The following is a 113,002-nucleotide window of genomic DNA, read 5'->3' on the forward strand; positions in this document are numbered from 1 at the left end:
CAAAGGCCACCGGGTACTCCCCTCCGCGAATGTCCCCCGCCTTCGGCTCCTCCTTTATTTCGCTGCGGGGAGCACCCGGCGCCCTGTGCACACCGAGCGCTGCGGTTGTTCCGCTCGATCAACGACTGCTCTTCGCAACGCTCCCGCTGGCGGGGTGCCTTGCGCAGCGAAATAAAGGAGGAGGCCGCAGGCCGGGGGACATTCGCGGAGAAAGGTACCCCGTCGGCGGGAGCGCGCCCTGAACGATCAACGCAAGACAAGCAGAAGCCTTTCATCTCAGCTCATGACGTTACCGCCATCGACATTCAAGGTCTGCGCCGTGATGTAGCGCGCCTCGTCGCTGGCTAGAAACACCGCAGCACCCGCAACGTCCGCCGGCACGCCCATGCGGCCGAGCGGCACCTCCAGGCCCACACGGCGCTTCTTCTCGCCGGGGGGCAGCCCTTCGGCCTTGGCGAACAGGCTGTCGACATGGTCCCACATCGGCGTATCGACCACACCCGGTGCAATGCCGTTGACGCGAATACCGTGTGGCGCCATGGCCAGTGCGGCGCTCTGGGTGTAGCTGATGACCGCGGCCTTGGTGGCGCAGTAGTGCGACACCAGCGCCTCGCCGCGCCGCCCGGCCTGCGAGGCCATGTTGATGACCGAGGCGCCCTGCGTGCCGGCCTCGACCATGTGGCGCAGCACGGCCTGCATTACGAAGAACATGCCCTTCACGTTGACGGCAAAGAGCCTGTCGAACGAAGCCTCGTCGCTGTCGAGCAGCGGCGCAAGATCGAACACCGCGGCATTGTTGAACAGTGTGTGGATGGGGCCGAAGGCGACCTTCGCCTCGGCCAGCATGTGCGCGATGGCCTGCGTGTCGGTCACGTCGGCCGCGATGTAGGCGAGCTTGTCGGGATGTTGCTGCTGCAGCGCCCGCACCGCCTCGGGTGCCGCCACCGCGCGGTCGACCACGCTGCACCGCGCGCCCTCGGCAATGCAGGCCTCGGCCACGGCCAGACCGATGCCGCCACCGGCGCCGGTCAGCAGCACGTGGCGGTTCTTCAGACGTTCGCTCATATCGTTGCTCCTGGATTCACAAAATTCTTTACGCGCTCGCTCGCACTGCGCACGGCGTCGATGAGCCGCGCATCGCCCGCGATGAAGCCCCATAGTCCGACGTCCGAACACAGCGCGAGCACCGGATCGGCGGCGTCGCAAATCGCGTGTGCCACGGCCTCGTCCATGCCCTGGTCCTGGTAGGCATAGGGCAATGCCCCGCGATGCCAGAGTTGCAGGAAGGCAAGGAACAGCGCGGGCAACATCGCGACGCTGTCGATCGACTGCCCCGCGGCGAGCCGCTCGCGCACCGTGGGCGCGATGAAGCCCGGGATCTTCGAGAAACCATCGGCCGCCACGCGCTGGTTGGTGTCGCGGATCGCGGGGTTGCCGAAACGGTCGAGCACCACGTCGCGGTAGGCCGCAAGGTCGATCGGGCTTGGGCTGAGGCACGGGATCACGTCGTCGGTCACATAGTCGTGGGCCATCTTTCGGATCGCCGCGTGGTGCGTGCCCTCGTGGATGAAGTCCAACCCGATCAGCGTGCCGGCCCAGGCGATGCAGCTGTGCGTGGCATTGAGGATGCGGATCTTGGCTTCTTCATAGGGCTGCACCGATGCGACCAGCTCCACGCCCACGCGGCCCCAGTCCGGACGGCCGGCGGCAAAGTTGTCTTCGATCACCCATTGGATGAAGCTCTCGCCCGTGATGGCGGCCGCATCGTCGCGCCCGGTGGCAGCCTTCACGCGCGCGCGCAATTCGGGCGGCGGGCGCGGCGTGATGCGGTCGACCATCGCGTTGGGGCAGGCGGTATTCGCTTGCACCCATGCGAGCAGGTCGGCATCGCCGGCGCGCTCGATGAACTCGAGCAAGCCGGCACGAAAACGGTCGCCGTTGTGGCGCAGGTTGTCGCAGTTGAGGAGCGTCACGGCGCAGGCTTGCTCGGCTTTGCGCGCGCGCAGGATCGCGCAGACGGCACCGTAGATGGTCACGCCCTCGCCAGCCGCTTCGCCGCGGCGCGCGCGCTCGATGTCGGCCGCAAGGTCGCCGAACGACAGATCCAGCTTGCCCTTGGTGTCGAGGTAGTAGCCCGCCTCGGTCACGGTAAAGGACACGATGCGCGTGGATGGCGCCGCGCCGCGCGCGATCACCGCGGCTAGCGAGCGCTCCCACGGCAGCACTTCGCGAATGGCTTCGATCTGCTCATAGCGGTACTCGCCTGCGGGCGACACGGTTTCGAGCGTGTAGCGGCCGCCCTGCGCCTGCAGGGCTGCAACCACGTCGGCCATATCGGGCCGAATGTTGGCGCCCGAGAGCGACCAGCGGGTGTCGCCCGCATCGATCAGCCGCTGAAGGTAGACGGCTTGGTGGGCCCGGTGGAACGAGCCGAGTCCAAGGTGTAGCACCGTGAACTCGGAAGGAGATGGCGGAGTCGGCCCATCAACGGGCGCTGCTGCAAGGGTCACGGGAAATGTCCGTAAGAAAAAGAAGAATCAAGCCGAGACCGCGCGGCCTTCGCGGTTGAACAGATGCAGCACCGACGGATCGAGTTCGACCGCCACGTCGTCGCCCGCATTGAGCGGCGTGCGCTCGTTCTGGCGCGCGATCAGTGGCACGCCGCCCACGTCGACATGAATCAGCGTGTCGGCGCCCAGCGCCTCGATCAGCTCGACCCGCCCCGGCACGCCCGCAGCGGCGGCCTGCTTCGGATGCACGCGCAGGCCTTCGGGCCGCACACCCAGGAAACCGTCGTTCGGCAGGCGCCCGCCAGTGGCAGCGGAAAAACTCGGGATCGCGCTCGCCGCCACCATGTTCATCGACGGCATGCCGATGAACTGCGCGACGAACTGGTTGGCAGGCCGGTCATAGAGTTCGAGCGGCGTGCCGACCTGTTCGATGAGACCGTCTCTGAGCACCACCACGCGGTCAGCCAGCGTCATGGCCTCAACCTGGTCGTGCGTCACGTAGATGGTGGTGGCGCCGAGCGACCGATGCAGCTTGTGGATCTCGACGCGCGTGTTGCCGCGCAGCGCCGCGTCCAGGTTGGACAGCGGTTCATCGAACAGGAACACTTTAGGCGCGCGCACGATGGCGCGGCCGATGGCCACGCGCTGGCGCTGTCCGCCCGACAGGTCCTTGGGCGTGCGGTCAAGGTACTGCGTGAGATTGAGCGTCTTTGCCGCGTACTCGACCTTGGTCTTGATCTCGCTCTTCGAAACGCCCGCAAGCTTGAGTGCGAACGACATGTTGTCGTACACGCTCATGTGCGGATAGAGCGCATAGCTCTGGAACACCATGGCCAGGTCGCGCTTGCCCGAAGGCGCCCAGGTGATGTCCTTGCCATCGAGCAGCAGGTTGCCGCTGGTGATCGGCTCGAGCCCCGCAATAAGGCGCAGCAGCGTCGACTTGCCGCAGCCCGAAGGCCCGACGAAGACGATGAACTCGCCCTTCTGTATTTCGAGGTCGACGCCCTTGATGATGTTGACTTCGCCGAAGCTCTTCTTGATGTCTTTGAGTTGCAGGTAGGCCATGAGGTGTCTCCCTTTCTTTACTTGACGGCGCCGAAGGTCAAGCCCTGGACGAGCTGCTTCTGGCTGAACCAGCCGAACACCACGATGGGCGCGATGGCCATCAGCGAGGCGGCCGACAGCTTGGCCCAGAACAGGCCTTCGGGGCTGGAGTACGAGGCGATGAGCGTGGCCAGCGTGCCGGCCTTGGCCGAGCTGAGGTTGAGCGCCCAGAAGGCCTCGTTCCAGCTCAGCACCAGGCATAGCAGGCCAGTCGATGCGAGGCCGCCGATCGACAGCGGCAGCACCACATGGCGGAACTCGGTCCACAGGCTCGCGCCGTCCATGCGCGCGGCTTCGAGGATTTCGTTCGGAATGTCCTTGTAGGCGCTGTAGAGCATCCACACCATGATCGGCAGGTTCGACAGCGTGAATACAACCGTGAGCGCGGTGAGCGAATCCAGAAGGCCCGCCGTCTGGGCGAGCACGTAGATCGGCACCAGCGCGCCGACGGCCGGCATCATCTTGGTGGAGAGCATCCACATCAGGATGTCGCGTGTCTTGCTGGTGCGAAAGAAGGCCATCGAATAGGCGGCGGGCGCTGCGATCAACAGGCCGATGACGGTCGAGCCCAGGCTGGTGATGAGCGAATTGCGCGCATACAGCAGGTAGTCGCTTCGGCGCTGCACTTCGCTGAAGTTGTCGAGAGTGGGTTGAAAGATGAAGAGAGGCGGCACGTGGATGGCCTGCAGCTCGGTCTTGAAGGCCGTGAGAAACAGCCAGCCGAGCGGAAAGAACAGCAGCAGCGCTGCGGCCCACGCGCCCACGGTGCGCAGCAGTTGCGGAAGAAAATTGCTGGGTTGCATGGTCGTTAATCCAGGTTCTTGCCGATGATGCGGATCAGGAACACGGCCACGATGTTGGCCAGCACCACCGCGAACAGCGCACCGGCCGAAGCCACGCCCACGTCGAAATTCATCAGCGACTGCTTGAAGATCAGGTAGGTCATGTTGGTGCTCTCGTTGCCCGGGCCGCCATTGGTGGTGATGGCGATCTCGGCGAACACGCTGAGCAGAAAGATCATCTCGATCATGATCACCACCGCCATCGGCCGGCCGAGGTGCGGAATGGTCAGGTAGAAGAAGCGCTGGAACGCGCTCGCGCCGTCCATGCGCGCGGCTTCCATCTGCTCGCGGTCGAGCGACTGCAGCGAAGTGATGAAGATCAGGCACGCAAACGGCAGCCACTGCCAGGCCACCATGACGATCACCGAGAACAGCGGCACGTCGGTCAGCCAGTCGACAGGCTGCGCGCCGAAGAAGCGCCACACGTCGGCCAGGATGCCGTAGATGGGGTTCATCATCATGTGCTTCCACAGCAGTGCGTTGACCGCGGGCATGACGAAGAACGGCGAGATGAGCAGCACCCGCACGATACCGCGGCCTGGAAAGGGTTCGTTCACCAAGAGGGCGAGCAGCACGCCGAACACCACTGTGATGACGATCACGCTGCCGATCAGCATCAGCGTGTTCCAGGTCGCGGGCCAGAAGTCCGGATCGGTGACGAAGTAATGAAAGTTCTCGATGCCCGCGAACGTGCGCTCGCCGGGCTGCATGAGGTTGTAGTTCACGAACGAGAAGTACAACGTCATCACGAGCGGCACGATCATCCACATCAGGAGCGTGAGCACGGCGGGCGCCATCAGGGCCCGGGGCAGGAGTCGGTTCATGAGGAAATTCCTTCTCGTTGTCTCTGGCTCCTTCCCCCTCTGGGGGAAGGCGGGGATGGGGGCTCCCTAAATCGACCAGCGGCCGCGATTGACGCGCCGCTTGCCCCCACCCCGACCCTCCCCCGGGAGGGGAGGGAGAAAGCTCGGCTACTTGTAGTACCCAGCCTTCTTCATCTCACGCTCGGCCGCCGTCTGCGAGGTCTTCAGCGCCTGGTCGACCGTGACCTTGCCCGACAGCGCCGCGCTCATCTGCTGCCCCACCGCCACGCCGATGGCCTGGAACTCGGGAATGGCCGCGTACTGCACGCCCACGTACGGCGACTTGGGCAGCGTGCTGTCGCTGAGGTTGGCAGTGTCGATGGCCTTCTTCTCGGCCGCGGCGAACTTGGCGAGCTTCTGGAACTCGGGGTTCGCGTAGGTCGATTTGCGCGTACCGGTGGGCACCGTGGCCCAGCCGTGCTCCTTGGCGACCAGGTTGACGTACTCCTTGGAGGTTGCCCACTTCACGAAGGTCTGCGCGGCCGCGCCCTTGGTCGAGCTGGCGGGAATGGCGAGGTTCCAGGTCCACAGCCAGTTGGCGCCCTTGGGCGTCACAGCCACGGGAGCCTGGGCAAAAGCAACCTTATCGGCCACCTTTGACTGCTTCGGGTCGCTGATGAACGAGGCGGCGATGGTGGCGTCCACCCACATGCCGCACTTGCCCTCGTTGAAGAGCGCAAGGTTCTCGTTGAAGCTGTTGGCCGAGGCACCGGGCGGGCCATAGGACTTCATCAGGTCGACGTAGAAATTGATCGCGTCCTTCCACGGCTTGGTGTCGATCTGCGGCTTCCACTGCATATCGAACCACTGGCCGCCGTTGGTGTTGACCAGCGTGGTCAAGAACGCCATGTTGTCGCCCCAGCCCGGCTTGCCGCGCAGGCACATGCCGTACACCCCCGCCTTCGGGTCGTGGATCTTGCCGGCCAGCTCTTTCACCTGCGCCCAGGTGGGCTGCTCGGGCATCTGGAAGCCGACCTTGTCGGCCAGGTCCTTGCGGTACATGAGCATCGAGCTCTCGCCGTAGAACGGCGCGGCGTAGAGCTTGCCTTCGTACGACAGGCCGGCGCGGATGGCGGGCAGCAGGTCGTCGGCGTCGTAGGCGGCGTCGGTGGCAATGGGCTGGAGCCAGCCCTTCTTGGACCAGATGGGCGCCTCGTACAGGCCGATGGTCATCACGTCGAACTGGCCGCCCTTGGTGGCGATGTCGGTCGTCACGCGCTGGCGCAGCGTGCCTTCTTCCAGCGTGACCCACTTGAGCTTGATGTCGGGATTGGCTTTCTCGAAGAAGGGGGTGAGCTTCTGCATCTCGATCATGTGGCCGTTGTTCACGGTCGCAATCACGAGTTCGGTGGCGGCCTGGGACAGGAGCCCCGTGCCGGCGAGTGCGAGGACGAGGCCCGCTTTCAGAAAACGCTTCATGTTGTCTCCTAGAGGTGAGCGACGCCCTGTGCCGGGTCGCCGTGGCCTGGATTCTGGAGAAACGCCCTTGCGGCTTTGGTACTGCGTCAGGCCACAGTGGTACTTTGATGCACCAATTAGCTAGGATATTCCCTAGTCGACGCAATACAGCATGGAAGTGGCCATGCAAAAGGGCCGCTTGCGCGGCCCTTGGATGATTGTTCTCTGGCGCAGCAGGCGCCCGGGCATCAGGTGGCAGGCACCCCGTGCGGGTTGCTCTCCGGTTGCGAGGGCTGCACGTAGAAATAGATTAAAACCAGGTTGACGAGCGGAATGATCATCAGCAGCTGGAGCCAGCCACTCTTGCCAATGTCGTGCAGGCGGCGCGCGCCCACGGCCAGCGCGGGCACCAGGAAGCCCAGTGCCGCAATGACGTACACGTACTGGTGGATCAGGCTCGCCACGATGAGAACGATGAGCTCGGCCAGCACGAACCACCAGTACTCCGAACGCGACGCACGCCCATTGAAATCGGCGTATTTGCTGAAACAGGTCTTGACCGCTGTTTGAAAGTCCATTGATCGACTCCTCATGATTGTTCCCAGGGAAACTTCCCCGGGCTGATCATATCGGCGGGTCTTTCAACTGCAAATTCGGCCATTGGTTCTCAAACCAATGGCCTAGTGCCTCGCCTTCCAGCGAATCAGGCTCGGGTACCGAGCCGTTTCAAGAGGCCCGCCGTCGACGCGTCGAGCCCCGTGATGTCGCCGGTCGCCAGGCGCGGCTCGATGTCCTTCGCGAGCACCTTGCCCAGCTCCACGCCCCACTGGTCGAAGCTGTTGATGCCCCACAACGCGCCGCTGGTGAACACGCGGTGCTCATACAGCGCGAGAAAGGCTCCGAGCGATTCGGGCGTGAGCTTCTCAAAAACGAAGAAGCTGCTCGGCCGATTGCCCGGAAAGTTCTTGTGGCCGCCGGCATCGAGCTTGCCGACCATCAGCGCCTGCGCCTGCGCGAGCGCATTGGCCAGCAGCTTGGGGTGGTGGCCGTCGAGGTCGTGTGCCGCATCGCGCACCGCCACGAATTCGAGCGGAATCACATCCGTCCCCTGGTGCAGCATCTGGAAATAGGCGTGCTGGCCGTTGGTGCCGGGCTCGCCCCAGAGCACGGGCGATGTGCCCAGGCCTGCGGGCAGAGGTGCACCGCTCGCGTCGACTTGCTTGCCGTTGCTTTCCATCTCGAGCTGCTGCAGATAGGCCGGCAAGCGCTTCAAGGCGCTGTGATAGGGCGCGATGCTGCGGCTGGTGAAGCCGTGGAAATTGCGGTACCAGACGTCGAGCAGCCCAAGCCGCACCGGCAGGTTCTGCGCCAGCGGCGCGGTGCGGAAGTGCTCGTCCATGGCGTGCGCGCCCGCCAGCAAGCGGCGGAAACCATCTGCGCCGACGGCAAGCGCAATCGGCAGGCCGATGGCCGACCAGAGCGAATAGCGTCCGCCCACCCAGTCCCAGAAGCCGAAAGTGGTGTCGATGCCGAATTGCTTTGCGGCCTCGACATTGGTGGTGAGCGCTGCGAAGTGGCCGGCAATGTCGGTGCCGCCCGACTGCTCGTACCAGCGCCGGGCTGAGAGCGCGTTGGTCATCGTCTCGGCCGTGGTGAAGGTCTTGGACGCGATCAGGAACAGCGTGTGCTCGGGAGCCAGGTCCCGCAGCACGCCGGCCAGTTCATGGCCATCGACGTTCGAGACGAAGTGAAAGCGCTTGCCCGGTGCCGCGAACTCGGCCAGCGCGAGCACCGCCATCTGCGGCCCGAGGTCGGAACCGCCAATGCCGATGTTGACCACGTCGGTGATCGTGTGATCGCCGCGCACCTTCTCGGCATAGGCCAGCATTGCGTCGAGCGTGGCGTGCACTTCGCACAGTTCGGCGGCCGTGTTGCCCACGGAAGCACCAGCCGGCGCGCGCAGCAGCGTGTGCAGCACGGCGCGGTCTTCTGTATTGTTGATGTGCGCGCCGGCAAACATGGCGTCGCGGTGCGCCTCCAGGCCGCACTCGCTCGCCAGCGTGAGCAGCAGCTCTTCGGTGCGCGCATCGATCAGGTTCTTCGACAGGTCGGCAAACACATGCGGCGCCTCCTGGCTGAAGCGCTCGAAACGCCCCGCATCGTCCACGAAGGCGTGGCGCACGTCGAACTGGCGGCCCGCGGTATCGAAGTGACTCTGCAGCTGCGCCCAGGCGGGCGCGCGGTCGCAGCGAAGGTTCATGGCCATGTTTACTTGCCGCTTTCCTGCATGAGTTTTTCGAGCTTCACGGCGTCGGCCGCAAAGGCGCGGATGCCTTCGGCCAGCTTCTCGGTGGCCATGGCGTCTTCATTGAGCGCAAAGCGGAAGCCCGCCTCGTCGTAGCTCAGCTTCTCCATGGTGGCGGTTGCGGCGGCTTTCTTCGCGTCGAGCGCGTGCTCGAGCGGCGCATCGTTCGCGGCCAGTTCGGCCAGGAGCTCGGGGCTGATGGTCAGCAGATCGCAGCCGGCCAGGGCCTGGATCTGCCCCACATTGCGGAAGCTCGCGCCCATTACCTCGGTCTTGATGCCGTGCTGCTTGTAGTAATTGAAGATTTCACGCACCGACTTGACGCCCGGATCGTTCACGCCCGCGCTGGCGGCCTCATCCCACTTGGCGCCGGCCGACTTCTTGTACCAGTCGTAGATGCGGCCGACGAAGGGCGAAATGAGCTGCACACCGGCCTCGGCACAAGCCACCGCCTGCGCGAACGAGAACAGCAGCGTGAGGTTGGTGCGGATGCCCTTCTGCTCGAGCGCACGCGCCGCCTGGATGCCTTCCCAGGTCGAGGCCACCTTGATCAGCAGGCGCTTCTGGGTGTCGATGCCTTCTGCCTTGTAGAGCGCCACGATGCGCTCGCCGCGCGCAATGGTGGCGGCGGTGTCGAACGAGAGGCGGGCGTCGACTTCGGTCGACACGCGGCCCGGAATGATCGAGAGAATCTCTGCGCCAAAGCGCACCAGCAGCCGGTCGATGACTTCGTCCAGCGGCTTGCCCGCATGCTTCTTGACGGCTTCGTCGAGCAGCGGCCGGTATTCGGGCTTCTGCACTGCCTTCAGGATGAGCGACGGATTGGTGGTCGCGTCCTGTGGCTTGGAAATGGCGAGTTGCTTGAAGTCACCGGTGTCGGCGACCACGGTGGTCCATTGGCGGAGAGCATCGAGTTGATTCATGTCGAAGATTATCCTGTGCGGGTGATGACAAGTTCTGCACGCTGTTGCGCTGGGGCCGATGTTTTCATGCGCACCGTAGCACGGGTTTTCGCCTCCACTGCGTCGGCCTGTAAGCGGCAGGGGCGTACGCGGCCCCGCCGCCCTACAAGTGCTGTGGTCCGCCGCTGACGGCAGCATTGCCGCTGGCGGGCTAGCCTGCGGCTTCCCGCCTTGATGCTTTCGACCACAGGAGTGCCCTTCCATGCCTTGCCGACGTCGCACCGCAGCGCCCGCCGCTGCAGCAAACCGCGCGCCTTTCGACGACCGCCGCACCAGCGCCGCCATCGGCACACTGGCCACTGCCTTCGTCGTGGGCGGCGTGGCAACCTGGATCGCCCTGGGCGCGGGGCGCACCGCACGTGCGCAGCTCGCTGGCCCCGCCGACGGCGCGCCGCTGATGCGCGCGCCGCTGCAGGTGGTGGCTCCGGTCGACATCCAGCGCTATGCCGGCACCTGGCACGAGCAGGCCCGCTTGCCGAACCGCTTCCAGAAGCAGTGCGACGGCCCAGTCACCGCCGAGTACCTCCCCCAGCCCGACGGCACGGTGCAGGTGCGCAATCGCTGCGTACGGCCGGATGGCAATTTCGACGAGGCCGTGGGCACGGCCCGCGTGGTGCCGGTCGCGGGCCAGCCCGGCGCGGGCCGGCTCGAAGTGCGCTTTGCGCCGTCATGGCTTAGCTGGCTGCCGATGGTATGGGGCGACTACTGGATCCTGAAACTCGACCGCGACTACCAGGTGGCGCTGGTCGGCACGCCAGACCGTGAATATCTATGGGTTCTTTCGCGCGCGCCGCGCCTGGAAGACGACGCATTGCAGGCCGAATTGGACTACGCCGCCAGCCTCGGGTTCGACACGTCCAAAGTGGTGCTCACCGGCCGATAGACGAAGCAGCCGGCAGGTATCGCGCCAGCTGCGCCGCCAGTGCGGCGGGGTGAGTGCAATGGATGGCATGCCAGCCGAAGGCGCGCGCCGCCTCCACGTTGGCCGCCGAATCGTCGATGAACACCGTTTGCTGCGGATCGAGCGAATGGCGCACCGCCAGCAGTTCATAGATTTCGCGATTCGGCTTGATGAACTTCACGTCACCCGAGAAGACACCGCCATCGAAACGCCGCAGGAAGCCGAGCCGGCGCTCGAGGGCGCGTGCATACGGCGAAGGCATGTTCGAGAGGTAATAAAGGCGCAGCGCGTCGCCGGCGTCGCGGCGCGCGAAAAGGCTTTCAAGCAAGTCGACAGTGACGGGAATCGGCTCCAGGCGCTCGCCCAGGTTGCCAAGCATGTCGTCGAGCCGCGCGGCCGGAAGCGAGAGCCGCTGGGCCATGCGCGCAATCGCATCTTCGAGCGAGCGCGTGCCGCAGTCGAAGCACATCCAGTCGTCATGGTGAAAAAGCGCCCGGCCCAGTGCCGCGGCGGCAAACTCAGTGGGGGCGTGCTCGGGAAGATGGGCCTGCACCAGCCGCGTGGGCTCCCATGCCAGCAGCACGGCGCCAAGATCGAAAACCACGTTCATGGCGCCATTGTTTCATGTGCCGGGCACCACGCTGACGCCGTGCGCCGCCAGCGACAGCGTGGCCTGCGCGCCCGCGGCCAGGGGGCGCGACAGATCGGCCGACACCACGAAGACCGGACCGAGCGGCGTGTCGAAGCCGTATTCATAAAAGCTGCCGAGGTAGGCGGCCTTGCGAAGCGTGGCGGGCAGCCCCTCGCCGGCGTCGGCAGCACCGATCTCCCAGGCCTCGGGCCGCACCGCCACCTTCACCGTACCAGGCGCCACGGCATGGCGCGGCTGCAGCCGCAGCGGGCCGAGCACCACGCTGCCGTCGGCCTGCGCCACGGCGGGGAACACCATCGCCTCCCCCATGAAGCCGGCGACGAATTCGCTCTCAGGCCGGCCGTAGAGCTGCTCGGGCGTGCCGCGCTGGGCGATCACGCCGTGGTCCATGACGATGATCTGGTCGCTCACGGCCAGGGCCTCGCTCTGGTCGTGTGTGACGTAGGCCACCGTGAGTTTCAGCCGCTGCTGCAGCGCGCGGATTTCCTCGCGCATTTCGCGCCGCAGGCGGGCGTCGAGGTTCGAGAGCGGCTCGTCGAACAGCAGCACCGCGGGCTCCAGCACCAATGCGCGCGCCAGGGCCACACGCTGCTGCTGGCCACCCGAAAGTTCGCTGGGCAGTCGCTCGTCGAAGCCGACCAGTCCCACACCCCTGAGCGCTTCGCGTGCGCGGACCGTCGCATCGTCCTTCTTCACGCCGCTCATGCGCAGGCCGTAGCCCACGTTTTCGATCACGTTCATGTGCGGGAACAATGCGTAGCTCTGAAACATCATGCTCACGTTGCGCTCGGCCGGTCCCAGCGTGGTGACGTCGCGTCCGCCCATGAGGATCGAGCCGGAGGTCGGCGATTCGAGCCCCGCGATCATGCGCAGCGTGGTCGTCTTGCCGCAGCCTGAAGGCCCGAGGATGGTGGTGAGCGTGCCCACCGGCACCTCGAAGCTGATGCCCTTGACCGCCAGCGGTCCGTTCTTGTCGGTGCCATAGCGCTTGGTGACGTTGCGGAATTCGATGCCGTTGCTCATGTGTTCTTTTCCCGATCAATGCACCACGGGCGCGGCCACCATCGGCACGCCCGCCTTGCGCCGCCCCAGCTTGCGCTCCCCGACCACCCACTGCACCAGCGCAATTGCCACCGACATCAGGATCATGAGCACCGTGCAGTAGGCGAGCGCAATGCCGTAGTCGCCGTTGCCGACGCGACCGATGATGTAGGTGGTGGCCAGTTCGTTCTCGGCCGTAACCAGGAAGATCACCGCGCTCACCGTTGTCATCGCGCGCACGAAGCTGTAGACCAACGCGGCCACCAGCGCGGGCTTCAGGAGCGGCAGCACCACCTTGAAGAGGGTCTGCGACGTGGAGGCCCGCAGCATCAGAGAGGCTTCGTCGAGCGACCGGTCGAGCTGCTTGAAAGCCGCCGTGCCAGCGCGCACGCCCACCGGCAGATTCCGAAACATGAAGCACAGCACGATGATGAGCCCAGTGCCCGTGAGCTCGAACGGCGGCACGTTGAAAGCCAGGATATAGCTCACGCCGAGCACCGTGCCTGGAATGGCAAAGGCCAGCAGCGCGCCGAACTCGAACACGCCCTGCCCCTTGAACTCGTTGCGCGCCAGCAGCCACGCAATGAGCAGCCCGAGCGCCGCGGTGATCGGCGCCGAGATGCCTGCGAGCTTGAGCGTGGTAATCAGCGAGTTCCACGCCGTACCGGCCCAGACCAGGCCGAACTGCCCCCACTCGAGCGAAAAGGCATTCTTGAAGTGGTTGAGCGTGAAGCTGTAGTCGCGGCCCCAGGTCTGCACGAAGCCACCCGCAAAGGCGAACAGGTAGACCACGGCGGTGAACGCGATCCACGGCAATGCGATGCACTGGATGGTGCGGCGCACGCCGTCAGGCAGGGCCATTGCAATGCCTGCATCGCCCTTGCCGCTCACGGTGGTGTAGTTCTGCTTGCCGAGCACGCCGCGCTGCAGCGCGAAAACGCCGAGCGCGAAGATCGTCAGCACCCACGCCAGCGAGGCCGCGCGGCCCTGGTCGTATTGCGCGCCGACAATGGCAAAGAAGATGTCGGTCGACAGCACCGAGAACTGGCCGCCCACCACCACCGGGTTGCCGAAGTCCGCAATGCTCTCGATGAAACCCACCAGAAAGGCATTGGCCAGCCCCGGCTTCAGGAGCGGCAGCGTGATGGTGAAGAAGGTGCGGCGGCGGTCGGCGCGCAGCATCTGCGCGGCCTCTTCGAGGCTTGGCGCAATGCCCTGCACCACGCCGCGCATGATCATGAAGGCAATGGGCGTGAAGGCGAAGAGCTGTGCCACCAGCACGCCCGACATGCCGTAGAACCAGCGCGTCGGCTCGATGCCGAACACGTTCTCGAGCAGCTGGTTGACGATGCCCGCACGGCCGAACAGCAGGATGAGGCCCAGGCCCACCACGAAGGGCGGCGTGATGATCGGCAGCAGCGCCAGCACCCGCAGCGCGCCCTGCCCGCGCTTGCTGCCGCGCTCGGCCATCAGCGCCATCAGCGTGCCTAAAAAGGTTGTGCCGGCAGCCGTGAGCAAAGCCAGCACCAGCGTGTTCCAGGCGACGCCGCAGCGCACTCCGCCCGCTATGCAGCCCAGTCCCCAGATGCGTTCGGTGAACACGCGTGCGATGAACGCGGTGATCGACCATTGCCCGTCTTCATTGAAGAACGCACCCGCAAGCGCCTTGCTCACCGGGTACGCGATGAACAGCGCCATCAGCACGCCGCAACCGATGACCGCCGCGGCCACGAACAGGTCGCCCTTGAACAACCCCAGCCGCGCAATGCCGAAGGCCGCCAGCAGCGTGAGCGCAGTGAGCGCCATGAAGCCGCCCGCGCCGATGCCGAACTGGTTGATGGCCAGTTCACCGAACTGCGCATTGAGCGCCGCGAAGCTCCAGCCGCGTGCGCCAATCACAAAGCCCGTAATGGCAAGACCGATGGCGCCTATGGCGCCGCCCGCCAGCAGCCAGCGCCCCTGCGCCCGGCCTGCGGGCAGCGAAGCGCCGACGGCGCACATCACCAGACCCGCAAGGCCGATGAAGAGCCAGCTGCGTCCTTGCGTGGCCGCCTGCATCAGGCCGTTGGCGCCTTCGGCTTGGCCGAAGACCTGCGGAATGGCCTCGTACCAGGTCGAATCCTGGATCGCATACCAGGGCAGCACGAAGTAGGCGGCAAAGCCCAGAGCCACCCAGGCCCAGATCCAGCGCTGCGACCGCCGGGCCGAGGCCACGGCGGCCGGATTGACCGGCACGGCGCCGGCGACGACGGTGCCCACTTAGCGCGGCAGCGAGTTGACGTCTTTTTCCCAGCGCGCGATCAGGCGCCGACGCTCGGCGCTGGCGCCGTACTTGGCGTAGTCGTAATTGATGAACTTGATCTTCTTGAAGTCCGGAATACGCGGGTCGAGCTTGGCTGTGGTGTTGCTCGGCAGCTGGAACTGCTTGTTGGCGGCGCCGAGCTCCTGCGCACTGGGCGTCAATGCCCATTCGTAGAACTTCTTTGCGGCCTCGAGGTTGCGGGCGCCCTTGATGATGCTCATGGAGCCGATCTCCGCGCCGGTGCCATCGCTGGGCGTGATGGTCTCGACCGGGAAACCCTGCATCTTCTCGCCCGGGCCGTCATGCACGAAGCTGATCGACACCGCCGTTTCGCCGCGCGCCACCGCCTTGATAGGGCCGGTGCCGGAGCGCGTGTACTGCCCCACGTTCTTGTGCAGCGCCTTCAGGTAGTCGAAGGCCTTGTCCTCGCCCATGAGCTGCACCAGCGTGGCGATCATGGTGTAGGCAGTGCCGCTCGACGCGGGGTTGGCCACCTGGATATCGCCCTTGTATTCGGGTTTGAGCAGGTCGGCCCAGGTCTTGGGCACGGGCAGCTTCTTCTTGGCGAGCAGTTCGGGGTTGTAGCCGAAGCCCAGCGGGCCCGAATAGATGCCCACCGTCTTGTACCCTGACTGCTTGGCCTGCTGCTGGGCCCACGGGTGAAGCTGGGCCAGCGTGGGCGACTTGTATTCGAGCGTGAGGCCCTGTTCCGCCGCCTGCAGGTGCGGATCGCCGGTGCCGCCGAACCAGACGTCGGTCTTGGGGTTGTCCTTCTCGGCGATGAGTTGGGCCAGCGCCTCGCCCGAGCCCTTGAGCGACATGTTGATGCGGGTGCCGGTGGTGCGCGCATACACGGTGGCAATCACGTTGCACCATTCGGCCTGGACCGAGCAGATGACGTTGACCGTGCCCTGGGCCGATGCGGCGGCCGACAAACCCAACAAGGCCGCTGCAGTAAATAGCTTCTTCATGTGAAAACCTCGCCTCGAAAACAAAAATAGGCCTTTCGGCCGGGGTGGAGCGTAGCTTTCGTACAGGTTTCATGAATCGGTACAAGTACCATTCGGTTGAAACAAGCCCACTCGGCACCAAGACAAAAGGAAATTCGACACATGAGCTTCGATCTCGTTCTGTTCGGCGGTACTGGCGATCTTGCATGGCGCAAGCTGATGCCGGCGCTGTTCCAGGCCTTCAGGCACGGCAGCCTGCCGAAAGACGGACGCATCGTCGGCGTGGCGCGGGACGACCTCTCGGACGATCAATACCGCGAACTGATCCAGTCGCGATTCAATGCGGTCGAAGGCGCCAAGCGCCCTTCGGCCGAAGAGTTCGAGAAGTTCGCCTCGCTGCTGCACTACCTGCGCATGGACTTGTCCAAGCCGGCCGACTACGCCCGCCTTGCCGATCTGCTGAAGCAGCGCAACGCCGACACGGTGGTGATGTACGTGGCCACGGCGCCGGCGCTCTTCACCCAGGTGGTCGAGCAGGTTGCCGCGGCGGGCCTGAACGGGCCGGCGACCCGGATCGTGCTCGAGAAACCCCTGGGCCATGACCTGGCGTCCAACCGCGCGATCAACGCCGCGGTGTGCAAGGTGTTCGAGGAGAAGCAGGTCTTCCGCATCGACCACTACCTGGGCAAGCCATCGGTGCAGAACCTGTTTGCGATGCGTTTCGGCAATGCGCTGTTCGAGCCGATCTGGCGCCGCGAGCACATCGCCAACATCCAGATCACCATTGCGGAAGACCTGGGCGTGGAGAAGCGAGGCGCCTTCTACGACCAGACCGGCGCGCTGCGCGACATGGTGCAGAACCATGCGCTGCAGCTGGTCTGCGCCATCGGCATGGAGCCGCCGATCAACTCGCATGCCGATGCCATCCGTGATGAGAAGCTCAAGGTGCTGCGCGCGCTCAAGCCCTGGACCTCCGAAACGCTCGGGCTGCATGCGATTCGCGGCCAGTACACGGCGGGCACCGCCTACGGCGAGCGCGTGCCGGGCTACAGGGACGAACCCGGCGTCGATCCCGAGAGCCGCACCGAAACCTTCGTGGCGCTGCGCACCGAAATTGCCAACTGGCGCTGGGCCGGCGTGCCGCTCTACATCCGCACCGGCAAGCGGCTGGCGTCGCGCGATGCGCGCATCGAGGTCAACTTCAGGCCCACGCCGCACGCGATCTATCGCGCGCCTTCAGGGGCAGTCAACAAGCTGGTGATCAACCTCCAGCCGAAGGACGGTCTGGAGCTTCACATGCTCGCGCAGGCGCAGGACAACCGCCAGCGCAACGGCCACAGTGCCGCGCAGCTCGCGCCGGTGCAGCTCGACCTGGACTTCGACAAGCGCTTTGGCGCCGAGCGCGTGGGCGCGTACGAACGGCTGCTGCTCGACGTGATCGATGGCCGATTGAACCTGTTCGTGCGCAGCGACGAGCAGGAAGAGGCTTGGCGCTGGGTCGAGCCGCTGATCGACAGCTGGGCGTCGGACGGCGGACCGCGCCCGTATGCGGCGGGCACCTGGGGCCCCAGCGCATCGAGCGCGATGATTGCGCGCGACGGCTTCTCGTGGGGCGAGGAGCAGTAGCGCGTCAGCCGAACTGCAGGCAGCGCATGCTCAGCGTGCCTGATTGGAACCCTTCATAGATCGTCTTCGCGCGCTCGCTCGACCCCGCGGCCCCTAGGGCGTAGAGAAACGGAAAGTAGTGGTCGGGCATCGCGACCGCGGTCGCGGCGCCCTCGAGCTTTTCGTAGGTGACCAGCGCTCGGTCGTCCCGGCCCGCCAACGCCGTCTTCACCGCATCGTCGAACGATTGCGCCCACGGCCGGCTGGCCGTGAGCCCATCGGGCGTGCCGCGGTCGGTGGCGCGCAGGTTGTGCACCACATTGCCACTCCCCATCACGAGCACGCCCTTGTCGCGCAGCGCCGCAAGGTCGCGGCCCACAGCGTAGTGAAAAGCCGCCGGCTTGTCGTAGTCGATGCTGAGCTGGAATACGGGGATGTCGGCCTTCGGGTAGAGGTGCTTGAGCACGGTCCAGGTTCCGTGATCCAGGCCCCACTGTTCCGTGCCGATCACCGAGGTCTGCCGCACCGCGCCCAAGGCTTCGCGCGCCAGTGCTGGATGGCCTGGCGCCGGATACTCGACGTCGAAAAGCGCCTGCGGAAAGCCACCGAAATCGTGGATCGTCTTCGGCCGCTCCTGCATTCCGACGCCGGTGGCGCCGCGGCTCAGCCAGTGGGCTGAAACGCTCAGGATGGCCGAGGGCTTCGGAAGCTCCCGGCCCCAGGTGGACAGCCGGCGCGTGAAAGCGTTGTCGGCCAGCGCGTTCATGGGCGAGCCGTGGCCGATGAAGATGACCGGCATCCGCTGCGAAGGCGCGCCCCCGGCGGCGTGCGACAACGAACTGAGGGAAGCCAGCGACCCGGTCGCTCCGAGTGCGGAGCTCATGAGAAAGCCGCGGCGGCCGAGCTTTGCCTGCATCGCTTGGCGAATGCCTTCGCTGGAGTTCTTCTTCATTGTCATGGCGGCACTCTGCATCGGCCTCCCCCGCACGTCAGTGCGTTTGCGCACACCTTCGGCTAGATGCGATCTTCTTCCACCGCATGGCAGGCCACCTGCACGCCCTTGATGCTCAACAGCTGCGGCCGCTCGGCCGAGCAGCGTGCATTCGCATGCGGACAGCGCGGATGGAACGCGCAACCCGTGGGCGGATTCAGCGGGTTCGGCACTTCGCCCTGCACCGGCGTGCGCGAGCGGCCGGTGTGCTTCATCTGAGGAATGGCGTCCAGCAGCATGCGCGTGTACGGATGCTGCGGCTTGGCAAAGAGCTTCTGCTTGTCGGCCACTTCGACCAGCCGGCCCAGGTACATCACGCCGACCTGATCAGCCACGTGCCGCACGACCGCGAGGTTGTGCGAGATGAAGAGATAGGTCAGGCCCCGCTGGCGCTGCAGGTCCTTCATGATGTTGAGGACCTGCGCCTGCACGCTCACGTCGAGCGCGGAGGTGGGCTCGTCGCAAACCAGGAACTCGGGCTCCGTGGCAAGCGCGCGCGCAATCGAGATGCGCTGGCGCTGGCCGCCCGAGAACTGGTGCGGGTACTTGCTCATGTCCAGCGGCGAGAGGCCGACTGACTTGAGCAGCTCGCCCACGCGCTCGCGCAGCTCGGCCTTGCCGCTGAGGATGCCGTGCTCGCGCAGCGGCTCGCCGATGATGTCCTCGACGATCCAGCGCGGGTTGAGGCTCGCGTAAGGATCCTGGAAGATCATCTGGATGCGGCGGCGCAGCTTGCGGCCTTCGGCGGTTTTGAACGCGGCATGCGCGTCTTGCCCGTCGAACTGCAGTCCGCCGCGTGTCGGCGCATACAGGCCGACCAAGAGGCGCGCCACCGTGCTCTTGCCGCAGCCCGACTCGCCCACCAGCGCCAGCGTCTTGCCGCGCTCGATGGAAAAGCTCACGCCATCCACGGCATGCAGCAGCACACGCGGCTTGCGTTCAAGCACGCGGTTGAGCCACGGCGGCGAGACGTCGAAGGTGCGGGCCAGGTCGTGGGCGACCACGAGCGGCTCGCTGCCTGCAGGTTTGCGAGGTTCGATCACAGCGCTCATCGGGTCACCTCGGCAAGCGGTGCAGCCGCATCGGGTGTGGCGCGTTCGCCGGCAAGTTGTGCATCGTGATGCCGGGCCGCGAGCTCGGACTGGCCGCGGTGCGGATCGGCAGCATCGTGCAGCCAGCAAGCGGCGCGCGTGGCGCCCGCGTGCATCAACTCGGGACGCTCCGTCAGGCAGCGCGCAAAGGTGCGCGGACAGCGCGGGTTGTACGCGCAGCCCTTCGGAATGGCGTTGAGCCGCGGCATCGCACCGTCGATCTGATTCAGCCGTTCGCGGTCGCTGGTCATGTCGGGAATCGACGCCATCAGGCCGGAGGTGTAGGGATGCGCCGGCTGATGGATCACTTCGTGCACGGGCCCGATCTCGGCGATGCGGCCCGCGTACATGACGGCCACGCGGTCGCAGGTCTCGGCGATCACGCCCATGTCGTGCGTGATGAGCATCACGGCCGCGCCGCGCTCCTTGCAGATGCGCTTGAGCAGCTGAATGATTTGCGCCTGGATCGACACGTCGAGTGCGGTGGTCGGCTCGTCGGCCACGATGAGCTTGGGCTCGGCCGCCAGCGCCAGTGCAATCACCACCCGCTGGCGCATGCCGCCCGAAAACTGGTGCGGAAAATGGTCGATGCGCTGCTCGGCGGCGGGAATGCCGGTGTCCTGCAGCAGGCCGATGGCGCGGCGCCGCGCCTCGGCCTCGGTCACCGGCAGATGAGCGCGGATGGTTTCCACCAGCTGCCGGCCGACTGTGTAGAGCGGATTCAGCGAGGTCAGCGGGTCCTGAAAAATCGCGCCGATCTTGCGGCCACGAATCGGTCGCATCGCATCGAAACCGAGGTTGTCGATGCGATGGCCTTCGAGCAAGATTTCTCCGCTGGCCACGCGGCCCGGCGGCTCGAGCAAGCCGATGATGGCCGCGCCGGTGAGCGACTTGCCCGCGCCCGACTCGCCGACCACACCCAAAATTTCGCCGGGTGCGATGTCGAAGGAAATTCCGTCGAGCGCGCGCAGCGTGCCGCGGCGGTGCGGAAACTCGACGACGAGATTTTTGACCTGGAGCAGCGTCATGGGTGGCGTTGTCCTTTTTGTTTCAGCGCAGACGCGGGTTCAGCGCATCGCGCAGCCAGTCGCCGAGCAGGTTCACGCTGAGCGCAATCAGCACCAGCATCAGGCCCGGAAACACGGTGATCCACCATTCGCCCGAGAACAGATATTGGTTGCCGATGCTGATCAGCGTACCCAGCGATGGCGATGTCGGCGGCACGCCAACGCCGAGGAACGACAAGGTCGCCTCGGTGATGATGGCCGTGGCCACCTGGATGGTGGCGAGCACCATCACCGGCCCCATCACGTTGGGCAGCACGTGGCGCAGCATGATGCGCAGCGGCGCCACGCCGGTCACGCGGGCGGCCTGCACGTATTCCTTGTTGCGCTCCACCAGCGTGGAGCCGCGCACGGTGCGCGCGTACTGCACCCAGCCGGTCAGCGAGATGGAGATGATGAGCACGCCGAAGGCCAACGACTCGTGCGCATTGGGAAACAGCGCGCGGCCGACACCGGCAATCAGCAGCGCCACCAGGATGGGCGGAAACGACAGCATCACGTCGCACAGGCGCATGAGGAACGAGTCGAGCCAGCCGCCGAGAAAACCGGCGAGCAGGCCGAGCACCACGCCGACCGTGATCGACAGCATCACCGACACGATGCCGACGATCAGCGAGATGCGCGCGCCGTAGATCACGGCCGAGAGAATGTCCCGACCCTGGTCGTCGGTGCCGAGCAGGTATTTGGAGGAGCCTTCGGCGCTCCATGCGGGTGGCAGGCGCGCGTCGCCCAGTTCGAGCGTTGCAAGGTCGAACGGATTGTGCGGCGAGACCCACCCCGCAAAGACCGCGCAGAACAGGCAGGCCAGCGCGATGAGCGCCGCCACCATCGCCACGGGCGAGGTGCGAAAGCTGTAGCCGACGTCGCTGTCGAGCCAACGGGCGAGTGTTTTTTTCATCGTGAGGAAAAAGGATGGGCCCGCAAGAAGCGGGCCCATGGTCTGGCCGCTCACCGAGCGGCCGGCAGGATCACGGCTTGATGCTCATCCATTTGAATGGCATGTAGTTGTCGGCCATTTGCGTCAGCGCCACCTTCTTGCTCACGCCCCAGGCGAGGGTCTGCTGGTGCAGCGGCAAGTGGCCGATGTCGGCGGTGTGCAGGTCGAAGGCCTCCTTGAGCATCGCGTCGCGCTTGGGCTTGTCGGTCTCCGACTGGATCTTCTTGGTGAGCTCATCGACCTTGGGATTGCAGTAGGCGCCCAGGTTGAACTGGCCGGCGCCGGTCTTGTCGTCGGGGCAGGCCATCAGCGCGGTGAGAGCGTTGTGCGAGTCATAGGTGGTGGGCGTCCAGCCCAGCATGTAGAAGCTGGTGTCGCGGCGCAGCACCTTCGGAAAGTAGGTGCCCTTGGTCTCGGCAGCGAGGTTGATCTTGACGCCGATCTTCGCGAGATTGGAGGCCACGCTCTGGCAGATCTGGCCGTCGTTCACGTAGCGGTCATTCGGACAGTTCATCGTCACTTCGAAACCGTTCGGATAGCCGGCTTCGGTCAGCAGTTTCTTGGCGGCCTCGACGTCGTAGGGCAGGCGCTTGTCCTGGGCTTCGTTCCAGCCGTTGATGCCGGGGCCGACCATCAGCGCGGTGGGGCGCGAGGCCCCGCGCATCACGGTACGCTGGATGCCGGCGATGTCGATGGCCTGATAGAAGGCTTGGCGTACGCGCTTGTCCTTGAACGGGTTCTTGCCCTTGACGCTGGAGTACAGCAGCTCGTCGCGCTTCTGGTCCATGCCCAGGAAGATGGTGCGCAGCTCGGGGCCGGAGATGACGCGTGCCGTCGGGCTGGCGTTGACGCGCGCGATGTCCTGCACGGGCACCGGCTCCATGACGTCGACCTCGCCCGAGATCAGCGCCGCGACGCGAGTGGCCGGGTTGGCGATCGGCGTGAAGATGATCTCCTGCGCGTTGCCTTCGATCTTGCCCCAGTAGGTCGGGTTGCGCGTGAAGACGGTGCGCACGTTCGGCTGGCGCTCCCGTACGCGGAACGGGCCCGTGCCGTTGGCCTTGAACGAGGCGGTGTTCTCGATGCCCTTGCGGCGGTCGACCGGCGTGACGGCCTTGTTCTCTTCGCACCACTTCTTGCTCATGATCATGAGCTGGGTGATGACGTCGGGAAGAATCGGGAACGGGCCCTTGGTCTCGATTTCGATGGCGTGCGAATCGACCTTGCGCACTTCCTTGATGTCGGTGGTGTTGGACTTCATGTCCGAGCCGTCGCCCGAGGCGCGAGCGAAGCTGAAGAGCACGTCGTCGGCCGTGAAAGGCGTGCCGTCGTGAAACTGGACGTTCTTGCGCAGTTCGAAGCGCCACACGGTGGGCGAGGTCTGCTTCCAGCTGGTGGCCAGCAGGGGCGCAACGCTCAGATCCTTGTTGCGGCCGACCAGCGTTTCATAGACGTTGGCGGTGGTGCTGAGCTGCAGCGACTCATTGAGCGAATGCGGGTCGAGCGACAGCGCATCGCCCTGGTTCGCGATGCGGATGGTCTGCGCATTGGCCAGCAGGCTGGTGGCACCCAGCAGGCACAAAACTGCGACCGCGGCCGCCTTCTTCTTCTGGAAACTCATTGGGAACACTCCTCGGGTTGGAATCGAAACTACATCAAGGCGCCGCGGTAGCGGCGTCTTTCCTTGGCTGCTCGCTGCGGGTAGCAGCCAGCGGCATGCCCTGCTCGATCAAGCCCGCATGCAATGCGGCGCCAAGCGGCAGGATCTCGTCATTGAAGTCGTAGCGGCTGTTGTGCAGGAAGGCGCCGTTCCTCGCGTCCTGGCCGATGCGCAGGTAGGCGCCGGCCTTCTTCTGCAGCATGAATGAAAAATCTTCGGCGCCCATGCTGGGCTCCATGCTGCGATCGACGTTGGAGGCACCAACCAGCGACTCGGCCACGTCGGCCGCGAACATCGCCTCCGGCGCGGTGTTGATGGTGGCCGGATAGATGCGCTCGTACTTGATGCTGGCGGTGGCGCCAAAGCCTGCGGCAATCGCGGTGCAGAGCTCTGACAAGCGCTGCTCGACCTGGGCCTGCACGCGCGCGCTGAAGGTGCGCACGGTACCAACGAGCGTGGCCTCGCCCGGAATGACGCTCATCGCACCGAGGTCGCCGGCCTGCACCGCGCAGATGCTGACGACCGCAGCGTCGATGGGACGCACGCTGCGCGAGACGATGGTTTGCGCGGCCGTGATGATGTGCGCTGCCACCACCACGGGGTCGATGGTCTGGTAGGCATGGGCGCCATGGCCACCCTTGCCCTTGATCTCGATGGTGACCCGATCGGCCGCGGCCATCATGGCGCCGCGGTTGATGCCCACGGTGCCGGCCGGCATGCCGGGCCAGTTGTGCATGGCATAGACCGACTGCACCGGAAAGCGGTCGAAAAGGCCATCTTCGATCATCACGCGTGCGCCGGCAAAACCTTCTTCGCCGGGCTGGAAGATCAGCACCGCGGTGCCGTCGAAGCTGCGCGTTTCGGCGAGGTAGCGGGCGGCACCGACCAGCATGGCGGTGTGCCCGTCGTGTCCACAGCCGTGCATCAGGCCGTCGTTCGCGGAGCGCCAGCCGAAGTCGTTGTCTTCGCGCATCGGCAGCGCGTCCATGTCAGCGCGCAGGCCGATCATCCGGCCGCTGGCCGTCGACTTGCCGCGGATGACGCCCACCACGCCGGTCTTGCCGATACCGTCGTGGATCTCGTCGACGCCGCAGGCACGCAGCGCCTCGCGCACGCGGCCGGCCGTGTAGATCTCTTCGAATCCGAGCTCTGGGTGGGCGTGCAGGTCGCGGCGAAACGCCGTGATCTCCGGGTAGAAGTTCGCGATGTGCGCGAATGCCCGTCCGGAGGCTTGCAGCCGGGGGGCTGCTGTGGCAACCGTCATCTCAATGTCCTCCCGCCTTGCCGACGCGCAGCCGCGGATCGACCACGAAATAAAGCAAGTCGACCACCAGATTGATCACCACGAAGATCAAGGCGATGAGGCACAGGTAGGCCGCCATCACCGGAACGTCGGCAAAGGTCACGGCCTGGATGAACAGCAGTCCCATGCCCGGCCACTGGAATACCGACTCGGTGATGATGGCAAAGGCAATGAGGCCGCCGAGCTGCAGGCCGGTGATGGTCATCACAGGCACCATCGTGTTCTTGAGCGCGTGGCCGAAGTGAATGGCGCGGTTCGTGAGACCGCGGGCGCGTGCAAACTTGATGTAGTCGGTGCGCAAGACCTCGAGCATCTCGGCCCGCACCAGACGCATGATCAAGGTCAGCTGAAAGATCGCGAGCGTCACGGCCGGCAGGATGATGTGATGCCACCCGTCGGCCCGGAAAAGACCGCTGCTCCACCAGCCGAACTGCACGGTTTCTCCTCTGCCGAAACTCGGGAACCAGCCCAGCAGCACGGCAAAGACGAGGATCAGCAGGATGCCGATCAAGAAGGTGGGAAGCGACACGCCAAGCAGCGACACGGTCATGAACACCTGGCTCAGGAAAGTGCCGCGGCGCAGTGCCGTGTAGACGCCCATCGGAATGCCGATGAACAGCGCCAGTACGGCGGCGACGAGCGCCAGTTCGAGCGTGGCCGGAAAGCGCTCGCCAATGAGGCGCGAGACTTTCGCGCCCTGGCGCAAGCTCAGGCCGAACTCGCCTTGCGCTGCGTTGACGAGAAAGTGCCAGAACTGCACGAAGAAGGGCTGGTCGAGCCCCAATGCGGCGCGTAGCTCGCGAATCTGCTCGGGCTTGGCATCCTGGCCGAGCAGAAAGACGACAGGATCGCCTACATATTGAAAGAGAAGAAAGGCGATGAACGCGACCGCGATCATGACGATCACGGCTTGGATCAAGCGGCGCAAGACAAATGCAATCATTCAACAAACAGAGTGAATCGGCATGCTAGCAGTGCAAGGTGCGTGCCCGCACGGGGGTTCCCCGGGGGTGCACGTCGATGGTGCGCATTGCCTGGGTCCGATGCACCATCGCAGCCCCAAATAAAAAAGCCACTCGACTTTCGTCGAGTGGCTTTTTAGTCTTTCGATTCAAAGCTGGCTTAAGCCAGCCTCAAATTAGAAAGCGTGACGGATACCGAAGTCGTAGCCGGTCGAGTTCTTCGGGGTGAAGACGCTGTTGGCAATGAACGAAGGGCCGCCAACGGTGTAGGCTGCGCCGTTCTTGTTGCTCACGCGAGCGATCGTTGCGTACAGAGCCGTGCGCTTCGACAGGTTGTGCACGTAGCCCAGAGCCAGCTTGCTAGCCTTCGGGTCGGCAACTGCGGGTGCGAACAGCACTTCAGGAGCGTTGAAGTCGGTCTTGACACGCGAGTACGAAGCGCGGATCAGGCCAGCACCGACGGGCACGGTCACGCCCAGGAGGTAGCCGGTCAGGTCGACGTCAGCACGGCCGCCGAGGAACGGCTCGACTTCGTAGTCAACCTTGTTCTTGGCGCGCGACACTTCACCGAAGAGCTTCACGGGACCGAAGTCATACGAAGCGCCGAGGTTCAGCGTGTTGACCTTGGTGGTGGTGCCGACGTAGTACTGGTCGCCGATCGTGCTGCTGCCGTAGGAGACTGCAACGTCCAGAGGACCGTTTGCGTAGCCGAAGCGGCCACCAACGTAACGGCCAGCGCGCGAGGTGTTCGCGGTGACAGGCGTAGCGGTGCCCGGATCGTACTTGGTCTTCTCGCTGAAGGCGTACTGGAGTTGGCCGTAGAAACCACCCAGGTTCGGCGGCAGGAAGTAGCCGATGCTGTTGCTGGAGCGCACGTAGTTGCTGTTGGCAACGTTGGTGAACGGAGCGGTCGAAGCAGCCGGGGTCAGGAAGTTGCCGAAGGCGGTGTTAGCCGTCGAAACCAGGTTGGTACCCACGCCGTTGGTGCCGAACGGATCGAACACGGTGTCGTTCCAGAAGGTCGGGGTGTAGTCACGGCCGAGGCGGACTTCACCGAAACCACCCGACAGGCTCACGGTCGAACGACGAGCGAACGTCGCGATACCTTGCTGGCCGTCGTCGTTGGAGATCGGGGCTTCGAGCCAGAAGCTGGCAGCCAGGCCGCCGCCGAGGTCTTCCGTACCACGGAAGCCGATACGGCTGGAGTTGTAGCCCGAGTTCGCCAGTTCACGACGGCTCGTCTTGACGCTGCCTTGGTTCACGTAGAACGGGTTGTAGACGGGCACGCCGAAAGCGTTGTACGTCACACCGTTGTTCAGGTCACGCGAAGTGTTCGAGTAGCCGCTGATCGACGCGTCGACCACACCGAAAAGCGTGACGGACGACTGAGCCGAGGCAACACCGGCAACAGCCAGGGCAGCCAGAGCAACTAGAGATTTTTTCATTGCAAGTTTCTCCAAGGTTAAACATAGGGCTCCGGTGCGAAGGGCTCACTGTGACTGGCACTTAGTGCTCCCACCGGACCCCGGGCCAACCTCCTTTTGGGAAGTTGATGCTATTGCACCAGAGCCGCTGCGGCAGGGCAAAACAAATCGCCCGAAATGTCGGGTGGCCCGTGCGTTTCGTTGCAGTCCTGCAACAAAGGACTTGGGCACCTTCGCAAATCACCATGTGAAATGAAGCAAGTGCTTGGCTTGGTCTTTTCACCATGCGTTCAAATAGAGGCATGACTTCTTCGCTCGATCCCGTCTTGACCGCGGCGGATGCGGCTTTGCGTACCCTTTTTGCCAGACCACATGCCACGCGGGCCATGCCCGTCCCGCTTCAAGCGCCTGGTGAAATGACGGACTCGGAACGGCGCGAGGCCGGCGCACTGATGCGGGTGAACCATGTAGGCGAGGTCTGCGCCCAGGCGCTTTACACCGCGCAGGCGGCGGTAGCGCGCGACCCCATTCTCCGGAACCGCCTGCTGGAAGCCTCACATGAGGAAACGGATCACTTGGCCTGGACGCGCCAGCGGCTGGACGATCTCGGCGCCCGTCCCTCGGTTTTGAACCCGCTTTGGTATGCGGGCGCCTTCGGGCTAGGGCTGGTGGCCGGGCGCTTGGGAGATCCGCTCAGCCTGGGCTTCGTCGCGGAAACCGAGCGCCAAGTGGAAGCCCACCTGGACAGCCATTTAGGCCGGCTGCCATCTGCCGACAGCGCCTCAAGGGCGGTGGTCGAACAGATGAAACTCGATGAAGCACGGCATGCCGCGCAGGCTATCGACGCCGGTGCTGCGGAATTGCCGGCGCCCGCAAAGGCCCTGATGCGGTTCGCCTCCCGCGTGATGACCACGCTCGCGCACCGGATCTGACGCCTTCGGGGGTTCAGGTTTCGATCAGGTCGAAGCTGGTGGTGATCTCTGCCGTCTTCGCCAGCATGATGCTGGCCGAGCAATAGGTTTCATGGCTCAGGGCGACGGCACGCTCGACGGCTGCCGCCGGAATGCCCTTGCCCGCCACGGTGAAGTGCATGTGGATCTTGGTGAAGACCTTGGGATCTTTCTCTGCGCGCTCACTGGTCAGCTTGACGCTGCAGCGCTCTACACGGTGCCGGCCGCGCTTCAATATCAGCACCACGTCGTAGGCCGTACAGCCGCCGGTTCCGGCGAGCACGGTTTCCATGGGACGGGCAGCCAGGTTCTGGCCGCCGTTTTCGGGCTTTGCGGCGTCCGGCGCGCCATCCATGGTCAAGACATGGCCGCTGCCGGTTTCGGCCACGAAACCCATGGCCGAACGGGTGCCGGTGTCCCCTGTCCAAGTTACTGTGCATTCCATCTTCGTCAGTCCAAAGGAGTGTTCAGCAAAAAAAGTCGCTGAAATCAACATGTGTGTGGGAAAAGCGTCACTTGCTTGTTGCAACGCAACAAACAGTCGATATACTTTATTTCATCGCGCACGAACATGTGCGCACCGGTTGTCTCCTCCACCCTTCCAATTGGTGGATTTAGCCCCGAGCTGCAAAGCTCGGGGCTTTTTTCTTGCCGGAACCGCCAATCGTCAAGGCCGAAACCCACTCTAGTTCTTATGGCGGAAGGGCAGTTGCTCTGGCTGCCCTGGCTGTTGCCGGTGTTGCCTCGGCTCAGTCGTCCGTCACGCTTTTCGGTGTGGTCGACGCGTCGATCAGCCATTATTCGGCCACGTCGCGTGACCTGTACAACGGCGTGTCGTACAACGCTTTCGGTTTTCCCGTCTACAACCCGCTCTACGTCAACAAGGGCAGCGTCAAGACCAGCAAAACCGTTTTGGCGAATTCGGGCTACAACTCCAGCCGCCTGGGCTTCCGCGGCACCGAAGATCTCGGCGGCGGCCTGGCAGCCAGCTTCTGGCTCGAAGCGCCGATCACCAATGACGACGGCGCCACCGGCGTTTCGACCTTCGCTCGCCGTTCGACCGTGAGCCTGTCGGGTGGATTCGGTGAAGTCCGCCTTGGCCGCGATTACACCCCCAGCTTCTGGAACGATACCGTGTTCGATCCGTTCGGCACCAATGGCGTTGGCACCAACCTGATCTCCACAGCCAATGGCTTCAACCCCACGGGCGGCGCGGGCGGTTTCGGTGGCAACCTCAACTCCACGCGCTCCAGCAACTCGATTGGCTACTTCCTCCCGCCGAACCTCGGTGGCTTCTATGGCCAACTGATGTACGCGTTCCACGAGAAGACCAAGTACGATCCGGGCCTCGCTACGCCTAACGTCGCGAGCAACTCGCGTGCCGGTCGCTATGTCGGTGGCCGCTTCGGCTACGCCAACGGCCCGCTTGACCTTGCACTGGCCTATGGTCGAAGCACTGTCGCGGACGACTTCTACGCTGGCACGACTGGCAACGTCAACACGCTGAACTTTGGCGTTTCCTATGACTTCGGTCCCGTCAAACTCTTCAGCGAACTGTCGCAGGCCAAGCTGAAGACCGAAGTCGACGGCAACTTTGTGGTTCAACCGGCTTCCGTGCCATCCACCAAGCTCAACGGGTGGCTGCTGGGCGTGACGGTGCCCGTGGGTGCCGGCTTGATCCGCGCTTCCTACTCGGCCGTGAAGTACAAGACGGGCAACACCACCAACGACCTGTTCTTCAACGACCAGAACAACAACCCGAAGGCCAACAAGCTGGCTCTCGGCTACGTTCACAACCTGTCGAAGCGCACGGCTCTGTACGCAACGATCGCTCGCGTGAGCAACAAGAACGGTGCAGCGCTGTCCGTGGCCAATCAACCGTTCGCCAACAACGCCGCGAACGTCTTCACCCCGAAGACCTCAAGTGGCTACGACTTCGGCATTCGCCACGCCTTCTGATCGATCACGGGTCTGATCCGATGCTGGCTCCAGCCAGTTCGAGTCGATTCAGTGTCAAGCCGCCCAGCGCAAGCCGGGCGGCTTTTTGGCTTTGCTCAAGTTGCACGGCCACGCCTGCTTTGCAGCAGGCCCACATTCATTTCCCCGTTCAGAACCGACGCATAGAAGCGCTCGACCATGTTCACGCTCGTGCGCGCATTGCGCGCCAAAGTCAGCATGTCGATGCCCTGGCCGTACAACAGCCGCAACGTGATTGCGGTGTGGCGCAGGCAATAGAGCGTTCGCGATTGACCGAGCGGACCTTTCTCCAGTGCGGTGACTTCGAGCGCCCAATGGAAAAGAAAATTGAGCACTGCCAGCGCGTGCTCACGGTTCTTCAACTGCGGCATGAAGATGTAGTCTTCCGCGCCGCCAGAGCCTTGCTCGCGCCGACGGTCGAGCAAGCATTCATAGACCCGCACGGCAGGCCGCAAGCTCACGATGGGCTGGCTGTGCCGCTTGGTCTCGGGCAAATTCATTCGCAGATAGACGTGCTTGCCGCGCACGATTTCTATGTGCTTGTGCTTCATGAGCTTGATATCGCTCGGACGAACAAAGGTGTTGACCATCCAGCGGATCAGCCAAGGCAGTTCCTCGGGCATGACGAGCAGCTCGCGCGCAATCCAGAAGCGCTCGCCGGTTGTCAGCTGGTCGAGCACCGGGTGCGACTGTCCGCGCAATCTGCGTGCAGCTGCCACAACGGCACGGTACTCCGCAACGCTGAAGCTGCCGCGCGGCTGGCTGCGCACTTTGACCTTCGGAAATGCCGGCGCATTACGAAGCACACCGATGTTCACGCCATGCGTCACCACCTTTCGCAGCAATACGAGGTATTGCGCGATCGTCGTACTGGTGAAGCCCTGCTCCCCAAGATGGTCGATCAGGCGTTGCGCATCGGCGGTGGCAAACGCCTGTGCTTGAACGGCACCCAGCAACGGAATGACATGGGCCCGCAACCTGTTGCCCATCACTTGCCAGGTGGGTCGTCCAATTTCGCCGCGATGTACGCGCGCCGCTTCTGCCTGCATCAGTCCTTTGGAAAGGTCGCTGACAGAAACGGATAACAAATCTTGCTCATTTGTTAACTGACTGGCGGACGGATGGATCGCGGGATAGGTGCGCTCAAAAAAACCGGAATCGTTCGCCGCTGGGGCTCTCAGGATGAGGTTTATGACATTTGTGTCCATGTCATGACCCGTATGCAATCCCGATGCCTCTTATCATCGTCATTTATCAATTGAAACTCCCCTTGGAAAAAACCGTGCGCGACGTCCCTGTTCCGGCACTATCGCCCGCCGACTATCTCAGAAAAATTTTGAACGCCCGCGTTTACGACGTGGCGGTCGAATCGGCGCTGGAGAAAGCCAACGCGCTCAGCGAGAGGCTCGGCAGCACCGTGCTGCTCAAGCGCGAAGACCAGCAACCGGTGTTCAGCTTCAAGCTTCGAGGGGCTTACAACAAGATGGCGCACCTCACGCCCGAGCAGCTCGCAAGTGGGGTCATCTGTGCATCGGCCGGCAATCACGCACAAGGCGTGGCGCTGGGCGCACGCAAGCTTGGTACGCGCGCGGTGGTGGTCATGCCGGTGACCACACCCCGTCTCAAGATCGACGCGGTGCGCGGATTCGGCGGTGAGGTGGTGCTGCATGGCGACAGCTACTCAGATGCCTACTTGCACGCGCTCGAACTGCAGGCCCAGCAAGGCCTGACGTTCGTGCATCCGTTTGACGATCCCGACGTGATCGCGGGCCAGGGCACCATTGCCATGGAGATCCTGCGCCAGCACCAGGGCCCACTCGACGCGGTCTTCGTTGCCATCGGCGGCGGCGGGCTCATCTCGGGCGTGGCCAACTACATCAAGGCGGTGCGACCGGAGATCAAGGTGATCGGCGTGCAGATGAACGACTCCGACGCAATGATGCAATCGGTGGCCGCGCGCCAGCGCGTGAGCCTCCCCGACGTCGGCCTGTTTTCAGATGGCACGGCGGTCAAGCTCGTCGGCGAAGAGACCTTCCGCATTGCCAGCAACCTCGTCGACGAATACATCGCGGTCGATACCGATGCGGTTTGCGCGGCCATCAAGGACGTCTTCGTCGACACGCGAAGCATCGTCGAGCCGGCCGGCGCGCTTGCCGTGGCCGCCATCAAGCAATATGTAGCGGGGCATGGCCGCCAGGGCGAAACCTATGCAGCCATCCTGTGCGGCGCCAACATGAACTTCGATCGGCTGCGCTTCGTGGCCGAGCGTGCAGAGGTGGGTGAGGAGCGCGAGGCGCTTTTCGCGGTGACCATCCCCGAAGAGCGCGGCAGCTTCAGGCGCTTTTGCGAACTGATCGGCGAGATGCCGGCCACCGAGTCGAAGGAAACCGGCTCCGTCGGCGGCGCGCCGCGCAATGTGACGGAGTTCAACTACCGCATCAGCGATGCGGCCAAGGCCCATGTGTTCGTGGGCCTGACCACGTCGACGCGAGGCGAATCGACCACCATCGCGCAAAACTTCATTGCCCACGGTTTCGACGCGCTCGATCTCACGCATGACGAGCTCGCCAAGGAGCACCTGCGGCATCTGGTGGGCGGTCGAACGGGCCTTGCCCATGACGAGCGGCTCTTGCGCTTCGTCTTTCCGGAGCGGCCGGGCGCGCTGCTCAAGTTTTTGAGCCTGATGCGGCCCAACTGGAACATCAGCCTCTTTCACTACCGCAACCAGGGCGCCGACTACGGCCGCATTCTGGTGGGCTTGCAGGTCCCCGCCAGCGACGCGGCGGCCTTCGATGCCTTCCTCGAAACCCTGGGCTACCCCTACGTCGAAGAAACCGCGAACCCGGCGTACCGGCTGTTCCTGCAGGCCTGACCGAGTGATCGCCTGCGGCTACTGCGCGGCTTGCGTGGGAGGCTGCTGCGATGGCGCTGGCGGCGGCTGCGGCGCAGCCGCTTCGGCAGGCGGCGCCACCACGGCGGGCACCGTCGCCGGAAAGAGGCCGCTGGGCCGTGCCGACGGCGTCATCCCCGGCGGAACCGGGCTACCCACGCTGATCGGTGCCCGCACCGGCAATTGCAGCGTGAATGCCGCCGCCCCCGATGCGCTGGCGCCGAGCGTCGCCGATCGCACCCCGACCGACTGCAGCACATAGTTGTCGCCGACGCGCGAACCGACACGGAACGGCCGCGGAGGCTTGCCGTCGATCGAGATCAGTGCCGCCCCCTGGTTGAAAGGATCCGCCACCACGCCCGACAACGCAAAGCGGCTCGCGGCTTCGGGCGCGGCGGGTGCCGCTTCCAATGCCGAAACGGCGCCCAGCAGCCGCGCCACGGCATCCGCATCCGCCGAAACCGACGCCTTGGGCATCGTGGCCGCCGCCGCCACGGGCTCGGCCGGACTCGCGAGCCGCAGCCCCCAGAACACCGCCGCACCGGCGGCCAGCGCCCACAGCCCCGTGGTTGCAACGGGGGCATGCCAGCGCGCGGCGGAATAGGGACTTGTCATGGCCGCGGATTATCATGCAGCGCGCCTTCCGCATCACGTCATCCAAGCTATGAAAAAAATCCTTCGCGCCGCCACCCGCACCGCCCAGCGCGGCTTCACGCTGATCGAATTGATGGTGGTTCTGGTCATCATCGGCGTGCTTGCCGCGCTGATCGTGCCGAACGTGATCGAGCGCGCGGACGACGCCCGCGTGACCGCCGCCAGGACCGACATCAACAACCTGATGCAGGCGCTCAAGCTCTATCGCCTGGACAACCAGCGCTACCCCACGGCCGAGCAAGGCCTGCAGGCGCTGCTCGTGCGCCCCACCGCCGGCCCGGCCGCGCCCAACTGGAAGCCGTACGTCGAAAAGCTGCCCAACGATCCGTGGGGCCACCCTTACCAATACATGAACCCGGGCATCAAGGGCGAGATCGACGTGCTCTCGCTCGGCGCCGACGGACAGGCCGGTGGCGAGGGCAAGAATGCCGACATCGGCAGCTGGCAGTAGCCGCGTTCGCGGTTTTACGCTGCTCGAGCTGATCGTGGTGATCGCGATCATCGCGATGGCCACCGCCAGCGTGACCTTCGCAATGCGTGACAGCAGCGCGGCCCGGCTCGATCGCGAGGCCGACCGGCTGGCGGCCCTGCTCGAATCGGCGCGTGCCCAGTCGCGCGCCAGCGGCGTCGCGGTGCGGTGGCGGCTGGTGGAAGGCGGCAGCTTCGTGTTCGAAGGCCTGCCGCCCGACGCCCTGCCCAACGGCTGGGCCACCAGCGGCATCAGCGCCCAGGCTGCGCTGGCCAGCGGCGTGCCGCTTCCCGCCGTGCTGCTGGGGCCCGATCCGATCATTGCCGCGCAACAGATCGTCCTTTATTCCGAAGGCCCGCCCGCGCGTTCGCTGCGCGTTGCCACCGACGGCTTGCGGCCTTTCACCGTGAGCACGCCATGACAACCGGGCGCCGGTCGGCATGCAGCGGATTCACGCTGATCGAGGTGCTGATTGCGCTCGGCATCGTGGCGCTGGCGCTGGCGGCCGGGTCGCAGGCCACCATGTCGCTGACCCGCAATGCGCAGCGCCAGTCCGACCTGCTTCTGGCCGACCTGTGCGCAGAAAACGAGTTCGCCAAGGCGCGGCTCGCGCGGCAAATGCCGGCCGTCGGCGATTCAGGCTCCATCTGCGTGCAGGCCGGCGTTTCATTCAACGTCACCACCTCCACCATCGCTACGCTCAACCCGAACTTCCGGCGCGTCGACGTGCAGGTGCGCGACGAAGCCAATGCGCCGGTGCTGCGCATCTCGACCGTGGTGGGCCGCTTCTGATGCGCCGCTTCGCGAACCGGCAAACTCGCCGGGGCTTCACGCTGATCGAACTGCTGGTGGCGATTGCCGTCATGGCGCTGCTTGCGATCATGAGCTGGCGCGGACTCGAGGCCATGTCGCGCGCCACCGCGCAGAACCAGCAGCGCGCCGACGCCGTGCTGACGCTGCAAACCACGCTCGCGCAATGGAGCGCCGACCTCGACGCCGTGACCGCGCTCGCGCAAACCCGGCCCATCGACTGGAATGGCCGCGCGCTGCGGCTCACGCGCCGCAGCAGCGATGCGGGCGTGCCGGCCATGCTGGTGGTGGCGTGGACACTGCGCTCGGGGGTTGACGGCACCCGCTGGCGGCGCTGGCAGTCGCCGCCCTTCACCACGCGCGGCGAATGGCAGCAGGCCTGGAATATGGCCGCTTCCTGGGGGCAGGAAGGCGGCGGTGGAGAAACCGCGCTGATGCCGGTCGATGGCTGGCAGCTCTTTTATTTTCGCGAGAACACCTGGACCCCTGCAGGCGAATTGCCGAGCGGGACGTCCAACCCTGCGAACCCGGCCAACCCCACAGGCGCCATCGTGAACATGCCCGACGGCATTCGCCTGGTACTGAGCCTGTCGCCCGGCGACGGGCTGGCGGGTGCCATCACGCGCGACTGGGTCAAGCCGACCGTGGGAGCACCGCGATCGTGACGATGCCTCTTCCTTTCTCTGCAAACCGTCCGCGTGCAAGTACCGGCCGCCAGTCCGGCGCCGCGCTGCTCGCGGCCATGCTGACCGTGATGCTGGTCGCCACTTTCTCCGCCGCCGCGCTGTGGCAGCAATGGCGCGCGTCCGAGGTCGAGGCCGCCGAGCGCGGACGCGTGCAGGCGGCGTGGGTGCTGGTCGGCGCGCTCGACTGGTCGCGCCTGATCCTGCGCGAAGACGCCCTCACCGGCGGGCCCGACCACCTGGCCGAACCCTGGGCCGTGCCGCTCGCCGAAGCGAGGCTCGCCAGCTTTCTGTCGGCGGAAAAAAACGTGGCCAGCGACAACCTCGAAGGCCTGCCCGATGCCTTCCTGTCGGGCCGCATCGTCGATGCGCAATCCAAGCTCAACGTGCTGTCGCTCGTCGACGGCAACAAGCCGGTGCCGGCGAGCGTCGCCACCTTCACCAAGCTGTTCAACATCCTTGGCCTCCCCGCTTCGGAGCTCAGCGTGATGACCGCTTCCCTCGTGCGCGCGCTCGCCACCGGAACCGATGCCGCGGGCGGCGGCGATGCCGGCGCGGCGCCACTGATGCCCCAGGAGGTTTCGCAACTGGTGTGGCTCGGCCTATCGCCGTCGACCGCGGCCGCTCTCGAACCCTACGTCACGATTCTTCCAGTGCGCACGCCGCTCAACATCAACACCGCGAGCGCCGAGGCGATCAGCGCCAGCTTGCCGTCCCTCAGCATCAGCGATGCGCGCCAAGTGGTGGAAAAACGCACCCGCTCGTTCTTCAAGCAGATCGCCGACGCCAACACCGCGCTTCCCAACGGCGGCACCCAGTTCAACGCCAACCAGCACAGCGTGAGCACCCAATTCTTCGAGGTCTACGGCAAGCTGCGGCTCGACCGCACCTGGGTCGAAGAACGCTCGCTGCTGCAGCGCGATGGCACTACCGTGAAGACGATCTGGCGCAACCGCGGGGCCGGCATGACTGCCCCTCCGGCTAAACCCTGAGTCGCGGCATCTTCCGCCCATTTCTTGCATCAAAAAATCGCCCGGCCCGCGTCGCATCTACGTCACACGCTACAAATAAAGTAGCACTTATCCAGCAGGCGCAACCCTACAATCACCCGCCCTTTCCCAAATAGAAATGACACCGCTGCTGCTCATTGCCCCCCTCCCTCCGGCCGACACCGCCGGCGAGTACGACTGGGCCCAGGCAGGCGACGACGGCATCGCATTGCGCAGCCACGGCCGCGCGCTGCTCACGCTGCTGCCGGCCAGCACGGAAGTCATGCTTGGCATTCCAACCGCGGCGCTTTCCTGGCACCGGGTCACCCTGCCCAAGGGCAGCATGGGCAGCACCTCGAAATTGCGCGCCGTGCTCGATGGCCTGCTCGAAGAGCAACTGCTCGACGAGCCCGAAGCCTTGCACTTCGCGCTCGAACCCGAAGCCAAGGCCGGCGTGCCGGTCTGGGTGGCGGCTTGCAACCGCATCTGGCTGCGCAGCCTCGTGCAGGGCCTCGAATCGACGGGGCGGCGCGTGGTGCGCATCGTTCCCGAATTCGCTCCGCAGGCCGTCGACGGCCCGCCGCTGCTGCAGATCACAGGCGTCGCAGAGGCGCCGCAGCTCACCGTGTGCGATGCCGACGGCGTGGTCTCGCTGCCGCTCGCCGGAGCCGGTCTGGCGCTCGCCGGCAGCCTGCCGCTCGACACCGCCGTCATTTCCGCCGAGCCCGCCGTCGCCGAAGCCGCCGAGCATCTGCTCGAACGCCGCCTGCCCATCGTGCAGGCGCCGCAGCGCTGGCTCCAGGCTGCGCGCTCGCCCTGGGAGCTCGCGCAGTTCGACCTTGCCGTGACGGGCCGCGCTCGCGCCGGCAAGAAATTCGCATCCGTGTTCCAGACGCTGCGCTACGCACCCGAGTGGCGCGCCGCACGCTGGGGCGTCGTCGCCCTGTTGCTCACGCAGCTGATCGGCCTCAACGCCTGGGCCTGGAAAGAGCGCAACGCACTCGAGTCCAAGCGCCAGGCTGTCAAAACCATGCTGACCCAGACCTTCCCTGCCGTAAAACTCGTGGTCGATGCGCCGGTACAAATGGCGCGCGAAGTCGCCGCGCTACAGCAGGCGGTGGGCGATGTCGCGGGCAGCGACTTCGAACCGATGATCGGCGCGCTCGCCACCAATCTTCCGCCGGGCCGCACGCCCAGCGCCATCGACTACAGCGCCGGCCAGCTGCGCCTGCGCGGCCTGGCCCTGCAGCCTTCCGAGCTCACGCGGCTCTCGGGTGCGATGGGCCCGCGCGGCTACAGCGTGCGCGCCGAAGGCGATCTGCTGCTGGTGCAGGCCGAGGCTTCGCGATGAACTTCGGCGAACAACTTCGCGCCCGCTGGGCTTCCCTCGATCTGCGCGAGCGGCGCATGGTTGCCATCGCTGCCGCGCTGGTGGCGCTCGCGCTGCTGTGGTGGATTGCGCTCGCCCCGGCGCTGCGCACCCTCGCCGCGGCGCGAACCGAACACGCGCGGCTGGATGCACAGCTGCAGCAGATGGCCACTCTGCAGAACCGCGCCAAGACCCTGCAGGCCCAGCCGCGCCTCAACCGCGACGACGCGCTGCGTGGCCTCGAAACCTCAGTGCGCCAGAGCCTGGGCAGCAACGCCCAGCTCATGACCGCCAGCGGCGACGGCGCCGCCACGGTCACGCTGCGCGCCGTGCCGGCCGATGCCCTGGCCCAATGGCTCTCGCAGGCGCGCGGCAATGCCCACGCCGTCCCGCGCGAAGCCCACTTGACCCGTTCGGCCGCCGCAGCGCCGGCGGCAGGCAACAAGGACCCTCAGGAACCCGCCAAGGTGCGCTGGGAGGGCACGCTGGTGATGGCGCTGCCCGCGGCCCGCTGAGCACGCCTGCCATGGTGACGCACTCCTCTCTTTCCGACTCCACACCGCGCCGCGGCTGGCGCTGGGCCCTGCTCGGCATCGTGATTGGCGCGCTGCTCTCGCTCGTGCTGTTCGCGCCGGCCCGCTGGCTGGCCACGGCATTGTCGAACTGGAGCCAGGGCCGGCTGCTGCTCGTCAACCCGCGCGGCACGGTCTGGAACGGTGCGGCGGCGGTGGTGCTGGCAAGCGGTGCCGGCGGCGCCGAGGCGGTGTCGCTGCCCGGATCGCTCAACTGGCGTATGCGGCCCACCTGGAACGGCATGTTCGCTGTGCTCGACCTGCCCTGCTGCACGGCCCGGCCACTCGAACTCAAGGCCAGCCCACGCGCGGACGGCATGCAGCTGCAATGGGGCGACGGCAGTTCGCGCTGGCCCGCCACCTTGCTGGCCGGCCTGGGCGCGCCCTGGAACACGCTCAAGCTCGAGGGCACGCTCGACCTTTCCACCAAGGCCCTGTCGATGCAGTGGGACGGCCCCGTGCTGCGCATTGCGGGCCAAGCCACGCTGGATGCCACCGACGTGTCGTCGAGCCTTTCGACCCTGAAGCCGATGGGCAGCTACCGCCTCACGCTCGAAGGCGGCAGCCGGCCGAGCCTGCTGCTGAGCACCCGCGAAGGCAGCCTGCAGCTGAACGGCAGCGGCAGCTGGAACGGCACCGCTTTTCGCTTCAACGGCGAAGCCAACGCCGCAGCGGGCCGCGAAGACGCACTTTCCAATTTGTTGAACATCATCGGACGGCGCGAGAACGCGCGTTCGATCATCACCCTGGGTTGATCATGAAGAAGCCACTGACTTCGCACGGCAGCCGCCTCGGCATCGTTGCACTCGCAGCGCAGATGCTGATTGCCGCCACCTTCATGCAGGCCGTGCCGCCCGCGTTCGCACAAGCTGGCAGTCCCGACGCGCCGCGCCGCGGCGAGCCCATCACGCTCAACTTTTCCAACGCCGACATCGAGGCCGTGGCCCGCACCATGGCCGTGGTCACCGGCCGCGACGTGGTGGTCGATCCGCGCGTCAAGGGCACGATGAACCTCGTCACCGACCGTGCCATTGCGCCGGCCGCCGCGTTCAACCAGTTCGCCTCGGCGCTCCGGCTGCAGGGCTTTGCGGTGGTGGAGGCCGAGGGCCTGTACAAGGTGGTGCCCGAGGCCGACGCCAAGCTCCAGACCCAGACCGTCAACACCGCCACGCCCAGCGCAGGCTCCGTGGGTGGCAACCAGATCGTCACGCAGATCTTCAGGCTCAATTACGAGTCGCCGAACAGCCTGCTGCCGGTGCTGCGCCCGCTCATTCCGCCCAACAACACCATCAACGTGAATCCGGGCAACAACTCGCTCGTGATCACCGACTACGCGGACAACATGCGCCGGCTGGCACGCATCATCGCGGCGCTCGACGTGCCCAATGCGTCGGACATCGAGGTGATCCCGCTCAAGCACTCGGTCGCCACCGACATGCTGCCGCTGATCTCTCGCCTCGTGGATGGCAGCGGCTCGGGCACGACACCGGGCGCCGCCGCGCCGGGCGCGGCCGATGCGTCGTTCCGCACCACCCTCCTGGCCGATCCGCGCAGCAACGCGCTCATCCTGCGAGCGGCCAATCCGGCGCGGGCCTCGCTGGTGCGCACGCTGGTCGAGAAGCTCGACCGCGCCCCGGTCGAGAGCAGCAACGGCGCGGCGGGCAACATCTACGTGGTCTATCTGAAGAACGCCGACGCGGTCCGCCTGGCGGCCACGCTGCGCGCCGCCATGGCCGCGAACCAATTGCCCGGCATCCCGGGCACGCCGGGCGCCGCGGGCGGCGTCGGCCAGGCGCAGCAGCAACAGGCCAACATCCCGCAGACCATGCAGCAGGCCAGCCTCGGCGGACAGAGCGGCTCGCCCGCCGCCAATGCGCCGCTGAACAATGCGAACCAGCCTTCGACCGGTGGCCAGATCCAGGCCGATCCGTCGACCAATTCGCTGATCATCACGGCGCCCGAGCCGCAGTACCGGCAGATGCGCGCGGTGATCGACAAGCTCGACGGCCGGCGCGCCCAGGTCATGATCGAGGCGCTGATCGTCGAGGTCAGCGCCAAGAAGGCCGCCAACTTCGGCGTCCAGTGGCAGAGCGCGCTGGGCAACAACGCGGTCATCGGCACCAACTCGAGCCTGGCCAGCGCCAACATCCTCGCGCTGACGCAGGCCCTGGCCACGCGCGACGTGGCCAACGTGCGGCCATCGACGGGCCTGAACCTGGGCATCGCCGGCAAGATCGGCGGGCAGTACATCCTGGGCGCCATCGCCAATTTCTTCAACAGCGACGGCGATGCCAACGTGCTCTCCACGCCCAACCTGCTGACGCTGGACAACGAAGAAGCCAAGATCGTCATCGGCCAGAACGTGCCCTTCGTCACCGGCCAGTACGCGAGCACCTCCGGCTCGGTGGGCATCAACCCGTTCACCACGGTGGAGCGCAAGGACGTGGGTCTCACGCTGCGCGTGCGCCCGACCATCAACGAGAACGGCACCGTGAAGATGACCATCTTCCAGGAGACCTCGACGGTCGACCAGAACACGGTCAACAACCCCAATGGGCCGACCACCAACAAGCGCTCGATCGAGTCCAGCGTGCTGGTGGAAGACGGCGGCCTGGTGATGCTCGGCGGCCTGCTCTCGGACGACTACAACAACACGATCGAGAAGGTGCCCCTGGCCGGCGACATTCCGGTGTTCGGCAACCTGTTCAAGAACGAAGTGCGCTCGCGCACCAAGAGCAATCTGATGATGTTCCTGCGCCCGGCGGTCATGCGCGACGGCGCCTCGGCCGAAGCGTTCTCATACGACCGCTACGACGAGATCCGCGGCATGCAGCAGCGCGCGCAGCCGAACACCGACAACATCATGCTGCGCGGCGTCGACTCCGCGCCTGTGCTGCCGGAAGCACCGCCGCCGCGTCCGGCCGACCGCACGAGCAATAGCAGCAGCGAGCGCATCCAGGGCACGCAGCTCATTCCGCCGCCGCGCCCGCCGGCCGACCCGCGCGCTCTGCGCCCGAGCCCGCTGCGCGGCGCCTTGCCGCCCACGGCCGACCCGACCACCTCGCGCGAACTGCCCTGAGGCCATCGCGCCGCTCCGACGAATACGCACCGCCCACTCCGCCCATGCGCCACCCCCTGCCCTACGCGTTCGCACGCAGCCAGCAACTGCTGCTCGAGGAAGCCGACGACGGTCGCTGCACGCTATGGATGTCGAGCCACCCTTCGCGCAGCGCGCTCAGCGAGGTCACGCGCAAATACGGCGTGCAGGCCTTCGAGGTGCTGGCCGACGGCCCGCTCGCGCAGCGCATCAGCGCGGCTTATGCGCAGGGCGAGTCGAGCGCCGCCGCGGTGGTGAGCGAGGTGCAGAGCGATGCCGACCTCTCGCGCATGATGCAGGAGCTGCCGGCCGTCGAAGACCTGCTGGAAAGCGCCGGCGATGCACCCATCATCCGCATGCTCAATGCGCTGCTCACGCAGGCCGCGCGCGACGGCGCGAGCGACATTCACATCGAGCCCTACGAGCGCACCTCGTCCGTGCGCTTTCGCATCGACGGCACGCTGCGCGAAGTGGTGCAGCCCAACCGGGCGCTGCATGCCGCGCTGATCTCGCGCCTGAAGATCATGGCTGACCTCGACATCTCCGAGAAGCGGCTACCGCAGGACGGGCGCATCTCGCTTCGCATCGGCACGCGCGCGGTGGACGTGCGCGTTTCGACGCTTCCCAGCGCCCACGGCGAACGCGCGGTGCTGCGCCTTCTGGACAAGACCGAATCGAAGCTCACGCTCGAATCGGTCGGCATGCAGGGCGACACGCTCCAGCGCTTCGAGCGCCTCATTGCGCAGCCGCACGGCATCATCCTGGTGACCGGGCCCACCGGTTCGGGCAAGACCACCACGCTGTATGCCGCGCTGGCCCGCCTGGACGCAAGCCGCAGCAACATCATGACGGTGGAAGACCCCATCGAATACGAGCTGCCGGGCGTGGGCCAGACGCAGATCAATGCCAAGATCGAGCTCACCTTCGCGAAGGCCTTGCGCGCCATCCTGCGGCAGGACCCGGACGTGATCATGATCGGCGAGATCCGCGACTTCGAAACCGCGCAGATTGCCATCCAGGCCTCGCTCACCGGCCACCTCGTGCTGGCAACGCTGCACACCAACGATTCGGTTAGCGCTGTCACACGCCTGACCGACATGGGCGTGGAGCCTTTCCTGCTCAGTTCATCGCTCCTCGGCGTGCTGGCGCAGCGCCTGGTGCGCAAGGTCTGCACGAGCTGCGGCGGTGGCGGCTGCGAGGCCTGCGGCCAAACCGGCTACCAGGGCCGCACCGGCATCTTCGAACTGCTGGTGGCCAATGACGAAGTGCAGGCGCTCATCCATGGCAAGGCCGCCGAGAGCAAGCTCTTCGAAGCCGGCGCGCGCGGCGGACTGCGCTCGATGCGCGAAGACGGCGAACGGCTGGTGCAGGCCGGCATCACCTCGCGCGCAGAGCTGCTGCGGGTCACGCGCGAATAGTTTTCCCGCCTCGCCATGCCCGCCTATTCCTTCGAAGCCATCGATGCCAGCGGCCAGTCGCGCGAAGGCGTGCTCGAGGCCGACACCGCGCGCAGCGCCCGCAGCCTGCTGCGCGCGCAGGCGCTCATTCCGCTGTCCGTCACGCCGGTTGGCAGCAGCCACGTCAACGGCACCGGCAATGGCGGCTTGCGCCGGTGGCTGGGCGGCGGCGCCAGGATATTCAGTACCACCGGACTCGCGGTGTGGACGCGCCAGCTCGCCGGGCTCGTGTCCTCCGGCTTGCCGCTCGAACGCGCATTGACTGCGCTCACCGACGAGGCCGAGACCGAGCCGCAACGCAACCTCGTCGCATCGCTGCGTGCCGAAGTCAACGCGGGATCGCCGTTTGCACGCGCTCTAGCGGCCCATCCGCGCGAGTTCTCGCCCATCTACACGGCCGTGATCGGCGCGGGCGAGCAGAGCGGCAACCTCGGTCTTGTGCTCGACAGGCTCGCCGACGACCTCGAAGAACGGCAGGCGCTGCAGCAGAAGCTGGTCGGCGCTGCGCTCTACCCGGCCATCGTTACGCTGGTGGCGATCGTGATCGTGATCTTCCTCGTGAGTTATGTGGTGCCGCAGGTGGCGCAGGTGTTCGCGGGCACCAAGCGCTCGCTGCCCTTTCTCACCACGGTGATGCTGTCGCTGAGCGCCGCGGTGCGCAACTACGGGTGGTGGATGCTGGGTGGCGTGGTGTTTGTCGCCATCGCCGTGCGGCTCGCGCTGGCGCAAGAGGCTTTCCGGCTGAAGTTCGATGCGGCCTGGCTCAAGCTGCCGCTGGTCGGCAAGCTCGCGCGCGGCTACAACGCGGCGCGTTTTGCCAGCACGCTGGCGATGCTCGCCACGGCCGGCGTGCCGATCCTGCGCGCGTTGCAGGCGGCCTCGGAAACGCTCGGCAACCGCGCCATGCGCGCGGATGCGCTCGATGCGCTGGTGCTGGTGCGCGAAGGCGCTCCGCTGGCCTCGGCGCTGGCGCAGAAAAAGCGCTTTCCGGGACTGGTCTCGATGTTCGCGCGGCTGGGCGAGCAGACCGGCACGCTGCCGCTGATGCTGCAGCGCGCGGCCAACCAGCTGGGCGCCGAAGTGCAGCGCCGCGCGATGCACCTGGCGACCATTCTCGAACCCTTGCTGATCGTGGCCATGGGCGGCGTGGTGATGCTCATCGTGCTGGCGGTGATGCTGCCTATCATCCAGCTGAACCAGTTCGTCAAGTAAAGCGATATCCGCCATGCCCGTCACGCTCGAAGACAAACTCGTGGTCGCGATCTCGTCGCGCGCGCTGTTCAACCTCGAAGAAGAAAACAGGATCTTCGAGGCCGGCGACAACGAGGGCTACATGAAGCTGCAGCTCGACCGCATCGACGTGCCGGCCGCGCCGGGCATCGCGTACTCGCTGATCCGCAAGCTGCTGCGCTTCAACGACGACGGCGTGCAGCGCGTCGAGGTGGTGATCCTCTCGCGCAACGACCCGGTCTCGGGCATGCGCATCTTCCGCTCGAGCGCGGCGGCCGACATCAAGCTGCAGCGTGGCGTGTTCACGCAGGGCCGCCCGCCCTTCGGCTACCTGCGGCCGCTGCGCGCGCACCTGTTCCTGTCGGTCAACGCAGAGGACGTGCGCGAGGCCCTCGTCGCGGGCTTTCCGGCCGCGCGTGTGCTGGTCGAATCGGTAAAAGCCAGCGATGCCTGGCCCAACGAAGTGCGAATTGCATTCGACGGCGACGCGGTGCTGTTCTCCGATGAAGCCGAGCGCGTGTTCCAGGCGCAAGGCCTCGACGCCTTCCAGGCGCACGAACTCAGCAAGGCCGACCTGCCCTTGCCCGAAGGCCCGTTCAAACCTTTGCTGACCGCGCTGCATCGCCTGCAGATGGCCGGCAATGCGCAGATGCGCATCCGCACCGCGCTGGTCACGGCGCGCAGCGCGCCCGCGCACGAGCGCGCGATCCGCACGCTCATGAAGTGGAACATCCGCGTGGACGAGGCCATGTTCCTCGGCGGCCTCCCCAAGGGCGAATTCCTGCGCGAGTTCGAACCCGATTTCTTCTTCGACGACCAGACCGGCCACGTCGACGCCGCGGCACGCCACGTGCCTGCCGGGCACGTTTCCAGCGGCATCAGCAACGAGCATTGAGCCTCGTCCGGGGGCGAGCACCGTCGCAGTGCTTCGCCCTCCTGGCGCCTGCGGCGCCTTTGCCTTGTCATCGCTCGTTCATGGCGATGTAACGGGTTCTCCCTAGGCTTGTGAGCGTCCGGTGCGCGGTGCCTTTGGTGGCGCCATTTTTTACCGCATCGAGTGCCGACACGCGACAACTCCAAGGAACCCACATGCGACTTTCATCCCTGCCCGTGCGGCTCGTGCCAGCACTGGTCCTGGCCTCTGCCCTTTCCGCCTGCGGTGGCGGCGATGGTGGTGGTGGCTTCTCCGGTTTTCTGCCTGGCGTGGCGACTCCGACGCCGACCGTCCCTGCCGCACCGCCTCCGGAGACCAGCGTCAAGCCTGAGATGCGCTGCGCGCCCTGAACACCACGAAACGCCAGAACAACACCATGACTTCACGCCGCAAATTCCTTGCAAGCACCGCCACCACCGGTGCCGCCGCACTCGCCATCGCCGCCTTTCCACCGAGCATTCGCCGTGCGCTGGCCATTCCCGCCAACAACAAGACCGGCACCATCCAGGACGTCGAGCACATCGTCATCCTGATGCAGGAAAACCGCTCGTTCGACCACTACTTCGGCACGCTCATGGGCGTGCGCGGCTTCGGCGACCGCTTCACCATTCCGCTCCCCAAAGGCCGCAGCGTCTGGCAGCAGAGCGATGCCACGGGCAACCCGGTGCTGCCCTACCACCTGGACAGCCGCAAGGGCAACGCACAGCGCGTGAGCGGCACGCCGCACTCGTGGAGCGACGGCCAGAACGCCTGGGACGGCGGGCGCACCTACCAGTGGCCACGCTACAAGACCAACGCGGCCATGGGCTACTACAAGGAAGCCGAACTGCCCTTTCAGTTCGCGCTCGCCAACGCGTTCACCCTGTGCGACGGCTATCACTGCAGCATGCACACCGGCACCAATTCGAACCGCATGTTCCTCTGGACCGGCACCAACGGCCCCACCGGCGCGAACGTGGCTTCGGTCAACAACGAGTGGGACTCGATCGACAGCTCGGCCAAGGGCTTCGAGTGGAAGACCTACCCCGAGCGGCTGCAGGAAGCCAAGGTGAGCTGGATCGTCTACCAGAACATGCCGGAGAACTTCGGCGACAACCCGCTGGCTGGCTTCAAGCAATACCGGCTCGCCAACGAGGCCTCGGGCAAGCCCGTGAGCAACGACGTGGCCTCGCCCGCCTACGACCCGGCCAGCGACGACGCCGGCAATCCGCTTTACAAGGGCATTGCCAACACCATGCCCGATGGCGGTTTTCTCGAGCAGTTCCGCCAGGACATCAAGAAGGGCAAGCTGCCGCAGGTGTCGTGGATCATCGCGCCGGCAACCTATTCCGAGCACCCCGGCCCGTCGAGCCCGGTGCAGGGCGGCTGGTACATCCAGGAAACGCTGGACGCGCTCACCGCAGTGCCCGACGTGTGGAGCAAGACCGTGCTCTTCATCGACTTTGACGAGAACGACGGCTACTTCGACCACTACCCGTCACCCGCGGCCCCATCGCTCAATGCCGACGGCACGCCCGCCGGCAAGACCACGCTGCCCGAATCGGACGTCGCCTTCGAGCGCTTCAACCATCCGAACCCGCCCGGCACCACCGACCAGCCCGCGCCCGACGGCCGTGTGTACGGCCCGGGCGTGCGCGTGCCGATGTACGTGGTGTCGCCCTGGAGCCGTGGCGGCTGGGTCAACTCGCAGGCCTTCGACCACACCTCGGTCATCCGCTTCATCGAATCGCGCTTCGGCGTCATGGAACCCAACATCGGCGCTTTCCGCCGCGCGGTGTGCGGCGACCTCACGAGCGCCTTCAACTTTGCCAACCCCAACAGCGAGGCGCTGCCCACGCTGGCCGGCCGCAAGAGCAAGGCCGAGGCCGACCAGCTGCGCGCGTCCCAGGAAGCCCTGGCCCAGGTTGCGCTGCCGCTCGATCCGCAGCTGCCGCGGCAGGCGACGGGCACCCGCCCCTCGCGTGCGCTGCCCTACGAGCTGCACACCAGCGCGCGCGCCGATGGCATCGGCGGCAAGGTGCAGCTGTTGTTCGCCAACACCGGCAAGGCGGCGGCGGTGTTCCACGTCTACGACAAGCTCAACCTCGACCGGCTCCCGCGCCGCTATATGGTGGAGCCCGGCAAGACACTCGACGACACATGGAATGCGACCACGGACAACAGCGGCTTCTACGACCTCTGGGTGCTTGGCCCCAACGGCTTTCACCGCCACTTCAAGGGCGACCTCAACCGGCTGCGCGCGGGCGATGCCGCCGCGCCGGAAGTGCGCGTGTGCTACGACATCGCCAACGGCAACGTGTACCTGGAGTTGCTCAACGGCGGCAGGAACACCTGCAAGTTCACCGTGCGCGCCAAGGCCTACCGCGACGACGGTCCGTGGACCGCGGACGTGAAGGGCGGCGCCAAGGCCGAACTGCACTGGGACCTCGCAGCCAGCGGAGCGTGGTACGACTTTGCCGTGACCTGCGATGCCGACGCAGCCTATGTGCGCCGCTTTGCCGGGCGCGTCGAAACCGGCAGGCACACAGTGAGCGATCCGGCAATGGGCCTGGCCGATCTCTGACGGCGCTACGCCGCGGCGGTTCGAAGCTGAAGGTGCCGGACCCTGAACAGCAGCATCGCCGCGATGCTCACGTTCAGCAGGTTCCAACCGATGCCGTTCAGGAACGCCGCGTGGTAGCTGCCGGTCAGGTCGAACACCTTGCCTGACATCCAGCCGCCCAGCGCCATGCCGAAGAGCGTGAACATCAGCACCGTGCCCACGCGCGCGCCGGCCTCGGCGGGCGGAAAGTGCTCGCGCACGATGATCGCGTAAGACGGCACGATGCCGCCCTGGAACAGCCCGAACAGCGCCGAGATCACGTAGAGCGGCACGAGACCATCGAAGGGCAGGAACAGCAGCAGCGCCACGCATTGCAGCACGCCGCCCAGCAGCAGCGTGCGAAGTCCGCCGATGCGGTCGCAGATTGCGCCCGACACCAGCCGGCTCACCACGCCGAACGCCAGCATCAGCGACAGCATCTGCGCGCCGCGCGCGGCGCCGTAGCCCAGGTCGCTGCAGTAGGCCACGATGTGCACCTGAGGCATCGACATGGCCACGCAGCAGGCAACGCCGGCCACGCACAGCAGGCCTTGCGCCGTGCCCATGCTGAATCCGAACGGCCGCGTCATGTCGCGCTGTCTTAGTGCGCTCGGCTCCATGGCGGATGCGGACCTCGAATGCTCGACAGCGATGCCCGGCGGCCGAGCCCGCATGAAGAGCGCAAGCGCCGCCATTGCCAGGCCGCAGAACACGCCCATGCCGATGTAGGTCTGCCGCCAGCCCACGGTCTCGATGAAATGCTGCGCGATGGGCGGCCAGATGGCACCAGCGACATAGTTGCCGCTTGCGCACACCGCCACCGCAATGCCGCGCCGCTTGACGAACCAGAGCGAGGTATCGGCCACCAGCGGCGCAAAGGCCGCCGCGCTGCCGAAGAGGCCGACCAACACCGCTTGCGCCACGGTGAAGGCCACGATGCCATCGGCCATGCCGCACGCGACATACCCAAGGCCCAGGCTGACTGCACCGCCCAGCAGGGGCCACATCACGCCGAAGCGATCGGCCAGGCGCCCCATCAGCACACCGCCGATGCCGAAGCCCAGCATCAGCAGCGTATAGGGCAGCGAGGCATCGGCGCGAGCGACGCCGAACTCGGCCTGCACCGCAGGCAGCATCACCGACACGACGTACATGCCGCTGCTGCCCACGGTCATGATGAGCAGGGTCAGGCCCAGCCGCCACATGGCATAGCGCGAATCGGGCTGGTGATCGGTGAGAGGCGATGCCTTCATTGGTGGGTTGCGCGCGATGCACGCAAGGAGTGTCTCCGCATCGAGGATAACTCCCTCACCCGGGACGCGACGCCCCACCGCGCCACAGGGGACGCGGAGGCCTGCCAGACGCGCAGAGCGTCATCAATTCGACTGCAGTGCGTGAGCCACCGCAGCCTTGGGCATCGGGCCACCGGGCTTCGGCTTTTCGTTGCAGCCGGCGGCCAGGAGGCCGAGGCAGAACAGAAGAACAAGAGTTGCGCTTCTCATGCGCCGCAGGCTACGCCCGGGCGGGCGCAGGTCAAGTCGGACGCGGCGCCGTCCTGACAGGAGATAGCGAAGCTCGCGGGCGGTCTCGGCGCTCGCTTCAGCGTCGCTTAAGGTTGCCCGCCGCTGGCGGGCTACGATGCAGCCGATGCGCCGTCCGGCGCGCTTTGCTCTACCCCATCGCCATGGCCACTGACTCCCGCATTGCCCAGACCTTCTCGACCCTGCGGCGCATCGCAGCGCTCGCGGCCCCCTACTTTCGCTCCGAAGAGAAATGGCGCGCGCGCACCATGCTGGTGGGCATCATCGCGCTGAACCTCGCCTACGTTTATGCGCTGGTGCTTTTCAACCAGTGGTACGGGCGTTTCTACGATGCCCTGCAGAACAAGGACGCCGGCATCTTCTGGCGCGAAGTGGGCGTGTTTGGCTGGCTTGCGTTCGCCAACATCGCGATTCAGGTGCTCAAGTTCTATGTCACGCAACTGCTGGAACTGCGCTGGCGTGCTTGGATGACGCGCAGTTATCTGTCGCGCTGGATGGCCGATCGCACCTTCTACCACCTGGAACTGGCGCGCTACGCGCAGGACGAAGGCCGCACGCCGGACAACCCCGACCAGCGCATTCAGGAGGACATGCAGATGTTCACCGACTCCACCATGACGCTGTCGATGGGGCTGCTGAACGCCGTCGTCACGCTGGTGAGCTTTGTCGGCATTCTTTGGGGGCTGTCGGGCAATTTCGATTTCACGATCGGCGGAACCAGTTACCAGATCGCCGGTGCGATGGTCTGGCTGGCAGTGGTGTATTGCGTCGTGGGCACCGTCATCACGCACTACATCGGCCGGCCGCTGATCGGGCTTAACTTTCGCCAGCAGCGCTTCGAAGCCGACTTCCGCCATCACCTGGTGCGCGTTCGCGAGTACAGCGAAGCCATTGCGCTCGACCACGGCGAAAAGGTCGAGCGAGGCCAGCTCGACCTTCGCTTTGGCGCGGTGCTGCGCAACTACCTGCAGCTCATCAAGCAGCAGAAAAACCTGGTGACCTTCACCGCATTCTTCGGCCAGGCCGCGGTGATCTTTCCGTTCATCGTCGCCGCACCGCGCTTTCTCAGCGGCGCGATCCAGCTCGGCCAACTGATGCAGATCTCGTCGGCCTTCGGCAAGGTGCAGGATTCGCTCAGCTGGTTCGTCGACAACTACGACCGCGTGGCCGTCTGGCGCGCCACCACGGACCGGCTCACCAGCTTCGACGACGCGATGCGCGCACACGCGACGCGAGCCCAGCAACTCGATCGCGACGGTGCTGCGCCGGCGCTGCAGACCGGCGACCTTGCCGTGGCATTGCCCAACGGCACACCGCTTCTGTCGGGCGCGGCGCTGGCAGTGAAGCCCGGCGACAGCGTGCTGCTGCAAGGCCCTTCGGGCAGCGGCAAGTCGACCCTCTTCCGTACCTTCGCCGGCATCTGGCCGTTTGCGCGCGGCCACGTCAAGGTGCCGGACGGCGCGGTGTTCATGCCGCAGCGACCCTATGTGCCGGACGGCACCTTGCGCAATGCACTCGCCTACCCCAATCCGGTCGAGAACTACAGCGATGCCGAGCTGCGCCAGGCCCTGGTCGACGCGATGCTGCCTGACCTGGTGACCCGGCTCGACGACAGCGATGTCTGGAGCCAGAAGCTCTCGGGCGGCGAACAGCAGCGCCTGTCGATCGCGCGCGTGCTGCTGAAGAAACCGTCATGGCTATTTGCCGACGAGATCACCAGCGCTCTCGACGCCGAGGCCGAGGGCGTGCTCTACAAGCGGCTTTCCGACCGGGTGAAGGCCGCGGGCGGCGCCATGGTGTCGATTGCGCATCGCGCCGCGGTGGGCGACTTCCACAATCAGCGCTGGACTCTGGTGCCCCAGGCCGACGACGCACCGGCCGGCAGCGCGCGCTACCGGCTCGAAACCTCGGTCTCCCCAGCCGCCGCCTAGACGCGGGCCGCGTAGCGCTCCCAGCCCTTCTTGCGCAGGTCGCAGGCGGGGCATTCGCCGCAACCGTAACCCCAGGCCTGACGATGTTCGCGGTCGCCGAGGTAGCAGGTGTGGGTTTCTTCAACGATGAGGTCCACCAGCGGCTCGCCACCCAGGCGGTGAGCCATCTGCCAGGTCTCGGCTTTGTCGATCCACATCAGAGGCGTCTCGATCACCAGACGGCGCTCCAGCCCGAGCGACAGCGCAAGCTGCATCGCCTTCATGGTGTCATCGCGGCAATCGGGATAGCCCGAGAAGTCGGTCTCGCAAACGCCAGTGACGATCACCTGCAGGCCGCGCCGGTACGCCAGCGCACCGGCCAGCGTGAGAAACAGCAGGTTGCGTCCGGGCACGAAGGTGTTGGGCAGGCCGTCGGCCTGCATTTCGAAGGCCACCTCTTCCGTCAGCGAGGAGCCGCCGAGCTGCGCCAGCGCGGCCAGCGTGAGCACGTGGTCTTCGCCCAGGCGCGGCGCCCAGTCGGGAAAGCGCTCGCGCATTTTCGAGAGGATGGTGCCGCGCACGTCGAGCTCGACACGGTGGCGCTGGCCGTAGTCGAAACCCAGCGTCTCGACGCGCTGGTACTTGGAAAGGGCATCCGCGAGGCAGGTGGTCGAGTCCTGGCCACCGGAAAACAGGACGAGGGCGGTGGTGTGCAGGGGCATTTCGCTTCAACGGGGGGCCGTTGCCGGTTCAAAGCTCCGATTTTCGCAGCCCGGGGGACGAAGCGTCGCGCGGGGGCAACAAGAGCAATTCCGGAGACAGATACAGTGCACCACAAAAGTACGCTCTCGGGCAAAATCCGGCCCCTCGGAGGAGGCCGCTAAATGCGCGAACAAGGGTCGATCCACGACCTTGAGGACTATCTGCAAACACGGAATTTCGCGGCGCTGGACGGCCTGCGAGCCGTTGCCGTCTTCCTCGTTTTCGGCTTTCACTTCGGCGGGCCCAAGTGGGACAAGTTCTCCGGCTGGCTGGGCGTGCATGCCTTCTTCGTGCTCTCCGGCTTCCTGATCACCACCTTGCTGCTGCGCGAGCGCGATGCCACCGGCACGGTGTCGCTGAAGGCGTTCTACATCCGGCGCGCGGCCCGTATCCTGCCGCTCTACTTACTCGTCTATCTGCTGGTGCTGGGCTTGAGCTTCGTCGCGCAGGGCGCGGTGTGGGAACAGATGAAGGCAGCCACGCCCTACTACCTCACGCTGCTGAACGAGCTCGCCGAATTCGCGCCGCTCCAGATGACCTGGACCCTCGGCGTCGAGTGGAAGTACTACCTCCTGTGGCCGGCCGTGTTCGCGCTGTTCGGCTCGACCTGCGCCTCGCGCTTCGGAACCGCCGCTTGCGGCCTTGCGCTGCTGGCCGCGATCTGGATGACGGGTTCGCATCCGTCGTGGTTCTCGCCCTGGAACTACCTCGGAATGCTGGTCGGCTCGATGGTGGCCATCGCGATGCATTCGCGCAGGACCTTTGGCTGGATACGGATTTTCATGACACAGGCGGCAGCCCTCGCGGTGGCGCTTGCGCTCGTCGCCGTGCACCGCAAATCGCTGGCCATCTCCACCTGGATCGGCCAGCCGCAGCTGATCGCGATCTACGTGGTGCTGGTGGGCATGCTGCTGCCTTCGCTGATAGCGAACACATGGCTGCGTCGCGTTTTATCGTCGCGATTTCTCCTGTTCGTGGGACGCCGCTCGTACGCGATGTACCTGGTTCAGTACCTGGCCGCTCAGGCCGTGATCGGCATGTCGCCCGCCACGGTCGCCGGGCCGTTGATGCTGTTCGCATCCTTCGGCGTCGCGCTGGTCGCATCCGATTTTCTGTACCGCCGTTTCGAGAAGCCCATTACCGACTGGGGCCAACAGCGCGCCAGGGCTGCGGGGCAGCAGGCATGTGCGCTGCCTGCGGCGACGGGTGGCGCCGCCTCGGCCTGAACCCGCGGCTTCTGGCTAGAGAAAACGCTCGAGCAGCTTGCGCGAGGCGCGATCGAGCACCTTCACATCGGGAATGCGGAACTGCACGCCATGCGCGCTGGCGATCAGCAACGCGCCTCCGTCGAGCCGGCGAATGTCTTCCTCGGCCTTGAGCACGAAGCTGGTGTCGCCGCGGTCGGTGCTCACCGTCCAGGTGCTGGGCACGCCGAAGCTCGAGACGGCGTGCAGCTTCAACAGCGTAGGCGCGAAATCGCGCACCGCCAGTTCTTCCTCGATCAAAGCGCGGGTCTGCGGCGGCAGCGCTTCGACGCGGTCGATCCAAACCAGCTCGCGGCCCTCACTGCCGACCAGCGACACGCCCTCGTCGGGCGCGCTGAGCGGAAAGGCCCGCACTGGCGTCACGCCGGCGTGGCGCTCGCCCTCCGCATCGGTCAGCACCAGGTGGCCGAAGCTGTCGCGTTCCAGACCGAAAACGGGAATGGGGGTGTTGTCGTCGTTGCTCATCACACGTCTCCCGCCGGGTGGGCCGCATGGCTGACCAGCGGCAACTGGGCGCCGGCGCGTTCGTCGATCGCACCTTCGCTCGCTTCTTCCTCGGCCTGGCGCAGCTGCGCCTGGTAGAGCCGCCAATAAGCTCCCTGCTTCGCCATCAGCGCATCGTGCGGACCCACCTCGACCACCTCGCCCCGGTCCATCACCACCAGCCGATCGGCCTTGCGCAGCGTCGACAGGCGGTGCGCAATGGCGATGGTGGTGCGGCCTTGCACGAGGTTGTCGAGCGCCTTCTGGATCTCTTTCTCGGTCTCGGTGTCCACGGCCGAGGTCGCTTCGTCGAGGATCAATATACGCGGGTCGATCAAAAGGGCGCGAGCAATGCTGATGCGCTGGCGCTCGCCGCCCGAAAGCCCCTGCCCGCGCTCGCCCACAAGCGAGTCGTAGCCGTGCGGCAGCCGCAGGATGAAGTCGTGCGCATGCGCGGCGCGCGCGGCCGCCACCACCTCCTGGCGCGTGGCGTCGGGCTTGCCGTAGGCGATGTTCTGCGCGATGGTGCCGAAAAAGAGAAACGGCTCCTGCAGCACCAGCCCGACGTGGCGCCGGTAGTCGGCCACGGCAAAGCGGCGGATGTCGGTGCCGTCGACCTTGATGGCGCCATCGGTCACGTCGTAAAAGCGGCAGATCAGGTTGACCAGCGTGCTCTTGCCGGAGCCGCTGTGGCCGACCAGGCCGATCATCTCGCCAGGCTCGATGGTCAGGTCGAGGTCGCGGATCACCGCGCGGGAGCCATAGCGAAAGCCCAGCCCGCTCATGTCGATGCGCCCCTGCACGCGCTCGATCTTCACCGGGTTGGCTGGCTCGGGCACGTTGCTCACATGGTCGAGGATGTCGAAGATGCGTTTTGCGCCGGCCGCCGCTTTCTGCGTGACCGACACGATGCGGCTCATGGAATCCAGCCGCGTGTAGAAGCGGCCGATGTACGCGATGAACGCGGTGAGCACACCCACGGTGATGCTGCCGCGCGCCACCTGCCAGATGCCGAAGCCCCAGACCACGAGCAAACCGATTTCGGTCAGCAGCGACACAGTGGGCGTGAACAGCGACCAGGTGCGGTTGAGCTTGTCGTTCACCTGCAGGTTGTAGGCGTTGGCCACGCGAAAGCGCTCGGCCTCGCGGCGCTCCTGCGCAAAGGCTTTCACCACGCGGATGCCGGGGATGGTGTCGGCCAGCACGTTGGTCACCTCTGACCACACACGGTCGATCTTCTCGAAGCCGGTGCGCAGGCGGTCGCGCACCACGTGGATCATCCAGGCAATGAAGGGCAGCGGCACCAGCGTGACCACCGCGAGCAGTGGGTTGATAGAGACCAGGATGACCGCGGTCATCACGATCATCAGCACGTCGTTCGCAAAATCGAGTGCGTGCAGCGACAGAAAGACGTTGATGCGGTCGGTTTCCGAGCCGATGCGCGCCATCAGGTCGCCGGTGCGCTTGCCGCCGAAATAGTCGAGCGGCAGCGTCAGCAGGTGCTCGTAAGTGGTGGTACGCAGGTCGGCGCCAATGCGCTCCGACACCAGCGCCAGCAGGTAGGTGCGCGCCCAGCCCAGGCCCCAGCCCACCAGCGCCGCGCCGAGCAGCCCGCTCAGATAGAGGCCCACCCGCGCCGGATCGATCTTCTGTCCGTTCTGGAACGGAATGAGGATGTCGTCCATCAGCGGGATGGTCAGGTAGGGCGGCACAAGGGTCGCCGCGGTGGAAATCAGCGTCAGCAGAAAACCTGTGATCAGTTGCTTGCGATAGGGCTTGGCAAAGCGCCCCAGCCGCAGCAGCACCCAGGTCGAGGGGGGTTTCTGCAGTTCGGCGTCGGCGCCGGCCAGATCGTCGCCATCGGGCTCGGCTGTCACCTCGGCGACAGTGCCGTTTTCGCGCTGGCCAAAAAGCTTGAGCAGCCGCAGGGCGGCCGGCTGGTTGGCGAGCGTGTAGCGCCATCGCGCCAGAAGCCCGTTGGCACCCACCAATTCGAGCGTTCCAACGCCCGAATGGTCGCTCAAATGCACATCGAGCGTCGAATCTGATAGTGTCCACTCACACCATTGGCCGCCCGGTTGCAGCGCGAGCAGGCGCCGGTCCGTCAGGGCCACGAGCCCAAAGGTAAACAGAAGTTCATCGTCAAGGTCAACCGGTAATGTGACCAGAACGTTTTCCGCGGCTGCGAGCCGACTTTTCAGCGCGTCTGAGGTCGCCTCGGTTTCGCCCTCCCGGGCGCCGACTGGATCGTGATGTTGCATTGTGTTTCTTTGACTCTTGCCCGTCGCGGGCCGCTTGGACCGCTTCATGGCGTCCTTTGTCGGGCGCCGATTCTGACTGATTGCCATGGGCGCGCTTGAAGGCGCCGTGGTGCTCGGCCAAAGCACATCGAACGTTTGCATGACCCGTTTCGACGACATTCGCCTGCTGCGCATCAATTATTTGCGCGGTCCCAACCTCTGGACCTACCGGCCCGTGCTGGAAGTCTGGCTCGACCTGGGCCAACTGGAGGACTACCCGTCCAACAAGATCGACGGCTTCACGGACCGCCTCACGGCCTTGCTGCCGGCTCTGATAGAGCACCACTGTGGCGTGGGCGAGCGCGGCGGCTTCATCGAGCGGCTGACCGAAGGCACCTGGTCGGGCCACGTGCTCGAGCACGTGGTGATCGAACTGCTGAACCTTGCCGGCATGCCGACCGGCTTCGGCCAGACCCGCAGCACCTCGGAGCACGGCGTCTACCGCATGGTGTTCCGGGCGCGCGACGAGCAGGTGGCTCGGGTGGCGCTGGCCGAAGGCCACCGCCTGCTGATGGCCGCCATCAACAACGACCCCTTCAGCGCCAATGACGTGCAAAAAGCCGTCGATGCGGTCAAGGCCAAGGTCGAAGACTGCTACCTCGGCCCGAGCACCGCGGCCATCGTGTCCGCCGCCACCGACCGCGGCATTCCGCACATGCGGCTCAACCAAGGCAACCTCGTGCAGCTGGGCTATGGCGCCAACCAGCAGCGAATCTGGACTGCCGAGACCGACTACACCAGCGCCATTGGCGAATCCATCGCCAGCGACAAGGAACTGACCAAGTCGCTACTCGCGAGCTGCGGCGTGCCGGTGCCCGAGGGCCAGGTGGTGGCCAACGCCGAAGAAGCCTGGGAAGCCGCCGAGGACATCGGCCTGCCGGTGGCCGTGAAGCCGTCGGACGCCAACCACGGCCGCGGCGTGTCGCTCGAACTCACTACGCGCGAAGAAGTCATGGCCGCCTTTGCGGTCGCCGAGCCCGAAGGCAGCGACGTGATGGTCGAGCGCTTCATCCGCGGCCACGAACACCGCCTGCTGGTGGTGGGCGGCGAAGTGGTGGCCGCCGCGCGCGGCGAGATCATCACCGTCACGGGCGACGGCAAGAGCACCGTGGCCGAGCTGATCGAGAAGCAACTCAACAGCGACCCACGCCGCGGCGCCGAAGAGGAATATCCGCTCGACTTGATCGTGCTGGACACCGACGCCAAGCTGCAACTCGAACTCAAGCGCCAGGAACTCGACGGCACTTCGGTGCCGGCCGCCGGCCGCGTGGTCACGATCCAGCGCAACGGCAACATGGCCAACGACTGCACCGACCTGGTCCACCCCGAAGTCGCACATGCCGCCGTGCTGGCCGCGCGCGTGGTGGGCCTCGACATCGCGGGCATCGACCTGGTGGCGCAGGACATCAGCAAGCCGCTCGGTCCGCAGCGCGGCGCCATCGTCGAAGTCAACGCCGGCCCTGGCCTCTTGATGCACCTGAAGCCGGCAGTCGGTTCGCCGCGCCCGGTGGGCCGCGCGATCTGCGACCACCTGTTTCCCAATGACGCGCCAGGCCGCATTCCGGTCGTCGGCGTGGCCGGCTCCAAGGACACTGCCGTGCTCGCGCGCCTGGTCGCCTGGCTCATCAACCTGGGTGGGCGCCACACGGGCCTGGCCTGCCGCGACGGCCTGTTCCTGGAGCGCCGCCGCGTCGATGCGCGCGACAGCGCCAACTGGGACGCCGGCCACCGCCTGCTCGTGAACCGTGCCGTGCAGGCCGTGGTGATCGAGAACGGCGCCGAGACCATCCTGCGCGACGGCCTCGCCTACGACCGCTGCGAAGTCGGCATCGTGACCGACCTCGAAGGCGCCGAGGCGCTGGCCGACTACGACATCACCGAGAGCGACCAGATGGTCAAGGTGCTGCGTACGCAGGTCGATGTGGTACTCGGCGAAGGCACGGCCGTGCTGAACGCAGGCGATCCGCGCGTGGCCGGCCTGGCACCGCTGTGCGATGGCTCCGTCATTCTTTACGCCGCCGATCCGCAAGCCGCCGCGCTCACCGCGCACCAGGCCAACGGCGGCAAGGCCGTGCTGGTGCGGCAAGACCGCGTGGTGCTGGCCAACGGCAGCAGCGAATCCTTTTTGCCGGGTCTCGGCCGCCTGACCATCTGGCGCGCCACCCACGCGGGCGTCAGCCTCGAGAGCCTGCTGGCGGCCGTAGCCGCGGCTTGGGCACTCGGCATTCCGCTGAACCTCATCGGTGCGGGTGTCGAGGCTTTCGAAGCCGACCTGCAGGCGGCCCTGGCCTCGCTGCAGCTTTCGCAGACGCAGCCGCTTTCGCCCCAACCACAATTTGCCTGATGCGCGCCGCCCCATGAAAGTCACCCGTACCCGAGCCCTGCGCGGTCCCAATCTCTGGAGCCGCCACACCGCCATCGAGGCCGTGGTTGCCTGCGAAGGCAACGAGAACGCCATCAGCCGGCTGCCAGGCTTCGAAGCCCGCCTACGCGCGCGGTTTCCCACCATTGGCGAACTGCATCCGATGGTGCTCGGCCAACCGCTGGCGTTGGCCCACGTGCTCGAGAACGCCGCCGTTGCGCTGCAATCGCAGGCCGGCTGTGCCGTCAACTTCGGCCACACCGCACACACGGTCGAAGAAGGCGTCTACCAAGTCACCTTCCAGTACAGCGAAGAAGCCGTCGGGCGCCGGGCACTCGAACTGGCCGAAGAGCTGATCGCGGCCGCGCTGGCCGACGCGCCCTTCGACGCCACCGCCGCCATCACAGAGCTGCGCGACCTCGACGAATCCGAGCGCCTGGGTCCGAGCACCGGCTCCATCGTCGATGCCGCCGTGGCGCGTGGCATTCCGTACCGCCGCCTCACCAGCGGAAGCCTGGTGCAGTTCGGCTGGGGTTCCAAGCAGCGCCGCATCCAGGCAGCCGAGATCGACAGCACCAGCGGCGTGGCCGAGTCGATCGCGCAGGACAAGGAACTCACCAAGCAATTGCTCAATGCCGCGGGTGTGCCCGTGCCGCTGGGCCGCCCCGTTACCGATGCCGAAGATGGCTGGGCCGCCGCCATGGACATTGGCCTGCCCGTGGTCGTGAAGCCGCAGGACGGCAACCAGGGCAAAGGCGTCACGGTCAACATCACGACGCGGGAGCAGCTCACGGCCGCGTACGACTCCGCCGCGGCATATGGCGAAGTGATGGTCGAGAAATTTTTGCCGGGCTTCGATTTCCGCCTGCTGGTGGTGGGCGACCGGCTCGTGGCCGCCGCGCGTCGCGACCCGCCGAACGTGATCGGCGACGGCAGTTCCACCGTGCGCCAGCTGGTTGACACCGTCAACCTCGACCCGCGCCGCGGCGAAGGGCATGCCACGTCGCTCACCAAGATCCGGCTCGACGACATCGCCGTCGGCCGGCTCGAAGCCCAGGGCCTCACGCCCGACAGCGTGCCCGAACGCGGCCAGCGCGTGGTGCTGCGCAACAACGCCAATCTGTCCACCGGCGGCACCGCCACCGACGTGACCGACACCGTGCACCCCGAAGTCGCCGCGCGTGCGGTCGACGCGGCGCAGATGGTCGGGCTGCACATCTGCGGCGTCGACATGGTGTGCGAGAACGTGCTGCGTCCGCTCGAGGAACAACACGGCGGCGTGGTCGAAGTGAATGCCGCGCCCGGCCTGCGCATGCACATCTCGCCTTCGTTCGGCCGCGGCCGCGCGGTCGGCGAGGCGGTCATGGACACGCTCTTCGCACCCGGCGACGACGGCCGCATTCCGGTGGTGGCCGTCACCGGCACCAACGGCAAGACCACCACGGCGCGCCTCATCAACCACCTGCTCGCATCGAGCGGCCTGCGCACCGGCATGACCAACACCGACGGCGTGTACGTCGACGGCCGGCAGACCGACAGCGGCGACTGCAGCGGCCCCAAGAGCGCGCGCAACGTGCTCATGCACCCCGACGTGGATGCGGCCGTGTTCGAAGTGGCGCGTGGCGGCGTGCTGCGCGAAGGCCTCGGCTTCGATCGCTGCGAGGTGGCCGTGGTCACCAACATCGGCAGCGGCGACCACCTGGGCCTGAACTACATCACCACGGTCGAAGACCTCGCGGTGCTCAAGCGCGTGGTGGTGCGCAACGTCGCGCCCGATGGCTATGCGGTGCTCAACGCCGCCGACGTCAACGTTGCCGCCATGGCCGCGGGCTGCCCGGGCCACGTGATTTTCTTCACCGCCGACCGCCAGCATCCGGTGATGGCCACGCACCGTGCACAAGGCAAGCGCACCGTCTACGTCGACCAGGACACGCTGGTAGCGGCCGAAGGCTCCTGGCGTGAACGCATTGCGCTGCGCGACGTGCCCATCACGCGCAACGGCACCATCGGCTTCCAGGTCGACAACGTGATGGCTTCGGTGGCCGCCGCGTGGGCTGTGGGCCTCGACTGGGACACCATTCGCAGCGGCCTCGCGAGCTTCATGAACGACGCGGCCGGCGTGCCGGGTCGCTTCAACGTGATGGACTACCGCGGCGCCACCGTGATTGCCGACTACGGCCACAACACCGACGCCATGCGCGCGCTGGTCTCGGCCGTGGACACCATGCCGGCCAACAAGCGCTCGGTGGTGATCAGCGGCGCGGGCGACCGGCGCGATTCCGACATCCGCGACCAGACCGCCATCCTGGGCCAGGCTTTCGACGACGTCATCCTCTATCAAGACGCAGCCCAGCGCGGTCGCGCCGACGGCGAGGTGATGGCGCTGCTGCGCCAAGGCCTGCAGGGCGCGGCGCGCACGCGCCAGATCGACGAGATCCGCGGCGAGTTCGTCGCCATCGACACCGCGCTGGCGCGGCTGCAGCCGGGCGACCTGTCGCTGATCCTGGTCGACCAGGTCGAGGAAGCGCTCGCCCATCTGGCGCAGCGCATCGCGGCGGGCTGATTCGCCACGGGCCGGCCACCGCCGGCCCCATGCCGGACACGTCCCACACACATGGGCGAGTCTGGCCGGGTCTGCTGTCTATGCAGTCCCACACCCTGGAGAGAGGCGCCGGACCAGACTAAAGGTCCGGTCGCGCTTTCGGAGGGCGCGCCTTAACCAGGAGCACCCGATGACAACAACAGTTCGTTCCAGCCTTTTTGCTGCCGCGCTTTTTGCAGCAAGCAGTTTTCTTCTCTTGCCCGGCGCATCGATTGCGCAGGCACAGGCACCCGAGCCAGGTTCCGCCGCGCGTGCGCAGCAGGAGCGCGCCACTTGCGACGGCGTGCAGCAGGACCGCGCCGCATGTTTGCGCGAAGCCGGCGCCGCACGGCAGGAAGCCGCCCGCAACGGTCTCACCAGCGTCGGCCCCGGCCGTGCCGATGCCAATGCGATGGCACGCTGCCGCGAACAGCCCGCAGCTGACCGCGCCGACTGCGAAGCCCGTCTGCAGGGCGGGGCACGCACCAGCACCGAAGGCAGCGTAATGGGTGGCGGCATCATCCGCGAAACCGTAACCCCGTTGCCGCCGCAACCCGTGACACCCACGCGTTGAACATTGGCCGCGCGCAACTTGGCGCGGCCTGTCCCGTCCAACATTTGATCTCTTGTTTCAGGTCACTCCAAGGAGCACACCATGAACAGCACTACCCGTTCGATGATTGCCGCCCTGATAGCCGTGGGCGGTATTGCCGCGGCCACGTCGGCCTCGGCCCAGCAGCCGCGCCGCGGCGATTCCACCTACCAGCAGGAGCTCTCGGTCTGCGGCCGCAACCAGCAAGACCGCGCGGCCTGCATTCGCGAGGCCGGCGCCGCACGCCTGGAGGCCGCGCGCGGCGGGCTGACCAGCGCTCCCGACTACCGCCGCAATGCGCTTGCGCGCTGCAGCCTGCAACCGCCGGCGGACCGCGCCGACTGCGAGGCCCGCGTGCTCGGGGGCAGCGGCAACGCCAGCGGCAATGTGGATGGCAGCGTGATGGGCGGTGGCGTAATCCGCGAGTCCGTCACCACCGTGGTCATGCCCGCCCCCGCCGCGATGCCGGCACCGGAACCGGCGCCTTCACGCGTGCCGCCGCCAGTCATGGCGCCGACTGCGCCGATGGCACCGATGCAGCAGATGGCACCGATGCAGCCGATGGCTCCCGCGCCCATGGAGCCGGCGCCGATGACGCCTGTTCGCTGACGCACGGCAAGGCCGTCTTGGGTCGTGCAGCGCCGCCGCCCACATGGTGTGAGGGGCGGCGGCCTGCCTTGCTGTGCGCTGCGATGACCCCGTTTGTCACAAGACTGTCATAAAGCACAGCCGCGTGCTAGCTATAGTTCCTGGTCTCTGCCTACCGAGGAACACTTTCCCATGAATGCCATCAAGGTCGCTCGCCGATTCATCGAAACGGACCCGGCCAACGAATCGGCCAAGATCCTGGCGCAGCTCGTATTGGCGCTCGAATCTGCACGCAGCTTCGAACTGGTCACGCTCTACGATCTCGACTACAAGAGCTTCGAACTGGCCATGGACATCCTGAAGGAATGGCGGCTGGATCGCTATTACGCGAGCAAGTCGAAGCTGTTCGACCTGTCGCTGCAGGTCAGCGAACTCGAGCAGGGCTGAGCGCCCTTCTCTATTCCCTTCTTTCTCTCTTCAACGCGCCCAGCGCAGCACCAGCGGATCGAGCCGTTTCGCGGTTTCAATCAATCCTGCGCGCGTGTCCGGGTGCATCGCCGGCAATGGGTGCCGCGGTGCCTCGCAAGCGATCACGCCGCCCTCCTTCATGAGCGACTTGCAGGCCAAGAGGCCGGCTTGGCGGTTCTCGTAGTTGATGAGCGGGAGCCACTGCTGGTAAAGCGCAAAGGCCTTGTCGCGATCGCCTGCACGATGCGCTTCGATGATCGGGCGGATACCGTCCGGGTAGCCGCCGCCGGTCATTGAACCTGTCGCGCCTGCATCGAGGTCGGGCATCAGCGTGATGGCCTCTTCGCCATCCCACGGGCCTTCGATGGCATCGCCGCCAAGGCGGATCAGTTCGCGCAGCTTCGAGGCCGCACCGGGGGTCTCGATCTTGAAGTACGCGACGTGCTCGATCTCCTTGGCCATGCGCGCGAGAAACGGCGCCGACAGCACCGTGCCGCTGGCAGGGGCGTCCTGGATCATGATCGGAATGCTCACAGCGTCGGAAAGGCCGGCATAGAACTCGAAGATCTGCGGCTCGGGCACGCGGAATGTGGCGCCGTGATAGGGCGGCATCACCATCAGCATGGCCGCGCCCATGTCTTGCGCACGGCGGCTGCGCTCGGCGCAGACCTTGGTGCTGTAGTGCGTGGTCGTCACGATGACAGGCACGCGCCCTTTCACGTGCTCCAGCATCGTGCGCGTGAGCACTTCGCGCTCTTCGTCCGACAGCACGAACTGCTCGGAAAAATTGGCCAGGATGCAAAGCCCATCTGAGCCAGCGTCGATCATGAAGTCGACACAGCGCTTCTGGCTTTCGAGGTCGAGCGCGCCCTGTTCGGTGAAGGTGGTGGGCACCACCGGAAAGATGCCGCGGTATCTGGGAGTCATGTTGAATCAGTGTGAATGACGGGGAACGGCGGAGCCTCTGCAGCCCACCAGAAAGTCGAAGTCGCAGCCTTCATCGGCCTGCAGCACGTGGTTGACGTAGAGCTTCTGATAGCCGCCGCCGCGCGTGCTCATCGGCTGCGCATCGGTGCTGCTCAATGAAGCCAGGCGTGACGCCAATTCTTCGTCGCTGATGTCCAGGTGAAGCCGGCCCGCATCGCAGTCGAGCTCGATCCAGTCGCCGTCGCGTACCGCGGCCAAAGGCCCGCCGTCCGCCGCTTCAGGAGCGACGTGCAGCACCACCGTGCCATAGGCCGTGCCGCTCATGCGCGCGTCCGAGATGCGCACCATGTCCTTCACGCCTTGGCGCAGCAACTTCGGTGGCAGCCCCATGTTGCCCACTTCGGCCATGCCGGGATAGCCCTTCGGGCCGCAGTTCTTGAGCACCATCACCGAACTCGCATCGATCTCGAGCGATTCGTCGACGATGCGCTCCTTGTAGTGTTCCAGGTTCTCGAACACCACCGCGCGACCCCGGTGCTTCAGCAGCTCGGGCGAGGCCGCGGAGGGCTTGAGCACCGCGCCGCGCGGCGAGAGATTGCCGCGCAGGATGCGAATGCCGCCATCGGCGATCAACGGGTTGTCCAGGGGGCGGATCACCTCGTCGTTGAGGCTCGGCGCGTCGCGCACGTTGTCCCAGAGCGACTGGCCGTTGACGGTGAGCGCACCCGGGTGCGGCAAGAGACCGCTTTCACCCAGGCGGCGCAACACGGCTGGCAGGCCGCCCGCGTAGTAGAACTCCTCCATCAGGAATCGGCCTGAGGGCTGCAGATCGACGATGGTGGGCGTGTCGCTGCCGATGCGCGTCCAGTCTTCCAGCTCGAGATCGACTCCGATGCGACCCGCAATCGCCTTCAGGTGGATCACCGCATTGGTCGATCCGCCGATGGCGGCGTTGACGCGAATGGCGTTCTCGAAGGCCTCGCGCGTGAGGATCTTCGACAGCGTGAGCCCTTCCTTCGCCATCTCTACCGCGCGCATGCCCGACATCTGCGCAAGCACATAGCGCCGCGCGTCGACCGCCGGAATCGCGGCGTTGTGCGGCAGCGAAGTGCCCAGCGCCTCGGCCATGCAGGCCATGGTCGAGGCCGTACCCATGGTGTTGCAGGTGCCCGCCGAGCGCGACATGCCGCCTTCGGCCGAGAGGAACTGATGCAGGTTGATCTCGCCGGCCTTGAGCGACTCGTGCAGCTGCCACACGGCCGTGCCCGAGCCGATGTTCTTGCCTTCGAGTTTGCCGTTGAGCATGGGCCCGCCCGTCACCACGATCGCCGGGATGTCGCAGCTTGCTGCGCCCATCAGCAGTGCGGGCGTGGTCTTGTCGCAGCCCGTCAGCAGCACCACCGCATCGACCGGGTTGCCGCGGATGGCTTCTTCCACGTCCATGCTCGCGAGATTGCGCGTAAGCATGGCCGTGGGCCGCAGGTTCGATTCGCCGTTGGAGAACACCGGAAACTCGACCGGAAAGCCGCCCGCTTCCGAGATGCCGCGCTTCACATGCTCGGCAATCTTGCGGAAGTGTGCGTTGCAGGGCGTGAGTTCCGACCATGTGTTGCAGATGCCGATGATCGGCCGGCCGTCGAACTCGTGGTCCGGTATGCCCTGGTTCTTCATCCAGCTGCGGTACATGAAGCCGTTCTTGTCGGCCGAGCCGAACCATTCGGTCGAGCGAAGCTTCTTCTTTGGGTTTTGGTCCGGCATGCGGAAGGTTCCTGAAGGCGAGAGAAAAAGAAAAAAGCGTCAGCGCCGCGGCGCACGCGAAGTAAAGAAGCGCTGCAGCAGGCAGAACACGAAGAGCAGCGCACCCACCACGATGCGGGTCCACCACGAGCTCAGCGTGCCGTCGAAGGAAATCAGCGTCTGGATGATCCCGAGCATCAACACACCGAAGAGCGTGCCCGCCACATAGCCCACGCCGCCCGTGAGCAGCGTGCCGCCGATCACCACTGCCGCAATGGCATCGAGCTCCAACCCCAGCGCATGCAGTCCGTAGCCCGACAGCATGTAGAAAGTGAAGATCACGCCCGCCAGCGCCGAGCAGAAGCCCGACAGCGTGTAGACGCCGACGAGCGTTGAGCGCACCGGCAGGCCCATCAGCATGGCCGAATGCTCGCTGCCGCCAATGGCGTACACGGTGCGTCCGAAAGGCGTGCAATGCGCAATGAACACCGCCGCCAGCAGCACCGCGATGGCGATCACCGCGCTGATCGAGAGCGAAGCCTCGCCCCACACCGGAATGCGGATCTGCGAAACCTCGGCATAGAACGCGTTGGTAATGCTGATCGAATCGATGCTGATCAGATAGCAGAGCCCGCGCGCCAGGAACATGCCTGCCAGCGTGACGATGAAGGGCTGCAGCCTGAACCGCTCGATGAGCAGGCCCATGAACGCGCCGAAGGCCGTTCCCATGACCAGAACCAGCGGAATCACCACCGCGGGGCTCCAGCCGTGCTTCTCGACCAGCGAGGCCGAGACCATCGTGGTGAGCGCAATCACAGAGCCCACCGAGAGATCGATCCCGCCTGAAAGAATCACGAAGGTCATGCCCACGGCAACGACGATCAGGAACGCGTTGTCGATCAGCAGGTTGAGGAACACCTGCGCCGAGAAGAAGCCGTCGTAGAACACCGAGCCCAGCGTGGCCATCAGCACGAACAGCGAGATGGTCGCCGTGAGCGGCAAGTACTTCGGATTGAGCCCCGTCTTGCCCCCTCTCCCACGCGCGGGAGAGGGTTGGGGTGAGGGTACAGCCGTCTCGATCACCGCGCTCATTGGGTAACCTCCGTGCTGCGCACTGCGGTGCGAGCCCCCTTCGGAACGGCCGGGCGGGGGCTCATGAACTTGCTCCCTCATGCACAGGCCGCTGAACCAGCGCCCGCACCTCGGCCCTGAATTCCGGCGACTGCAACAGCATCACCGCGAACACCACCACGGCCTTCACGACAAGATTGATCTCCGGCGGCACACCGAGCGAGTAGATGGCGTAGGTCAGCGTCTGGATGATCAGCGCGCCGATCACGCTGCCCATGAGGCTGAAGCGCCCACCCGTGAGCGCTGTGCCGCCCAGCGTCACCGCCAGGATCGCGTCGAGTTCGAGCAGTTGGCCCGCGTTATTACCGTCCGCACTCTTGACGTTGGAGCTGATCAAGAGGCCTGCGATGCCCGCGCACACGCCGCAAAACGCATACGCGCCGACGATGAGCCGCCGCGCCTGCACGCCCGCCACACGCGCAGCCGTCGGGTTGATGCCCACCGCCTGAATGAACAGGCCGAGCGCCGTGCGCGTGATCGCCAGGTACAACAGCACGAAGACCGCCGCCACGATGAACAGCGAGAACGGCAACCCCAGCAGATAGCCGCTGCCCAGGAAGAAGAAGGGCTTGTAGTAAATCGTGATGATCTGCCCGTCCGCAATGAGCTGCGCAATGCCGCGGCCCGCCACCATGAGGATCAGCGTCGCGATGATCGGCTGCATGCCGACCTTGGCGACCAACATGCCGTTCCAGAGGCCGCACAAAAGCGCAATGCCCAAGGCCGCCACGATGGCCAGCCACATCGGAAAGCGGCTCACGTCGCTCGCCACGGAGCCGCCAATCATCCAGGCGGCCAGGGCCGCAGCAATGGCCACCACCGCGCCTACCGAAATGTCGATGCCGCGAGTGGCAATGACGAGCGTCATTCCGAGCGACACGAGCACCAGCGGCGCTGCGCGATTGACGATGTCGATCAAGCTGCCGTAGAGATGGCCGTCGCGCCATTCGAGGTGCAGGAAGCTGGCGTTGAATGCGGTATTGACTGCGAGTAGCAGCAGCAATGTGACGATGGGCCACGCGAGGCGGTGGCTCATGAAGGAGGAGAGACGCGTCATGTGTTCTGCCTTGCTCCTTCCCCTTCCGGGGGAAGGTTGGGATGGGGGCAGACGGCGCTTGCGATGGGGCCGCGCTCAATGGAAGGCCGTCGTGCCCCCACCCCTGCCCTCCCCCGGGAGGGGAGGGAGAAAAACAAAGAGATCTTCATGCTGCGGCAATCATTTCGTACACCTCGTCTTCGGTCGCGCCGCCCGGCAGCTCGCCCACCTTCTTGCGATCGCGCAGCACCACGATGCGGTGCGCCACGCGCACCACCTCGCTGATTTCGGAAGAAATGAAAATCACCGCCATGCCCGCGCGTGCAAGCCGCAATATCTCTTCCATGATTTCCTGCTTGGCCGCCACGTCGATGCCGCGCGTGGGCTCGTCAAGGATCAAGAGGCGCGGCTCGGTCGCGAGCCAGCGCGCGATCATGGCCTTCTGCTGATTGCCGCCCGAGAGCAGGCCAATGGGTGTTTCCACGCTCGCGGTCTTGATGCCCAGAGACGCGACAAAACGCTCGGCCATCGCGGTCTGCTCGGCGTGCGAGAGAAATTTCCGCGTGCCGAGACGCGCCTGCAGCGCGAGTGCAATGTTCTCGCGCACCGACAGTTCGGCCACGATGCCGTCGGTCTTGCGCTCTTCGGGGCACAGCGCCAGCCCTTCGCGAATGGCGTCGGCGGGGTTCGAGAAGCTGACCGAACGGCCGTCGATCTTGAGCACGCCGCGGTCGGGCGTTTCGAGCCCGAACAGCAGGCGCGCAAGCTCCGTGCGGCCAGCCCCGAGCAGGCCCGCGATGCCCACGACCTCGCCGGCGCGCACGCGCAGATCCGTTGCCTGCAACTGCCCCGCCTGCCCCAGGCCCTCGGCCTGCAGCAATGCTTGCGCCGCTTCATCGAGCGCTGGCAGCGCAGCAGGCCGCGCCGACTGGGCCGCGAGTTCGCGCCCCAGCATTGCCGCGATCAGCGCCTGCGGGCCAAGTTCCGCGGCACGCCACTCGCCCACCCAGTTGCCGTTGCGCAGCACCGTGATGCGATCGGATATGGCATACATCTGATTGAGAAAGTGCGTGACGAAGACGATGGCAAGCCCTTCGCCGCGCAGGCGCCTCAGCACCTCGAACAGCTTCTCGACCTCATCGTCGTCCAGGCTCGAGGTCGGTTCGTCCAGGATCAGCACCTTCGACGACACGCCAAGCGCGCGCGCAATCGCCACCATCTGCTGCACCGCCACCGAGTAGCTCGACAGCAGCCGCGTCACGTCGATGTCCAGGCCAATGCGCGCCAGCAGTTCCTCGGCCCGGCGGTTGACCGCCGCCCAGTCGATGCGAAAACCCTGCGCAGCGCCGCAGCGCGGATAGCGGCCCGCAAATACGTTCTCGGCCACCGAGAGGTTCGGGCAGAGGTTGACCTCCTGGTACACCGTGCTGATGCCGAGCTTCTGCGCTTCGAGCGGTGAAGCTGGATGAATGGCTTGTCCGTCCAGCCACGTCTCTCCGCCGCTCGACGGCAGCACGCCCGTGAGCACCTTGATCAGCGTCGACTTGCCCGCGCCGTTCTGCCCCATGAGCGCGTGGATCTCGCCCGGGTAGAGCCGCAACTGCACGTCGCGCAGCACCGGAATGCCGCCGAACTGCTTGTGGATGCCCCGCAGTTCGAGCACGGGGCTGATGCTGCTCTGGCTCATGCGCTTACTTGTTCTTGTTGTAGACGTCGATGAACACCGCGGCCAGCAGCACCAGGCCCTTGATGACCTGCTGGTAGTCGATGCCGATGCCCAGAATCGACATGCCGTTGTTCATCACGCCCATGATGAAGGCGCCGATCACCGCGCCCATCACCCGGCCCACGCCGCCCGAAGCCGAGGCTCCACCGATGAAGCAGGCCGCGATCACGTCGAGCTCGAAACCGAGGCCTGCCTTGGGGGTGGCCGTGTTGAGCCGCGCCGCGAACACCAGGCCTGCGAGCGCGGCCAGCGCGCCCATGTTGACGAAGGTGAGGAATGCCAGCCGCTGCGTCTTCACGCCCGACAGCCGCGCCGCCTTCTCGTTGCCACCCAGTGCATAGATGCGCCGGCCGATGGTGGTACGGTTGGTAACGAAGTCGTACACCACGATCAGCACCGCCATCACGATCAACACGTTGGGCAGGCCCTTGTAGGTCGAGAGCAGGTAGCTGAAGAAAAGGATGATGCCCGCGAAGAACAGGTTCTTCACCAGGAAGAACGCATAGGGCTCCGTTTCCATGCCGTGCGCCGCGAGCTTGGCCCGGCCGCGCAGCTTGAAGAACACCAGCGCCGCCGCGGCCAGCGCACCCACCACCAGCGAGGTGATGCGTAGCCCACCGGCATCGAGGCCGCCCAGCGGGTCGGGAATGAAGCCCGAGCTCAGCCGCTGGAACTCGACCGGGAACGGCCCGACCGACTGCCCCGCCAGCAGCGCCAGCGTGAGCCCCTTGAACACCAGCATGCCCGCGAGCGTGACGATGAACGACGGAATCTTTCGGAACGCGACGAACCAGCCCTGCGCAGCGCCGATGACCGCACCCGCCGCAATGCTGATGATGGCCGTGGGCACGAAATGCCATTCGTACTCGACCATCAGCACCGCCGCCAGCGCGCCGATGAAGCCGCAGACCGAGCCGACGGACAGGTCGATGTGGCCCGCCACGATCACCAGCAGCATGCCCAGCGCCATGATGACGACGTAGCTGTTCTGCAGCAGCAGGTTGGTGAGGTTCAGGGGCCGCAGCAGCGTGCCGTCGGTCAGCACCTGGAACAGCACCATGATCGCGACGAGCGAGATCAGCATGCCGTATTCGCGCAGGTTGTTCTTCAGGAAGCCGGCATGCAGCTTGGGGCCAGTCTCTGCGATGGGGGCGGCGGCGTTCACCGCCGCGTTGACTTCAGGCTGCGACATGGACGGAACTCCCTGCGCTCACGATGGCGTGCATGATGCGTTCCTGCGAAGCCTCTGCCGCCGTAAATTCGGCCACGAAGCGGCCCTCGTTCATCACGTAGATGCGGTCGCACATACCGAGCAGTTCCGGCAGTTCGGAAGAAATCATGAGAATGCCTTTGCCCTCGCTCGCAAGCTGGTCGATGATGGTGTAAATCTCGTACTTGGCGCCCACGTCGATGCCCCGCGTGGGTTCGTCAAGAATCAATAGTTCGGGCTTGGTGAAGAGCCATTTGCTGAGCACCACCTTCTGCTGGTTGCCACCCGAGAGGTTGACCACCAGCTGTTCCACGCCCGAAGAGCGAATGTTGAGTGCCTTGCGGTAATCGACCGCGACCTTGAATTCGCGCGCGTCGTCGATCACCATGGCGTTGGAAACCGCCTCCAGGTTGGCCAGGCTCACGTTCTTGCGAATGTCTTCCTCGAGTACCAATCCCAGGCCCTTGCGGTCTTCAGTGACGTAGGCAATGCCATGGTCGATGGCCTTGCGCACCGTGCTCACGTCCACCGGCTGGCCGTGCATCAGCACCGTGCCGCTGATGCGCTGGCCGTAGGACTTGCCGAACACGCTCATCGCGAGTTCGGTGCGCCCCGCACCCATGAGGCCCGCGATGCCGACGATCTCGCCTTGGCGCACATGCAGATTCACGCCCTTGATCTGCTCGCGATCGGCATGCAGCGCATGGTGCACGCGCCAGTCGCGCACCTCGAACACCGTCTCGCCGATCTTCGGATGGCGCTGCGGATAGCGGTGTGCCATGTCGCGGCCGACCATCCCGCGGATGATGCGGTCTTCGCTGATCGGCTGGCCGCGGCAGTCCATCGTCTCGACCGTGGCGCCATCGCGCAGCACGGTGATCGAGTCGGCCACCTTGGCAATTTCGTTGAGCTTGTGCGAGATCAGGATCGACGCAATGCCCTGCCGCTTCAGTTCGAGCAAGAGCATCAGCAATGCGTCGCTGTCGTTCTCGTTGAGGCTGGCGGTGGGCTCGTCCAGGATCAGCAGCTTGACTTCCTTTGCCAGCGCCTTGGCAATCTCGACCAGCTGCTGCTTGCCCACGCCCAAATCGGTCACCAGCGTGGTGGGCGGCTCCTTGAGGCCCACCTTGGCCAGCAGGTCGCGGGTCTTCGCATAGGCGGCAAACCAGTCGATCACGCCGCCGCGTGCAATCTCGTTGCCGAGAAAGATGTTCTCGGCAATGGACAGCAGCGGCACCAGCGCCAGCTCCTGGTGGATGATGATGATGCCGAGCTTCTCGCTGTCGGCAATGCTCCTGAAGCGGCGCAGCTCGCCCTCGAAGTGGATCTCCCCGGTGTACGAGTCGCACGGGTAGACGCCGCTCAGCACCTTCATGAGCGTCGACTTGCCCGCGCCGTTCTCGCCAACCACCGCATGGATTTCCCCTGCGCGCACCGCCAGGTTGACGTCACTCAGCGCTTTCACGCCGGGAAACGTCTTGGTGATGCCGCGCATCTCCAGGATGCGTGGATCCGCTGCCGCCATTGCAATACTCACTTGACCTGGCTTTCCTTGTAGTAGCCGCTGTCGACCAGCACTTGCTTCCAATTGCCGCCGTCCACGCTCACGGGCTTGAGCAGGTACGAAGGCACCACCTTGATGCCGTTGTTGTAGGTCTTGGTGTCGTTCACCTCGGGCGTCTTGCCCGACAGCATCGCGTCGGCCATCGCCACAGTGACCTTGGCCAGTTCACGCGTGTCCTTGAACACGGTCGAGGTCTGTTCCTTGCGCAGGATCGACTTGACCGAAGGGATCTCCGCGTCCTGGCCCGATACCACCGGCATCGGCTGCGAAGCCGAGCCATAGCCCACGCCCTTGAGCGACGACAGGATGCCGATCGACAGGCCGTCGTACGGCGACAGCACTGCGTCGACGCGGTCCTTGGTGTAGTAGGCCGACAGCAGGTTGTCCATGCGGGCCTGTGCCACCGCGCCGTCCCAGCGCAGCGTGCCGACCTTGTCCATGCCCATCTGCTTGCTGCGCACCACCAGCTTGCCGCTCTTGATGTACGGGTCCAGCACCGACATGGCGCCGTTGTAGAAGAAGAAGGCGTTGTTGTCGTCAGGCGAGCCGCCGAACAGCTCGATGTTGAACGGGCCCTTGCCGTTCTTGAGGCCAAGCGCGGCCTCGATCGACTGCGCCTGCAGCACGCCGACCTGGAAGTTGTCGAAGGTGGCGTAGTAGTCGACGTTCTTCGAGCCCTTGATGAGGCGGTCGTACGCGATGACCTTCACGCCCTTGTCGGCGGCCTTCTGCAGCACGTCGGACAGCGTGGTGCCATCGATGGCTGCGATGACCAGCACCTTCGAGCCCTTGGTGACCATGTTTTCGATCTGCGCGAGCTGGTTCGGAATGTCGTCGTCGGCGTATTGCAGGTCGGTCTTGTAGCCCTTCTCCTTGAAGTACTTGACCATGTTGGCGCCGTCGGCGATCCAGCGCGCCGACGACTTGGTGGGCATCGAAATGGCGATCAGGCCCTTGTCCTGCGCGTGCGCGAGCGGCGCGATGCCGACGATGACCAGTGCGATGCCTGCGAGCGAGGCCTTGAGGAAATTGCGTTTCATGGTGCGATCCGTTGTTTCAATGGAGAGAGCTCAATACTTTCGATTCGGGAATTCCTTGGCGGCGACTTCCATCGGGAAAATCGTCTCTTCGGTCACGATGCGCTTGGGCAGCGCCTTGCCGGCCTTGATGTCTTTCACGGCGCTCATCAGCTGAGGGCCGAGCAGCGGGCTGCATTCCACCGACACGTTGAGCTTGCCGGCGATCATGGCTTCGAAGGCACCCTTCACGGCGTCGATCGAGATGATGGTGATGTCCTTCGCGGGCTTGAGACCGGCCTCTTCGATGGCCTGGATGGCGCCGATGGCCATGTCGTCGTTGTGCGCGAACAGCACGTTGATCTTCTTGCCCTCAGCCTTCAGGAAGGCTTCCATCACTTCCTTGCCCTTGGCACGCGTGAAGTCGCCAGTCTGCGAGCGCACGATCTTGAACTTGGGATCGGCCTTGATGATTTCCTCGAAGCCCTTCTTGCGGTCGATGGCCGGTGCCGAGCCCACGGTGCCCTGCAGCTCGACGATGTTGACTTCGCCCTTCTGGTCCTTCATCTTCTCGACCAGCCAGCGGCCCGCCTTGCGGCCTTCCTCGACGAAGTCGGAGCCCATGAAGGTCACGTAGAGCGAGTCGTCCTTGGTGTTGACGGAACGGTCGGTCAGCACCACCGGGATCTTCGCGGCCTTGGCTTCGCGCAGCACGGTTTCCCAGCCCGACTCCACCACCGGCGAGAACGCGATCACGTCGACCTTCTGCGCAATGAACGAGCGGATGGCCTTGATCTGGTTCTCTTGTTTCTGCTGCGCGTCGGAGAACTTGAGCTCGATGCCCGCTTCCTTGGCCGATGCCTTGATCGACTCGGTGTTGGCGGTGCGCCATTCGCTCTCGGCCCCAACCTGGCTGAAGCCCAGCACGATCTTCTTCTGCGCCAGCGCGGTGGCGGGCAGGAGGCTGCCCAGCGAGGCGGCGGCGAGTGCGATGCTGAGGGTGCGGCGATTGAGTTTCATGGAAATGTCTCCTTCTTTCTCTGTTTGCTTGCTGTTGAAAACCGTCCGTGGTGGTCAGGCCAGCATGTAGCCGGTCTTGACCGTCGTGTAGAACTCCGCGGCGTGGCGCCCTTGTTCGCGCGGCCCGTAGCCCGACCCCTTGCGGCCGCCAAAGGGCACGTGGAAATCCACGCCCGCGGTCGGCAGATTGACCATCGTCATGCCGACTTCGGCATGCCGCCTGAAATGCATCGCGTGCTTGAGCGAGTTGGTGCAGATGCCCGCGCTGAGGCCCGAGGGCGTGTCGTTGCATAGCGCCAGCGCTTCGTCGTAGTCGGCGACGCGCAGCACGCAGGCCAGCGGGCCGAAGATTTCCTCGCGCGCGATGCGGTGCCCGGGCTTGGCCAGGAAGAGCGCCGGGCTCATGTAGTGGCCAGCAGTGGCGCGCTTGAGCGGCTCGCCGCCCCACACGTGCTCGGCGCCTTCTTCTCGCGCGATGCCGACCCATGCGAGGCTGCGCGCCAGCCGGTCTTCGTCGACCAGTGGCCCGATGTCGATTCCGCGTTCGAGCGCATGGCCGATCTTGAGCGCCTTGAGCCGTTCGCGAAGCCGAGACACGAACACGTCGTGCACGGCGGCCTCGACGATGAGTCGGCTCGACGCCGTGCAGCGCTGCCCGTTGGAAAAGTAGGCGCCCTGCACGGCGCAGTCCACGGCGTGATCGATGTCGGCATCGGCCAGCACCACGAGCGCGTTCTTGCCGCCCATCTCGAGCTGCACCTTGGCGCGCCGCGCGGCGGCCGCCTGGAGAATGCGTTCGCCGTTGCGGGCCGACCCGGTGAAGCTCACGGCATCGACCAGCGGGCTGTCGACCAGCGCCTGGCCGGCTTCGCGTCCGCTGCCCATCACGAGGTTGAACACGCCTGCGGGTAGCGCGGCGCGGCTGATGATCTCGGCCAGCGTCCAGCCGCAGGCCGGCACCAGTTCGGCCGGCTTGAACACCACGCTGTTGCCGTAGGCGAGAGCGGGCGCAATCTTGGTCGCCGGCACCGCCAGCGGCGAGTTCCACGGCGTGATGAGCCCGGCCACGCCGACCGGCTCGCGCGTGACGTCGACCTGTACGCCAGCACGGAGCGACGCCATGTTCTCGCCCCCACCGCGCATCGCCTCGCCCGCAAAGAACTTGAATGTTTGCCCGGCGCGCGTGGCCTCGGCCACAGCCTCGGGCAAGGTCTTGCCGACTTCACGCGCCAGCAGCAGGCCCAGCTCGTCCTTGCGCACCAAGATCTCGGTGCCGATGCGGTCGAGCACGTCGGCTCGGCGCTGCGGCGTGCTGTGGCTCCAGTGGGGAAAGGCGTCGGCGGCAGCGCGAATCGCGGATTCGACTTGACGGCGATCGGCACGTGCGTATTCGGCCACCACTTCGCTGGTGTCCGAAGGATTGGCGCTCACACCGGTGGTCGCGCTGGTTTCCCAGCGGCCATTGATGTATTGCCGCACGTTCTGATGGATCTCGCCGTGAATCACCGCTGCGCCGACCTTTGTCTCTGATTTTTCGGAAGTGCGGCGAGTCTAGGAACAGAATTGATATCGATCCAATCATTTTTTCGACAAAATGCATATCAATCGCCGGATTCTGGAAAACCCTCTGAGCCCAAAGCTCTAACAAATCACGAGACATGACCAACTACAACCACTGGTTCATCCGCGCCCGCCTCAAGACGCGCCAGCTGCTTTTGCTGGTGGCGCTGGCGGAGGAAGGCAACATCCACCGCGCGGCGCAGGTGCTCAACATGACCCAGCCCGCTGCCTCCAAGCTGTTGAAAGACCTGGAAGACGTGCTGGAGGTGCCGCTGTTCGACCGGCTGCCGCGCGGCATGCGCCCCACGTGGTATGGCGAAACCATGATCCGCCACGCGCGCGTGGCGCTGGCCAGCTTGAACCAGGCACACGACGAACTCACCGCGCTGAAGGCGGGCCGCTTCGGCCAGGTCGGCGTCGGCGCCATCACCGCGCCCGGCCTCACGCTGATGCCGCCGGCTGTGGCCATGGTGAAGCGCGAACAGCCGGACCTGCGCGTGTCGCTGGAGATCGAGACCAGCGCAGTGCTGATCGAGCGGCTCGAACAGGGCAAGCTCGACATCCTGGTGGCGCGGCTTTTCGCCGAGCACGACAAGTCGCAGCTTCGCTACGAAGCGCTGGCCGAGGAGCCCGTGTGCGCGCTGGTGCGCCCCGGCCACCCGCTCCTGGGTGTGAGCGGCCTCACGCTGCGCGACGTGGTGGGTGCCGGGTGGATCGTGCCGCCCGCCGGCAGCGTGCTGCGCCATCGCTTCGAGCTGATGTTCCAGGAAGAAGGCCTGGTGCCGCCGAACAACATCATCGAAAGCTCGGCCTTGCTCTTCATTACGCGCATGCTGCAGCAGAGCGACATGGTGGCCGTGCTCGCCTCCGACGTGGCGCGCTACTACGCCGCGCACGGCATCGTGTCGCTGCTGCCGCTGGACATGCCCTGCCACATGGACGCCTTCGGGATCATCACCCGCACCGACCGGCTGCCGTCGCCGGCCGCCAAGGTGATGATGAAAGCGCTGAAGACGGCCAGCCTCAGCGTCTACGGACGCAAACTCGAGATGGACTGATCAGGTCCAGCCTGCATCGACGGTGAACTCTTGCGCCGTGCACATCTTCGCGTCGTCCGACGCGAGGAACAGCACCATGCGCGCAATGTCTTCGGGCAGGAGCTTGTCGGGCAGGCACTGGTTGCGCTTGAGCGACTGCTCGCCCTCGTCGTCGAGCCAGAGCGTCACCTGCCGGTCGGTCATCACCCAGCCCGGCGATACGGTGTTGATGCGGATGCGGTCCTTGCCCAGTTCCACGGCAAGGCCGCGCGTGAGGCCATTGACCGACGACTTCGCAATGGCATAGCAGGGGTAGCCCGAGCCCTTGGTCTGCCATCCCGTCGAACCCAGGTTGACCACCGAGCCGAAGCCCAGGCGCCGCATGCCCGGCACCACCGACTGGATCGCGAACAGCGCGGGCCGCTCGTTGATGGCCATGCGGTTGTCGTAGTAATCGGGCGTGACCGATTCGAGCGTGTGGCGGTCGTCGCTCGCCACGTTGTTGACCAGCACTGCAAAGTCGCCGAGTTCGGCGGCCGCATCGGCAATGGCCTTCTGCAGCGCGCCGATGTCGCGCACGTCGCAGGTGCGCCACCACGGCGCCGCGTGGCCTTGTTCGACGATCTGCTCTGCGAGCGTGGCGCTGGCGCTTTCGGCAATGTCAACGAACGCCACGCGTGCGCCCTGCGCGGCAAAGGCCGCCACAATGGCCGCGCCAATGCCGCTGCCGCCGCCGGTGACGAACACGGTGCGTCCCTTCAGGCTGGGATAAATCGAAAGCTGCGGGGAATCCTTCAAGGTATGGGTCTCCAGTGCGTTGGCAGTGACATTGCAAAATCAATATCACTTGATGCCATATAGTTTGGTTTCTATTATCAATATGCCTTGATACGATCCGCCGCGTCAAGGACCGAGACAACGAAGGCACAAAACAATGACCCAGAACGGCAGCTCCGCATCCCCCTTCGCACCTCTGGGTGGGCCCACCGTCATCGGCCAGCCCGAGTGCCTCTGGCCCGCCGGCGCCACGCTCGGCGAGGGCACGTTGTGGTCTCAGCGCGAGCAGGCGCTCTACTGGATCGACATTCTTGGCTGCCGCCTGTACCGCTACGATCCTGCGGGCGGCGCGCAGCAGACATGGCAATTCGACGAGGAAATCACCGCGCTCGCCGAGCGCGCCGATGCGCCAGGGCTGATCGTCACGATGCGCCGCGGCTTCGCCTTCTTCGACCCGGCCGTGGATGCGCCGCCGCGCTACCTGCACCAGCCGGAGCTCGACCGGCCCGCCAATCGCTTCAACGATGGCAAGTGCGACCGGCAGGGCCGCTTCTGGGGCGGCACCATGGACTTCGATTGCGTGGCGCCCACTGGCGCGCTCTATCGCTTCGATGCCGACGGCCGCTGCACGCGGCACGACGACGGCTTTGCGGTGACCAATGGGCCGACCTGGTCGCTCGACGAACGCACGATGTATTTCAACGCCACTGTGGAAGGCTGCGTGTACGCCTACGACTTCGACGCCGCAGCCGGCACGGTGAGCAACAAGCGCGTGTGGCTTCGCTTTGCAAAAGGCGAGGGCCTGCCCGACGGCATGACGACCGACGCGGCCGGCCGGCTATGGATTGCGCGCTGGGGCGGCCATTGCGTGAGCTGCCACGACCCGGTGAGCGCCGCCGAACTGTGCCGCATCGAACTGCCCGCGAGCAACGTCACGGACTGCGCCTTTGGCGGCAACGACCTATGCACGCTCTACATCACCACCGCGCGCAGCGGGCTCTCGGATGAAGAACTGAAGGCAGAGCCCCTGGCCGGCGCGCTGTTCTCCGTGCGCGTCGCAAGCCCCGGCCTGCCGGCTGCCGAATTTGGCGCCGCCGCGGTCAAGGCCTAGGCTGAAATCCCGAAGCGGTGCAGCGTGGTGCTACTGAACGCTTCGCCCGGCCGGAGCACCGTCGAAGGAAAATCCGGCTGGTTCGGCGAGTCGGGATAGTGCTGCGTTTCCAGGCACAGCCCGGCGCCTTGCCTGAAGCTTTCGCCGTCTCGGCCGCGAAGAGTGCCGTCGAGAAAATTGCCCGAGTAGAACTGCACCGCCGGTTCGGTCGTATGCACTTCCATCACGCGCCCTGAGGGCTCGTGCTCGAGGCGTGCCGCCAGCGCCATGCCGGCGGGCTCGCGGTCGAGCACCCAGTTGTGGTCGTAGCCGCCAGCCACGCGCACTTGCTCGTGGGGATCATCGATGCGCGCGCCGATCGGCGTGGGCGCGCGAAAGTCGAACGGGGTTCCGGCCACCGATGCCAAGCCGAGCGGAATCAAGCCCGAATCCACGGGGCAGAAACGGCTCGCGGGAATCGTGAGGCGGTGATCGCGCACGGCGCCGGCGCCGGCCAGGTTGAAGTAATCGTGATGGCTCAGGTTCAGCACCGTGGCGCGGTCGCTCACGGCGCGATAGTCGATGCGCCATGCGTTCTCCGTGGTGCTGAGCGCGTAGCGCACGGTCACCTGCACCTCGCCCGGAAAGCCTTCTTCGCCGTCGGCGCTGGTGTAGCGGAGGTCGATGGCGACCTCATCGCCATCCTCGCTTTGTGTGGGCACTGCATCGATCTGCCAGTAGCGCGTGCCAAAGCCCCGGTGCCCGCCATGCAGCGAGTTGGCGCCGTTGTTGAGCGGGAGCTGATGCGCCACGCCGTCGAGCGTGAAGCGCCCGCCCGCGATGCGGTTGGCGTAGCGGCCGACGATGGTGCCGAAGTGCGGATGCGGCTTCAGGTAATCCTCCAGCGTGCGCAGGCCCAGCACGATGTTGCCGCTCTGCCCGTGCCGGTCGGGCAGCTGCAAGGCAGTGACGATGCCGCCCAGGTTGATGGCGCTGAGGCAGAGGCCGCGGCCGTTGTCGAGCGTGTATTCGGTCACGGCGCGCCCATCGGGCATGCGGCCGAACTCGTGGGTGGCGATGCGGGGCGCGGGGTGGCCGGTGCTGCTGTTGGGCAATTGCATTGTCTTGAGGGTTTCCGTTGTTATTGAAGCATTGCTTCGCGTGCGCAAAGCGATGCGGTCTTCAGGCCGATGCGGTCCGTCAGATCGTGATTTTGCGGCGGCTCGGCCGCGTGGGTCTGGACTTCCACGCGATGGCCGGCCTTGGCGACGGCATCGGCAAAACGCTCCTGCAAATCGAAAGGCGTGTTCCGGTCGTCGCGGTTGCCAATTAGCACGATGCGCCGCAGCGGATCGCGCGCAATGCCGTCGACGTGGTCGAGCGGATCGTAGAACTGCGTGCTGCCGGTGGTGTCGCTGCGGCCGTCGCGCGATTGCCCCAGCCGGCGTGCACGCTCCAGAAGGCCATAGGCGCCGGAGGTCAGCACCGCGCAGGCGATGCGCATGCGGCCAAGCGTGAGCAGCGCCGCGCCCGCGGTGGCACCGCCACTGTGGCCGAGGATCACAATGCGCTCGATCCGATGCCGCTGCATCAGCGCGTCGAGCGCCGCATCCAGCGCGTGGAACTCGGCCATCTCGCGCCGCTTGCGGTGGTCGCCCGATGAGCCGTAGGTGCCGGGCCGCGCCACGAAGATCCACGGCACGCCCGCCCGATCGCGGCTGCGCTGGGCATCGAGCATGCGCAGTGCCTCGGTGTTGCCGGGAATGCGCGTGGGCGCGTGGTTCATGACGCCGTCGCGGTCGCCCGAGAACTGCACGATGGCCATGCGGGCGTCGTCGATGTCGCTGCTTGCAAAGTACCGGATGCAGGCCGGCCCTTCGACCGGCTGCACCCACAGGTAGCCGGTGCGGTCGGGGCAGTTGGCGCGCACCGCGGGCTGGTTCCACTGCAGTGTTGCGCTGCCTGCCGCAAGCGCGGGAGGATGTGGCTCCGGCACGCGTTGCGCGCATGCGGTCTGTGCGAGCGCCAGCAGCGCGAGGGGAACGAGCCTCCAGCGCCCGGCCGCCATGCATTTGGTTCCGGTGGAGGCCAGGCCGATCTCGATCTGGAGCTGCCTGGGGCGGTTCAACAACAGATCGATGGGGAGCGTCGGGTCTTCGGTCATTCAGCCGCGAATGATGACAGGCCGCGCCGCGTCCGAAAATCCCGGCTACCGCATCTTTGGCGCCATGCGCTAGACCAGCGCGCGATAGAAGTAGGTGGTGTCGCACGGTCCGCCGTCCGGCAGCAATGCAAAGTCCGGGATCACGCCGACGCGCATCCAGCCCAGGCGGGCATACAACCGTTCGGCCTCGACACTGGACGTGTCGAGCACGAGCAAGGTCTTTCCGCGTTCGCGGCCGAGCTGCTCGGCGGCCTGCATGAGCATCGCACCGAGACCCTGGCGCCTGGCGCGCCGGTGCACGAGCATCTTTGCCACCTCGGCGCGGTGCGGCTGGTTCTCCGGCAACTCGAGCAGGAGCTGCACGGTTCCGACGATGCCCTGCGCGTCTTCGGCCACCAGCAGCAGGCGGTCGCCGCGTTCAACGCCCTCGCCCACGCGGCGCCAGAACGCCGAAGCGCGCTCGCGGGTCAGCGGCAGCATGAAGCTGACCGATGCGCCGCCCTCCACGCAATCGACGAGCACGTCGGCCAGCTGGCGGGCGTGTGCGTCGTCGACGCTGGAAAGAACGCGAATGCGTGGCGCAAGGGTTTCGGGGTCGGTCGTCAATGTCATCTCCACGAAGAGGGCGCGGTTGCAATCACGACGGCATAGCGTGCGGCCTGCCGGGTGGGGTTGTAGTAGCTCATGGGGCGGTCGAGCACCAGTGCCAGGCAGTCGCCCGCGCCGAGCCGGTGGTGGTCTTCGCCGACGGTGACTTCGATGGTTCCTTCGAGCACCCACACCTGCTGGTGGACCTGGGGTTCCCGCGCGCCGGTTTCGTAGGCCACGCGCGCCTTGGGCGGAAACAGCACTTCGACGATGTGGATCGGCGATGCGGTGCCGCCGGGCGATACGTTCCGGCGCACATAGCCCGAATGCGGATCGCGCCATTGCGTCTGGTCGGCCAGGCGCGACACCGGGCCGGCTTCAGGCTGTGGCGCCTCGAACAACGAGGCCAGCGGAACACCGAGGCCCGTCGCCAATTTTTCGAGCAGCACCGCCGTCGGGCTGCTTTCGCCCCGCTCGATGAGCGAGATCATCGAGCGGCTGACCCCGCAATGCCCGGCCAGCGCGTCGAGAGAAAGGCCGCGGTCGGCGCGCAGGTCTCGCACGCGCTGCGCGATGCGTTCGTTCAGGCTCTGTGTGGTTGCTTCCATGATGTCGGATAAATGTCCAACATCATGGATGCAAAGTCAAGGCCGGCTATTTGCCGATGGGTCGCCTCGGGGTTTCGATGAAGGCTCCCACGAGTCGGGCGTGGTCGCGACCAGCTCCTTGAGGCTGGACCATGGCTTAGCGCCCGGCACGCTGGTGCCGCCCGCGATCGCCACCTTGGCGAAGACGACCATCCTCTCGCGCAGGTACTGCCGGTCGCTCTCCGGCCAGGTCTCGATCGAATGCGGTCCGCGGGCCACCACGATCTCTCGTGCACCGCGGATGCGGTCGTAGGCGGCAACGGTGCCTTGCAGCGTCTCCGCGCGGTCCCACAGGCCCTTGCCGAAGAATGCGGCCGGCCACGTGTGCATGCCTGCGAGGGGTGCCGAGTTCGGATAGAACACGATGTGATGGTCCGCCGCCATGCCACCCAGAAACAGGTTGCGGTCGGCCAAGTCGGGCGACGATGGCAGGTAACCGGCACCGCTCGCGAACGAAGAAAGCAGGATGGCGCCCTTGATGTTCGTGAACCTTTTGGGCGGGGGGCATTCAGGCACCGGCATGTCGTAGCTGCACGCGCCCGAGAAATTCTTGGCCATGGCCCACGCGATCGACATCGAGCCGCGCGAATAGCCGCCGAGCAGGATGGGAATGCGCGTCGAAGCCATGCCGCCGAGCAGCTTGCCGGCCGCGCCGCTGCCCTCGAGCACGCGGCCTTCGGGCGTGAGAAGCCGCAGGCCGTTTCCGCTGTCGAGCTGCGCCAGCACGCGAAAGACGTCCTCGCCCTGCTCCAGCGTATGGGTGTCGCTGAAGCCACCCGAGATGCCTTCGCCTCGCCGATCGTAGGCCAGCACGTCGAAGCCCGCCTGGTTCAGCGCGTCGAGGTTCTCGCGCCACCAGCGCTGGCCCATCGTTTCCGTTGTGGCGTTCGGAAAGCGGATGTCGACCGTCTTGCCGGTTGCCGGGTCGATGCGGTAGGCCTTCTCATTGGGGTGCTGGATCGCGGTGAGCTGCCCGCCGCCACCGGGTGCCATGACCACCAGCGCGCGCGTCTTGCCGCCCTTGCCATCGTCGACCCCGCGGCCTTCGATGTACCAGCCGCGCAGCTTGACCGGATCGGTCATCTTCAGGTCGATGCGCTCGAAGGTGTCGCGCGGCACGGTGAACTCGACGACGAAGGTGTCGGCATCGGCGCGCGCAATGCCTTCTGCGTAAGGCGCTTTGGCGAAGAAGGCGGGACGCCGAATCTGCCGCAGATCCACGAGGCCCTCCGGATCGATCCTCCCCGAAGGATCGACAGTGCCGGTCGATCGCGTCGAGCGTGCCTTGTTGGGCGGCAACCAGCGCTGCATCTGCGCATCGATGCGCGCGAAGCAGGCGGCGTCGGCCTTGCATGCGCGCCAACGCTCCTTCAGGCGCGCATCGGTGAACTCTTCGACGTAGTAGTCGCCTCCGGCATACCCCGCGGGGGGACGATAGGCGTTGACGCCGAGGGGCACGCAGACGGTCCTGCCATCGGGCTGCGGCAGACGGTAGCCGGGCAGTTCATGGTTACGGTCGGCGCCGACCCACGCGCGGCAATCGGTGGGCGGCGGCTCCGCCCCTGCGCTGCTCAAAATCGAAACCGAGTTGTCGTGCGATGAACAGCCGCCGATGGCCAGGGCCGCAAGCACCGCACCTGCAGCCCATGTCATGCGTGAAAACGCGCTCATGTTCCCGTCGTCTCCTTCGGTTTCGCGGCGGGCGCCTAGGGCTGTTGCAGCCGCAGCAGCAGCTCTGCGCTCGGATACCCGTCCGCGGGCAAGCCGACGCTGCGCTGGTAGCGGCGCAGCCCCTCGCGCGTGGCGGGGCCCATCACGCCATCGGCCGCACCGGTGGCAAAGCCGCGCTGGCTGAGCGCGGTCTGCAGTTCGACTACCTGGCTGCGCGAAAGCGCCGCCGTGTCTCTTGGCCACGGCGCCTGCACGCCCGGCCCACCGCCAAGGCGCTGCGCAAGCAGGCTCACGGCGAGCGCGTAGTTGGTCGAGTTGTTGTAGCGCAGGACGGCACGAAAGTTGGGCCCGACCAGAAAGGCCGGGCCGCGTGCGCCCGCGGGCAGCAGCACGCTGGCGTCGGCCAGTTCGGGCAGCGGCTGACCGTCGATGGCGCGCAGCCCCTCGGCCGCCCATTGCGCGCTGGGCTGGCGCACGGCCATGTCGGCACGACCGAAGTCGAAGCCCGCGGGCAACTGCACCTCGACGCCCCAGGGCACGCCCGCCTGCCAGCCCGAACGAGCGAGAAAGTTCGCGGTCGAGGCGACGACGTCGGGCATGCTGCCCCAGATGTCGCGCCGCCCATCACCGTCGGCGTCGACCGCATAGGCCAGGAAGTTCGAGGGTAGGAACTGCGTCTGGCCCATGGCGCCGGCCCAGGAGCCGATCATGCGTTCGCGGGCGATGTCGCCGCTGTCGAGGATCTTCAGCGCCGCGAGCAACTCGCGACGAGCCCAGTCTTCGCGCCGTCCTTCAAAGCCGAGCGTTGCCAGCGCATCGACGACGGGGGTGTTGCCGTAATTGCCGCCGTAATTGCTTTCCATGCCCCATATGGCCACCACCACGGCGGGCGGTACGCCGTAGCGCGCCGCGGCCAAGTCGGCTTCGGCGCGCACCTGCTGCAACTTGTCCTGTCCGGTGGCCACGCGCTGCGGCGTGACGGCGTTGTCGAGATAGTCCCACGTGGTGCGCGTGAACTCGGGCTGCGCGCGATCGAGTTCGATGACGCGCGGCAGGTATCGGACCTGGTCGAACGCGTTTCGCAGCGTGGCCTCGCTGATGCCTTGCGCACGCGCGGCAGCGCGAAAATCTGCAACCCACTTGGCGAACCGCGGTTCGATGGCCGCGTCGTCCGGGGCGGCCTGTCTTGGCGCAGTAGGCGCGGGCCGTACAACGGCTGTCGATTCCGTCGGCTTGGCGCCCGGCGCGGCCGGTGTCGACGGAGCGGACGCGCAGCCTACCAATAGCGCGGCCAAGGCCGTGGCCCCTGCCAGGAGCGCGAACCTGCCAGAAAGCGAGAAGGTGATGCTGGATGAATGCATCAATCGATTCTCACCCCTGGCTCGCGGACGCTGTTACGAGACGCTGCTCTTGCCGCCGGGCCCGCCGCGCGGGGACGGGACGCACGAATTCGGGCTGGAAACATCGCTGGCTTCCGTCGGCGAATTCGATCGTGACCGAAACCGCATCGGCGCCCACCACGCTGCCGACGCCGTAGCGTGGAACGCGGACAGAAGCGCCACGCGCAAACGCCACGCGCGGCGGTGGCGCCTGCGCCGCATCCGCCTCTGCAAGCTGCGCTTGCGCGGCCTGCTCGCGCTCATGCCTTGCAAGCCGCACGCAGTTGTCGCAGGCACCGCAGCGCGCCGCGAGTTCATCGCTGCCCAGGCCCGACAGCAGCACCTGCCAGCGGCACATGCCGGTGGTCGCGTAGAAGGTCATGCGCTCCAGCGCCTCGCGATCCTGCTCGCGCTTTTCACGATGGTCTTTCAACAAGGCATCGAGTTCGGCGTCTTCGAGGGGCGGCTTCTTGCCCCAGCGTAGCAGTCCATCGCCTTCGCGCTCCACCAGGTCCTCCTGCCGCAGCAGGCTCAACAGTACGCGAAGCTTGCCGCGCGGCAAGTGCGCTCGCTGTTGAAGCTCAGCCGCCGACCAGCCCGGCCGCGAATCGGGCGGCGCACTGGCCAAAACCTGCTGCAGCGCGCGCAGCTCGGCCGGCTCGGGCAGCCAACCGGCCAGAAAAAACTGCTGCACGGCTTTGTCTTGCCGCAGGTAGAGCAGCACACAATCCGCGCGCTCGCCATCGCGGCCGGCACGGCCCGTCTCTTGGTAATAGGCGTCCAGGCTCGACGGCATCTGGTAGTGCAGAACGAAGCGGATGTCGGGCTTGTCGATCCCCATGCCGAATGCGTTGGTCGCGACCATCACGCGAAGTCTTCCGGCCATCAAGGCGTCTTGTGCATCGTGCCGCTCACGCGCACGCAACTTGCCGTGGTACAGGCCGACGGATTCGCCGGTGCCGACCAGTTTGGCAAAGAGCGCCTCGGCCGCTTTCACGGTCGCGGTGTAGACGATGCCGCTGCCCTGCAGGCCCGCAACCAGTGCAAGCGTGCGATGCAGTTTGTCTTCTTCGCGCATCGCGGGCTCGACGGCGTAATGCAGGTTGGGCCGATAGGCACCGGTGTCGACCAGGCCTGCGCGTGGAATGCCGAGCTTCTGCATGATCTCTGCGGCCACCTCGTCGTTGGCAGTGGCCGTGAGGGCCAGCACCACCGGGTTGCGCAAGACCCGAATCGCGGCGCCGATCTCGAGAAACGCGGGCCGGAAGTCGTGCCCCCACTGCGAGATGCAGTGCGCCTCGTCCACCACCAGCAGGGACGTGGACCGGCGCTGCAGCAGCTGCAGGAAGGACGCATCGGCCAATCGCTCCGGCGTGCTGAAGACCACGCGTGCAGTGCCGTCGGCAATGGCATTCTCCGCGGCCTCGATCTCATCGGCGGAGCACTGGCTGTTCAGCTGCACGGCGCGCACGCCATTGGCTTCGAGCTTTTCGCACTGGTCCTTCATGAGCGCGATCAATGGCGAGACCACTACGGTCTGCCCGGTCGCCAGCACCGCGGGCACTTGGTAGCAGAGCGATTTTCCGGCGCCCGTGGGCATGACGGCGAGCGTTGATTCACCCGCCACGACGCGGTCGATAACGCGGCGCTGTCCCGGCCGCAGCCGCTCATGGCCGAACACGTCGCGGAGCACGCGGTCCACATCGGATTCGGTCGCATGTGACCGGCTGCGGCCGTTCCGAGTCTTGGCGGCTGCATGCGAACGCGCAGGAGATTTCGGCGGATTTTTCGGGCTCATCCGCGCATGCGGCGACCGTCCCCGCGTCGCTTCTTCTTGAGCGCCATCGCCACCAGCACCACCGCTATGCGGTGGGCTTACCCAACTGGTTGGCCAGTTCGTCGAGGACGTCGTCGTCCGACATCCCCAGCTCGGCGCCGGTGGGCGGATTGCTGGCCGGGTCGGACGCCGTCCTGACAGCCATGGCCTCCACAGCGGCCTGATCTTCGGCGCTGAGTTGCACCGAAGATTCGCCGGAGTCGCCGTCCACCGCCATCTGCTGCTCGGGGTCGTCGACGTATTCCCATTTCTCGCCCTGGTTCCAGGGGCCGCGCACCTCGCCGTCCTTGGACATGTCGAAGTAGACCTTCGTGAACTCGGGCATGCCGGGCAGCTTGCCGGGCGGGAAGTTCGGCTGAATGGCGTAGAGCGCCTTCTCGAACGACTTCTGGTGCGCGATCTCGCGCGTCATGAGAAAGCCCAGCGCCTCTTTCACACCGGGATCGTCCGTGAGGTTGATCAGCCGCTCGTAGATGATCTTGGCGCGTGCCTCCGCTGCGATGTTGGAGCGCAGGTCGGCCGTGGGCTCGCCGATGGTGTCGATGTAGGCGGCCGTCCAGGGCACGCCGGCCGAGTTGACGAGGGCCGGGCCGCCGCCATAGAGCACCTGCGTCACGTGGCTGTCGTTGCCCGCGCCGGTGATGGTGCGAAAGGCTTCGGCTTCGGCATCGACGCCTTCGGCAAGGCGACCCTTGGCGCCCTTGTTGAGCATGGCGACGATGGTGCCGATGACTTCCAGGTGGCTCAGTTCCTCCGTAGCGATGTCGAACAGCATGTCCTTGCGGCCTGGATCGTCTTCACCCACGGCCTGTGTGAAATAGCGGCAGGCCGCGGCCAGTTCGCCTTGCGGGCCGCCGAACTGTTCGAGCATCAGGTTCGCGAGGCCGGGATTGGTCTCGCTGACGCGCACGGTGTATTGCAGTCGCTTGTTGTGAGAGAACATGAGCGGGCTCCTTCGACAAGAGAGTGGTGGACGAAACGGCTGAAGAGAAAAACGGTTTCCATGGTGCAGAGCGCGCTATGTGCCGGACTCGGCATGTGCGCCACGAAGCTGTAGGTTGATTCCGTCTTCGCAGTGCAACCGCCCGCGCAGGACATTGCCTGCACCGCGTGTTCAATCCGTCCGATGGGCCACCGCGGTCCCGCGGCAGACCATGGTCCCTGTCGCTATGGACAGGAGCACCAGACATGAACCGCAAACAAGCGCCCGCCACACCGGCGGATACGGTGACGCGGCAGCCGGCGTCGGGCCTGCCACTCGAAGCCGAGGTGCGCGCAAAGGACCTCGAACTGGATGAGTCGCCCATCCCGGACGACACCGCCAACGACGAAGCGCAGCCCGGCACGGGTGAGAACGCCCCGGGATTTTTAAAGCGCCGCAAGCCCTGAGCACGCCAGCGCGGCGGCTGACGTTTGGCCGAGCCCCGCGGGCTCAGGCAGCGTCGTGCGCCTCGCCGTTTTCGGCGGCTGCCGGTCTGCCGGCGACCTCGTTCATCCAGCGCATCAATTCATAGCGGAACCGGCTTCGCGCTGATTGGTCCGACAGTTCGTGGTCCGCCCCTTCCAGCAGGCGGTAAGCCAGTGATCGCGCATTCTTGAATGCCGACTTGAAGCTTTTGACTGCCGGGTGGGGCACGGTCTCGTCGTCTTCGGATTCGATCAGCAGAACATCGCCCTTGAACGCTGCGCATGCGGCAAGCGCCGAGTTTTCTTCCGGACCCCGCATGCTGCGCCGATACTGGTCGAGGTCGTCCTTGTCCAATTCCTGCTTCGGCACGAGCCAGTCTTCGTCGCGGTACAGCGCTGGCGAACGCAGCACCATCCACTGAAGCGGCCTTTGCGCGCTCAAGAGCGTGCCGAGGTAGCCGCCGTAGCTGATGCCGATAAAGGCCACGGATCTTTGGCCGACGGGCCGCTCGCCGACCAGGCCGTCGTACGCTGCCACGAGTTCTTTGAGGTTCTGGTCGCGGTTCATGTTCTGCCGCGAGGCATCGCCATTTTCGCGTCCCGGAAAATCGACGCAGCAAGTGGCCCATCCTTGATCGTGGAGCGCCCTGCATATCTGGTCGTACTGCTCAGGGTTGCCGTCGTCCCAGCCTGGCGCCAGCAGTACCAGAGCCTCTTGCTGCTGCGATGCACGTGCGTTCATTGCCAAGACTGCCTTTGCTTCCGGACATCAATTCACGGCCAGTTACTTTACACACGCGCTCATTGATGAGTCGCCGCCTTTGCAGCATGCGATGCGTGGCTGCCACAAGTGGTTATCAGGCCACAGGTGCAGCTGCCGTCCGACAGGGCACGCGGCGTGCCCGGCTTAGATTTTGTTGCGTGTCGCCAAGGCGATGGTCCGCTTGCGGGCCGGCAAGGAGAACCATGAAAAAAAAGCTCGAGACCCTTCTGCGCGCGGCCATGCTCGCTGGAATGGCGGGACTCGCCGCGGGGTGCGCCGCTCCGCCAGAGCCCGTGGCGCGGTCCGGCACAACGGCGGCGACTCGCACGGCCGGCTTTCAAGATCCGCAGTTCATCACCGCAGCAGCCGGCAATGGCCGGTATGAAATTCAGGCCTCGCGAATGGCCATGTATCGCGCGGCCAGCCCACAAGTGCGAGGCTATGCACAGATGCTCATCGATCACCACACGCGAACCCACAACGAACTCAGGGAGCTGGTTCGCGACAGGGGAATGAGGCTTCCCGGCGTGTTGCCGCGCGGCAAGTACGCCAAGCTGGACCGCCTGGCTTCAGCCACGGGAGATGACTTCGATCGGATGTACATCGGGCTCGTCGGCATTGAAGACCATCAGGCCGACATTGCGCTCTTCGAGCGCGCGAGCCGCGAGGCCCGCGACCCCGAGCTGCGTGCGTGGGCAGGCAAGAAGCTGCCGACGCTGCGCTCGCACCTCGAAGCGGCCCGCTCGCTCAGCTCGGCAATGCGCTGATCGGGGGCTGACGCCCGCTCCGGCCAGCGGTCCGATGACGAGTCAAATCTCACGCGCCGATGCGCTCCTTTCCTACAAGTGCGAATGGCCGGCGAGTGAGCATCGTCCAATGCCACACGAAACCTACGCCGCGTGCATCGAGGCCTGCAACGGCTGCGCCACCGCCTGCAACCACTGTGCCGCTTCTTGCCTGAAGGAATCCGACGTCAAGATGATGGCCAGGTGCATCGCGCTCGACATGGATTGCGCGGCCGCATGCCAATTTGCCGCAGCTGCCATGGGACGCGGCAGCGAATTCGCCAAGGCCATTTGTGCCCTTTGCGCGGACATCTGCCAAGCCTGTGGCGAAGAATGTGCCAAGCACAAGCATGGGCACTGCCAAACCTGCGCCAAGGCCTGCAAGGACTGCGCGGCCGCGTGCCGCGAGATGGCCGGCTGAACCGCAGCCTGGCGAATGGGCGGTTGCTCTTCAGCGCTTCTTGCGCAGGAGCTCCGCCTGTTTTGCCAGCTCTACCGCTTCGACGACCTGCTGGATGGAAAGCGGGCCGGCCAGCAGCACCTCGCCTGCAAGAACGCTTTCCAGCGCGGCGCGTCCTTCGCGCCCTGTCAGCCAAGCGAACACCGAGGTGATCGAGCCGCCGCCGAACCTGGCCTGCAGCGCCTCGGATGCCGCGCGGCTGACCTCGACGAACGCCGCGTGATCGGCCGCGGCCGAAGCGGCGCGAACCACCACGCAGTACGCTTCGAGCTTGTCGGCTTCCGCGCGCAGGCGGTCTGCCTTGGCTGCGTTGGGGGCGGCCGGATCATGGGGTGCCGGTTTGGAGGGATCGGTGAACGGATCGGAAGGCATGGAGGCATTCATTGCAAGAAGCCTCCGATTGTCGCGGCACCCGGTACCCTGCCTGGATTCACGACGATCTTGTTACTCACCGCTGCGCTCCGGAGTGCATAGAGTTGCCTCGCGGGCCACCCACGGCGCGCCACAAGGAGCCGGCGATGACCCAGGAATGCAGCACCACCGACAGCCGAGTCGCGCAAGCGATCGGCCTCTACCGCAGCATTGCAGCGTGCGATGAATGCATTGCGCGCGGCGATGACGTTCATGCGATCACGGCGGCGCTGATGCTGCCCTGCTACCAGGCTGAGTTCATGCGCGTGGTGCTCGAACTGGGCCCGAAGGAAGAGAACGAATTGAGTACCGCACTGCGGGGGAGCGGCCGCCCTTCTCACTCGACAAAAAGCAGCGCGGGGCATTCGAGCGACGCCCGTACGGCTTGAATGAATTCGGACGCAAGCTGCCCGTCCACCACCCGGTGATCGAAAGAGGAGGACAGGTTCATCATGCGGCGCGCAACCACCGCGCCGCCTTGCATCACCGGGCGCTGCACGATGCGGTTGACGCCGACGATCGCGACCTCGGGCGCGTTGATGATCGGCGTGGAAGCAATTCCGCCCAGTGCGCCGAGGCTGGTCACGGTGATGGTGGAGCCGCTCAGCTCGTCGCGCGTGGCTCGGCCGGCGCGCGCGGCTTCGGCCAGGCGCGCGATCTCGGTTGCGCTGGACCAGAGGTCGCGCGCTTCCGCGTGGCACAGCACCGGCACCATGAGGCCGGCCGGCGTCTGCGTGGCAATGCCGACGTGCACCGCACCGTGCCGCGTGAGCACGCCCTTTTCGTCGTCGAACCGGGCGTTGATCTGCGGGAAGCCCGGCACCGCCAGCACCACCGCTCGCACCAGCAGCGGAAGCAGTGTCAGGTGCGCGCGCTCGGCGCCCCAGCGTTCATTGATGCGAGCGCGCAGCAGCTCCAGTTCGGTGACGTCGATCTCCTCGACGTAGGTGAAGTGCGGAATGCGGCGCATCGCATCCTGCATGCGCTGTGCAATGCGGCGGCGCACGCCGGTGATGGGCACGGCCTCTTCGTCGTTGCGCTCGGCAAGGGGCGACGCAGTCGGCGGCTGCGGTGCGTGGCGGCGGACGAGCCAGGCGTCGAGGTCCTCGTGCAGGATGCGGCCCGGGTCGCCGCTGCCCGGTACTTGTCGAAGGTCGATGCCAAGGAGCGCGGCCCGATGGCGCACCGCGGGCGAGGCGAGCGGCTTGGCGGACGATGGGCGCGTGCGTTCGGCCGACGCGGGTGTCGGCACTGGCGGGGGTATGGGTGCAGGCGCAGGCGCAGGCGCAAGTGCAATTGCGGCTGCCGGTGCCGGTGCTTGTGCCGGCGCGGCCCGCACCGCCTCCGTCTCGCCGCTGGCCCCCACATCGATCCGGATCAGCTCCGCCCCCACCGCCATCTGCCGCCCCACTTCGCCGCCGAGCGCGAGCACCTTGCCGGCCACCGGCGAGGGGATCTCGACGGTGGCCTTGTCGGTCATCACGTCGGCCAGCACCTGGTCTTCGATCACCGTGTCGCCGGGCTGCACGTGCCAGGCCACCAGTTCCACCTCCGCGATACCTTCTCCTAGATCGGGCACCTTGATTGCATGCGTGGCCATTCAGTCCTCCATGGCGCGCCGAAGCGCGGCGCCAACGCGGGCCGGGCCCGGAAAGTAGGCCCACTCCTGCGCATGCGGATAGGGCGTGTCCCATCCGGCCACACGCCCTATCGGCGCCTCCAGGTGGTGGAAGCAATGTTCCTGCACCAGCGCCGCCAGCTCGGCACCAAAGCCGCTGGTGCGCGTGGCCTCGTGCACGATCACGCAGCGGCCGGTCTTCTTCACCGATGCGACGAGGGTCTCCAGGTCCAGCGGCCACAGGCTGCGCAGGTCGATGATCTCGGCGTCGATGCCAGTCTCTTTGGCGGCCGCTTCCGAAACGAACACCATGGTGCCGTAGCTGATCACCGTCAGGTCGGCGCCGGGGCGGAACACCGTGGCCGATTCGAGCGGCACCGTGTAGTAGCCCTCGGGCACTTCGCCGAGTGGATGGCCGGTCCATGACACCAAGGGCCGGTCATGGTGGCCGTCGAAGGGGCCGTTGTACAGCCGCTTGGGCTCCAGAAAGATGACGGGGTCGTCGTTCTCGATCGAGGCGATCAAGAGGCCCTTGGCATCGCGCGGATTGGAGGGCATCACCGTGCGCAGCCCGCAGACGTGCGTGAACAGACCCTCGGGGCTCTGGCTGTGCGTCTGGCCGCCGTAGATGCCGCCGCCGCAGGGCATGCGGATGGTGATCGGCGCGGTGAAATCGCCCGCTGAACGGTAGCGCAGGCGCGCCGCCTCGGACACGATCTGGTCGTAGGCGGGATACACGTAGTCGGCAAACTGCACTTCCACCACCGGGCGCAAGCCGTAGGCGCCCATGCCGATGGCCGAGCCGACGATGCCGCCTTCGTTGATGGGCGCATCGAACACGCGCGAGCGGCCGTACTTGGCCTGCAGGCCTTCGGTGCAGCGGAACACGCCGCCGAAGTAGCCCACGTCCTGGCCATAGACGATCACGTTGTCGTCGCGCTCGAGCATCACGTCCATGGCGGAGCGCAGGGCCTGGATCATGGTCATCGAAGCCATGGCGTTCATCCCTCCGACGCCAGCTGTTCGCGCTGCCGCTTCAAGTGCTCGGGCATGTCCTTGTAGACGTCCTCGAACATGGTCGCCGCGCCGGCGACATGGCCGTCGGCCATGGAGCCAAAGCGCTCGGCCTCCCTCAGCGCGGTGTTCACCTGCGCATCCAGGTCCGCCTGCGTCTGCTCGTGCTCCTGCTGCGACCAGGCACCGATGGACGTGAGATGTTTTGCAAGGCGCGGAATCGGATCGCCGAGCGGGAAATGCGCCCAGTCGTCGGCTGGCCGGTAGCGCGAGGGATCGTCCGAGGTCGAGTGCGCGCCGGCGCGGTAGGTCACCCATTCGATCAGCGTCGGCCCGAGGTTGCCGCGGGCACGCTCGGCTGCCCAGCGCGAGGCGGCCAGCACCGCGAGAAAGTCGTTGCCATCCACGCGCAGCGAAGCGATGCCGCAGCCGACGCCGCGCGCCGCAAAGGTGGTGGCCTCGCCGCCGGCAATGGCCTGGAAGGTCGAGATCGCCCATTGGTTGTTGACCACGTTGAGGATCACCGGCGCGCGGTACACATGCGCAAAGGTGAGCGCGGTGTGGAAGTCGGACTCGGCCGTGGCGCCGTCGCCGATCCATCCCGAGGCGATGCGCGTGTCGCCCTTGATTGCCGAGGCCATGCCCCAGCCCACCGCCTGGATGAACTGCGTGGCCAGGTTGCCCGAAATCGAGAAGAAGCCGGCCCGCTTCATCGAATAGCACACCGGCAGCTGCCGGCCCTTGAGCGGGTCGCGCTCGTTGGACATCAGCTCGCAGATCATCTCCACCATCGACACGTCGTCGCGCACCAGCAGCAGGCCTTGCTGCCGGTAGGTGGGAAAGCACATGTCGCCCTGCTGCAGCGCCATCGCGTGGCCGGTGGCAATGGCTTCCTCGCCCAGGCACTGGATGTAGAACGAGATCTTTTTCTGCCGCTGCGCGATGAGCATGCGGGCATCGAATGCGCGCGTCTTCATCATGGCGCGAAGGCCTCGGCGCAGCAGTTCGGGGTCGGCCTCCGGCACCCATGGGCCGACGGCGCGGCCCTCGTCGTCGAGCACCCTCACCAGCGTGTAGGCCAGGTCGCCGGTGTCGGCCGGCGATGCATCGACGGGAGGTTTTCGCACCTCGCCGGCCGGCGAAAGGTGGAGATAGGAAAAATCGGTCTCGCGCCCCGGCCGCCCGGTGGGCTCCGGCACATGCAGACGAAGAGATGCGCCCTGGCTCATCGCGTTGTCTCCGCGCTCGATGGGATCGCTCGCCAGCAAAGCCTAGCGAATTTCAGCCGAAAGCGCAGTCGGTCAAGCGCGTATTTCTCTCCATGCGCACGAGCCCCGCGCGCTCCAAGTGGTGGGCGTTACGCCACGGCTTCGAAGAAAGCAAGCTTCCGAGCGCGAGGCAGTGCCTTGACCTTGATCTCGGCCCGCAGCGCACTTCCCTTGTCAGGGTATTCGCGGGCGGCCAGTACGCGTAGCGGAGGCCGCGCGCGTGTGAACTTGGCGCCCAGGCCGAACACATGCTGGAAGAAGCGCTGCTCCACATCGAGCGCGATCCCCGCGTAGTACACGCCGCCTTCGCATTCGAGCAGGTAGAGCCAGTAAGGCACAGGTCCGGCATCGGGCAAGGTCGAGGAAGGCATGGGCCGGGATTGTGCAGCGACAATGCGCCGATGGCCCAAGGCAAACGCATCTCGGCGGACATCGACAGCGGCGCCCTCGAGGCAATCAGGCGCATGGGTGCGGCCGCCAAGCAGGCGCGCACCGATGCCGGCGAAGGCCAGGCCGCTGCGGCCGCACGGCTGGGTGTGCACGTACAGACAATCTCCCGAATCGAATCGGGCGAGCCGGGCGTCGCCATCGGACACGTGATGGGGATGCTTGCGCTCTACGGTATCGAAACGAAGTTGCTGCTTACTGGCGATGGCCAGCCTGAGTCCCCCTGACTCGGTTCATCTGCCGAGTGCGAGCAAGCGGCAGCAGGCGTACAGTCGAGTGATCGAGCCCACTGGCGCTGGCGGCTGCCGCGGCCCCGCGAGGCTCTCCACGAATGGAGGTCGAAGATGTCCCAGCACGCCATTACCGCTGTTCACTTCAAAGACGGAAAGATCGATCTCGTCGCCATTCACCCGGTTGTGGAGCAGGAGTTCGGGTCGACGGAATTCGCCCTGGGCGCGGCACGGCGAATCAGCGTTGGCGAATGCGCCGACCTCCTCGCCGCCGGCGAGGAAGTGTGCCTTGCAAGGCGCACCGAAAGCCACGCCTGGGAGGTTCTGTGCGACGTGAACCTCTTGCCGGACGGAACCGGCATCACCAGCGTCGACATCGTGGGCCGTCCCAACGATGCGTTGCAGAAGCTTCCCGCGTGGGAATGAGGGCGCCAGCAGGCCATTGAGCGAGCGGCTATATTGCCCGCTCAACAACCGAGCGAGAGAAAGAAATCACCATGGCAAAAGCCTATTGGGTCAGTGCGTACCGTTCCATCAAGGACGCCGACAAACTTGCGGCCTACGCAAAGCTGGCCGGCCCGGCAATCACCGCAGGCGGCGGGCGTTTTCTGGCGCGCGGCCTGCCCGCCGAGGTCTATGAGCACGGGTTGCAACAGCGCGTCGTGTTGATCGAGTTCGACAGCGTCGAGCAGGCCAAAGCCACGCACGACAGCCCCGATTACCAAGTTGCACTTGCCGCGCTGGGCGATGGTGTCGAGCGGGATCTGCGGATCATCGAAGGCGCCTGACCCGAGCGGGGCGCCGGAGCGCCCTATTTCTTCTGGCTGTCGACCTGCTTTTCCGCGTCCAGCCAATCCTGCACTTCCATCTCCGGGGGCACCGCCCCGACGCACATAAGCGTCATAGGCAGCGCGGCGGATGCGCGCCTCTCGCGAGTCCGCGTCTTCACTCTCGTCCTGCGTCGTTTGCTGTTGCTGCTGCTGCTGTTCAGTGGCATCGGACGGCTGCACGGCCGACCCCTCGGCGGCGCCAATCCAACCTTCTGCGAATTTTGCGCAAGCACACCGTCAACGGATGAGCGCCTTGCCGGGCACTCTATTGCTTGTTGCTGCGCTCGCGCCTCGCCCATCGCGGGTCGGTATGGCGGCCGCTGTATTCCTCGTCGATTTCTTCGATCAGCTTCTCGGCGTTCTTCGGATCGACCGCGGCAAGGATCGCGTCGAGCTTGGCCTCCATCCGGTCGTCGCCTTCCTTCGACTGCGGCGAGCCCAGGTAGAGCAGAAAGGCCAGGCCGCCCACCTGCCAGAGCAGCTGCAGGAACTCGGACTGCCAGTTCTCCAGCGTGTCGCGCATCATCTCAACCAGGTAGTTGCTGAACTCGATGGGATGGCCGAACTGCGTCTGCTCGTTCACATAGGCGAACCAGCCGAAGACCCAGTGGCCGATCAGGGAAATGAGAAAAAAACCAGCCGTGACCCAGGCGAAGCCATAGAGCTTCAAGATCGATTTCTTCTTCATGCGGGCGCCCCCTTGTTGTTCGGTAAGGGGGATTCGGCGCCTCCCGCAGCGCGAAGCGGGAAGGAGAAGGCCAACGTTGCGTCGATGGAGTGTCCTACGCCGGCGGCGTTCCGGCTCTCAGGCCCTCACTCCACGGTCACGCTTTTTGCCAGGTTGCGCGGCTTGTCGACATCGGTTCCACGCGCGCAGGCCGTGTGATACGCCAGCAGTTGCAGCGGCACCACGTGCAGGATCGGCGAGAGCGCGCCGTAATGCTCGGGCATGCGGATCACGTGCAGCCCTTCGCTGCCCTTGATCTTGGTGTCGCCATCGGCCAGCACATAGAGCACGCCGCCGCGCGCGCGCACTTCCTGCAGGTTGCTCTTGAGCTTTTCGAGCAGCATGTCGTTGGGTGCCACGGCCACGACAGGCATCTCGCTCGTGACCAGCGCGAGGGGTCCGTGCTTGAGCTCGCCGGCGGCGTAGGCCTCGGCATGGATGTAGGTCACTTCCTTGAGCTTGAGCGCACCTTCGAGCGCAATTGGATAGTGCAGCCCACGGCCGAGGAACAGCGCGTTGTCCTTGCGCGCGAAGTCTTCGGCCCAGCCGATGATCTGCGGCTCGAGCGCGAGCACGGACTGCAGCGCAACGGGCAGGTGGCGCATTTCCTTCAGATAGCGCGCTTCGTCGGCTTCGCTCAGGTGGCCTTTGCTCTGCGCGATCGCCAGGGTCAGCAGAAAGAGGCCGGCCAGCTGCGTGGTGAAGGCCTTGGTCGACGCCACGCCAATTTCCACGCCGGCACGCGTGATGTAGGCCAGCTTGCATTCGCGCACCATCGCGCTGGTGGCCACGTTGCAGATGGTCAGCGTCTGCTCCATGCCGAGCGAGCGCGCATGCTTGAGCGCGGCCAGCGTGTCGGCGGTTTCGCCCGACTGGCTGATGGTGACCACCAGCGTCTTCGGGTCGGGCACCGAATCGCGGTAGCGGTATTCGCTCGCAATCTCGACCTGGGTCGAGATCTTTGCGATGCCTTCGAGCCAGTACTTGGCGGTGCAACCGCTGTAGTAGCTGGTGCCGCAGGCAAGGATGAGGATCTTGTCGATGTCCTTGAAGACTCGGTAGGCGCTGGCACCAGTGGCGCCGTCCTGCCCGATACCGTCGAACAGCTCCGGCACGATGCCGGCTACGCCTTCGAGCGTGTCGCCGATGGCACGCGGCTGCTCGAAGATTTCCTTCTGCATGTAGTGGCGATACGGGCCGAGTTCGGCCGCGCCGCTGTGCGCCTGCACGGTGCGCACCTGGCGTTGCACGGGCTTGTGGTTGCGGTCGACGATCCAGTATTTGCCGGGCTGCACGTCCACCACGTCGCCTTCTTCGAGATAGACGATCTGGTCGGTCACGCCGGCCAGCGCCATGGCATCGCTCGCGAGAAAGTTCTCGCCGCCCTCTTTGCCCGCGCCGAGGATGAGCGGCGAGCCCGCGCGCGCACCGACCACGCGCTGCGGCTCGTCGCGGCAGATCACGGCAATGGCGTAGGCGCCGTGCAGCTGCAGCACCGCGGCCTTCACGGCCTCGAAAAGGTCACCGTCGTAGAGGCTGTCGACCAGGTGAGCAATGACTTCGGTGTCGGTCTGACTCTCGAAGACGTAGCCCTTGGCTTCGAGCGCCGCGCGCAGGGCTTCGTGGTTTTCGATGATGCCGTTGTGCACCAGTGCAATGCGGCCGGGCCGCGTGCCTTGCGCATCGGCGCCGGGGCCGTGGCTGAAATGAGGGTGGGCGTTGTGCACGGCCGGGGCGCCGTGCGTGGCCCAGCGCGTGTGGGCGATGCCGGTGAGGCCCTCGACATGGTCTTCGCGCACCTGGGTGACCAGATCCGCCACGCGCGAGGTGGTGCGCGCCCGCGTCAGGCCGCCGGCATGAACCGCCACGCCGCAGGAGTCATAGCCGCGGTATTCGAGCCGCTGGAGGCCCTGAACGAGGACCGGAACGATGTTGCGATGGGACGCTGCGCCGACGATGCCGCACATAGTGAGCTGCCTTTGGGATCAAGAGGAGGCCTGATGGTAGATACCGTGTGGAAAAATATGCGCTCGAAATTCCATCGATTTCGGACTTTTATTTCACGCTCCAGCAGTCTCGGATTTTTATTCCATAATTTGAATACATATGGAATCGATTTCTCTTGATGCAATAGATCTCCGCTTGCTGGACGCCTTACAGCGCGATGCCTCGCAAACCAACCAGCGGCTGGCCGCGGACGTAGGCATATCGCCGCCCACATGCCTGCGCCGCGTTCAGCGCCTTCGGCAAGAAGGGCTCATCGAGCGGCAGATTGCACTGCTCTCGCCCGACCGGCTGGCCACGGTGCTGGGGCACGGGCTGCAGGCAGTGATCGAAATTTCGTTGGACCGGCAAGACGCCGCAGCGCTCGATGCCTTCGAGGCGCGCGTGATTGCCGACGACGCCGTTCAGCAGTGCTGGCGCGTCTCGCCGGGTCCGGATTTCGTACTGGTGGTGGCCGCCCGCGACATGCCGGACTACGGCGCGCTGGCGCAGCGGCTCTTCACCGCCGACGCCAACGTGCGCAACGTGAAGGCTTTCTTCAGCCTCAAGCGCGCGAAGTTCGAACCCAAGGTGCCGCTCGCGCCCTGAACGCGCAGCTTGCTTGCTGCAGGAGATCAGGCCTTCGGCGTCTTCTGCGGGCGTTTCCAGTTCGGAAAGCTCACCTGCTTGCCGCGCGCCACGGTGAGCGCCCCGGGCGCGGTCGACTTGTTGACCGTGGACCCTCCGCCGATGGTGCCGCCCGCGCCGATGGTGACCGGCGCCACCAGCACGCAGTTGCTGCCCACGTGCACGTCGTCCTCGATGACCGTACGGTGCTTGTTGGCGCCGTCGTAATTGGCGGTGATGCTGCCCGCGCCGTAGTTGACGCGCTGGCCCACGCTCGCATCGCCCAGGTAAGCCAGGTGATTGGCCTTGGCGCCGTCGGCCAGGGTCGAATTCTTGACTTCGACGAAGTTGCCGATGTGCACCTCGGTGCCAAGCTGTGCACCGGGCCGCAGCCGGGCGAAGGGGCCGACGAGCGACCGTTCGCCCACCGTCACGCCGGCCTTTTCGCCGTCGATATGGGTGAAGGGGTGGATCACCGCGCCCGCTTCGATGCGCGCGTTGGCAATCACGCAGTTCGCGCCGATTCGCACACCTTCACCCAGGTACACAGCGCCCTCGAACACGCAGTTGACGTCGATCTCCACGTCGGCCTCGCAAGCCAGCGTGCCGCGCAGGTCGAAGCGCGCCGGGTCGGCCAGGCGAACGCCTTGCGACATCAGCGCATCCGCCTGGCGCAGCTGCCATGCCCGCTCGAGCGACGCCAGCTGCGCGGGGCTGTTGATGCCGGCCACCTGCAGCGCATCGGCGATCACATGCGCAACCACGGGCACGCCGTCGGCGGCGGCCAGCTTGACGATGTCGGTGAGGTAGTACTCGCCCTGCGCATTGCGGTTGTCCAGCCGCGCGAGCCAGCCCTTGAGCCGACCTGCGGGCACTGCCATCACGCCGCTGTAGATTTCGCGAATCTGGCGCTGTGCCTCGTTGGCGTCTTTCTGCTCGACGATGGCCGTGACTTCGCCAGCGCCCTGCCCTTCGGCGCGGACGATGCGCCCGTAGCCGGAAGGATCGGCGAACTCGATGGTCAGGAGCGCGAGCCGCTCGCCCGCGCTGGCGGCGATGAGTGCGCGCAGCGTTTCCTCGCCGATGAGTGGTACGTCGCCCGACAGCACCAGCACTGTGCCGTCGTCAGGCAGGAGCGGAACCGCCTGCTGCACCGCATGGCCGGTGCCAAGCTGCGGCTCCTGCCGCGCAAACTGCAAGCCGGCGCCCACGGCGCTGGCGGACATGGCGGCCTCGACCTCGGCTGCGCCATGGCCGGTGACCACGACCACGTGGCGGGCGCCGATGCGCGCGGCAGTGTCGGTCACGTGCGCAAGCAGTGCACGCCCGGCCAATCGATGCAACACTTTGGGCAGCCGGCTCTTCATGCGCGTGCCTTTGCCGGCCGCCATGATGACGACGTCGATGGGTCCCTGGTTGTCCTGCGGAATCTGATTCATGCTTCTTTCTACCCGAATGAGTGGCGCCAACTTGGCGCGAATTATCGGTGTGCTGCTGGTGGCCGCCGCGCTCGGGGCGTGCAGTGCGGTCAGGCTGGCTTACAACAATCTTCCCGAGGTGAGCTATTGGTGGCTGGACGCCTACCTCGACTTCGACGGTTCGCAGACGCCCAAAGTGCGCGATGAACTCGCGCAACTTCAGGCCTGGCACCGGCAGAACGAACTCCCCCGCGTGGCCAGCCTGCTTCAGGAAGCGCAAGCAATGGCACCGGGCGAGGTAACCCCGGCACAGGCCTGCCGCATGGCGGACCAGATCCGGGAGCGCCTGCTGGCAGTGGCCGAGCGCGCGGAGCCGGCGGGCACCGAGTTGGCCCTGAGCCTGGGCGAGAGCCAGCTGCTGCAGCTGGAGCGCAAGTACGCCAAGGTCAACGCCGAATACCGCAAGAAATGGCTCGACCGCAGCGCCGCCGAGGTCCAGGAGAAACGCTACGAGAAATATCTCGATCGTCTGGAAGACTTCTATGGCCGGTTGACCCCGGAACAGCGCGACCTGGTGCGCAGGCAGCTAGCGCAATCAACCTTCGACCCGCGGGTGATCGATGCCGGACGCCGCAGGCGCCAGCAGCAGACGCTGGAAATGCTGCGCAGTCTCAACGCCTCCAAGCCGTCGGCGGCCGAAGCGCGCGCGGCCATCCATGCCTGGGTGATGCGCTTCGCCGCCCCGCCGCCTGGGCCTGGGCGCGATCAACAGCAGGCCCTGCTGCAGGAAGGCTGCAGCAACCTGGCGGCTCTGCACAACACCACCAGCGCCAGCCAACGGGAGCGGGCAGTGCGGCGGCTGCAGGCGTACGAGGACGATGTGCGGCAGCTGGCGGCTGCACGATGAATTCGAAGCCGCGCCGCTAGATGAGCGGCGTCGGCCGCAAGGGACGCTCGAAGTAGTCGCCCAGCGTTTCAAGCGCGCGCGGCTCCAGAATGCGCAGCCATCCTGCATCGAGCTTGTAGAGCCCGAGGTTCTGTAGCCTGCGTAGTGTCTTGTTGGTGTGCACCAGCGAGAGCCCCAATGCGTCGGCCAGGTGCTGCTGGTTGAACGGAAACTCGACCCAGCCATCGCGCTCCATGCCCACGCGCTGGGCCCGGCGATAGAGGTGCATCAACAGCATGGCGACGCGCTCGCTCGCGTTGCGCCGGCCGGCGGTCACCAGGTTGTCGTCGACCAGTTTTTCCTCGCGCGCGGCCAGCCAGGTGATGGCGTAGCCCAGCCTGGGCTGGGCATGGAACAGCTCCCAAAGCTTGTCGCGCGAAAACGCGCAGAGCGTGGTGTCGGTCACGGCCTCCACGCCGTGCGTCTGGCCGTCGGCAAACTCGTCCTGCAACCCGATGAAATCGCCGGGCAGCAGGAAATTGAGTATTTGGCGACGTCCATCGCCCAGCGTCTTGTAGCGAAACGCCCATCCTGCATAGAGCGTGAACAGCTGGGTGCTCGGCCGATGCTCCTCGACGATCGCGCCGCCGGCCGGAACACGGCGGGAACCGATGCGAAACGACTCGATGGTCTTCAGTTCTTCCGCCGAGGCCGGGAGGAAGGCTTCGAGCTGGCGCAAGGCACAGTCGTCGCAGGGATTCGGGCCCTGTGGCGGCGACGCCGTAGGCAAATAGTCCTCGAATTTCACGCGCCACTATAGGCTTTTCGCCTGTGTCTTTTTACATTTCGTGGGGGGCGGCAGCTTCATAAACTTCGCTCGTGTTCCGTCCCCGTTTCGCAATGACAGAAGAAGCAGCTCTCCACGAAGTCTTTTATTGCAGCATGCTCACGCAGGACCTGCCGCCAGCCACGGTCGGCTCGATCGTGACGCAGGCCCGCGCCCGCAATGCCCAGCACAGCATCACCGGCCTGCTCGTTTTCGACGGCATGCGCTTCTGCCAGCACCTGGAAGGACCGCAGGGCGCCGTGGAATCCTTGATGGAACGCATCGCGCAAGATCCCAGGCACACGTGCGTCAGGGTGGTCTATCGCGGGCCCTTGGCAGCCCGCCGCTACTCGGGCTTTGGCATGGGCCTGGCCGAAAGCGAGGGTCCCCATCTCATGGCCGGCGTCCATGCGCTGGAAGGGGAAGCCGCACTCAAGCATTTCCTGGCGCTGCAGCCCAGTTTCGACATCAACGCCTGAAAAACAAAAAAGGCGGCCGAAGCCGCCTTTCCGTCTGTGGGAAACCAGGCGCTCAGGCCGGATCCCACGAGTAGGTGGCGCCGTAGCCGTCCCACGCTTCCATGACGATGCGCTGGCCGGCGGCCACGGTCATCGACTCGCCCGGTGCCAGCACCAGGTCTTCACTGGGGGCGGCCGAAGTGGCGTCCGGCGTGATCCAGACTCGGCCCTGCTTGACCTTCAGCACGCTGGCCGACCGCGCCTTCAGGCTCATCGCCTCGCCGGGCGCAATCTGCCAGGCGCCGCGGCGCACGGCCGGCGGAACGGCGGTAGCGGTACGGGCGGCGGGCGCGAGGGTGGCGAGCGATTCGTTGGTGCAGACAGCGGTAGACATATGAAACTCCTTGGCGTTGCCGAATTGAGATTGCACAGACGGAGGCAATAGCGCAGTTCGGGAATGAATGATCGTTTTTGTGCCGTTGGCAGTCCAATGAAAACGAGGTAGCCTACTGATTCCGAATCCGCATCAATCGAAACCGAGGCCGCCCACGCCTTCATCCATGCAGCATTCCCAGACCCACCTGCGCTCGCGGCCCATTTCGGCCGGCCACCTGCGTGCCTTCGAGGCCGTGGCACGGCACCTGAACTTCCGGGCCGCCGCTGAAGAAATGGCGCTCACCCAGTCGGCCGTGAGCCGCCAGATCCAGTCGCTCGAGGAAGAAGTGGGCGTGTCGCTGTTCCTGCGGCACACGCGCGCGGTGGAGCTCACGAGCGCCGGGGCGCAATTGCTGCTGGCGGTGCAGCAGTCGCTGCCGCGCATCGATACGGCCGTGCGTCAGATTCGCCAGAGCGCCGGGCGAAAGAGCGTGTCGCTCACCACCTTTGCGTCTTTTGCATCGATGTGGCTCATCCCGAGGCTCGAGGCCTTTCAGCGCGACAACCCCGAGATCGACATCCGCATTGATGCCAGCGACGTGGCGGTCGACCTGGACGTGGCCGACGTCGACATTGCCCTGCGCTACGGAACGCGCGAAGCCATGCCGCCCACCGCGGTGCGCCTGTTCGGCGAAACGCTCACGCCGGTGGCGAGCCCCTGGCTATTGAAGAGCAGCCCGCCCATCAAGACCCCTGCCGACATCGCCCGCTTCACGCTGATCGAGGCCGGCGACGCGCACCGCACGCACCTCGAATGGCTGACCTGGCGGCGCTGGTTCGAAGTGAATGGCCTGGAGCGGGCGCAGCCCAAGCGCTGGCTCTATTTCAACTACGCCTACCAAATGGTCCAGGCCGCGCTCACCGGCCAGGGCGTGACGCTGGCGCGCAGTTCGCTCATCGCCGAAAGCCTGGCCAATGGCGACCTGGTCGAGGTGCTGCCGCAGCACCGCATGGATTCGCCGATGGGCTACTGGCTCATCGCTGGGCCGCGCAATGCGCTGCGGCCTGAAATCCGGGCGTTCTGGGACTGGCTGCAGGCCCAGGCCGTCACCACGCGCGAGACCATCGGCGAAGTGCCTGATCCGGACACGGTCGACAACATCGACTGAACGAAGCATCAGCGAGAGGTGGCCGCCGGGCCGCCCCAAGGCGGGCCACGCCTCCCCTCGGGGGGTGGAGTTACACGAAGTGAAAAGCCGGAGGGTTCAAGAAGTCGGCCAGACGACTCCGTTGTCGTTCAGGATCGCATCGAGCGGCAGGTCGTGCGGCCCGGGCTCAAAGTCTTCCAGAAAGCCGTTGGTGAATCCCAGTCCCACGGTGTAGGGGCGCGGCTCCAGCGCCGCCAGCGTGCGGTCGTAGAAGCCGCCGCCGTAGCCCAGCCGGTAGCCGCCCGCGCTGTAGCCCACGCAGGGCACGAACAGCAGCGTGGGCACGATCAGCTCGGTGTCCTTGGGTTTGGGAATGCCATAGGCGTCTTCTTCCATCTGGCACCCGGGGTACCAGGCATGGAAGGTCAGCGTCTTGTGCACCTTGTTCATCACCGGCAGCCCGATGCGGCGGCGCTGCGGCTCGTCGATGAGCTCGCCGTCTTCTTTCCAGCGATGCAGCGCGGGAAGCGGATCGAACTCGCCCTTGATCGGCCAGTAGGCGCCAATCACGGTCTCGGGCCGGCCGACCAGCCAGATCCGCATCACCCGCTGCAGCAGGTCGGCCCTGGCGAGCCGGTCGGGCATGGCCAGGCGCTGCTCGATCAGCGCTTTTCGCACCTGATCCTTGAGAAAACCCGTGGTCGCCGAGGTGTCGGCATCCTTTGACTTGTCCATAATCCCCCGATGCAGTTCCCAAGCATTTTGGCACCCATGTGCCATCGCCCGCTCCGCGCGGCGCCCGCACTCCTTTTTTCCGCCGTCTTGTACGCAGCCGCTTTGCTCTCGCAGCAGCCGGCGAGTGCGCAGACAAACACCAACGACGACGTGCTCATCCAGATGAAGCAGGCCTTCCAGCGCGGTGACAAAGGCCGCCTGGCGGCGCTGTTGCCGCAAGCGCGCGGCCATGCGCTCGAACCCTGGGCCGCCTACTGGGAGCTCAAGGCCCGGCTGCAGGAAGCGTCGGCCAGCGAAGTGCAGGACTTCTTCGCGCGCTATCCCGGCACCTACCAGGAAGACCGCCTGCGCAACGACTGGCTGCTGCTGCTGGGCCAGCGCCGCGACTGGGATGGCTTTGCATCCGCAGTGGCGGGCTTCCGCATGGGCGACGACCCGCAGGTGCGCTGCTACGCCGTCTTGGTCGAAGCTCTACGCACCGGCAGCGCCACACAGGCCCAGGCCGACGAAGTGCAACGCAGCTGGTTCAGCCAGAAAGAGGCGGACGACGGCTGTCTCACCGCCGCTGACCGCATGATCGCCGCCCGCCTGATGTCGACCAACGATGCCTGGAAGAAGGCGCGGCTGGCCATGGAGGCCAATCGCCCGCAGGCCGCGCGCGGGGCCGTGACCCTGGCCGCGCCCGATGCGCTGCCGCTGTTCGAAGAGCTCAACGCCAGCGCGGCCAAGTTCCTGACCGGCCGCGCCTTCGTGGCGGCCAAGTCGCGCAAGGAGCTGGTGGTGCTGGCACTCATCAAGGTGGCCGTGGCCGACCCCGACCAGGCCGCATCGCAACTCGACAGCAAGTGGGGTCCCATGCTGTCGGCCGAAGAACGCAACTGGCTCTGGGGCACCATCGGCCGCCAGGCTGCGAGCAAGCTTTCGCCGCTGGCCGGCAGCTACTTTGCCAACGTCTCCAAGAACGGCGACCTGTCCGACGACATGCTCGCGTGGCGCGTGCGCGCCGCGCTGCGCGCCGGCCAGTGGAAAGAAGTGGCGCCCGCCATCAACGCCATGAGCGACTCCGCCCAGCAAGAGCCGACCTGGATCTACTGGAAGGCGCGCGCACTCAGCGCCGCGGGCGGCGATGACCGCCGCGCCCAGGCGCGCGAGCTCTACCAGTCCATTGCCGGAACCCGCGGCTTCTATGAAATGCTGGCGCTCGAAGAGCTCGGCCAACGCATCGTCGTGCCCACGCGGCCGGCACCGCTCACACCCGAAGAGAAGAACGCAGCGCGCAGCAACATCGCGCTCAACCGTGCGCTCTATGCCATCGCCATCGGGCTGCGCCCGGAGGGCACGCGCGAATGGAACTACGCCACCAACCTGCACGACAAGGGCGGCATGGACGACCGTGCGCTGCTGGCCGCGGCCGACTTCGCCTGCCAGCGCGAGGTGTGGGACCGCTGCATCAACACCAGCGAACGCACCAAGGGCACGATCGACATGGAGCAGCGCTTTCCGATGCCGTTCCACGACACGGTGCTGCGCAAGAGCCAGGACATCGGGCTCGACCCCGCCTACGTGTACGGGCTGATCCGCCAGGAAAGCCGCTTCATCATGGACGCGCGCTCCGGCGTGGGCGCCTCGGGCCTGATGCAGGTCATGCCGGCCACCGCACGCTGGACCGCGCGCAAGATCGGCATGAACGACTTCACGCCAGGGCAGATCAACGACCGCGAGACCAACATCACCATCGGCACCAACTACCTGAAGCTCGCGCTCGACGATTTCGACGGCTCCATGGCACTGGCCGCCGCGGCCTACAACGCCGGCCCCGGCCGGCCGCGCAGCTGGCGCAACGGCCCGGTCATGGACGCCGCGATCTGGGCCGAGAACGTGCCCTTCAACGAAACGCGCGACTACGTGAAGAAGGTGCTCGCCAACACCACCAACTACGCGGCGCTGATCAGCGGACGCCCTCAATCGCTGAAGGAACGCCTCGGCCGGGTCGGACCGCGCGACGCCTCGGAGCCGGAGCCCAACAAGGACCTCCCCTGAGATGAGCTGGACCGCCGAGGTACTCGACACCATCGCGGCCGAGTTCTCGGACGTGGGCGACGTCGCCCAGTTCACGCGCATCGTCGTGCGCCTGATGCTTGCGGCGGTGCTCGGCTTCATGCTGGGCTTCGAGCGCGAGCAGCAGGGCAAGGCGGCGGGCGTCCGCACTCACATGCTGGTCGCCATTGGCTCGGCGATGTTCGTGCTGATTCCACAGCAGACCGGTATCGTGCCGGCCGACATGAGCCGGGTGATCCAGGGCCTGGTGGCCGGCGTGGGTTTTCTCTGCGCCGGCACCATCCTCAAGCAGGGCCGGGACGAACACCAGGTGCAGGGCCTCACCACCGCCGCGGGGCTGTGGATGACGGCCGCCATCGGCATGGCCTGCGGGCTCGGCCGCGAAGTGACCGCGGTCTTGAGCGCGCTGCTGGCACTGGCCGTGCTTGCGCTGGTGCCGCGCCTGGTGGACCTGGTCGAACGCATGGTCGGGCCGCGGCGCGGTGGCGACGGCGGTTCCGGCGAGTCGCCCCGCGTGATCGCTTCGCCTGACGAGAAGCCGCCGCGCTGAGCCGCATCAATTCGCGCTAGCTTCGGCATCAATCCGGGCGTACGGCCGCGCTAGCATTGAAGGTTTCTCATCTCATCCGAACCGCGGGATCACACGATGCGCAAGCTCTACATCGGCAACAAGAACTACTCGTCCTGGTCCATGCGGCCCTGGGTGCTCATGAAGCAGGCCGGCATTCCGTTCGAAGAGGTGATGGTGCGCTTCGACTCCTTCGAAGCCGAGTCGCAGTTCAAGAACACCATCGGCGCACTCAATCCGGTGGCGAAGGTGCCGGTGCTGGTTGACGGCGACCTGGTGGTGTGGGACACGCTGGCCATTGCCGAATACCTGGCCGAGAGCTTCCCGGAAAAGCAGCTCTGGCCCCGCGCCGTCGCCGACCGGGCCCGCGCGCGCAGCGTCTGCGCCGAGATGCATTCGGGCTTCAGCAACCTTCGCAACCTGTGCGTCATGAACATCGAGGCTTCGCTGCCCCACGTCGGCGCACGGCTGCTGAAGGACAACCCCGGCCTGCAGGACGAGATCGACCGCATCGTGCAGATGTGGACCGGGCTGCTCGACGCGCATGGCGGCCCGATGCTGTTCGGCGAATTCAGCATTGCCGACGCCTACTTTGCGCCGGTGGGCACGCGCATCAAGACCTACGGATTGCCAGTGACACCGGTCGTCTCTGCCTACATCGAGCGGGTACAAGCTTTGCCCGGCATCAAGGCATGGATCGATGATGCGCTGGCCGAGAAGGACTTCCTGCAGTTCGAGGAGCCCTACCGCACCGGGCGCTGAGTCGCGTCGGCTCCAGGGAAGCCGTCGTATCCCTACACTGGACGCATGAAAACCTATCTCGTCGGCGGTGCGCTGCGCGACCGGCTGCTCGGGCGGCCGGTGTCGGACCACGACTGGCTGGTGGTGGGTGCGACGCCCGAAGAAATGGTCTCGCGCGGCTACCTGCCCGTGGGGCGCGACTTTCCGGTGTTTTTGCACCCGCGCACGCGCGAGGAGTACGCCCTCGCCCGCACCGAGCGCAAGAGCGCTCCGGGCTACCGGGGCTTCACCGTGCATGCCTCGCCCGACGTCACCCTGGAACAGGACCTGGCGCGGCGCGACCTGACGGTCAATGCGATTGCAATGCCTGCGAAGTTCGTGCAGGCCGACGGCAGTTTCGAACCCGACCCCCGCAAGCTGGCCGATCCCTTCCATGGCCGGCGCGACCTGGAGCAGCGGCTGCTGCGCCATGTCACCGACGCCTTTCGCGAAGACCCGGTGCGCATCCTCCGGGTGGCCCGTTTTGCTGCGCGCTTCGACGACTTCTCGGTCGCACCCGAAACCATGGCGCTGATGAGTGAGATGGTCGAAGCCGGCGAAACCGATGCGCTGGTGGCCGAGCGCGTGTGGCAGGAACTGTCGCGCGGCCTGATGGAAACCCGTCCATCGCGCATGTTCGAGGTGCTGCGGGCTTGCGGCGCGCTGGCCGTGCTGCTGCCCGAGGTCGACCGGCTCTGGGGCGTGCCGCAGTCCGCCGAGCATCATCCCGAAGTCGACACCGGCGTGCATCTGATGATGGTCATCGACACCAGCGCCAGGCTCGACGCGCCGCTGCCGGTGCGCTTTGCCTGTCTGATGCACGACCTCGGCAAGGGCACGACCAGCCCCGAGGAGCTGCCGCGCCACCCCGGCCACGAGAAGCGCAGCGCCCAACTGCTGCAGGCGGCGTGCGACCGCTGGCGCGTGCCGGTGGATGTTCGCGAACTGGCCGAGGTGGTGGCGCGCGAGCACGGCAACATCCATGGCAGCGGCCAGCTCGAGGCGGCGGAGCTGGTGCGGCTGCTGGAGCGTTGCGACGCCTTCCGCAAGCCGGCCCGCTTTGCCGACGCGCTGCTGGCCTGCGAATGCGACTCACGCGGCCGGCTGGGCTTCGAGGACCAGCCCTACCCGCAGCGCGAGCGGCTGCTTGCGGTGCTCGCCGCGGCCTCCGGGGTGGCCACCGATGCGGTAGCGCGGGCAGCGCAGCAGTCGGGCGCCGCGGGGCCGCAGATCGGCGAGGCGATCCATCGCGCCCGGGTCGAGGCGGTGGCTGCGTCGCTGGGCTGAAGCCCGATTCAATTGCGACGGCGCCCGCCGCCGTCCGTCCAAACGCGCGCGGGGCTTTGGCCGACACGGCAAATGCCAGGCCCGTGTTATGGTTTTCACCGATGCCAATGCCCTCTCAGACGCCTCCCCCGCTGGGCCGAGACACCGCCCTCTTTCTCGACTTCGACGGCACGCTGGTCGCGCTTGCGCCGACTCCGGAAGCCATCGAGGTCCCCCCTGCGCTGGTGGCCCTGCTGCAAGACCTGCGCGACCAGCTCGGCGGCGCCCTGGCTGTGGTGTCGGGCCGCCAGATCGACGCGATCGACCGTTTTCTCGCTCCGCTGCGGCTGCCGGCCGCCGGCGAACACGGCGTGCAGCGGCGCGACCCGCAGGGCCGCATGCAGGAACAGCGCGCCCCCGACCTCGCGCCCATTCTCGACATCGCCAACGAACTGGCCCGCGTGCATGAAGGCCTCTTGGTCGAACGCAAGCACGCGGCCATTGCGCTGCACTACCGGCTTGCGCCGCAGCTGGAGGCGGTGTGCCGGGACGCCATGTCGCGCGCCATTGCGGGCCGGCCCCAGCTTGAGCTGATGCACGGCAAGTTCGTGTTCGAGGTCAAGCCCACAGGCATCAACAAGGGCATTGCCATCGAGGCTTTCATGAACGAGGCTCCGTTTGCGGGACGCACGCCGGTCTTCGCAGGCGACGACACTACCGATGAGAGCGGCTTTGCCGTAGTGCAGCCGCGCGGTGGCATCGGCATCAAGGTGGGCTCGGGGCCCAGCCTGGCGCTGCACCGGCTCGAATCGCCGCGGGCGGTCTTCGAATGGCTGGTGCAGGCGCGCGACAGCCTGGCTGCGCCACAACACAAGAAAGACGAGTCCCCGAGGAGCCCTGAATGAGTGAGTTGCAACTGTCGAAGGCACCCGAGGATCGCGCGGGTGCCTCCGTTTCCGGCGCGGCCAGGCCGGCCGAGTCGGCGCCCGTGAATCCGCGTGCCGCAGTGCAGGCGGTGCCGCGCGGCTTCGGGCCGCCGGCGGAGCCTTCGCTCAACGTGGGCGTGATCGGAAACTGCGCCTACAGCGCGCTCATCGACGCGCGCGGACGCGCCGTGTGGTGCTGCCTGCCGCGCTTTGACGGCGACCCGGTGTTCAACGCCCTGCTGCACCCCGGTGAAGAGGCCGGCGCCTGGGCCATCGAGATCGAGGACTTCGCCTCCAGCAAGCAGTGGTACGAGCCCAATACCGCGGTGCTGCGCACGCAGCTTTACGACAGCGCCGGCCAGGGCATCGAGATCACCGACTTTGCGCCGCGCTTCTACAGCCGATCGCGCTACTTCCGGCCGCTCATGATGGTGCGCCGCGTGCGGCCGATTGCCGGCGCGCCGCGCATCCGCGTGGCGCTCGATCCGCGCTTCCAGTGGGGTGCCACGGCGCCGCTGGAGGTCACGCGCGGCAGCAACCACATCCGCTATGTGGGGCCGGACGTGACGCTGCGGCTCAACACCGACGCCTCGATCTCGCACATTCTGTCGCGCCAGCCTTTCGTGATCTCGCGCGAATACAACTTCATGTTCGGCGTGGACGAGACGCTGCTCGACGGCATTGCCGACACCGCGCGCAGCTTCGAGCAGGAAACCATTGCCTACTGGCGCACCTGGAGCAAGCGGCTCGCAATTCCGTTCGAATACCAGGACGCGGTGATCCGCGCGGCCATCACGCTCAAGCTCTCGCTCTATGAAGACACCGGCGCCATCGTCGCCGCCATGACCACGAGCATTCCCGAGGCGCCGGGCAGCCAGCGCAACTGGGACTACCGCTACTGCTGGCTGCGCGACGCCTTTTTCGTGGTGCGCGCGCTCAACTCGCTGAGCGAGGTGGGCACCATGGAAGACTACCTGCGCTGGCTCGGCAACGTGGTGATCGGATCGCACGGCGAGCACATCCAGCCGCTCTACGGCATTGGGCTGGAGCGCGAGCTGCCCGAGTCGATGGTCGAGGGCCTCGCGGGTTATCGCGGCATGGGTCCGGTGCGCGTGGGCAACCAGGCACAGGAGCATTTTCAGCACGACGTCTACGGCAACATCGTGCTCGGCTCAGCGCAGGCCTTTCATGACCACCGCCTGCTCGCCCGCGCGGGCGTGGCGGAGTTTCCGCACCTGGAGGCCGTGGGCGAACAGGCGATCCGCGTGTATGGCACGCCCGACGCCGGCATGTGGGAGCTGCGCACCCGGGCCCGCGTGCACACCAGCTCCGCATTGATGAGTTGGGCCGCCTGCGACCGGCTCGCCAAGATCGCGCGCACGTTGGAGCTGCCCGAGCGTGCGGCGTACTGGCACGGCCACGCGGCGCGCATGAAGGAGGAAATCCTGGACAAGTCATGGTGCGAGGAACGCCAGGCCTTTGCCGAAAGCTTTGGCGGCCATGAACTCGACGCCAGCATCCTGCTGATGGTGGAGGTGGGCCTCATCGACGCGCGCGACCCGCGCTTCATCTCCACCGTCGACGCCATGGAAAAGTCGCTCTGCGACGGGCCCTACATGCGCCGCTACGAAGCGGCCGACGACTTCGGCAAGCCCGAGACGGCCTTCAACATCTGCACCTTCTGGCGCATCGACGCACTCGCCAAGATCGGCCGTAAGGCCGAGGCACGCCAGATCTTCGAGACCATGCTGGCGGCGCGCAACCCGCTCGGGCTGCTGTCGGAAGACACGCATCCGGTCACGGGTGAGATGTGGGGCAACTTTCCGCAGACCTATTCGATGGTCGGCATCATCAATGCAGCCGTGCGGCTGTCGGCACCATGGGACTCGTGCATATGAGCGCAGCGCCAGGGGTGCACCCATGAGCCGGCTCGTCGTCGTTTCTAACCGCGTGGCGGACCCGCGCAAGCCGGCCGCGGGCGGCCTGGCCGTTGCCCTTGGCGAAAGCCTGCAGCAAAGCGGTGGCCTGTGGTTCGGCTGGAGTGGACAGATCGTAGAAGACGGCCCGACGGGCGAAGGCGAGCTGCATGTGCTGCAGGCGGGCAAGGTCTCCCTCGCCACCATCGACCTGAGCCGCGACGATCACGACAGCTACTACCTGGGCTACAGCAACGACGTGCTGTGGCCGGTGTTTCACAACCGGCTCGATCTGGCCCATTTCGAGGCCGGCTTCATCGGCGGCTACCGGCGCGTGAACCAGCTGTTCGCGCGCAAGCTGATGCCGCTTTTGAAGCCCGACGACATCATCTGGATTCACGACTACCACCTGATGCCGCTGGCAGCCGAGCTGCGCGCCATGGGCTGCAGGCAGCGCATCGGTTTCTTCCTGCACATTCCGCTGCCGCCGCAGATCATCATCGCGGCCGTCCCGCAGCACGAATGGCTCATGCGCTCGCTGTTTTCCTACGACCTGATCGGCTTCCAGGCGCAG

105 protein-coding genes (1 of these 105 cut by a window edge) are annotated in these 113,002 nt (G+C 66.0%); 46 read left to right on the forward strand and 59 right to left on the reverse strand.

Annotated features, from left to right (window positions below; translation table 11 throughout):
- Positions 1-276 precede the first annotated feature (276 nt).
- The 9 genes from J2X92_RS25635 to tal all read right to left on the reverse strand — a co-directional run bounded on the left by J2X92_RS25635 (position 277) and on the right by tal (position 9,945).
- The gene (locus J2X92_RS25635) at positions 277-1,065 is read right to left on the reverse strand and encodes an L-iditol 2-dehydrogenase (protein ID WP_307580035.1); all 789 of its coding nucleotides are present in this window, start codon (positions 1,063-1,065) and stop codon (positions 277-279) included.
- Positions 1,062-2,450 carry a D-arabinitol 4-dehydrogenase gene (dalD, locus tag J2X92_RS25640; protein WP_307580223.1) on the reverse strand — a complete coding sequence of 463 codons (1,389 nt, stop codon included), beginning with the start codon at positions 2,448-2,450 and terminating at the stop codon, positions 1,062-1,064. Before dalD ends, J2X92_RS25635 begins: the two co-directional genes overlap by 4 nt.
- Positions 2,451-2,537: 87 nt before the next feature.
- Entirely contained in the window at positions 2,538-3,575 is a 1,038-nt protein-coding gene (locus tag J2X92_RS25645; RefSeq protein ID WP_307580037.1) for an ABC transporter ATP-binding protein, read from the reverse strand.
- A 17-nt stretch (positions 3,576-3,592) separates the two neighbouring features.
- On the reverse strand, positions 3,593-4,417 hold the full coding sequence (locus J2X92_RS25650) for a carbohydrate ABC transporter permease (protein ID WP_307580039.1): 825 nt from the start codon (positions 4,415-4,417) through the stop codon (positions 3,593-3,595).
- A gap of 5 nt (positions 4,418-4,422) precedes the next feature.
- On the reverse strand, positions 4,423-5,280 hold the full coding sequence (locus J2X92_RS25655; RefSeq protein WP_307580041.1) for a carbohydrate ABC transporter permease: 858 nt from the start codon (positions 5,278-5,280) through the stop codon (positions 4,423-4,425).
- Between the two features lie 147 nt (positions 5,281-5,427).
- A complete protein-coding gene (locus J2X92_RS25660) occupies positions 5,428-6,738 on the reverse strand; it encodes an ABC transporter substrate-binding protein (RefSeq protein ID WP_055802271.1) in 1,311 nt (436 codons plus the stop codon).
- A 227-nt stretch (positions 6,739-6,965) separates the two neighbouring features.
- The gene (locus tag J2X92_RS25665) at positions 6,966-7,295 is read right to left on the reverse strand and encodes a DUF805 domain-containing protein (protein ID WP_307580043.1); all 330 of its coding nucleotides are present in this window, start codon (positions 7,293-7,295) and stop codon (positions 6,966-6,968) included.
- A gap of 125 nt (positions 7,296-7,420) precedes the next feature.
- Positions 7,421-8,983 carry a glucose-6-phosphate isomerase gene (gene pgi / locus J2X92_RS25670; protein WP_307580045.1) on the reverse strand — a complete coding sequence of 521 codons (1,563 nt, stop codon included), beginning with the start codon at positions 8,981-8,983 and terminating at the stop codon, positions 7,421-7,423.
- Positions 8,984-8,985: 2 nt separating this feature from the next.
- Complete coding sequence (gene tal, locus J2X92_RS25675) at positions 8,986-9,945, reverse strand: transaldolase (RefSeq protein ID WP_307580047.1); 960 nt, start codon at positions 9,943-9,945, stop codon at positions 8,986-8,988.
- A gap of 241 nt (positions 9,946-10,186) precedes the next feature.
- On the opposite strand from tal, the gene J2X92_RS25680 reads away from it, so the two are divergent.
- Positions 10,187-10,867 carry a lipocalin family protein gene (locus J2X92_RS25680; RefSeq protein ID WP_307580049.1) on the forward strand — a complete coding sequence of 227 codons (681 nt, stop codon included), beginning with the start codon at positions 10,187-10,189 and terminating at the stop codon, positions 10,865-10,867.
- Here J2X92_RS25680 and J2X92_RS25685 read toward each other — a convergent pair.
- The 4 genes from J2X92_RS25685 to J2X92_RS25700 are packed head-to-tail and all read right to left on the reverse strand — an operon-like array spanning position 10,854 to position 15,851.
- Positions 10,854-11,495, reverse strand: a complete 642-nt coding sequence (locus J2X92_RS25685) for an HAD family hydrolase (protein ID WP_307580050.1) — start codon at positions 11,493-11,495, stop codon at positions 10,854-10,856. The genes J2X92_RS25680 and J2X92_RS25685 overlap by 14 nt on opposite strands.
- A 12-nt stretch (positions 11,496-11,507) precedes the next feature.
- Positions 11,508-12,560 carry an ABC transporter ATP-binding protein gene (locus tag J2X92_RS25690; RefSeq protein ID WP_307580052.1) on the reverse strand — a complete coding sequence of 351 codons (1,053 nt, stop codon included), beginning with the start codon at positions 12,558-12,560 and terminating at the stop codon, positions 11,508-11,510.
- A gap of 15 nt (positions 12,561-12,575) precedes the next feature.
- On the reverse strand, positions 12,576-14,837 hold the full coding sequence (locus J2X92_RS25695; protein ID WP_373424879.1) for an ABC transporter permease: 2,262 nt from the start codon (positions 14,835-14,837) through the stop codon (positions 12,576-12,578).
- On the reverse strand, positions 14,838-15,851 hold the full coding sequence (locus tag J2X92_RS25700) for an ABC transporter substrate-binding protein (RefSeq protein WP_307580053.1): 1,014 nt from the start codon (positions 15,849-15,851) through the stop codon (positions 14,838-14,840).
- Between the two features lie 141 nt (positions 15,852-15,992).
- Between J2X92_RS25700 and zwf the strand changes: the two genes are divergently transcribed.
- On the forward strand, positions 15,993-17,456 hold the full coding sequence (gene zwf / locus J2X92_RS25705) for a glucose-6-phosphate dehydrogenase (RefSeq protein ID WP_307580054.1): 1,464 nt from the start codon (positions 15,993-15,995) through the stop codon (positions 17,454-17,456).
- Positions 17,457-17,460: 4 nt separating this feature from the next.
- Here the strand turns inward: zwf and ygiD are convergent, their stop codons facing one another.
- The 8 genes from ygiD to J2X92_RS25745 all read right to left on the reverse strand — a co-directional run bounded on the left by ygiD (position 17,461) and on the right by J2X92_RS25745 (position 26,888).
- On the reverse strand, positions 17,461-18,393 hold the full coding sequence (gene ygiD, locus J2X92_RS25710) for a 4,5-DOPA dioxygenase extradiol (protein ID WP_307580056.1): 933 nt from the start codon (positions 18,391-18,393) through the stop codon (positions 17,461-17,463).
- A 56-nt stretch (positions 18,394-18,449) separates the two neighbouring features.
- Positions 18,450-19,478, reverse strand: coding sequence for an ABC transporter ATP-binding protein (locus tag J2X92_RS25715; protein WP_307580058.1), 1,029 nt, complete (start codon positions 19,476-19,478; stop codon positions 18,450-18,452).
- The gene (locus tag J2X92_RS25720) at positions 19,475-20,545 is read right to left on the reverse strand and encodes an ABC transporter ATP-binding protein (protein WP_307580060.1); all 1,071 of its coding nucleotides are present in this window, start codon (positions 20,543-20,545) and stop codon (positions 19,475-19,477) included. Before J2X92_RS25720 ends, J2X92_RS25715 begins: the two co-directional genes overlap by 4 nt.
- Before the next feature lie 22 nt (positions 20,546-20,567).
- Positions 20,568-21,479 (reverse strand): ABC transporter permease, encoded by a 912-nt coding sequence (locus J2X92_RS25725; RefSeq protein WP_307580062.1) that lies wholly within the window; start codon positions 21,477-21,479, stop codon positions 20,568-20,570.
- Between the two features lie 70 nt (positions 21,480-21,549).
- Positions 21,550-23,139 (reverse strand): ABC transporter substrate-binding protein, encoded by a 1,590-nt coding sequence (locus J2X92_RS25730; protein ID WP_307580064.1) that lies wholly within the window; start codon positions 23,137-23,139, stop codon positions 21,550-21,552.
- Between the two features lie 34 nt (positions 23,140-23,173).
- Entirely contained in the window at positions 23,174-24,442 is a 1,269-nt protein-coding gene (locus tag J2X92_RS25735; RefSeq protein ID WP_307580066.1) for a M20 aminoacylase family protein, read from the reverse strand.
- A 1-nt stretch (position 24,443) separates the two neighbouring features.
- Positions 24,444-25,424 carry an ABC transporter permease gene (locus J2X92_RS25740; protein WP_307580068.1) on the reverse strand — a complete coding sequence of 327 codons (981 nt, stop codon included), beginning with the start codon at positions 25,422-25,424 and terminating at the stop codon, positions 24,444-24,446.
- Positions 25,425-25,619: 195 nt separating this feature from the next.
- Positions 25,620-26,888 carry a porin gene (locus J2X92_RS25745; RefSeq protein ID WP_307580070.1) on the reverse strand — a complete coding sequence of 423 codons (1,269 nt, stop codon included), beginning with the start codon at positions 26,886-26,888 and terminating at the stop codon, positions 25,620-25,622.
- A 281-nt stretch (positions 26,889-27,169) separates the two neighbouring features.
- Here J2X92_RS25745 and coq7 point away from each other — a divergent pair, with 281 nt between their 5' ends.
- Positions 27,170-27,799, forward strand: a complete 630-nt coding sequence (gene coq7 / locus J2X92_RS25750) for a 2-polyprenyl-3-methyl-6-methoxy-1,4-benzoquinone monooxygenase (RefSeq protein ID WP_307580072.1) — start codon at positions 27,170-27,172, stop codon at positions 27,797-27,799.
- A gap of 13 nt (positions 27,800-27,812) precedes the next feature.
- Here the strand turns inward: coq7 and J2X92_RS25755 are convergent, their stop codons facing one another.
- On the reverse strand, positions 27,813-28,262 hold the full coding sequence (locus J2X92_RS25755) for an OsmC family protein (protein ID WP_307580074.1): 450 nt from the start codon (positions 28,260-28,262) through the stop codon (positions 27,813-27,815).
- Between the two features lie 269 nt (positions 28,263-28,531).
- Here J2X92_RS25755 and J2X92_RS25760 point away from each other — a divergent pair, with 269 nt between their 5' ends.
- Entirely contained in the window at positions 28,532-29,776 is a 1,245-nt protein-coding gene (locus J2X92_RS25760; protein WP_307580226.1) for a porin, read from the forward strand.
- Positions 29,777-29,871: 95 nt separating this feature from the next.
- Here J2X92_RS25760 and J2X92_RS25765 read toward each other — a convergent pair whose 3' ends face one another.
- Positions 29,872-31,002, reverse strand: coding sequence for a hypothetical protein (locus J2X92_RS25765; protein ID WP_307580075.1), 1,131 nt, complete (start codon positions 31,000-31,002; stop codon positions 29,872-29,874).
- A gap of 50 nt (positions 31,003-31,052) precedes the next feature.
- On the opposite strand from J2X92_RS25765, the gene ilvA reads away from it, so the two are divergent.
- On the forward strand, positions 31,053-32,666 hold the full coding sequence (gene ilvA / locus J2X92_RS25770; protein ID WP_373424881.1) for a threonine ammonia-lyase, biosynthetic: 1,614 nt from the start codon (positions 31,053-31,055) through the stop codon (positions 32,664-32,666).
- Between the two features lie 18 nt (positions 32,667-32,684).
- Here ilvA and J2X92_RS25775 read toward each other — a convergent pair whose 3' ends face one another.
- Positions 32,685-33,299 (reverse strand): type II secretion system protein N, encoded by a 615-nt coding sequence (locus J2X92_RS25775; protein WP_307580077.1) that lies wholly within the window; start codon positions 33,297-33,299, stop codon positions 32,685-32,687.
- Between the two features lie 49 nt (positions 33,300-33,348).
- Between J2X92_RS25775 and gspG the strand changes: the two genes are divergently transcribed.
- From gspG to J2X92_RS25845, 14 genes are all read left to right on the forward strand, one after another.
- A complete protein-coding gene (gene gspG, locus J2X92_RS25780; protein WP_307580078.1) occupies positions 33,349-33,789 on the forward strand; it encodes a type II secretion system major pseudopilin GspG in 441 nt (146 codons plus the stop codon).
- Positions 33,764-34,228, forward strand: a complete 465-nt coding sequence (locus J2X92_RS25785; protein ID WP_307580080.1) for a pilus assembly FimT family protein — start codon at positions 33,764-33,766, stop codon at positions 34,226-34,228. The genes gspG and J2X92_RS25785 overlap by 26 nt, the downstream gene beginning before the upstream one ends.
- Positions 34,225-34,599 (forward strand): type II secretion system minor pseudopilin GspI, encoded by a 375-nt coding sequence (gene gspI / locus J2X92_RS25790; protein ID WP_307580083.1) that lies wholly within the window; start codon positions 34,225-34,227, stop codon positions 34,597-34,599. The genes J2X92_RS25785 and gspI overlap by 4 nt, the downstream gene beginning before the upstream one ends.
- Positions 34,599-35,282, forward strand: coding sequence for a PulJ/GspJ family protein (locus J2X92_RS25795; protein WP_307580085.1), 684 nt, complete (start codon positions 34,599-34,601; stop codon positions 35,280-35,282). Before gspI ends, J2X92_RS25795 begins: the two co-directional genes overlap by 1 nt.
- Before the next feature lie 2 nt (positions 35,283-35,284).
- Positions 35,285-36,292 carry a type II secretion system minor pseudopilin GspK gene (gspK, locus tag J2X92_RS25800; protein WP_307580228.1) on the forward strand — a complete coding sequence of 336 codons (1,008 nt, stop codon included), beginning with the start codon at positions 35,285-35,287 and terminating at the stop codon, positions 36,290-36,292.
- 136 nt (positions 36,293-36,428) lie between these two features.
- Positions 36,429-37,640: a type II secretion system protein GspL gene (gene gspL / locus J2X92_RS25805; protein ID WP_307580087.1), complete on the forward strand. Its 1,212-nt coding sequence runs from the start codon at positions 36,429-36,431 to the stop codon at positions 37,638-37,640.
- A complete protein-coding gene (gspM, locus tag J2X92_RS25810; protein ID WP_307580089.1) occupies positions 37,637-38,173 on the forward strand; it encodes a type II secretion system protein GspM in 537 nt (178 codons plus the stop codon). The genes gspL and gspM overlap by 4 nt, the downstream gene beginning before the upstream one ends.
- An 11-nt stretch (positions 38,174-38,184) precedes the next feature.
- A complete protein-coding gene (gspN, locus tag J2X92_RS25815) occupies positions 38,185-38,985 on the forward strand; it encodes a type II secretion system protein N (RefSeq protein WP_307580091.1) in 801 nt (266 codons plus the stop codon).
- Between the two features lie 2 nt (positions 38,986-38,987).
- Positions 38,988-41,309, forward strand: a complete 2,322-nt coding sequence (gene gspD / locus J2X92_RS25820; RefSeq protein WP_307580093.1) for a type II secretion system secretin GspD — start codon at positions 38,988-38,990, stop codon at positions 41,307-41,309.
- Between the two features lie 44 nt (positions 41,310-41,353).
- Entirely contained in the window at positions 41,354-42,745 is a 1,392-nt protein-coding gene (locus J2X92_RS25825) for a GspE/PulE family protein (RefSeq protein ID WP_307580095.1), read from the forward strand.
- A 15-nt stretch (positions 42,746-42,760) separates the two neighbouring features.
- Positions 42,761-43,996 carry a type II secretion system inner membrane protein GspF gene (gene gspF / locus J2X92_RS25830; protein ID WP_307580097.1) on the forward strand — a complete coding sequence of 412 codons (1,236 nt, stop codon included), beginning with the start codon at positions 42,761-42,763 and terminating at the stop codon, positions 43,994-43,996.
- 13 nt (positions 43,997-44,009) lie between these two features.
- Complete coding sequence (locus J2X92_RS25835) at positions 44,010-44,909, forward strand: 5'-nucleotidase (protein ID WP_055802001.1); 900 nt, start codon at positions 44,010-44,012, stop codon at positions 44,907-44,909.
- 194 nt (positions 44,910-45,103) lie between these two features.
- The gene (locus tag J2X92_RS25840; protein ID WP_307580100.1) at positions 45,104-45,298 is read left to right on the forward strand and encodes a hypothetical protein; all 195 of its coding nucleotides are present in this window, start codon (positions 45,104-45,106) and stop codon (positions 45,296-45,298) included.
- Positions 45,299-45,324: 26 nt separating this feature from the next.
- Positions 45,325-47,511, forward strand: a complete 2,187-nt coding sequence (locus tag J2X92_RS25845) for a phosphocholine-specific phospholipase C (protein WP_307580102.1) — start codon at positions 45,325-45,327, stop codon at positions 47,509-47,511.
- Positions 47,512-47,516: 5 nt separating this feature from the next.
- Here J2X92_RS25845 and J2X92_RS25850 read toward each other — a convergent pair whose 3' ends face one another.
- The gene (locus J2X92_RS25850; RefSeq protein ID WP_307580103.1) at positions 47,517-48,782 is read right to left on the reverse strand and encodes an MFS transporter; all 1,266 of its coding nucleotides are present in this window, start codon (positions 48,780-48,782) and stop codon (positions 47,517-47,519) included.
- A gap of 431 nt (positions 48,783-49,213) precedes the next feature.
- On the opposite strand from J2X92_RS25850, the gene J2X92_RS25855 reads away from it, so the two are divergent.
- The gene (locus tag J2X92_RS25855; protein WP_307580105.1) at positions 49,214-51,001 is read left to right on the forward strand and encodes an ABC transporter ATP-binding protein/permease; all 1,788 of its coding nucleotides are present in this window, start codon (positions 49,214-49,216) and stop codon (positions 50,999-51,001) included.
- Here the strand turns inward: J2X92_RS25855 and queC are convergent.
- On the reverse strand, positions 50,998-51,702 hold the full coding sequence (gene queC / locus J2X92_RS25860) for a 7-cyano-7-deazaguanine synthase QueC (RefSeq protein ID WP_307580107.1): 705 nt from the start codon (positions 51,700-51,702) through the stop codon (positions 50,998-51,000). The two genes, J2X92_RS25855 and queC, sit on opposite strands and share 4 nt — an antisense overlap.
- Positions 51,703-51,864: 162 nt before the next feature.
- On the opposite strand from queC, the gene J2X92_RS25865 reads away from it, so the two are divergent.
- Positions 51,865-52,968 (forward strand): acyltransferase family protein, encoded by a 1,104-nt coding sequence (locus tag J2X92_RS25865; protein WP_307580109.1) that lies wholly within the window; start codon positions 51,865-51,867, stop codon positions 52,966-52,968.
- 15 nt (positions 52,969-52,983) lie between these two features.
- Here J2X92_RS25865 and J2X92_RS25870 read toward each other — a convergent pair whose 3' ends face one another.
- Complete coding sequence (locus tag J2X92_RS25870; RefSeq protein WP_307580111.1) at positions 52,984-53,472, reverse strand: cyanophycin metabolism-associated DUF1854 family protein; 489 nt, start codon at positions 53,470-53,472, stop codon at positions 52,984-52,986.
- Positions 53,472-55,751: a cyanophycin metabolism-associated ABC transporter gene (locus J2X92_RS25875; protein ID WP_307580113.1), complete on the reverse strand. Its 2,280-nt coding sequence runs from the start codon at positions 55,749-55,751 to the stop codon at positions 53,472-53,474. Before J2X92_RS25875 ends, J2X92_RS25870 begins: the two co-directional genes overlap by 1 nt.
- 139 nt (positions 55,752-55,890) lie before the next feature.
- Between J2X92_RS25875 and J2X92_RS25880 the strand changes: the two genes are divergently transcribed.
- From J2X92_RS25880 to J2X92_RS25900, 5 genes are all read left to right on the forward strand, one after another.
- Positions 55,891-58,134 (forward strand): cyanophycin synthetase, encoded by a 2,244-nt coding sequence (locus J2X92_RS25880; RefSeq protein WP_307638834.1) that lies wholly within the window; start codon positions 55,891-55,893, stop codon positions 58,132-58,134.
- A 13-nt stretch (positions 58,135-58,147) separates the two neighbouring features.
- Positions 58,148-60,715, forward strand: a complete 2,568-nt coding sequence (gene cphA / locus J2X92_RS25885; RefSeq protein ID WP_307580117.1) for a cyanophycin synthetase — start codon at positions 58,148-58,150, stop codon at positions 60,713-60,715.
- A gap of 169 nt (positions 60,716-60,884) precedes the next feature.
- Entirely contained in the window at positions 60,885-61,307 is a 423-nt protein-coding gene (locus J2X92_RS25890; protein WP_307580118.1) for a hypothetical protein, read from the forward strand.
- An 81-nt stretch (positions 61,308-61,388) separates the two neighbouring features.
- Positions 61,389-61,934 carry a hypothetical protein gene (locus tag J2X92_RS25895; protein ID WP_307580120.1) on the forward strand — a complete coding sequence of 182 codons (546 nt, stop codon included), beginning with the start codon at positions 61,389-61,391 and terminating at the stop codon, positions 61,932-61,934.
- Positions 61,935-62,105: 171 nt separating this feature from the next.
- Positions 62,106-62,360, forward strand: a complete 255-nt coding sequence (locus J2X92_RS25900) for a hypothetical protein (protein ID WP_307580122.1) — start codon at positions 62,106-62,108, stop codon at positions 62,358-62,360.
- A gap of 30 nt (positions 62,361-62,390) precedes the next feature.
- On the opposite strand, the gene J2X92_RS25905 is transcribed toward J2X92_RS25900, so the two are convergent.
- The 10 genes from J2X92_RS25905 to J2X92_RS25950 form a co-directional block, all read right to left on the reverse strand.
- Entirely contained in the window at positions 62,391-63,308 is a 918-nt protein-coding gene (locus J2X92_RS25905; protein WP_307580123.1) for a dihydrodipicolinate synthase family protein, read from the reverse strand.
- A 6-nt stretch (positions 63,309-63,314) separates the two neighbouring features.
- Entirely contained in the window at positions 63,315-65,066 is a 1,752-nt protein-coding gene (locus tag J2X92_RS25910; RefSeq protein ID WP_307580124.1) for an IlvD/Edd family dehydratase, read from the reverse strand.
- A 39-nt stretch (positions 65,067-65,105) separates the two neighbouring features.
- Complete coding sequence (yjfF, locus tag J2X92_RS25915; RefSeq protein ID WP_307580126.1) at positions 65,106-66,137, reverse strand: galactofuranose ABC transporter, permease protein YjfF; 1,032 nt, start codon at positions 66,135-66,137, stop codon at positions 65,106-65,108.
- Between the two features lie 61 nt (positions 66,138-66,198).
- A complete protein-coding gene (locus tag J2X92_RS25920; RefSeq protein WP_307580128.1) occupies positions 66,199-67,233 on the reverse strand; it encodes an ABC transporter permease in 1,035 nt (344 codons plus the stop codon).
- A gap of 145 nt (positions 67,234-67,378) precedes the next feature.
- Positions 67,379-68,899, reverse strand: a complete 1,521-nt coding sequence (locus J2X92_RS25925) for a sugar ABC transporter ATP-binding protein (protein WP_307580130.1) — start codon at positions 68,897-68,899, stop codon at positions 67,379-67,381.
- 4 nt (positions 68,900-68,903) lie between these two features.
- On the reverse strand, positions 68,904-70,130 hold the full coding sequence (gene mmsB / locus J2X92_RS25930) for a multiple monosaccharide ABC transporter permease (protein ID WP_307580132.1): 1,227 nt from the start codon (positions 70,128-70,130) through the stop codon (positions 68,904-68,906).
- A complete protein-coding gene (gene mmsA, locus J2X92_RS25935) occupies positions 70,117-71,673 on the reverse strand; it encodes a multiple monosaccharide ABC transporter ATP-binding protein (protein WP_307580230.1) in 1,557 nt (518 codons plus the stop codon). Before mmsA ends, mmsB begins: the two co-directional genes overlap by 14 nt.
- An 8-nt stretch (positions 71,674-71,681) precedes the next feature.
- A complete protein-coding gene (gene chvE / locus J2X92_RS25940) occupies positions 71,682-72,752 on the reverse strand; it encodes a multiple monosaccharide ABC transporter substrate-binding protein (RefSeq protein ID WP_093019731.1) in 1,071 nt (356 codons plus the stop codon).
- Between the two features lie 30 nt (positions 72,753-72,782).
- A complete protein-coding gene (locus tag J2X92_RS25945; protein ID WP_093019729.1) occupies positions 72,783-73,748 on the reverse strand; it encodes an ABC transporter substrate-binding protein in 966 nt (321 codons plus the stop codon).
- Between the two features lie 54 nt (positions 73,749-73,802).
- Positions 73,803-75,254, reverse strand: a complete 1,452-nt coding sequence (locus J2X92_RS25950; RefSeq protein ID WP_307580135.1) for an aldehyde dehydrogenase family protein — start codon at positions 75,252-75,254, stop codon at positions 73,803-73,805.
- A 152-nt stretch (positions 75,255-75,406) separates the two neighbouring features.
- On the opposite strand from J2X92_RS25950, the gene J2X92_RS25955 reads away from it, so the two are divergent.
- Positions 75,407-76,366, forward strand: a complete 960-nt coding sequence (locus tag J2X92_RS25955) for a LysR family transcriptional regulator (RefSeq protein ID WP_055801935.1) — start codon at positions 75,407-75,409, stop codon at positions 76,364-76,366.
- On the opposite strand, the gene J2X92_RS25960 is transcribed toward J2X92_RS25955, so the two are convergent.
- Positions 76,367-77,143, reverse strand: a complete 777-nt coding sequence (locus tag J2X92_RS25960) for an SDR family NAD(P)-dependent oxidoreductase (protein ID WP_307580139.1) — start codon at positions 77,141-77,143, stop codon at positions 76,367-76,369. It lies immediately after the preceding gene.
- 136 nt (positions 77,144-77,279) lie between these two features.
- Between J2X92_RS25960 and J2X92_RS25965 the strand changes: the two genes are divergently transcribed.
- Positions 77,280-78,233 (forward strand): SMP-30/gluconolactonase/LRE family protein, encoded by a 954-nt coding sequence (locus J2X92_RS25965; RefSeq protein ID WP_307580141.1) that lies wholly within the window; start codon positions 77,280-77,282, stop codon positions 78,231-78,233.
- On the opposite strand, the gene J2X92_RS25970 is transcribed toward J2X92_RS25965, so the two are convergent.
- The 8 genes from J2X92_RS25970 to J2X92_RS26005 all read right to left on the reverse strand — a co-directional run bounded on the left by J2X92_RS25970 (position 78,230) and on the right by J2X92_RS26005 (position 87,441).
- Positions 78,230-79,333 (reverse strand): aldose epimerase family protein, encoded by a 1,104-nt coding sequence (locus J2X92_RS25970; protein ID WP_307580143.1) that lies wholly within the window; start codon positions 79,331-79,333, stop codon positions 78,230-78,232. The genes J2X92_RS25965 and J2X92_RS25970 overlap by 4 nt on opposite strands.
- Before the next feature lie 20 nt (positions 79,334-79,353).
- Positions 79,354-80,376 carry an alpha/beta hydrolase family protein gene (locus tag J2X92_RS25975; protein WP_307580145.1) on the reverse strand — a complete coding sequence of 341 codons (1,023 nt, stop codon included), beginning with the start codon at positions 80,374-80,376 and terminating at the stop codon, positions 79,354-79,356.
- A 69-nt stretch (positions 80,377-80,445) separates the two neighbouring features.
- Positions 80,446-80,988 carry a GNAT family N-acetyltransferase gene (locus J2X92_RS25980; protein WP_307580147.1) on the reverse strand — a complete coding sequence of 181 codons (543 nt, stop codon included), beginning with the start codon at positions 80,986-80,988 and terminating at the stop codon, positions 80,446-80,448.
- Positions 80,985-81,572: a helix-turn-helix domain-containing protein gene (locus J2X92_RS25985; RefSeq protein WP_307580149.1), complete on the reverse strand. Its 588-nt coding sequence runs from the start codon at positions 81,570-81,572 to the stop codon at positions 80,985-80,987. The genes J2X92_RS25980 and J2X92_RS25985 overlap by 4 nt, the downstream gene beginning before the upstream one ends.
- Before the next feature lie 36 nt (positions 81,573-81,608).
- Entirely contained in the window at positions 81,609-83,282 is a 1,674-nt protein-coding gene (locus J2X92_RS25990; protein ID WP_307580151.1) for an alpha/beta fold hydrolase, read from the reverse strand.
- 35 nt (positions 83,283-83,317) lie between these two features.
- Positions 83,318-84,643: a lytic murein transglycosylase gene (locus J2X92_RS25995; RefSeq protein ID WP_307580152.1), complete on the reverse strand. Its 1,326-nt coding sequence runs from the start codon at positions 84,641-84,643 to the stop codon at positions 83,318-83,320.
- A gap of 10 nt (positions 84,644-84,653) precedes the next feature.
- Positions 84,654-86,363, reverse strand: a complete 1,710-nt coding sequence (locus tag J2X92_RS26000; protein ID WP_307580154.1) for a RecQ family ATP-dependent DNA helicase — start codon at positions 86,361-86,363, stop codon at positions 84,654-84,656.
- Positions 86,364-86,523: 160 nt separating this feature from the next.
- Complete coding sequence (locus J2X92_RS26005) at positions 86,524-87,441, reverse strand: manganese catalase family protein (protein ID WP_307580156.1); 918 nt, start codon at positions 87,439-87,441, stop codon at positions 86,524-86,526.
- Between the two features lie 245 nt (positions 87,442-87,686).
- On the opposite strand from J2X92_RS26005, the gene J2X92_RS26010 reads away from it, so the two are divergent.
- Positions 87,687-87,887: a hypothetical protein gene (locus tag J2X92_RS26010; RefSeq protein ID WP_307580158.1), complete on the forward strand. Its 201-nt coding sequence runs from the start codon at positions 87,687-87,689 to the stop codon at positions 87,885-87,887.
- A 43-nt stretch (positions 87,888-87,930) separates the two neighbouring features.
- Here J2X92_RS26010 and J2X92_RS26015 read toward each other — a convergent pair whose 3' ends face one another.
- On the reverse strand, positions 87,931-88,647 hold the full coding sequence (locus J2X92_RS26015; RefSeq protein WP_307580159.1) for an alpha/beta hydrolase family protein: 717 nt from the start codon (positions 88,645-88,647) through the stop codon (positions 87,931-87,933).
- A 224-nt stretch (positions 88,648-88,871) separates the two neighbouring features.
- On the opposite strand from J2X92_RS26015, the gene J2X92_RS26020 reads away from it, so the two are divergent.
- Both J2X92_RS26020 and J2X92_RS26025 read left to right on the forward strand, forming a co-directional pair.
- The gene (locus J2X92_RS26020; RefSeq protein WP_307580161.1) at positions 88,872-89,435 is read left to right on the forward strand and encodes a DUF4142 domain-containing protein; all 564 of its coding nucleotides are present in this window, start codon (positions 88,872-88,874) and stop codon (positions 89,433-89,435) included.
- 109 nt (positions 89,436-89,544) lie between these two features.
- Entirely contained in the window at positions 89,545-89,874 is a 330-nt protein-coding gene (locus J2X92_RS26025) for a four-helix bundle copper-binding protein (protein ID WP_307580163.1), read from the forward strand.
- A gap of 30 nt (positions 89,875-89,904) precedes the next feature.
- Here the strand turns inward: J2X92_RS26025 and J2X92_RS26030 are convergent, their stop codons facing one another.
- Positions 89,905-90,285, reverse strand: coding sequence for a hypothetical protein (locus J2X92_RS26030; RefSeq protein WP_307580164.1), 381 nt, complete (start codon positions 90,283-90,285; stop codon positions 89,905-89,907).
- A 146-nt stretch (positions 90,286-90,431) separates the two neighbouring features.
- Here J2X92_RS26030 and J2X92_RS26035 point away from each other — a divergent pair, with 146 nt between their 5' ends.
- Positions 90,432-90,713 carry a hypothetical protein gene (locus tag J2X92_RS26035; protein ID WP_307580166.1) on the forward strand — a complete coding sequence of 94 codons (282 nt, stop codon included), beginning with the start codon at positions 90,432-90,434 and terminating at the stop codon, positions 90,711-90,713.
- On the opposite strand, the gene J2X92_RS26040 is transcribed toward J2X92_RS26035, so the two are convergent.
- The 4 genes from J2X92_RS26040 to J2X92_RS26055 all read right to left on the reverse strand — a co-directional run bounded on the left by J2X92_RS26040 (position 90,662) and on the right by J2X92_RS26055 (position 94,595).
- Positions 90,662-91,924, reverse strand: a complete 1,263-nt coding sequence (locus J2X92_RS26040; protein ID WP_307580168.1) for a dihydrolipoamide acetyltransferase family protein — start codon at positions 91,922-91,924, stop codon at positions 90,662-90,664. The two genes, J2X92_RS26035 and J2X92_RS26040, sit on opposite strands and share 52 nt — an antisense overlap.
- A complete protein-coding gene (locus J2X92_RS26045; protein WP_307580170.1) occupies positions 91,925-92,938 on the reverse strand; it encodes an alpha-ketoacid dehydrogenase subunit beta in 1,014 nt (337 codons plus the stop codon).
- A gap of 5 nt (positions 92,939-92,943) precedes the next feature.
- Entirely contained in the window at positions 92,944-94,185 is a 1,242-nt protein-coding gene (locus J2X92_RS26050) for a 3-methyl-2-oxobutanoate dehydrogenase (2-methylpropanoyl-transferring) subunit alpha (protein WP_307580172.1), read from the reverse strand.
- Between the two features lie 128 nt (positions 94,186-94,313).
- The gene (locus J2X92_RS26055; RefSeq protein WP_307580174.1) at positions 94,314-94,595 is read right to left on the reverse strand and encodes a GIY-YIG nuclease family protein; all 282 of its coding nucleotides are present in this window, start codon (positions 94,593-94,595) and stop codon (positions 94,314-94,316) included.
- Positions 94,596-94,625: 30 nt separating this feature from the next.
- On the opposite strand from J2X92_RS26055, the gene J2X92_RS26060 reads away from it, so the two are divergent.
- The 3 genes from J2X92_RS26060 (at position 94,626) to J2X92_RS26070 (ending at position 95,689) form a co-directional block, all read left to right on the forward strand.
- Positions 94,626-94,898 carry a helix-turn-helix domain-containing protein gene (locus J2X92_RS26060; RefSeq protein WP_307580176.1) on the forward strand — a complete coding sequence of 91 codons (273 nt, stop codon included), beginning with the start codon at positions 94,626-94,628 and terminating at the stop codon, positions 94,896-94,898.
- A gap of 117 nt (positions 94,899-95,015) precedes the next feature.
- Entirely contained in the window at positions 95,016-95,327 is a 312-nt protein-coding gene (locus J2X92_RS26065; protein WP_307580178.1) for a hypothetical protein, read from the forward strand.
- A 71-nt stretch (positions 95,328-95,398) separates the two neighbouring features.
- Complete coding sequence (locus tag J2X92_RS26070) at positions 95,399-95,689, forward strand: DUF1330 domain-containing protein (RefSeq protein ID WP_307580180.1); 291 nt, start codon at positions 95,399-95,401, stop codon at positions 95,687-95,689.
- 307 nt (positions 95,690-95,996) lie between these two features.
- On the opposite strand, the gene J2X92_RS26075 is transcribed toward J2X92_RS26070, so the two are convergent.
- Together J2X92_RS26075 and glmS are read right to left on the reverse strand one after the other, a co-directional pair.
- Complete coding sequence (locus J2X92_RS26075) at positions 95,997-96,419, reverse strand: DUF6766 family protein (RefSeq protein ID WP_307580182.1); 423 nt, start codon at positions 96,417-96,419, stop codon at positions 95,997-95,999.
- A 125-nt stretch (positions 96,420-96,544) separates the two neighbouring features.
- Positions 96,545-98,425 (reverse strand): glutamine--fructose-6-phosphate transaminase (isomerizing), encoded by a 1,881-nt coding sequence (gene glmS, locus J2X92_RS26080; RefSeq protein WP_307580183.1) that lies wholly within the window; start codon positions 98,423-98,425, stop codon positions 96,545-96,547.
- A gap of 139 nt (positions 98,426-98,564) precedes the next feature.
- On the opposite strand from glmS, the gene J2X92_RS26085 reads away from it, so the two are divergent.
- Entirely contained in the window at positions 98,565-99,050 is a 486-nt protein-coding gene (locus J2X92_RS26085) for an Lrp/AsnC family transcriptional regulator (RefSeq protein ID WP_307580185.1), read from the forward strand.
- Between the two features lie 26 nt (positions 99,051-99,076).
- Here J2X92_RS26085 and glmU read toward each other — a convergent pair whose 3' ends face one another.
- Positions 99,077-100,507: a bifunctional UDP-N-acetylglucosamine diphosphorylase/glucosamine-1-phosphate N-acetyltransferase GlmU gene (gene glmU, locus J2X92_RS26090; protein WP_307580187.1), complete on the reverse strand. Its 1,431-nt coding sequence runs from the start codon at positions 100,505-100,507 to the stop codon at positions 99,077-99,079.
- Between glmU and J2X92_RS26095 the strand changes: the two genes are divergently transcribed.
- On the forward strand, positions 100,506-101,393 hold the full coding sequence (locus tag J2X92_RS26095) for a DUF6279 family lipoprotein (protein ID WP_307580189.1): 888 nt from the start codon (positions 100,506-100,508) through the stop codon (positions 101,391-101,393). The genes glmU and J2X92_RS26095 overlap by 2 nt on opposite strands.
- A gap of 16 nt (positions 101,394-101,409) precedes the next feature.
- Here the strand turns inward: J2X92_RS26095 and J2X92_RS26100 are convergent, their stop codons facing one another.
- A complete protein-coding gene (locus J2X92_RS26100) occupies positions 101,410-102,180 on the reverse strand; it encodes a Crp/Fnr family transcriptional regulator (RefSeq protein ID WP_370878293.1) in 771 nt (256 codons plus the stop codon).
- Positions 102,181-102,272: 92 nt separating this feature from the next.
- On the opposite strand from J2X92_RS26100, the gene J2X92_RS26105 reads away from it, so the two are divergent.
- Complete coding sequence (locus J2X92_RS26105; RefSeq protein WP_307580191.1) at positions 102,273-102,677, forward strand: BLUF domain-containing protein; 405 nt, start codon at positions 102,273-102,275, stop codon at positions 102,675-102,677.
- 52 nt (positions 102,678-102,729) lie between these two features.
- On the opposite strand, the gene J2X92_RS26110 is transcribed toward J2X92_RS26105, so the two are convergent.
- Positions 102,730-103,050, reverse strand: a complete 321-nt coding sequence (locus J2X92_RS26110) for a DUF2917 domain-containing protein (RefSeq protein ID WP_307580193.1) — start codon at positions 103,048-103,050, stop codon at positions 102,730-102,732.
- Between the two features lie 166 nt (positions 103,051-103,216).
- Between J2X92_RS26110 and J2X92_RS26115 the strand changes: the two genes are divergently transcribed.
- Positions 103,217-104,200, forward strand: a complete 984-nt coding sequence (locus J2X92_RS26115) for a LysR substrate-binding domain-containing protein (protein ID WP_307580195.1) — start codon at positions 103,217-103,219, stop codon at positions 104,198-104,200.
- Positions 104,201-104,296: 96 nt separating this feature from the next.
- Here J2X92_RS26115 and J2X92_RS26120 read toward each other — a convergent pair whose 3' ends face one another.
- A complete protein-coding gene (locus J2X92_RS26120) occupies positions 104,297-104,914 on the reverse strand; it encodes a 5-formyltetrahydrofolate cyclo-ligase (protein ID WP_307580197.1) in 618 nt (205 codons plus the stop codon).
- A gap of 36 nt (positions 104,915-104,950) precedes the next feature.
- Here J2X92_RS26120 and J2X92_RS26125 point away from each other — a divergent pair, with 36 nt between their 5' ends.
- The 7 genes from J2X92_RS26125 to otsA all read left to right on the forward strand — a co-directional run.
- Positions 104,951-106,954 carry a lytic transglycosylase domain-containing protein gene (locus J2X92_RS26125; protein WP_370878301.1) on the forward strand — a complete coding sequence of 668 codons (2,004 nt, stop codon included), beginning with the start codon at positions 104,951-104,953 and terminating at the stop codon, positions 106,952-106,954.
- 1 nt (position 106,955) lies between these two features.
- Positions 106,956-107,522 (forward strand): MgtC/SapB family protein, encoded by a 567-nt coding sequence (locus J2X92_RS26130; protein ID WP_307580201.1) that lies wholly within the window; start codon positions 106,956-106,958, stop codon positions 107,520-107,522.
- A 96-nt stretch (positions 107,523-107,618) separates the two neighbouring features.
- Entirely contained in the window at positions 107,619-108,302 is a 684-nt protein-coding gene (locus tag J2X92_RS26135) for a glutathione S-transferase family protein (protein WP_307580203.1), read from the forward strand.
- Between the two features lie 45 nt (positions 108,303-108,347).
- Positions 108,348-109,607 (forward strand): multifunctional CCA addition/repair protein, encoded by a 1,260-nt coding sequence (locus tag J2X92_RS26140; protein ID WP_307580205.1) that lies wholly within the window; start codon positions 108,348-108,350, stop codon positions 109,605-109,607.
- A 107-nt stretch (positions 109,608-109,714) separates the two neighbouring features.
- Positions 109,715-110,491 (forward strand): trehalose-phosphatase, encoded by a 777-nt coding sequence (gene otsB / locus J2X92_RS26145; RefSeq protein ID WP_307580234.1) that lies wholly within the window; start codon positions 109,715-109,717, stop codon positions 110,489-110,491.
- Positions 110,488-112,410: a glycoside hydrolase family 15 protein gene (locus J2X92_RS26150; protein WP_307580207.1), complete on the forward strand. Its 1,923-nt coding sequence runs from the start codon at positions 110,488-110,490 to the stop codon at positions 112,408-112,410. The genes otsB and J2X92_RS26150 overlap by 4 nt, the downstream gene beginning before the upstream one ends.
- Before the next feature lie 22 nt (positions 112,411-112,432).
- Positions 112,433-113,002: the beginning of an alpha,alpha-trehalose-phosphate synthase (UDP-forming) gene (gene otsA, locus J2X92_RS26155; RefSeq protein ID WP_307580209.1), read on the forward strand. 816 nt of this gene lie beyond the right edge of the window; 570 of the gene's 1,386 nt are visible here — the first part of the coding sequence; the start codon lies at positions 112,433-112,435; its stop codon lies off the right edge, out of view.

This window comes from Variovorax paradoxus, assembly GCF_030811855.1.
Taxonomy (GTDB): domain Bacteria; phylum Pseudomonadota; class Gammaproteobacteria; order Burkholderiales; family Burkholderiaceae_C; genus Variovorax; species Variovorax paradoxus_L.

Bases quoted from the DNA above. Each gene is read 5' to 3' on its own strand.
- J2X92_RS25945 (WP_093019729.1), bottom strand. From the start codon at position 73,748: ATGAAACTCAATCGCCGCACCCTCAGCATCGCACTCGCCGCCGCCTCG.
- glmS (WP_307580183.1), bottom strand. From the start codon at position 98,425: ATGTGCGGCATCGTCGGCGCAGCGTCCCATCGCAACATCGTTCCGGTC.
- J2X92_RS26095 (WP_307580189.1), top strand. From the start codon at position 100,506: ATGCTTCTTTCTACCCGAATGAGTGGCGCCAACTTGGCGCGAATTATC.
- J2X92_RS26120 (WP_307580197.1), bottom strand. From the start codon at position 104,914: ATGGACAAGTCAAAGGATGCCGACACCTCGGCGACCACGGGTTTTCTC.
- J2X92_RS25825 (WP_307580095.1), top strand. From the start codon at position 41,354: ATGCGCCACCCCCTGCCCTACGCGTTCGCACGCAGCCAGCAACTGCTG.
- cphA (WP_307580117.1), top strand. From the start codon at position 58,148: ATGAAAGTCACCCGTACCCGAGCCCTGCGCGGTCCCAATCTCTGGAGC.
- gspD (WP_307580093.1), top strand. From the start codon at position 38,988: ATGAAGAAGCCACTGACTTCGCACGGCAGCCGCCTCGGCATCGTTGCA.
- mmsA (WP_307580230.1), bottom strand. From the start codon at position 71,673: ATGGCGGCAGCGGATCCACGCATCCTGGAGATGCGCGGCATCACCAAG.
- J2X92_RS26065 (WP_307580178.1), top strand. From the start codon at position 95,016: ATGTCCCAGCACGCCATTACCGCTGTTCACTTCAAAGACGGAAAGATC.
- otsB (WP_307580234.1), top strand. From the start codon at position 109,715: ATGCCCTCTCAGACGCCTCCCCCGCTGGGCCGAGACACCGCCCTCTTT.
- J2X92_RS25680 (WP_307580049.1), top strand. From the start codon at position 10,187: ATGCCTTGCCGACGTCGCACCGCAGCGCCCGCCGCTGCAGCAAACCGC.
- J2X92_RS26060 (WP_307580176.1), top strand. From the start codon at position 94,626: ATGGCCCAAGGCAAACGCATCTCGGCGGACATCGACAGCGGCGCCCTC.
- gspN (WP_307580091.1), top strand. From the start codon at position 38,185: ATGGTGACGCACTCCTCTCTTTCCGACTCCACACCGCGCCGCGGCTGG.
- J2X92_RS25665 (WP_307580043.1), bottom strand. From the start codon at position 7,295: ATGGACTTTCAAACAGCGGTCAAGACCTGTTTCAGCAAATACGCCGAT.
- J2X92_RS25990 (WP_307580151.1), bottom strand. From the start codon at position 83,282: ATGAGCGCGTTTTCACGCATGACATGGGCTGCAGGTGCGGTGCTTGCG.
- J2X92_RS25965 (WP_307580141.1), top strand. From the start codon at position 77,280: ATGACCCAGAACGGCAGCTCCGCATCCCCCTTCGCACCTCTGGGTGGG.
- J2X92_RS25635 (WP_307580035.1), bottom strand. From the start codon at position 1,065: ATGAGCGAACGTCTGAAGAACCGCCACGTGCTGCTGACCGGCGCCGGT.
- J2X92_RS25685 (WP_307580050.1), bottom strand. From the start codon at position 11,495: ATGAACGTGGTTTTCGATCTTGGCGCCGTGCTGCTGGCATGGGAGCCC.
- zwf (WP_307580054.1), top strand. From the start codon at position 15,993: ATGAGCTTCGATCTCGTTCTGTTCGGCGGTACTGGCGATCTTGCATGG.
- J2X92_RS26015 (WP_307580159.1), bottom strand. From the start codon at position 88,647: ATGAACGCACGTGCATCGCAGCAGCAAGAGGCTCTGGTACTGCTGGCG.
- J2X92_RS25690 (WP_307580052.1), bottom strand. From the start codon at position 12,560: ATGAGCAACGGCATCGAATTCCGCAACGTCACCAAGCGCTATGGCACC.
- J2X92_RS25660 (WP_055802271.1), bottom strand. From the start codon at position 6,738: ATGAAGCGTTTTCTGAAAGCGGGCCTCGTCCTCGCACTCGCCGGCACG.
- J2X92_RS25910 (WP_307580124.1), bottom strand. From the start codon at position 65,066: ATGCCGGACCAAAACCCAAAGAAGAAGCTTCGCTCGACCGAATGGTTC.
- J2X92_RS25970 (WP_307580143.1), bottom strand. From the start codon at position 79,333: ATGCAATTGCCCAACAGCAGCACCGGCCACCCCGCGCCCCGCATCGCC.
- J2X92_RS26075 (WP_307580182.1), bottom strand. From the start codon at position 96,419: ATGAAGAAGAAATCGATCTTGAAGCTCTATGGCTTCGCCTGGGTCACG.
- J2X92_RS25755 (WP_307580074.1), bottom strand. From the start codon at position 28,262: ATGGAATGCACAGTAACTTGGACAGGGGACACCGGCACCCGTTCGGCC.
- J2X92_RS25890 (WP_307580118.1), top strand. From the start codon at position 60,885: ATGACAACAACAGTTCGTTCCAGCCTTTTTGCTGCCGCGCTTTTTGCA.
- J2X92_RS26030 (WP_307580164.1), bottom strand. From the start codon at position 90,285: ATGCCTTCCGATCCGTTCACCGATCCCTCCAAACCGGCACCCCATGAT.
- J2X92_RS26140 (WP_307580205.1), top strand. From the start codon at position 108,348: ATGAAAACCTATCTCGTCGGCGGTGCGCTGCGCGACCGGCTGCTCGGG.
- J2X92_RS26020 (WP_307580161.1), top strand. From the start codon at position 88,872: ATGAAAAAAAAGCTCGAGACCCTTCTGCGCGCGGCCATGCTCGCTGGA.
- J2X92_RS26045 (WP_307580170.1), bottom strand. From the start codon at position 92,938: ATGGCTTCGATGACCATGATCCAGGCCCTGCGCTCCGCCATGGACGTG.
- J2X92_RS25955 (WP_055801935.1), top strand. From the start codon at position 75,407: ATGACCAACTACAACCACTGGTTCATCCGCGCCCGCCTCAAGACGCGC.
- J2X92_RS25700 (WP_307580053.1), bottom strand. From the start codon at position 15,851: ATGAAGAAGCTATTTACTGCAGCGGCCTTGTTGGGTTTGTCGGCCGCC.
- J2X92_RS25980 (WP_307580147.1), bottom strand. From the start codon at position 80,988: ATGACATTGACGACCGACCCCGAAACCCTTGCGCCACGCATTCGCGTT.
- J2X92_RS25840 (WP_307580100.1), top strand. From the start codon at position 45,104: ATGCGACTTTCATCCCTGCCCGTGCGGCTCGTGCCAGCACTGGTCCTG.
- chvE (WP_093019731.1), bottom strand. From the start codon at position 72,752: ATGAAACGCAATTTCCTCAAGGCCTCGCTCGCAGGCATCGCACTGGTC.
- glmU (WP_307580187.1), bottom strand. From the start codon at position 100,507: ATGAATCAGATTCCGCAGGACAACCAGGGACCCATCGACGTCGTCATC.
- gspF (WP_307580097.1), top strand. From the start codon at position 42,761: ATGCCCGCCTATTCCTTCGAAGCCATCGATGCCAGCGGCCAGTCGCGC.
- J2X92_RS25765 (WP_307580075.1), bottom strand. From the start codon at position 31,002: ATGGACACAAATGTCATAAACCTCATCCTGAGAGCCCCAGCGGCGAAC.
- J2X92_RS25745 (WP_307580070.1), bottom strand. From the start codon at position 26,888: ATGAAAAAATCTCTAGTTGCTCTGGCTGCCCTGGCTGTTGCCGGTGTT.
- J2X92_RS26130 (WP_307580201.1), top strand. From the start codon at position 106,956: ATGAGCTGGACCGCCGAGGTACTCGACACCATCGCGGCCGAGTTCTCG.
- J2X92_RS25920 (WP_307580128.1), bottom strand. From the start codon at position 67,233: ATGACGCGTCTCTCCTCCTTCATGAGCCACCGCCTCGCGTGGCCCATC.
- J2X92_RS26110 (WP_307580193.1), bottom strand. From the start codon at position 103,050: ATGTCTACCGCTGTCTGCACCAACGAATCGCTCGCCACCCTCGCGCCC.
- J2X92_RS26085 (WP_307580185.1), top strand. From the start codon at position 98,565: ATGGAATCGATTTCTCTTGATGCAATAGATCTCCGCTTGCTGGACGCC.
- J2X92_RS25865 (WP_307580109.1), top strand. From the start codon at position 51,865: ATGCGCGAACAAGGGTCGATCCACGACCTTGAGGACTATCTGCAAACA.
- J2X92_RS25875 (WP_307580113.1), bottom strand. From the start codon at position 55,751: ATGCAACATCACGATCCAGTCGGCGCCCGGGAGGGCGAAACCGAGGCG.
- J2X92_RS25650 (WP_307580039.1), bottom strand. From the start codon at position 4,417: ATGCAACCCAGCAATTTTCTTCCGCAACTGCTGCGCACCGTGGGCGCG.
- J2X92_RS25835 (WP_055802001.1), top strand. From the start codon at position 44,010: ATGCCCGTCACGCTCGAAGACAAACTCGTGGTCGCGATCTCGTCGCGC.
- J2X92_RS25725 (WP_307580062.1), bottom strand. From the start codon at position 21,479: ATGAAAAAAACACTCGCCCGTTGGCTCGACAGCGACGTCGGCTACAGC.
- J2X92_RS25975 (WP_307580145.1), bottom strand. From the start codon at position 80,376: ATGACCGAAGACCCGACGCTCCCCATCGATCTGTTGTTGAACCGCCCC.
- J2X92_RS26150 (WP_307580207.1), top strand. From the start codon at position 110,488: ATGAGTGAGTTGCAACTGTCGAAGGCACCCGAGGATCGCGCGGGTGCC.
- ygiD (WP_307580056.1), bottom strand. From the start codon at position 18,393: ATGACAATGAAGAAGAACTCCAGCGAAGGCATTCGCCAAGCGATGCAG.
- J2X92_RS25645 (WP_307580037.1), bottom strand. From the start codon at position 3,575: ATGGCCTACCTGCAACTCAAAGACATCAAGAAGAGCTTCGGCGAAGTC.
- gspL (WP_307580087.1), top strand. From the start codon at position 36,429: ATGACACCGCTGCTGCTCATTGCCCCCCTCCCTCCGGCCGACACCGCC.
- mmsB (WP_307580132.1), bottom strand. From the start codon at position 70,130: ATGTCGCAGCCTGAAGTCAACGCGGCGGTGAACGCCGCCGCCCCCATC.
- J2X92_RS26055 (WP_307580174.1), bottom strand. From the start codon at position 94,595: ATGCCTTCCTCGACCTTGCCCGATGCCGGACCTGTGCCTTACTGGCTC.
- J2X92_RS25845 (WP_307580102.1), top strand. From the start codon at position 45,325: ATGACTTCACGCCGCAAATTCCTTGCAAGCACCGCCACCACCGGTGCC.
- J2X92_RS25900 (WP_307580122.1), top strand. From the start codon at position 62,106: ATGAATGCCATCAAGGTCGCTCGCCGATTCATCGAAACGGACCCGGCC.
- J2X92_RS25655 (WP_307580041.1), bottom strand. From the start codon at position 5,280: ATGAACCGACTCCTGCCCCGGGCCCTGATGGCGCCCGCCGTGCTCACG.
- coq7 (WP_307580072.1), top strand. From the start codon at position 27,170: ATGACTTCTTCGCTCGATCCCGTCTTGACCGCGGCGGATGCGGCTTTG.
- J2X92_RS25785 (WP_307580080.1), top strand. From the start codon at position 33,764: ATGCCGACATCGGCAGCTGGCAGTAGCCGCGTTCGCGGTTTTACGCTG.
- J2X92_RS25855 (WP_307580105.1), top strand. From the start codon at position 49,214: ATGGCCACTGACTCCCGCATTGCCCAGACCTTCTCGACCCTGCGGCGC.
- J2X92_RS25795 (WP_307580085.1), top strand. From the start codon at position 34,599: ATGCGCCGCTTCGCGAACCGGCAAACTCGCCGGGGCTTCACGCTGATC.
- J2X92_RS25880 (WP_307638834.1), top strand. From the start codon at position 55,891: ATGACCCGTTTCGACGACATTCGCCTGCTGCGCATCAATTATTTGCGC.
- J2X92_RS26005 (WP_307580156.1), bottom strand. From the start codon at position 87,441: ATGTTCTCTCACAACAAGCGACTGCAATACACCGTGCGCGTCAGCGAG.
- J2X92_RS26050 (WP_307580172.1), bottom strand. From the start codon at position 94,185: ATGAGCCAGGGCGCATCTCTTCGTCTGCATGTGCCGGAGCCCACCGGG.
- tal (WP_307580047.1), bottom strand. From the start codon at position 9,945: ATGAATCAACTCGATGCTCTCCGCCAATGGACCACCGTGGTCGCCGAC.
- J2X92_RS26010 (WP_307580158.1), top strand. From the start codon at position 87,687: ATGAACCGCAAACAAGCGCCCGCCACACCGGCGGATACGGTGACGCGG.
- J2X92_RS25730 (WP_307580064.1), bottom strand. From the start codon at position 23,139: ATGAGTTTCCAGAAGAAGAAGGCGGCCGCGGTCGCAGTTTTGTGCCTG.
- J2X92_RS26125 (WP_370878301.1), top strand. From the start codon at position 104,951: ATGTGCCATCGCCCGCTCCGCGCGGCGCCCGCACTCCTTTTTTCCGCC.
- J2X92_RS26040 (WP_307580168.1), bottom strand. From the start codon at position 91,924: ATGGCCACGCATGCAATCAAGGTGCCCGATCTAGGAGAAGGTATCGCG.
- gspM (WP_307580089.1), top strand. From the start codon at position 37,637: ATGAACTTCGGCGAACAACTTCGCGCCCGCTGGGCTTCCCTCGATCTG.
- J2X92_RS26115 (WP_307580195.1), top strand. From the start codon at position 103,217: ATGCAGCATTCCCAGACCCACCTGCGCTCGCGGCCCATTTCGGCCGGC.
- J2X92_RS25870 (WP_307580111.1), bottom strand. From the start codon at position 53,472: ATGAGCAACGACGACAACACCCCCATTCCCGTTTTCGGTCTGGAACGC.
- J2X92_RS25925 (WP_307580130.1), bottom strand. From the start codon at position 68,899: ATGAGCCAGAGCAGCATCAGCCCCGTGCTCGAACTGCGGGGCATCCAC.
- pgi (WP_307580045.1), bottom strand. From the start codon at position 8,983: ATGGCCATGAACCTTCGCTGCGACCGCGCGCCCGCCTGGGCGCAGCTG.
- J2X92_RS26070 (WP_307580180.1), top strand. From the start codon at position 95,399: ATGGCAAAAGCCTATTGGGTCAGTGCGTACCGTTCCATCAAGGACGCC.
- J2X92_RS26135 (WP_307580203.1), top strand. From the start codon at position 107,619: ATGCGCAAGCTCTACATCGGCAACAAGAACTACTCGTCCTGGTCCATG.
- gspI (WP_307580083.1), top strand. From the start codon at position 34,225: ATGACAACCGGGCGCCGGTCGGCATGCAGCGGATTCACGCTGATCGAG.
- J2X92_RS25995 (WP_307580152.1), bottom strand. From the start codon at position 84,643: ATGCATTCATCCAGCATCACCTTCTCGCTTTCTGGCAGGTTCGCGCTC.
- J2X92_RS25905 (WP_307580123.1), bottom strand. From the start codon at position 63,308: ATGACTCCCAGATACCGCGGCATCTTTCCGGTGGTGCCCACCACCTTC.
- yjfF (WP_307580126.1), bottom strand. From the start codon at position 66,137: ATGAGCGCGGTGATCGAGACGGCTGTACCCTCACCCCAACCCTCTCCC.
- J2X92_RS25895 (WP_307580120.1), top strand. From the start codon at position 61,389: ATGAACAGCACTACCCGTTCGATGATTGCCGCCCTGATAGCCGTGGGC.
- J2X92_RS25715 (WP_307580058.1), bottom strand. From the start codon at position 19,478: ATGAGCGCTGTGATCGAACCTCGCAAACCTGCAGGCAGCGAGCCGCTC.
- queC (WP_307580107.1), bottom strand. From the start codon at position 51,702: ATGCCCCTGCACACCACCGCCCTCGTCCTGTTTTCCGGTGGCCAGGAC.
- J2X92_RS25740 (WP_307580068.1), bottom strand. From the start codon at position 25,424: ATGATTGCATTTGTCTTGCGCCGCTTGATCCAAGCCGTGATCGTCATG.
- J2X92_RS25985 (WP_307580149.1), bottom strand. From the start codon at position 81,572: ATGGAAGCAACCACACAGAGCCTGAACGAACGCATCGCGCAGCGCGTG.
- J2X92_RS26105 (WP_307580191.1), top strand. From the start codon at position 102,273: ATGACAGAAGAAGCAGCTCTCCACGAAGTCTTTTATTGCAGCATGCTC.
- J2X92_RS26025 (WP_307580163.1), top strand. From the start codon at position 89,545: ATGCCACACGAAACCTACGCCGCGTGCATCGAGGCCTGCAACGGCTGC.
- J2X92_RS25720 (WP_307580060.1), bottom strand. From the start codon at position 20,545: ATGACGCTGCTCCAGGTCAAAAATCTCGTCGTCGAGTTTCCGCACCGC.
- gspK (WP_307580228.1), top strand. From the start codon at position 35,285: ATGCCTCTTCCTTTCTCTGCAAACCGTCCGCGTGCAAGTACCGGCCGC.
- J2X92_RS25735 (WP_307580066.1), bottom strand. From the start codon at position 24,442: ATGACGGTTGCCACAGCAGCCCCCCGGCTGCAAGCCTCCGGACGGGCA.
- J2X92_RS25775 (WP_307580077.1), bottom strand. From the start codon at position 33,299: ATGACAAGTCCCTATTCCGCCGCGCGCTGGCATGCCCCCGTTGCAACC.
- J2X92_RS25850 (WP_307580103.1), bottom strand. From the start codon at position 48,782: ATGAAGGCATCGCCTCTCACCGATCACCAGCCCGATTCGCGCTATGCC.
- gspG (WP_307580078.1), top strand. From the start codon at position 33,349: ATGAAAAAAATCCTTCGCGCCGCCACCCGCACCGCCCAGCGCGGCTTC.
- J2X92_RS26035 (WP_307580166.1), top strand. From the start codon at position 90,432: ATGACCCAGGAATGCAGCACCACCGACAGCCGAGTCGCGCAAGCGATC.